At 64.2% G+C, this 115343-nt stretch carries 89 protein-coding genes and 4 pseudogenes (2 of these 93 cut by a window edge); 53 read left to right on the forward strand and 40 right to left on the reverse strand.

Translation table 11 applies throughout. The features are described from left to right. Positions 1-341: the 5' portion of a DUF2784 domain-containing protein gene (locus LOY26_RS09760; RefSeq protein WP_258714647.1), read on the reverse strand. Its footprint begins 31 nt before the window's first position; the window shows 341 of its 372 coding nt (coding positions 1-341); its start codon is at positions 339-341; its stop codon lies off the left edge, out of view. Positions 342-404: 63 nt separating this feature from the next. Then, complete coding sequence (locus LOY26_RS09765) at positions 405-1274, reverse strand: LysR substrate-binding domain-containing protein (protein ID WP_033697112.1); 870 nt, start codon at positions 1272-1274, stop codon at positions 405-407. A 245-nt stretch (positions 1275-1519) separates the two neighbouring features. Here LOY26_RS09765 and LOY26_RS09770 point away from each other — a divergent pair, with 245 nt between their 5' ends. From LOY26_RS09770 to LOY26_RS09790, 5 genes are all read left to right on the forward strand, one after another. Then, positions 1520-2836 carry an MFS transporter gene (locus LOY26_RS09770; RefSeq protein ID WP_258714648.1) on the forward strand — a complete coding sequence of 439 codons (1317 nt, stop codon included), beginning with the start codon at positions 1520-1522 and terminating at the stop codon, positions 2834-2836. A 14-nt stretch (positions 2837-2850) separates the two neighbouring features. Further along, positions 2851-4242, forward strand: a complete 1392-nt coding sequence (locus tag LOY26_RS09775) for an FAD-dependent oxidoreductase (RefSeq protein WP_186661336.1) — start codon at positions 2851-2853, stop codon at positions 4240-4242. Positions 4243-4337: 95 nt separating this feature from the next. Beyond that, positions 4338-5048: a YebC/PmpR family DNA-binding transcriptional regulator gene (locus LOY26_RS09780; protein ID WP_033697117.1), complete on the forward strand. Its 711-nt coding sequence runs from the start codon at positions 4338-4340 to the stop codon at positions 5046-5048. A gap of 138 nt (positions 5049-5186) precedes the next feature. Continuing rightward, positions 5187-6131 carry a LysR family transcriptional regulator gene (locus LOY26_RS09785; protein WP_033697119.1) on the forward strand — a complete coding sequence of 315 codons (945 nt, stop codon included), beginning with the start codon at positions 5187-5189 and terminating at the stop codon, positions 6129-6131. 82 nt (positions 6132-6213) lie between these two features. Then, positions 6214-7626, forward strand: a complete 1413-nt coding sequence (locus tag LOY26_RS09790) for a DOPA decarboxylase (protein WP_258714649.1) — start codon at positions 6214-6216, stop codon at positions 7624-7626. Positions 7627-7664: 38 nt separating this feature from the next. Here the strand turns inward: LOY26_RS09790 and LOY26_RS09795 are convergent, their stop codons facing one another. After that, positions 7665-9038, reverse strand: a complete 1374-nt coding sequence (locus LOY26_RS09795; protein WP_033697123.1) for an MFS transporter — start codon at positions 9036-9038, stop codon at positions 7665-7667. 467 nt (positions 9039-9505) lie between these two features. Between LOY26_RS09795 and quiC the strand changes: the two genes are divergently transcribed. Further along, the gene (quiC, locus tag LOY26_RS09800; RefSeq protein ID WP_258714650.1) at positions 9506-11413 is read left to right on the forward strand and encodes a 3-dehydroshikimate dehydratase QuiC; all 1908 of its coding nucleotides are present in this window, start codon (positions 9506-9508) and stop codon (positions 11411-11413) included. Between the two features lie 75 nt (positions 11414-11488). Here quiC and LOY26_RS09805 read toward each other — a convergent pair whose 3' ends face one another. From LOY26_RS09805 to LOY26_RS09820, 4 genes are all read right to left on the reverse strand, one after another. Beyond that, the gene (locus LOY26_RS09805; protein WP_258714651.1) at positions 11489-12157 is read right to left on the reverse strand and encodes a bifunctional 2-polyprenyl-6-hydroxyphenol methylase/3-demethylubiquinol 3-O-methyltransferase UbiG; all 669 of its coding nucleotides are present in this window, start codon (positions 12155-12157) and stop codon (positions 11489-11491) included. Positions 12158-12518: 361 nt separating this feature from the next. After that, complete coding sequence (locus tag LOY26_RS09810) at positions 12519-13847, reverse strand: TolC family outer membrane protein (protein WP_186665586.1); 1329 nt, start codon at positions 13845-13847, stop codon at positions 12519-12521. 1 nt (position 13848) lies between these two features. Beyond that, positions 13849-15189, reverse strand: coding sequence for an HlyD family type I secretion periplasmic adaptor subunit (locus tag LOY26_RS09815; protein ID WP_186661328.1), 1341 nt, complete (start codon positions 15187-15189; stop codon positions 13849-13851). A 6-nt stretch (positions 15190-15195) separates the two neighbouring features. After that, positions 15196-16932, reverse strand: coding sequence for a type I secretion system permease/ATPase (locus tag LOY26_RS09820; RefSeq protein ID WP_186665581.1), 1737 nt, complete (start codon positions 16930-16932; stop codon positions 15196-15198). A gap of 477 nt (positions 16933-17409) precedes the next feature. On the opposite strand from LOY26_RS09820, the gene LOY26_RS09825 reads away from it, so the two are divergent. Both LOY26_RS09825 and LOY26_RS09830 read left to right on the forward strand, forming a co-directional pair. Next, the gene (locus LOY26_RS09825) at positions 17410-27699 is read left to right on the forward strand and encodes a peroxidase family protein (RefSeq protein WP_258714652.1); all 10290 of its coding nucleotides are present in this window, start codon (positions 17410-17412) and stop codon (positions 27697-27699) included. A gap of 38 nt (positions 27700-27737) precedes the next feature. Then, positions 27738-28937 carry a calcium-binding protein gene (locus LOY26_RS09830; protein WP_408980760.1) on the forward strand — a complete coding sequence of 400 codons (1200 nt, stop codon included), beginning with the start codon at positions 27738-27740 and terminating at the stop codon, positions 28935-28937. 148 nt (positions 28938-29085) lie between these two features. Here the strand turns inward: LOY26_RS09830 and LOY26_RS09835 are convergent, their stop codons facing one another. Then, positions 29086-29382: a chorismate mutase gene (locus tag LOY26_RS09835; RefSeq protein WP_186661321.1), complete on the reverse strand. Its 297-nt coding sequence runs from the start codon at positions 29380-29382 to the stop codon at positions 29086-29088. A gap of 188 nt (positions 29383-29570) precedes the next feature. Between LOY26_RS09835 and LOY26_RS09840 the strand changes: the two genes are divergently transcribed. After that, complete coding sequence (locus LOY26_RS09840; protein ID WP_186661318.1) at positions 29571-30284, forward strand: GntR family transcriptional regulator; 714 nt, start codon at positions 29571-29573, stop codon at positions 30282-30284. A gap of 6 nt (positions 30285-30290) precedes the next feature. On the opposite strand, the gene LOY26_RS09845 is transcribed toward LOY26_RS09840, so the two are convergent. Together LOY26_RS09845 and LOY26_RS09850 are read right to left on the reverse strand one after the other, a co-directional pair. Continuing rightward, positions 30291-31241 carry a PDR/VanB family oxidoreductase gene (locus LOY26_RS09845; RefSeq protein WP_033697174.1) on the reverse strand — a complete coding sequence of 317 codons (951 nt, stop codon included), beginning with the start codon at positions 31239-31241 and terminating at the stop codon, positions 30291-30293. A gap of 12 nt (positions 31242-31253) precedes the next feature. Then, on the reverse strand, positions 31254-32321 hold the full coding sequence (locus tag LOY26_RS09850; RefSeq protein WP_186661314.1) for an aromatic ring-hydroxylating dioxygenase subunit alpha: 1068 nt from the start codon (positions 32319-32321) through the stop codon (positions 31254-31256). A 244-nt stretch (positions 32322-32565) separates the two neighbouring features. Here LOY26_RS09850 and LOY26_RS09855 point away from each other — a divergent pair, with 244 nt between their 5' ends. From LOY26_RS09855 to LOY26_RS09865, 3 genes are read left to right on the forward strand one after another with little or no spacing between them, the layout of a single operon-like run. Then, positions 32566-33234: an ABC transporter ATP-binding protein gene (locus LOY26_RS09855; RefSeq protein WP_258714653.1), complete on the forward strand. Its 669-nt coding sequence runs from the start codon at positions 32566-32568 to the stop codon at positions 33232-33234. After that, positions 33231-35693 (forward strand): ABC transporter permease, encoded by a 2463-nt coding sequence (locus tag LOY26_RS09860; protein ID WP_258714654.1) that lies wholly within the window; start codon positions 33231-33233, stop codon positions 35691-35693. The genes LOY26_RS09855 and LOY26_RS09860 overlap by 4 nt, the downstream gene beginning before the upstream one ends. Next, positions 35683-36738 (forward strand): lipocalin-like domain-containing protein, encoded by a 1056-nt coding sequence (locus LOY26_RS09865; protein ID WP_258714655.1) that lies wholly within the window; start codon positions 35683-35685, stop codon positions 36736-36738. The genes LOY26_RS09860 and LOY26_RS09865 overlap by 11 nt, the downstream gene beginning before the upstream one ends. Before the next feature lie 137 nt (positions 36739-36875). On the opposite strand, the gene LOY26_RS09870 is transcribed toward LOY26_RS09865, so the two are convergent. Continuing rightward, a complete protein-coding gene (locus tag LOY26_RS09870; RefSeq protein WP_258714656.1) occupies positions 36876-37622 on the reverse strand; it encodes an enoyl-CoA hydratase in 747 nt (248 codons plus the stop codon). A gap of 130 nt (positions 37623-37752) precedes the next feature. Between LOY26_RS09870 and LOY26_RS09875 the strand changes: the two genes are divergently transcribed. The 15 genes from LOY26_RS09875 (at position 37753) to LOY26_RS09945 (ending at position 56704) form a co-directional block, all read left to right on the forward strand. Beyond that, on the forward strand, positions 37753-38397 hold the full coding sequence (locus LOY26_RS09875; protein ID WP_033698782.1) for a TetR family transcriptional regulator C-terminal domain-containing protein: 645 nt from the start codon (positions 37753-37755) through the stop codon (positions 38395-38397). Positions 38398-38471: 74 nt separating this feature from the next. Continuing rightward, positions 38472-39188 (forward strand): response regulator, encoded by a 717-nt coding sequence (locus LOY26_RS09880; protein WP_047580969.1) that lies wholly within the window; start codon positions 38472-38474, stop codon positions 39186-39188. After that, a complete protein-coding gene (locus tag LOY26_RS09885; RefSeq protein WP_186659903.1) occupies positions 39185-39967 on the forward strand; it encodes an ABC transporter substrate-binding protein in 783 nt (260 codons plus the stop codon). Before LOY26_RS09880 ends, LOY26_RS09885 begins: the two co-directional genes overlap by 4 nt. Next, the gene (locus LOY26_RS09890) at positions 39964-42222 is read left to right on the forward strand and encodes an ATP-binding protein (RefSeq protein WP_258714657.1); all 2259 of its coding nucleotides are present in this window, start codon (positions 39964-39966) and stop codon (positions 42220-42222) included. Before LOY26_RS09885 ends, LOY26_RS09890 begins: the two co-directional genes overlap by 4 nt. 220 nt (positions 42223-42442) lie before the next feature. Next, positions 42443-43846, forward strand: coding sequence for an amino acid permease (locus LOY26_RS09895; protein WP_258714658.1), 1404 nt, complete (start codon positions 42443-42445; stop codon positions 43844-43846). Between the two features lie 222 nt (positions 43847-44068). After that, complete coding sequence (locus LOY26_RS09900) at positions 44069-44863, forward strand: enoyl-CoA hydratase/isomerase family protein (RefSeq protein WP_033698775.1); 795 nt, start codon at positions 44069-44071, stop codon at positions 44861-44863. A gap of 27 nt (positions 44864-44890) precedes the next feature. After that, positions 44891-46051, forward strand: coding sequence for an acyl-CoA dehydrogenase family protein (locus LOY26_RS09905; protein WP_186659908.1), 1161 nt, complete (start codon positions 44891-44893; stop codon positions 46049-46051). 18 nt (positions 46052-46069) lie between these two features. Beyond that, entirely contained in the window at positions 46070-48187 is a 2118-nt protein-coding gene (locus LOY26_RS09910) for an acetate--CoA ligase family protein (protein ID WP_258714659.1), read from the forward strand. Then, positions 48180-49787 carry a 5-guanidino-2-oxopentanoate decarboxylase gene (locus LOY26_RS09915; protein WP_258714660.1) on the forward strand — a complete coding sequence of 536 codons (1608 nt, stop codon included), beginning with the start codon at positions 48180-48182 and terminating at the stop codon, positions 49785-49787. Before LOY26_RS09910 ends, LOY26_RS09915 begins: the two co-directional genes overlap by 8 nt. Before the next feature lie 34 nt (positions 49788-49821). After that, complete coding sequence (gene alr / locus LOY26_RS09920; protein ID WP_258714661.1) at positions 49822-51051, forward strand: alanine racemase; 1230 nt, start codon at positions 49822-49824, stop codon at positions 51049-51051. A 23-nt stretch (positions 51052-51074) separates the two neighbouring features. Beyond that, positions 51075-52265 (forward strand): pyridoxal phosphate-dependent aminotransferase, encoded by a 1191-nt coding sequence (locus LOY26_RS09925; protein ID WP_033698769.1) that lies wholly within the window; start codon positions 51075-51077, stop codon positions 52263-52265. Between the two features lie 67 nt (positions 52266-52332). Further along, positions 52333-53034 carry an NAD(P)H-dependent oxidoreductase gene (locus tag LOY26_RS09930; RefSeq protein WP_033698768.1) on the forward strand — a complete coding sequence of 234 codons (702 nt, stop codon included), beginning with the start codon at positions 52333-52335 and terminating at the stop codon, positions 53032-53034. A 232-nt stretch (positions 53035-53266) separates the two neighbouring features. Further along, positions 53267-54370, forward strand: a complete 1104-nt coding sequence (locus LOY26_RS09935; protein ID WP_033698767.1) for a polyamine ABC transporter substrate-binding protein — start codon at positions 53267-53269, stop codon at positions 54368-54370. 34 nt (positions 54371-54404) lie between these two features. Next, positions 54405-55817, forward strand: coding sequence for an aminotransferase (locus LOY26_RS09940; RefSeq protein WP_033698766.1), 1413 nt, complete (start codon positions 54405-54407; stop codon positions 55815-55817). A 53-nt stretch (positions 55818-55870) separates the two neighbouring features. After that, on the forward strand, positions 55871-56704 hold the full coding sequence (locus LOY26_RS09945; RefSeq protein ID WP_033698765.1) for a helix-turn-helix transcriptional regulator: 834 nt from the start codon (positions 55871-55873) through the stop codon (positions 56702-56704). Between the two features lie 105 nt (positions 56705-56809). Here LOY26_RS09945 and LOY26_RS09950 read toward each other — a convergent pair whose 3' ends face one another. The 5 genes from LOY26_RS09950 to LOY26_RS09970 form a co-directional block, all read right to left on the reverse strand. Beyond that, on the reverse strand, positions 56810-57889 hold the full coding sequence (locus tag LOY26_RS09950; protein WP_033698764.1) for a helix-turn-helix transcriptional regulator: 1080 nt from the start codon (positions 57887-57889) through the stop codon (positions 56810-56812). A gap of 106 nt (positions 57890-57995) precedes the next feature. After that, positions 57996-58967, reverse strand: coding sequence for a PDR/VanB family oxidoreductase (locus tag LOY26_RS09955; RefSeq protein WP_186659926.1), 972 nt, complete (start codon positions 58965-58967; stop codon positions 57996-57998). Positions 58968-59043: 76 nt separating this feature from the next. Next, a complete protein-coding gene (locus LOY26_RS09960) occupies positions 59044-60165 on the reverse strand; it encodes an aromatic ring-hydroxylating dioxygenase subunit alpha (protein WP_186659935.1) in 1122 nt (373 codons plus the stop codon). A gap of 127 nt (positions 60166-60292) precedes the next feature. After that, positions 60293-61891 (reverse strand): BCCT family transporter, encoded by a 1599-nt coding sequence (locus tag LOY26_RS09965; RefSeq protein WP_050506109.1) that lies wholly within the window; start codon positions 61889-61891, stop codon positions 60293-60295. A gap of 193 nt (positions 61892-62084) precedes the next feature. Continuing rightward, on the reverse strand, positions 62085-63176 hold the full coding sequence (locus LOY26_RS09970) for a tartrate dehydrogenase (protein WP_186659937.1): 1092 nt from the start codon (positions 63174-63176) through the stop codon (positions 62085-62087). A 99-nt stretch (positions 63177-63275) separates the two neighbouring features. Here LOY26_RS09970 and LOY26_RS09975 point away from each other — a divergent pair, with 99 nt between their 5' ends. Next, the gene (locus LOY26_RS09975; protein ID WP_186659939.1) at positions 63276-64187 is read left to right on the forward strand and encodes a LysR substrate-binding domain-containing protein; all 912 of its coding nucleotides are present in this window, start codon (positions 63276-63278) and stop codon (positions 64185-64187) included. A 121-nt stretch (positions 64188-64308) separates the two neighbouring features. Here the strand turns inward: LOY26_RS09975 and LOY26_RS09980 are convergent, their stop codons facing one another. Further along, positions 64309-64791, reverse strand: a complete 483-nt coding sequence (locus LOY26_RS09980; protein ID WP_033698757.1) for an Lrp/AsnC family transcriptional regulator — start codon at positions 64789-64791, stop codon at positions 64309-64311. A 123-nt stretch (positions 64792-64914) separates the two neighbouring features. On the opposite strand from LOY26_RS09980, the gene LOY26_RS09985 reads away from it, so the two are divergent. Together LOY26_RS09985 and LOY26_RS09990 are read left to right on the forward strand one after the other, a co-directional pair. Further along, complete coding sequence (locus LOY26_RS09985) at positions 64915-65946, forward strand: histone deacetylase family protein (protein ID WP_258714662.1); 1032 nt, start codon at positions 64915-64917, stop codon at positions 65944-65946. A gap of 82 nt (positions 65947-66028) precedes the next feature. Then, positions 66029-67426: an amino acid permease gene (locus tag LOY26_RS09990; protein WP_186666203.1), complete on the forward strand. Its 1398-nt coding sequence runs from the start codon at positions 66029-66031 to the stop codon at positions 67424-67426. Here LOY26_RS09990 and LOY26_RS09995 read toward each other — a convergent pair. Continuing rightward, positions 67423-68754 carry a D-serine ammonia-lyase gene (locus tag LOY26_RS09995; RefSeq protein WP_258714663.1) on the reverse strand — a complete coding sequence of 444 codons (1332 nt, stop codon included), beginning with the start codon at positions 68752-68754 and terminating at the stop codon, positions 67423-67425. The two genes, LOY26_RS09990 and LOY26_RS09995, sit on opposite strands and share 4 nt — an antisense overlap. Positions 68755-68938: 184 nt before the next feature. Here LOY26_RS09995 and eutH point away from each other — a divergent pair, with 184 nt between their 5' ends. Together eutH and LOY26_RS10005 are read left to right on the forward strand one after the other, a co-directional pair. Further along, the gene (gene eutH / locus LOY26_RS10000) at positions 68939-70171 is read left to right on the forward strand and encodes an ethanolamine utilization protein EutH (RefSeq protein WP_186659945.1); all 1233 of its coding nucleotides are present in this window, start codon (positions 68939-68941) and stop codon (positions 70169-70171) included. A gap of 116 nt (positions 70172-70287) precedes the next feature. Continuing rightward, positions 70288-71088: a helix-turn-helix transcriptional regulator gene (locus LOY26_RS10005; RefSeq protein ID WP_095063582.1), complete on the forward strand. Its 801-nt coding sequence runs from the start codon at positions 70288-70290 to the stop codon at positions 71086-71088. 59 nt (positions 71089-71147) lie between these two features. Here LOY26_RS10005 and LOY26_RS10010 read toward each other — a convergent pair whose 3' ends face one another. From LOY26_RS10010 to LOY26_RS10020, 3 genes are all read right to left on the reverse strand, one after another. Beyond that, entirely contained in the window at positions 71148-72419 is a 1272-nt protein-coding gene (locus LOY26_RS10010) for a D-arabinono-1,4-lactone oxidase (RefSeq protein ID WP_186659947.1), read from the reverse strand. A gap of 28 nt (positions 72420-72447) precedes the next feature. After that, the gene (locus LOY26_RS10015; protein WP_186659949.1) at positions 72448-73215 is read right to left on the reverse strand and encodes an SDR family NAD(P)-dependent oxidoreductase; all 768 of its coding nucleotides are present in this window, start codon (positions 73213-73215) and stop codon (positions 72448-72450) included. Between the two features lie 144 nt (positions 73216-73359). Next, positions 73360-74232: a LysR family transcriptional regulator gene (locus LOY26_RS10020; protein ID WP_186659950.1), complete on the reverse strand. Its 873-nt coding sequence runs from the start codon at positions 74230-74232 to the stop codon at positions 73360-73362. Positions 74233-74366: 134 nt separating this feature from the next. On the opposite strand from LOY26_RS10020, the gene LOY26_RS10025 reads away from it, so the two are divergent. Genes LOY26_RS10025 through catA form a run of 3 tightly spaced genes read left to right on the forward strand, consistent with a single transcriptional unit; the run spans position 74367 to position 76789 of the window. Next, positions 74367-75488, forward strand: a complete 1122-nt coding sequence (locus LOY26_RS10025) for a muconate cycloisomerase family protein (protein ID WP_186659952.1) — start codon at positions 74367-74369, stop codon at positions 75486-75488. A 31-nt stretch (positions 75489-75519) separates the two neighbouring features. Next, positions 75520-75810, forward strand: coding sequence for a muconolactone Delta-isomerase (gene catC, locus LOY26_RS10030; RefSeq protein ID WP_033698745.1), 291 nt, complete (start codon positions 75520-75522; stop codon positions 75808-75810). Positions 75811-75853: 43 nt separating this feature from the next. Next, on the forward strand, positions 75854-76789 hold the full coding sequence (catA, locus tag LOY26_RS10035) for a catechol 1,2-dioxygenase (RefSeq protein ID WP_258714664.1): 936 nt from the start codon (positions 75854-75856) through the stop codon (positions 76787-76789). Between the two features lie 270 nt (positions 76790-77059). Here catA and LOY26_RS10040 read toward each other — a convergent pair whose 3' ends face one another. From LOY26_RS10040 to LOY26_RS10070, 7 genes are all read right to left on the reverse strand, one after another. After that, on the reverse strand, positions 77060-78418 hold the full coding sequence (locus LOY26_RS10040) for an MFS transporter (RefSeq protein ID WP_258714665.1): 1359 nt from the start codon (positions 78416-78418) through the stop codon (positions 77060-77062). Positions 78419-78508: 90 nt separating this feature from the next. Further along, positions 78509-79816: an MFS transporter gene (locus tag LOY26_RS10045; RefSeq protein WP_238347559.1), complete on the reverse strand. Its 1308-nt coding sequence runs from the start codon at positions 79814-79816 to the stop codon at positions 78509-78511. 22 nt (positions 79817-79838) lie between these two features. Next, entirely contained in the window at positions 79839-81083 is a 1245-nt protein-coding gene (locus LOY26_RS10050; protein ID WP_033698740.1) for an OprD family outer membrane porin, read from the reverse strand. A gap of 111 nt (positions 81084-81194) precedes the next feature. Continuing rightward, positions 81195-82154, reverse strand: a complete 960-nt coding sequence (locus LOY26_RS10055) for a PDR/VanB family oxidoreductase (RefSeq protein ID WP_186666211.1) — start codon at positions 82152-82154, stop codon at positions 81195-81197. A gap of 10 nt (positions 82155-82164) precedes the next feature. Further along, positions 82165-82641: an aromatic-ring-hydroxylating dioxygenase subunit beta gene (locus LOY26_RS10060; protein WP_258714666.1), complete on the reverse strand. Its 477-nt coding sequence runs from the start codon at positions 82639-82641 to the stop codon at positions 82165-82167. A gap of 14 nt (positions 82642-82655) precedes the next feature. Beyond that, positions 82656-83930 (reverse strand): Rieske 2Fe-2S domain-containing protein, encoded by a 1275-nt coding sequence (locus LOY26_RS10065; RefSeq protein ID WP_033698731.1) that lies wholly within the window; start codon positions 83928-83930, stop codon positions 82656-82658. 231 nt (positions 83931-84161) lie between these two features. After that, positions 84162-85079, reverse strand: a complete 918-nt coding sequence (locus tag LOY26_RS10070; protein WP_258714667.1) for a LysR family transcriptional regulator — start codon at positions 85077-85079, stop codon at positions 84162-84164. 522 nt (positions 85080-85601) lie between these two features. On the opposite strand from LOY26_RS10070, the pseudogene iacA reads away from it, so the two are divergent. The 7 genes and pseudogenes from iacA to LOY26_RS10105 all read left to right on the forward strand — a co-directional run bounded on the left by iacA (position 85602) and on the right by LOY26_RS10105 (position 91214). Then, positions 85602-86772 (forward strand): annotated as a pseudogene (gene iacA / locus LOY26_RS10075) (indole-3-acetate monooxygenase). A 17-nt stretch (positions 86773-86789) separates the two neighbouring features. Next, positions 86790-87152, forward strand: a complete 363-nt coding sequence (locus LOY26_RS10080; protein WP_033698732.1) for a hypothetical protein — start codon at positions 86790-86792, stop codon at positions 87150-87152. 15 nt (positions 87153-87167) lie between these two features. Further along, positions 87168-88442 carry an aromatic ring-hydroxylating dioxygenase subunit alpha gene (locus LOY26_RS10085; RefSeq protein ID WP_258714668.1) on the forward strand — a complete coding sequence of 425 codons (1275 nt, stop codon included), beginning with the start codon at positions 87168-87170 and terminating at the stop codon, positions 88440-88442. Between the two features lie 14 nt (positions 88443-88456). Then, positions 88457-88933: an aromatic-ring-hydroxylating dioxygenase subunit beta gene (locus tag LOY26_RS10090; RefSeq protein WP_258714669.1), complete on the forward strand. Its 477-nt coding sequence runs from the start codon at positions 88457-88459 to the stop codon at positions 88931-88933. Between the two features lie 10 nt (positions 88934-88943). Next, positions 88944-89696, forward strand: a complete 753-nt coding sequence (locus LOY26_RS10095) for an SDR family NAD(P)-dependent oxidoreductase (RefSeq protein ID WP_033698728.1) — start codon at positions 88944-88946, stop codon at positions 89694-89696. Between the two features lie 49 nt (positions 89697-89745). Then, positions 89746-90705 carry a PDR/VanB family oxidoreductase gene (locus LOY26_RS10100; protein ID WP_258714670.1) on the forward strand — a complete coding sequence of 320 codons (960 nt, stop codon included), beginning with the start codon at positions 89746-89748 and terminating at the stop codon, positions 90703-90705. Positions 90706-90716: 11 nt separating this feature from the next. Then, entirely contained in the window at positions 90717-91214 is a 498-nt protein-coding gene (locus tag LOY26_RS10105) for a flavin reductase (protein WP_033698724.1), read from the forward strand. 29 nt (positions 91215-91243) lie between these two features. Here the strand turns inward: LOY26_RS10105 and LOY26_RS10110 are convergent, their stop codons facing one another. Then, on the reverse strand, positions 91244-91723 hold the full coding sequence (locus LOY26_RS10110) for a MarR family winged helix-turn-helix transcriptional regulator (protein ID WP_033698723.1): 480 nt from the start codon (positions 91721-91723) through the stop codon (positions 91244-91246). Between the two features lie 174 nt (positions 91724-91897). Between LOY26_RS10110 and LOY26_RS10115 the strand changes: the two are divergent. Beyond that, positions 91898-93023 (forward strand): annotated as a pseudogene (locus LOY26_RS10115) (amidase). A gap of 13 nt (positions 93024-93036) precedes the next feature. Next, a complete protein-coding gene (locus tag LOY26_RS10120; RefSeq protein WP_186666537.1) occupies positions 93037-93546 on the forward strand; it encodes a nuclear transport factor 2 family protein in 510 nt (169 codons plus the stop codon). Positions 93547-93598: 52 nt separating this feature from the next. Here the strand turns inward: LOY26_RS10120 and LOY26_RS10125 are convergent, their stop codons facing one another. The 8 genes and pseudogenes from LOY26_RS10125 to LOY26_RS10160 form a co-directional block, all read right to left on the reverse strand. Next, complete coding sequence (locus LOY26_RS10125; protein ID WP_186666539.1) at positions 93599-94918, reverse strand: hypothetical protein; 1320 nt, start codon at positions 94916-94918, stop codon at positions 93599-93601. Between the two features lie 184 nt (positions 94919-95102). After that, entirely contained in the window at positions 95103-95501 is a 399-nt protein-coding gene (locus tag LOY26_RS10130) for a cytochrome c family protein (RefSeq protein ID WP_258714672.1), read from the reverse strand. A gap of 145 nt (positions 95502-95646) precedes the next feature. After that, complete coding sequence (gene feaR, locus LOY26_RS10135; RefSeq protein ID WP_258714673.1) at positions 95647-96561, reverse strand: transcriptional regulator FeaR; 915 nt, start codon at positions 96559-96561, stop codon at positions 95647-95649. Between the two features lie 573 nt (positions 96562-97134). Next, complete coding sequence (locus LOY26_RS10140) at positions 97135-97653, reverse strand: cytochrome c (RefSeq protein ID WP_033698713.1); 519 nt, start codon at positions 97651-97653, stop codon at positions 97135-97137. A gap of 4 nt (positions 97654-97657) precedes the next feature. Then, on the reverse strand, positions 97658-98179 hold the full coding sequence (locus LOY26_RS10145; RefSeq protein ID WP_027595339.1) for a methylamine dehydrogenase light chain: 522 nt from the start codon (positions 98177-98179) through the stop codon (positions 97658-97660). 14 nt (positions 98180-98193) lie between these two features. Continuing rightward, positions 98194-98823 (reverse strand): methylamine dehydrogenase accessory protein MauD, encoded by a 630-nt coding sequence (gene mauD / locus LOY26_RS10150; protein ID WP_186666462.1) that lies wholly within the window; start codon positions 98821-98823, stop codon positions 98194-98196. A 3-nt stretch (positions 98824-98826) separates the two neighbouring features. Further along, the gene (locus LOY26_RS10155) at positions 98827-99363 is read right to left on the reverse strand and encodes a MauE/DoxX family redox-associated membrane protein (protein ID WP_258714674.1); all 537 of its coding nucleotides are present in this window, start codon (positions 99361-99363) and stop codon (positions 98827-98829) included. 15 nt (positions 99364-99378) lie between these two features. Then, positions 99379-100531: pseudogene (locus tag LOY26_RS10160) on the reverse strand (amine dehydrogenase large subunit). 201 nt (positions 100532-100732) lie between these two features. Here LOY26_RS10160 and LOY26_RS10165 point away from each other — a divergent pair. Further along, positions 100733-102220: an aldehyde dehydrogenase family protein gene (locus tag LOY26_RS10165; RefSeq protein WP_258714675.1), complete on the forward strand. Its 1488-nt coding sequence runs from the start codon at positions 100733-100735 to the stop codon at positions 102218-102220. Between the two features lie 105 nt (positions 102221-102325). Here the strand turns inward: LOY26_RS10165 and LOY26_RS10170 are convergent. Continuing rightward, a pseudogene (locus LOY26_RS10170) lies at positions 102326-102442 on the reverse strand (sigma-54-dependent Fis family transcriptional regulator); the annotation flags it as partial. A 6-nt stretch (positions 102443-102448) separates the two neighbouring features. Continuing rightward, complete coding sequence (gene mrdA, locus LOY26_RS10175; RefSeq protein ID WP_258714676.1) at positions 102449-104341, reverse strand: penicillin-binding protein 2; 1893 nt, start codon at positions 104339-104341, stop codon at positions 102449-102451. Between the two features lie 564 nt (positions 104342-104905). On the opposite strand from mrdA, the gene LOY26_RS10180 reads away from it, so the two are divergent. Further along, positions 104906-106237, forward strand: a complete 1332-nt coding sequence (locus LOY26_RS10180; protein ID WP_258714677.1) for an MFS transporter — start codon at positions 104906-104908, stop codon at positions 106235-106237. On the opposite strand, the gene LOY26_RS10185 is transcribed toward LOY26_RS10180, so the two are convergent. Further along, positions 106234-107130, reverse strand: coding sequence for a LysR family transcriptional regulator (locus tag LOY26_RS10185; protein ID WP_186659959.1), 897 nt, complete (start codon positions 107128-107130; stop codon positions 106234-106236). The genes LOY26_RS10180 and LOY26_RS10185 overlap by 4 nt on opposite strands. A gap of 126 nt (positions 107131-107256) precedes the next feature. Here LOY26_RS10185 and mdlC point away from each other — a divergent pair, with 126 nt between their 5' ends. From mdlC to LOY26_RS10220, 7 genes are all read left to right on the forward strand, one after another. After that, positions 107257-108843 (forward strand): benzoylformate decarboxylase, encoded by a 1587-nt coding sequence (gene mdlC / locus LOY26_RS10190; protein WP_186659961.1) that lies wholly within the window; start codon positions 107257-107259, stop codon positions 108841-108843. A gap of 61 nt (positions 108844-108904) precedes the next feature. After that, positions 108905-110245, forward strand: coding sequence for an aromatic acid/H+ symport family MFS transporter (locus tag LOY26_RS10195; RefSeq protein ID WP_258714678.1), 1341 nt, complete (start codon positions 108905-108907; stop codon positions 110243-110245). 14 nt (positions 110246-110259) lie between these two features. Next, the gene (locus LOY26_RS10200) at positions 110260-111735 is read left to right on the forward strand and encodes an aldehyde dehydrogenase family protein (protein ID WP_258714679.1); all 1476 of its coding nucleotides are present in this window, start codon (positions 110260-110262) and stop codon (positions 111733-111735) included. A gap of 118 nt (positions 111736-111853) precedes the next feature. After that, the gene (locus LOY26_RS10205) at positions 111854-113107 is read left to right on the forward strand and encodes an OprD family porin (RefSeq protein ID WP_186666485.1); all 1254 of its coding nucleotides are present in this window, start codon (positions 111854-111856) and stop codon (positions 113105-113107) included. A 175-nt stretch (positions 113108-113282) separates the two neighbouring features. Beyond that, the gene (locus LOY26_RS10210; protein WP_033697249.1) at positions 113283-113792 is read left to right on the forward strand and encodes a sigma-70 family RNA polymerase sigma factor; all 510 of its coding nucleotides are present in this window, start codon (positions 113283-113285) and stop codon (positions 113790-113792) included. 3 nt (positions 113793-113795) lie between these two features. Beyond that, positions 113796-114743 (forward strand): FecR domain-containing protein, encoded by a 948-nt coding sequence (locus LOY26_RS10215; RefSeq protein WP_186659970.1) that lies wholly within the window; start codon positions 113796-113798, stop codon positions 114741-114743. A 520-nt stretch (positions 114744-115263) separates the two neighbouring features. Beyond that, positions 115264-115343 carry the start of a TonB-dependent siderophore receptor gene (locus LOY26_RS10220; RefSeq protein ID WP_258714680.1) on the forward strand. The gene runs 2398 nt beyond the window's last position, so 80 of the gene's 2478 nt are visible here — the first part of the coding sequence; its start codon is at positions 115264-115266; its stop codon lies off the right edge, out of view.

Consider the following 115343-nt stretch of genomic DNA (forward strand, 5'->3'; position numbering starts at 1 on the left):
ACGTAACCGTAAATGCCGACATTGAGCAGCAACACCACGCTGCCCAGCAGCACCTGGGTCTGTGGTGTCAGGCCGGCGGGGTAGATGAGCGGCCAGATGTAATGCTCGACGAAGCCGCCCTGGTAGCCCGCATCGCCAGCGGCGCTGCGCATGCGGTTTTCCCAGCTGGTCAGCGGGCAACCCAGGTGCAGGTATTCCACCGCCAGGCCCCAGGCCAGGGCTGGAAGGTGCACCAGCAGGGCAGGGCGCCAACGCAGCACCAGCAGGCCGCCGAACAGCACCAGCAGGATGAAGGCCAGGTGCAGCAGCACCAGCGTGTCGGCGGTCAGGCGAAAGAGCATTGGCAGTTATCCAGGCGGTAGGGTGACGCGAGCTTTGCGTTAGCGGGAAGCTATGGGGCGGATTTACAACCCTTCCTGCACCATTTGCAAGAACGTCGCCACCACCCGCCGTGTACGCTGCTCGCTCAGGCACACCAGCGTCTCGGTCAAGTGCCGCTGGCAATCGACGATCGGCAACGCACACACCCGCGCATCGGCGCCAAACTCCGCCGCCGACACCACCCCCACGCCAATCCCCACCACCACCGCTTCACGTGCCGCTTCGCGGCCCTCTACCTGGATCGCCGGCCGAATCCGCAAGCCGGCCCGCTGCATCTCTTCCTCCAGCGTCTGTCGCGTTACCGACCCAGGCTCGCGCAGCACCAGCGGTGTGTCATCCAGGTCCGCCAGGCTGATCGAACCGCGGCTGGCCCACGGGTGATGATGGGAAACGAACGCCACCATCGGGTCGCGGCGCAGTGGCAGGCAATGCAGGCGCTCATCGTCGACATCCCGCCCCAGCAGTGCCAGGTCGGCCTGGTAGCTGAACAGCCGGGCCAGCGACTCATCGGTGTTGCCGGTCTCGATCTTCACCTGGATACCCGGGTAGCGCTGGCAGAACCGGGCGATCTGCGGCAGCACATGCACCGGTGCATCCACCGCCAGCACCAGGCTGCCGGTGTGCAGGGCGCGCGAGTCCTGCAGCAGCTCAAGGGCTTCGGCTTCGCAGGCGAACAGGCGTTGGCTGATGCCCAGCAGGCGCTCGCCCAGGTCGGTCAGTTGCACCGAGCGCTTGTTGCGGTGGAACAGCAGCACGCCGAAGCGCTCTTCGAGCTTGCGCACCTGGTCGGAGACTGCCGGCTGGGTAAGAAACAGCTTTTGCGCCGCCCGGGTGAAGCTGCCGTGCACCGCCACGGCGTGGAAGGCCTTGAGTTGAGCGTGTGAGACCGACATGACGACTCCAGTAACAAGCTGAGCTTATGTGTGAAATACGATAAATCGATTTTATTTATCAGTCACCAGCTGTTTCCATAGCTCTCAGCCCAACGCTGGTGCCACAAGCGCCAGCCGGGCCATGGTGCTCTTGCAGCGCCATCTGACCCGATGACGGGCCACCGTCATCGCTGTGCGCAACACAAGAACAAGACAGGCGTTTCTTCACATTCTGCCGGCACACTTGAGCAAGAGGTCAGACTCACATGAACCATTCCCTAGCCACGTTCAAACGCTGGCGTATGCAGATTTTCGCAATTACCTGGCTGGCTTATGCCGCCTTCTACTTCACCCGCAAGGCCTTCTCGGTGGCCAAGCTGGGTATCGCCGAAGACCCAAGCTTCATACTCGACAAGGCCGCCATGGCCAACCTCGATGCCATCTACCTGGCTGCCTATGCGGTGGGCCAGTTCACCTGGGGCATGCTTGCCGACCGCTTCGGCCCTCGCGTGGTGGTGCTCGGCGGTTTACTGATTTCGGCGGCGGCGGCCGTGGTGATGGGCAGCTACGCGACCTTCCCGATCTTCGCCACCTGCATGCTGATCCAGGGCTTGGCGCAGTCCACCGGCTGGGCCGGCTTGTGCAAGAACATCGGCAGTTTCTTCCCCGCCGCGCAGCGCGGCCGGGTGCTGGGCCTGTGGAGCTCGTGCTATGCCTTCGGCGGCCTGGTGGCCTCGCCGTTTGCTGGCTGGTGGGCCTACACCCTGGTCGGTACCTGGCACGCAGCGTTTTACTCCAGTGCCGCCGTGGTCGCGCTGGTGGCCGTGCTGTTCTTCTTCCTGCAGCGCAACAAACCTGAAGACGTCGGCTTGCCCGCCGTCGAGCCCGAGCCGCAAAGCATGGCGCCGGGCGCCAACCTGTGCAGCGTCTGGGCGCCCCTGCGCGAGATCATGCGCAACCGCACGGTACTGACCCTGGGCCTGGCCTACTTTCTGCTCAAACCGGCGCGCTACGCCATCTTGCTGTGGGGGCCGGTAATCGTCTTCGAGCAGATGCCATCGGTGGGCAAGGTCGGCGCGGCGATCATCCCGACCGCCTTCGAGCTGGCTGGGCTGTTGGGGCCGATCATGATTGGCCTGGCCTCCGACAAACTGTTCGGCGCGCGGCGCATGCCGGCCTGCGTGATCAGCTTGCTGCTGTTGACGGTGACCCTGGCGGCGTTCATGGCAGCCATGCACAGCGGCAGCGTCGTCATGGTGGTGGGCCTGCTGTTTGTCATGGGCCTGACCCTGTACGGGCCGGACTCGATGATCAGCGGTGCGGCTGCCATCGACTTCGGCACGGCCAAGGCCGGTGCCACTGCCGCGGGCTTCGTCAATGGTTGCGGCTCGGTGGGGGCGGTGCTTGGCGGCCTGCTGCCCGGTTACTTCGACAGCGTCACGGTGTTCATCGTGTTCGCCGGTTGCGCACTGTTCTCGGCCCTGGTGCTGTTGCCGCACTGGAACAGCCGCCCGGCCACCCTGGCCGAAGCCAATGACGTGGCACCCAACACCAGCATGGCGATCAAGCCACTGCGTACCTAAAGGAAAGCGAGCGAATGAGACCCTTCTGGCTGCAACAGGCCCTGGATTCGGAGCAGGATGCGCTATGCCCGCCGCTGCAAGGCGACGCGCGTTGCGACGTATGCATCGTTGGCGGGGGCTACACCGGCCTCTGGACTGCACTGATGCTCAAGGAGGCGGCGCCGGCGCTGGACGTGATGCTGATCGAAGCAGACATCTGCGGCGCAGGTGCCAGTGGGCGCAATGGCGGTTGCGCGCTTTCCTGGTCGGCCAAGTACTTCACCCTCGAACGCTTGTTCGGCACGGCCGAGGCGGTGCGCCTGGTGCGCGAGTCGGAGCGCAGCATTGCGGCCATTGGTGCGTTCTGCGCGGCCAACGGCATCGACTGCGACTACCGCCTCGACGGCACCTTGTACACCGCCACCAACCAGGCCCAGGTGGGCGCGACCGATGCGGTGATCGCGGCGCTGGCGCAGCAGGGCATCAACTCATTCGAACGCCTGCCGCTGGAGGCTGTGCAGCGCCTGGCCGGCTCGGCGCGGCACCTGGAAGGCTGGTTCTCCCCGGCGGCCGCCACCGTGCAGCCTGGGCGGCTGGTGCGTGGCCTGCGCCGTGTGGCCTTGCAGCGCGGGGTGCGCATCCATGAAGGCACGGCCATGGCCAGCCTGGAACACGGCGCGCCAGTGCAGGTGCGTACCGCCCACGGGACGGTGCGCGCCGACCGCGTGGTGCTGGGCCTCAATGCCTGGATGGCGCGGGCCTTCCCGCAGTTCGAGCGCAGCGTGGCCATCGTCTCCAGCGACATGGTGATCACCGAGCCGTGCCCCGACCTGCTGCGCGAAATTGGCTTGAACAACGGCGTCAGCGTGCTCGACTCGCGGATCTTCGTGCATTACTACCACAACACCTCGGATGGCCGGCTGATGCTCGGCAAGGGCGGCAATACTTTCGCTTATGGCGGGCGCATGCTGCCGGTGTTCGACCAGCCTTCGCCGTACCGGCCGCTGCTGCGCGAAAGCCTGGGCGCGTTCTTCCCGGCCCTGGCCGAGGTGCCGCTGGCGGCCAGTTGGAACGGCCCGTCGGACCGCTCGGTGACCGGGCTGCCGTTCTTCGGCCGGCTGGACGGGCAGGGCAATGTGTTCTACGGCTTTGGTTATTCCGGCAGCGGCGTCGGGCCGTGCCACATGGGCGGGCAGATCCTCTCGTCGCTGGCGTTGGGGTTGGACAACCCGTGGTCACGTTCGCCGCTGGTCAACGGCCCGCTGGGGTTGTTCCCCCCCGAACCGATTCGCTACCTGGGCTCGCTGATGGTGCGCAATGCCATCCGTCGCAAAGAGCGCGCCGAGGACCGCGGGCTACGGCCACGGCACCTGGATGTGCGCCTGGCGCGTTTCGCGGCGGCGGCCGGCAAGGCCGACAAAGCATGAGATTTCTTGTCGATCACAGGCCCGAGGGCGTATAAACTGCACCCACTTTTTGGCCGGTCGCTTCCTGAACTGGCCGTTGAAACAAGAGAGTCGACATGGGCGCACAGTGGAAAGCCAAACATAGAGAAACAGCGGCCAATGCCAAAGGCAAGGTCATGGGCAAGCTGTCAAAAGAGATTCAGATCGCTGCCAAATCGGGCGCCGATCCCGACATGAACCCGCGCCTGCGCCTGGCCATCGTGCAGGCCAAGAAGGCCTCGATGACCCGCGAGACTCTGGATCGGGCAATCCGCAAAGGTGCTGGCCTGGACGGTGATGCCGTGCAGTACCATGCGGTGAGCTACGAAGGCTTCGCACCGCACCAGGTGCCGCTGATCGTCGAGTGCCTGACCGACAACATCAACCGTACCGTCGCGCAGGTGCGTGTGCTGTTCCGCAAGGGCCAGCTGGGTGCAAGCGGCTCGGTGGCCTGGGACTTCAACCACGTTGGCCTGATCGAAGCCACCCCGAACGGCGATGCCGACCCGGAAATGGCCGCCATCGAAGCCGGTGCCCAGGACTTCGAGGAAGGCGAAGAAGAGGGTTCGACCCTGTTCATCACCGACACCACCGACCTGGACGCTGTGCAGAAGGCCCTGCCGGAGCATGGCTTTACCGTGGTCTCGGCAAAGATCGGCTACACGCCGAAGAACCCGGTGAGTGCTGCCAGCCTGAGCGCTGAGGCGTTGGCCGAGGTCGAGGCGTTTCTCGAGGCGATCGACGAGAACGATGACGTGCAGAACGTCTATGTCGGCCTGACTGACTGATTTGTGCCTCTGGGGCCGCTTGGCGGCCCTTTCGCGACGCAAGGCCGCTCCTACAGGTACAGCGCTGTACCTGTAGGAGCGGCCTTGTGTCGCGAAACGAGGGCGCAGCCCTCGCCTGCGGCCCGGAGACGAACACCCATGAACCCAACTTTCGCCTCCCTCAGCCTCGCCCACCTGCGTACCCTCGACCACCTGCTGCAGCTGAAAAACCTCAGCCACGCCGCCGAGCGCCTGGGCGTCAGCCAATCGGCCCTGAGCCGCCAACTGGCCCACCTGCGCGAAGCGTTCGACGACCCGCTGCTGGTGCGCCAAGGCCGTGGCTACGTGCTCAGCGAATATGCCGAAGCGTTGGTCGAACCCCTGCGCCAGGTACTCGAAGAGCTTCAGGCCCTGCGCCAACCGGCCGTGTTCGACCCGGCCCGTTGCGAACGGCGCTTCTGCCTGGCGGCCTCCGACTACGTCGCCGAGCACATGCTGCCGTTGCTGGTGGCGGCGCTGGAGCACGAAGCTCCCGGCGTCAGCCTCGAATATCGCACCTGGCAAGCCGGCCAGTATGCCTTGCTGGCCAGCGGCGAAATCGACCTGGCCACCACCTTGTTCGACGAGTCGCCCGCCAACCTGCATGGGCGCTTGCTCGGTGAGGATCGCGCCGTCTGCCTGATGCGCCGCGATCACCCGCTGACAGCCCATCACACGCTCAGCCAGGCGGACTACCTGGCACACAAGCATGTGCGCATCTCCGGTGGTGGCGACAAGGACAGCTTCATCGACCGCCACTTGCGCGCCCAGGGCCTGCAGCGGCGGGTCAGCCTGGAAGTGCCGTTTTTCTCCGCCACGGTGCAGGTGATTGGCAACAGCCAGGCGGTGGCGACGGTGCCCGAGCACATTGCCCGGCAACTGTGCCGCCTGCATGACCTGGCCTGGCGGCCCTTGGGCTTTATCGACCACAGCCAGCGCTACTGGGTGGTCTGGCACCAGCGCCTGCAGGCCTCGGCCGAGCACCGCTGGTTGCGCAACCGGGTGTTCGAATTGTGGCGCCAGTCGCAGTTCGGCGTGCACGGTGGGCATGCGCCAACGCCATAGGAGGTATGCGCGAAGCGGGGTTCATTGGGGGGCAGGCGGCACTTAGACTGAAAGGCAGCAAACTGCCCAAAGGAGACCGCCCGTGACCCCCGAACAATTCCGCCTGTACGGCCACCAACTGATCGACCTGATCGCCGACTACCGCCAAACCGTGGGCGACCGCCCGGTGATGGCCCAGGTCGAGCCCGGCTACCTGAAGGCAGCCCTGCCAGCATGTGCCCCGCAGCAGGGCGAACCGTTCGAGGCGATTCTCGACGACGTCAACAAACTGGTCATGCCAGGCCTGTCCCATTGGCAGCACCCGGATTTCTACGGCTACTTCCCCTCCAACGGCACGTTGTCGTCGGTGCTGGGTGATTTTCTCAGCACCGGCCTGGGCGTACTGGGCCTGTCGTGGCAGTCCAGCCCGGCCTTGAGCGAACTGGAAGAAACCACCCTTGACTGGCTGCGCCAGCTGCTGGGCCTGTCAGGGCAATGGAGCGGGGTGATCCAGGACACCGCCTCGACCAGTACCCTGGTGGCGCTGATCTGCGCCCGCGAACGTGCCAGCGCTTACGCGTTGGTGCGTGGCGGCCTGCAGGCCCAGGCCAAGCCGCTGATCGTCTACGTCAGCGCTCACGCCCACAGTTCGGTGGACAAGGCCGCACTGCTGGCAGGTTTTGGCCGTGACAACATTCGCCTGATCCCCACCGACGAGCGCTTCGCCCTGCAGCCGGCTGCCCTGCAAGCAGCCATCGAGCAGGACCTGGCGGCGGGTAACCAGCCGTGTGCGGTGGTTGCGACCACCGGCACCACTACCACCACGGCACTCGACCCGCTTCGCCCGATCGGTGAAATCACCCAGGCCCATGGCCTGTGGCTGCATGTCGACTCGGCCATGGCCGGCTCGGCGATGATCCTGCCGGAGTGCCGCTGGATGTGGGATGGCATCGAGCTGGCCGACTCGGTGGTGGTCAATGCGCACAAGTGGCTGGGCGTGGCCTTCGACTGTTCGATCTACTACGTGCGCGACCCGCAGCACCTGATCCGCGTGATGAGCACCAACCCCAGCTATTTGCAGTCGGCGGTGGATGACGAGGTGAAGAACCTGCGCGACTGGGGCATCCCGCTGGGGCGCCGCTTCCGTGCGCTGAAACTGTGGTTCATGTTGCGCAGTGAGGGTGTCGAAGCGCTGCAGGCACGCTTGCGGCGTGATTTGGAGAATGCCCAGTGGCTTGCCGAGCAGGTCGAGGCGACGCCGGGCTGGGAACTGCTGGCGCCGGTGCAATTGCAGACGTTGTGCATCCAGCATCGGCCGGCGGGGCTGGAAGGGGAGGCGTTGGATGCGCATACCCGCGGCTGGGCCGAGCGGCTCAATACGTCTGGGGATGCCTATGTGACGCCGGCAACCTTGAATGGCCGGTGGATGGTGCGGGTGTCGGTGGGGGCGCTGCCTACCGAGCGTGAGCATGTCGAGAAACTGTGGCGGGGGCTGCAGGCAGTGGTCAAGGGCTGAAAATGCAGGGGGCCGCAAAAGCGGCCCCCTACGGTCTATCAGTGGCTTACGGTCTGGAGGCTACCTTTACGGCTGGCCTCATACGCTTCTTTGTCCATCGGCTTGGCCTGCGGATTGCCCAGGTCTTCCATCGCCATGCGGTGGGTTTCCGGTGCAATGTACGCCGCCAGGGCGCAGATGCAGGTGATGAAGAACGCCATGCTACCGACCACCAGCGGAATGTTGTCCGAGCCTGGCGGTGCCACGATGGCGAACAGTGCGGGCAACATGGCGGTCAGCATGGTGCCGATGTTCTGCGCGATGGCCATGGCCGAAACACGGTAACGGGTGTGGAACAGCTCTGGGTAGAAGCTTGGGAACACCGCGTTGTAGCCCTGGTAGACCATGCCCCACATCACGATCGAGGCGGCGAAGGCCAGCGGCACGTTCTGGATGCTGATCGCATACAGGTAGACGAAGGCCAGCAGGCCTGAGCCCAGGCACCCGGCGATCATGGTCGGGCGACGGCCGATCTTGTCGGACAGGTTGCCGACAAAGGGAATCACCAGCACCGCAACGATATTGCCGACCACCGGGATCCACAGGTACACGCTCTTGTCGAAGCCGATGCCATAGGCCGGCTGCACCGCGTAGGCCGCGCCGAAGATGGTGGCGACCACCGGAATCACGTTCATCAGTGCCATGAACATCACCAGCACCATGTGTTTCCAGCTATGGCGGAAGGCCTCGCTGACCGGCGACTTGGCGACTTTGTCCTGCTTCTCTTCCTTCACGAACGCAGGTGTCTCGTGCACTTCCTTACGGATGATGAAGCCGGCGATCAGCACCACGGCGCTCATCAGGAACGGAATGCGCCAGCCCCAGTCATTGAAGGCTTCGCTGGGCATGAAGTAGGCCAGTGGCAGGAATACCGCCGCCGCCAGAACCTGGCCGGCCTGCACGCCTTGCAGGGTGAAGCTGGCGTAGTAGCCACGTCGGCCGAATGGCGCATGCTCCATGATCATCGAACTGGCCCCGGAAATCTCGCCGGCCACGGCAAAGCCCTGGATCAGGCGCAGCACCACCAGCAAGACGGGGGCGAGGATGCCGATGTCGTGGTAGGTGGGCAGCAGGCCCACGGCCATGGTCGACAGGCCCATCAGGAACATGCACAGCAGCAGTACGTTCTTGCGCCCGCGGGTATCACCCCAGTGGCCGAGCACAAAGGCCCCGACCGGGCGGGCCAGGTAGCCGACACCGTAGGTAGCCAGCGAGGCGATGATCGCCATCTTGGGGTCGGTATTGGGGAAGAAGATCTGCGGGAAGATCAGGGCCGCAGCCTGGGCATAGATGAAGAAGTCGTAGTACTCGAGTGCCGAGCCTATCCATCCACTGGCGGTCGCTTTCTTGGCTTGAGAGCTGGAGTGAGCCATCGTTGTCTCCGTTGTTCTTGTTGGTTCCCGCACGGCGCGTGGCAAACGTGGGGGTTATCTCGGGAGTGGGGTCAAACGTGAAGTGCGGGGGTATTCCGCGCCAAGGCCGTGACAGACAGCCAGGAGACAGGTGCGGAACGCAAGGCCAGAGCAGTGTTCATAGGTCGGTACCCGGTTTTATTGAACTTATTATGTTGTGACGTTGGGCTTGTCAGCGCAGGTTCTGCCGAACGACCGTCTTGGCAAAGGGCATCGGTCGGTGTGCCTGCGTCTGGTTTCATGTTGACCACGGGTTGGCGGTGTAGCAATTCGCGAAATCGGGTTCTGTTCGGTAATCGAACACAAAACTAACCATTCCGTACAAAGGGATTGATGAGGCGACTTTACCTGCGAATAATCGATCGTGCCAGGTACTGTCACAGTAGGTTTCCTGCGCCGTCGTCCCCTAACAACAAGGAAATCCCGCCATGCAGCGTTCGATTGCCACCGTGTCCTTGAGCGGCACCCTGCCGGAAAAGCTCGAAGCCATCGCCGCCGCCGGCTTCGACGGCGTCGAGATCTTCGAGAACGACCTGCTTTACTACGCTGGCAGCCCGCGTCAGGTTCGCCAGATGTGCGCCGACCTGGGCATCGCCATCACCTTGTTCCAGCCGTTCCGTGATTTTGAAGGCTGCCGCCGCGAGCGCCTGCAGAAGAACGTCGACCGCGCCGAGCGCAAGTTCGACCTGATGCAGGAACTGGGCACCGACCTGGTGCTGGTGTGCAGCAACGTTCAGGCCGACGCCCTGGGCGACGAACAGTTGCTGGTGGACGACCTGCGCCTGTTGGCCGAGCATGCCGGCCAGCGAGGCCTGCGCATCGGTTATGAAGCCTTGGCCTGGGGCCGCCACGTCAAGACCTACCAGCAGGTCTGGAACCTGGTGCGCCAAGCCGACCACCCGGCCCTCGGGGTGATTCTCGACAGCTTCCATACCTTGTCGCTCAAGGGCGACCCCAGCGCGATCCGCGACATCCCTGGCGACAAGATCTTCTTCGTGCAGATGGCCGACGCCCCGATCCTGGCCATGGATGTGCTGGAGTGGAGCCGGCATTTCCGCTGCTTCCCAGGGCAGGGCGAAATGGACCTGGCGGGCTTCCTCGCCCCAATCCTTGCCACCGGCTATCGCGGCCCGCTGTCACTGGAAATCTTCAACGACGGCTTCCGCGCCGCGCCGCCTCGGCAGAACGCCGCCGACGGCTTGCGCTCGCTGCTGTACCTCGAAGAGCAGACCCGCCTGCGCCTGGAGCAGGAGGCCGTGGCGGTGGAGCCGGGCGTGCTGTTCACCCCGCCTGCGGCCAGCGCCTACGACGGCGTGGAATTCCTCGAGTTCGCCGTCGACGAGGCGGTGGGCGCACGCCTGAGCAGCTGGCTGAAACGCCTGGGCTTTGCCGATGCCGGCAAACACCGCAGCAAGGCCGTGCAGCTGCTGCGCCAGGGCGACATCAACATCGTCCTCAATGCCGAACCCTACTCGTTCGGCCACAACTTCTTCGAGGCGCACGGGCCTTCGTTGTGCGCCACGGCGTTGCGGGTCAAGGACCAGCAGGCTGCGCTGAAGCGCGCCACCGCCTTCCGCGGCCAGCCGTTCCGCGGCCTGGTCGGCCCCAATGAATGTGAAGTGCCTGCCGTGCGGGCACCCGATGGCAGCCTGTTGTACCTGGTAGAGCCGGGCAGCGCTGGCCAGACGTTGTACGACACCGACTTCAGCCTGGACAAAACCGCCAATGCCAGCGGTGGCCTGCGCCGTATCGACCACATGGCGCTGGCGCTGCCGGCCGAGTCGCTGGACAGCTGGGTGCTGTTCTACAAGAGCCTGTTCGATTTCGCTGCCGACGACGAAGTGGTGCTGCCGGACCCTTACGGCCTGGTCAAGAGCCGTGCCCTGCGCAGCCAGTGCGGCACCCTGCGCCTGCCACTGAACATCTCTGAGAACCGCAACACGGCCATTGCCCATGCACTGTCCAGCTATCGCGGCTCGGGTGTGCATCACATCGCCTTCGATTGTGATGACATCTTCCGTGAAGTAGCGCGCGCCAAGCTGGCCGGTGTACCGCTGTTGGAGATTCCGCTCAATTACTACGACGACCTGGCAGCGCGTTTCGACTTCGACGACGAGTTCCTCAGCGAATTGGCGTACTACAACGTGCTGTACGACCGTGATGCCCAGGGTGGCGAGCTGTTCCACGTCTACACCGAACCGTTCGAGGAGCGTTTCTTCTTCGAGATCATCCAGCGCAAGGGTGGCTATGCCGGGTATGGCGCGGCCAACGTCGCCGTGCGCCTGGCGGCGATGGCCAAGGCCCGCAGCGGGGTGGCGCGCAAGCCGGTCCTGTAACTGCCGCAGAACTCATGTTTCATTGAGTCAGCAGGGGCGTGTGGCTGCACTCGTCGAAGATCCTTCGGCGTAGGCTCATCGCCCCTCGGCCACCATCAGCAGCGCCTGCGGCACCGCACTTTGCGGGTGCTGCGGCTCCTGCAGGCTGACCAGGCGCAGCCCGGCCATGTCCAATGCATTGAGCCAACTGGCCAGCGTGCGGAAATACCACGGCATCGGCCGCCAGGCCCCGGCAAACCCTGCGAACGACTCTTCCCGCCAGCCATCCTGATAATCGCCCGCTGCCACGCTCCAGGGGTGCAATGTCTGGATCACCAGTGCACCACCGGGTGCCAGCAAGCCCTTCAGTGCTGCCAGCAGCGCAATGATGTCCTGGTGCAGCAGCGCGAAATTGGCACAGATCAGGTCATAGTCACGGCCAACGTTGACGTCGCCCTCGGCTAGCTGGGCGTAGCTGGCAAGGTGAACCTGCGCGGACCCAGCCGCACGTGCCGCAGCCACCAGGGTCTGATCGCCATCCACCCCGGCCGACTCGATGCCGCGGTCGGCAAGTGCCCGCAGCAACCAGCCTTCACCACAGCCAAGGTCCAGCACGCGCTCGGGTTGGCGGCCCAGAATGGCCAGCAGGATGGCCTGGTCGGTAACCTGGCGGCGGCTCTCGATGGCGCCGCTGCGCACCGCGTCGATCCAGGCTTGGGCGTTGTGCTGCCAGCTGTGCAGCACGGTGTCTTCGGGGTTGGGCATGAGGGTGTCCGCGGCAGTGGGTTGGTTCAAGCATAGGCCGCCATCGCGGCCCCTTGGGGGCCACCAGGTGCCTGGCTTGGCATTTTTAGCGCCTATCAGATCGAGCGCCGCCCGCGCGGCGCATCGCGACGCAAGGCCGCTCCTACATTTGTTTCGGGCCAGTGAGGCCAGTGGCATTTGCGCGCGACCGCCTTGTTTGTACGACGCGATATTGAGGGGGGCACCAAGGGGCCGCGCGCCAATGCCACAGGAATAATTGGCCCGAAACAAATGTAGGAGCGGCCTTGCGTCGCGATGCGCCGCGCGGGCGGCGCTCGATCTCCGCCCCAACTCCAAACCCAAGACAGGCACCTAGCCGCCATCACTTACTGACCATCAGCTCCGGCCCCAGGTAGTCGTTGACCAGCTCGATATCATCATCCCCCAGGCTGCCCACCGATGACGCCAGGCGCAGGCGCGACATCAGGTAGTTCAGCTTGGCCTCGAACAGGTCATGGCGCGCGTCGAACAGCAGTTCTTCAGCGTTGAGCACATCCGAATTGGTGCTGGTACCACCCTCCTTGAACCCTTTGCGCGTCGAGATCAGCGAGCGTTCGTTGGACGCCACGGCCTTTTCCAGCGCCTGGATACGCATGGCCCCACTCTGCACGCCGCGGTACTCACGGGTGGTGCCCGAGATGACTTCCTGACGGGTGGCGTCGAGTTCGTCCAGTGCTTTCGAACTGTTGGCGCTGGCCTGACGGGTCAGCGCGCTGGTGCTGCCGCCGCTGTACAGCGGGATGTTCAGTTCCAGCCCGATCGAGTTGTACTGGTTGCGCTGATTCAGCTCTGAAATCGACTGGCTGCTACCTGCGGTGTAGCCCGCCACAAAGTCCAGCGTCGGCCAATGCCCGGCCCTGGCCCGGTTGACCTCTTCTTCGGCAAGCTCATAGCTGTGCCGGCGTGCGTGAATCAGCGGGCTGTCGGCCTGGGCCTTGACCAGCCAGTCCTGCAGGTTGCCCGGTAGCAGTGGCGGGGTGTTGAAGCCCGGCTGCAGTGTGGTCAACGATGCCGGGGTTTCACCAATGTATTCCTCAAGCGTGCGGCGGGCGTTGACCAGGTTGTCTTGCGCCTCGATCAGGTCGGCCTCGGCCAGGTCGCGACGGGCGACCGATTCGTCGATGTCGGTCACCGTGCCGGCGCCCAGCTCCATCCGCCGCTTGGCCGAGGCAAGTTGCTCTTCGAAGGCGTTCAGCTTGGCCTTGGCCAGGGTGATGGTTTCGCTGGCCAGGAGTACATCGAAGTAGCTGTCGGCCAGGCGCACCGCAGCATCCTGGCTCTTGGCGTCGAACACCGCGACGCTGTAGTCGGCACGCTGCTCGCCCTGGCGGTACTCAGCCATTTTCTGCTTGTTGAACAGCGGCTGGCGCAGGCGCACGCTGGCGCCCTTGGAGTCGTAGTCCAGATCGTTCTCGAGGCTGTTCTGGTGCTGGGTGCCATTGACCTTGTTGTAGTAGGCCGTGGCATTGATCTGCGGCAGCAGGCCGGCCTGGCCAATGGCCCGGTTCTCCATGCCGGCTTGTTTTTCATGCTCGGCGGCGCGGTAGACAGGGCCTTGGTATTGCAACAGGTCCCAGGCTTGTTTCAGGTCCATGGCACTGGCCGGCAAGGACAACCCCAACAGGCACAACAACAGGCAGTGTCGGTTCATTTCATTGCTCCTTGAAAGCACTGTCCACGCGTTCGAGCATTGGCTTGAGCAGGTAACTGAGCAGGTTGCGCTCACCGGTCTTGATGGTGACGGTGGCGGGCATGCCGGGCCGTATGTGGTTGCTGCCCAACAGGCTCATGCCGGCGGGCGAGACGTCCACCTGGGCCAGGTAGAAGGGTTGCTTGCTCTCTTCATCAAGCAGGCGGTCGGCAGAGATGGTCTTCACCCGGCCAGGAATGTTCGGTGTCTGGGCGTGGTTGAAGGCCGGGAAGGCGATGTCCACGGCAAGGCCTGGGACCATCTTGTCGATGGCCTGTACCGGGATCATCGCGTCGACCTGCAACGGCTCGTCCAGCGGGACCACTTCCATCAGCTTGGCGCCGGGCTGGATCACCCCGCCGACCGTGGCGATGCCCAGCGCCTGGACCATGCCGTCGATGGGCGAGCGGATCACCGTGTGGGTCACTTCGTAGTCCAGCGCCCGCAGGCGGTCGGCCAGGGTAGTGTTTTCCTTGGCGGTGTCGGTCAGTTGCGATTCGACCTCTTTCAGGTAATCGTGCTGGCGCTGCAGAATGCGCAGCTTGATCTCGGTGGTCTGGCTGCGCACCCGGGCGATATTGTTGAGGTTCTCGGCCTGGCCGGCGGACAGGTCGGCGTTGCTGCGTTCAAGTTCCAGCAGGCGGTTGCGTGGCACATACCCTTCGGCCGCCAGCACGCGGGTGCCTTGCAGTTCCTGGCCGAGGAAGTTGATCTGCGAGGCGCGGGCGCCATACACCTGCTGCAGGCCCTTGAGCTGCACGGCCGATGCCGCCAGGTTCTCTTCGAGGATGCTGATCTCGCCAGCCAGGCCGGCGCGGCGGGTATCGAGCAAGCGTTGCTGCAAGTCCATGGCGGCCAGCAGGCGCGGGTCAGTGCCGAAACGCGTGAGCAAGGCCGGGTCGAAGTTGACCGTGTCGCGGCTGTCGCGCTCGGCTTCCAGGCGGTTTTCCACGGTCTTGCTGACAATGTACTGGGCGCTGACCGCGCCTTGTTCGGCCACGGCGCGCAGGGCATCGAGGCGCACCAGTTCCTGGCCCTTTTTCACCACGTCGCCTTCGCGCACCAGGATCGCCTCCACGGTGCCGCCACTCAAGTGCTGCACCGCCTTGCGGTTGCTGGTGACCTTGACCGTGCCGGTGGCGACCACGCCGGCATCCAGCGGCGCCAGGCACGACCACAGCAGGAAGCCGCCGAAGCCGGCAACGACCAGCCATACGCCCCAGCGCGCCGGTTTGCCGGCATCCAGGTCGATCAGGTTTTTCGCCTCGGCGGGGATCAACTCGGTAGGTTGGCTCATGTGCATGATCGGTCACTCCCGTACTTTTACCGACGCCAGTGGCGCCGCTGTGCCCGCCGGTATCACGCTGGCTTTACGCAGCGCTGCGAAGACTTCGTCGCGCGTGCCCAGCATCTGCACGCCGCCGTCACGCAGCATCAGCACTTTGTCGACGGCGCACAGCACGTTGGGCCGATGGGAAACCAGTATCACCGTGGCGCCACGCGCCTTGAGTTCAGCCAGGGCATCGACCAGGGCCTTTTCACCGACGTCGTCGAGGTTGGCGTTGGGTTCATCCAGCACCACCAGGTTGGGTTCGCCGTACAACGCACGGGCCAAAGCAATACGCTGCTTCTGGCCACCGGACAGTGGGCTGCCATCGGTACTCAGGCGGGTGTCGTAACCCTGCGGGAAACGCAGGATCATTTCGTGCACACCGGTGCTCTTGGCAGCGCGGATGGCCGCCTCGCTGTCCACCTCGGCAAACCGCGCGATGTTGTCGGCGATGGTGCCTTCGAACAGCTCCACGTCCTGCGGCAGGTAGCCGAGCCAGGGGCCAAGTTCGCTTTTGTTCCAGTTGAAAATGTCGGCGCCGTCCAGGCGCACCTTGCCGGCCTGGGTCGGCCAGACGCCAACCAGCAGGCGGGCGAGGGTGGACTTGCCCGAAGCGGAGGGGCCGATGACGCCCAGGCTTTCGCCCGGCGCCAGGCTGAAACTGACCCCACGCAGAATGGTGGTGTTGGTGCCGGGGGCGCCGGCGAACACATTCTCTACGGCGAGCATGCCCACCGGCCGTTGCAGCGACATGCTCGGTGGCCGGCGTGGGTAGTCCTGTAGCAACTCGTTGAGCCGGCTCCAGGCCGTGCGGCAGCCGAGCAATTGCTTCCAGGAGGCGATCACCTGTTCAACCGGCCCCAGCGCGCGGCCGGTGAGGATCGAACAGGCGATCATCATGCCCGGGGTGATCTTGCCTTCGATTGCCAACAGCGCGCCGGTGCCAAGAATCAGCGATTGCAGGGTAATGCGCACAAAGCGCCCGGTACTGCTGATCAGGGCTGCACGGTCGGAGGCCAGGGTCTGCATCTGCAGGATGCGCAGGTGGCTCTGGTACCAGCGCTTGCTGATCGACGGCAGCATGCCCATGGCCTCGATGACTTCGGCGTTGCGCAGGTTGTTGTTAGCGTAGTTGGCGGAGGACAGTGCCGCGTGGTTAGCCTCGGCCAGCGGTTTGTGCGTGGCCTTTTCGGTGAGGTACGCCAGGCCCGCGAGGATCATCGAGCCGATCATTGTGATCAGCCCGAGCAGCGGGTGGATCAGGTAGCAGACCAGCAGGTAGATCGGTGTCCACGGTGCATCGAAGAAGGCGAACAGGCCATTGCCGGTCAGAAACTGGCGGACCTGCGCGAGGTCTTGCAGGGCCTGGGCCGGATTGCCCCCGGCGCGGTTCAGGTTGCGCTCGAAGGCGGCGCTGAAGATGCGTTGGTTGAGGTCCATGTCCAGGCAATTGCCGACCCGGATCAACACCCGGGTGCGGATCATTTCCAGGGCGGACATCAGCAGGAACAGCCCCACCACCAGCAGGGTCAGCATCGTTAACGTGGTGATATTGCGGCTGACCAGGGCGCGGTCATAGACCTGGAGCATGTACACCGCTGGCGTCAACATCATGACGTTTATTACGCCGCTGAAGCCTGCCAGGGCGTAGAAGCTGCGGCGCAGGCGAAAAAGCGCCTCGGCCAATTCGGAACGGGTGCGCGGCTGCTTGTGCATCTGGGGCCTCCCTCTTCACAAAACCGGAGGCCGTTGCGGCGTCCCGGACAGCTCTAGCTGTGGCTTCTGATCGGCTCGCAGGCGGGTCGCTCTATAGGCGTGTTGTCCGAAAACGCTGCGTTGCTCCCACAAGCAGCAGCGTAGGTTGCAGAGAAATGTCTTGTAATATCATTTTGCTCTATAAATGCATTGAACTTTTCATAAGTCACGTAAAAACAGCGAGTTGCAACGCATTATCATCGAGAGTCATTTTTACGGCGGCTTATTGACAAGGTTTGACTCTACGACTTTAGTCTTGGTTATTCGGGCCCTGAATGGTTACCGGCAAGGCCGTACCTACAGGGATCGCGTTTGACCAGAAGTCATCGCCTGTACATCCCCGGAAAACCGAACCACGCACTGCGCACGTCAAACGACTGGGCGCGGGAAGGACCCTGTTGCCCCGCTTGTTTCTTCGATACATCGAGGGCAATTGAAATGGCCAATTTCAGCAAGTCGGACCTGGAGTTCATCCTCAAGCAGATCTTCATCGCCGAAGCCCACGCCAAGGGCGCCAACCTCATCGATCTGCTGCCCAACAGCCAGGTGCCGTTCGGCTTGCGCACCGTGGACGGCAGCTTCAACAACCTGGTGACCGGGCAAAGCGAGTTCGGTGCCGCCGACAATGCCTTCCTGCGCCTGCTCGACCCCGCCTACCGTGCGGCCTACGCCGGCACCGGCACGGTGGTCGACAGCCAGCCCCGCACCATCAGCAACCTGATCGTCGACCAGACCGCGAACAACCCCGCAGCGGTCGAGGCCAACGGTGGCGCCGCGCCGGTGATCAGCCCCGGCCTGGATGGCGTGTTCGGCACCGCCGACGACAAGCCTGTGTTCTTCATCCCCAACCAGTCGGCAGATGCGGGCCTGACCGCGGGCTTCAACGCCTGGATGACCTTCTTTGGCCAGTTCTTCGATCATGGCCTGGACCTGGTGACCAAAAGCGCCACCGACATCGTGTTCATCCCGCTGCAGCCCGATGACCCGTTGTTCGTGCCCAACAGCCCGACCAACTTCATGGTGCTGTCACGTGCCGTGCGCACGGCCGGCGCCGATGGCGTGGTCGGCACGGCCGACGACAGCCAGCCCAATACCACCTCGCCCTTCGTCGACCAGAGCCAGACCTACAGCTCGCACCCCTCGCACCAGGTGTTCCTGCGCGAGTACATGCTCAACGCCGCCGGCGACCCGATTGCCACCGGGCGCCTGATCACCAACCGTGACCTGGGTGCCGACGGCACATTCGGCACGGCCGATGATGGCAATGGCGAGAGTGGCGGCATGGCCACCTGGGCCGTAGTCAAGGCCCAGGCCCGCGACGTGCTCGGTATCAACCTGACCGACGCCGACGTGCATAACGTGCCGCTGCTGGCGACCGATGCCTATGGCAACTTCCTGCGGGGGCCCAACGGCATGCCGCAGGTGGTGATGCGCATCAGCAACGGCGCCGACGGTATTGCCGGGACTGCCGATGACGTGACCCAGCTGGTCGAAGGCAATCGCGCCGCGCCCATCAGCCTGGCCAACGCCGTGAGCACCGGGCATGCCTTCCTCGACGACATCGCCCACAACGCTGCGCCGGTGGTGGTCGGCGGCGTGCTGCAGGCCGACGCCGACAGCGACGTGGGCAATGCGCAGCCGGTGGGCGCAGGTGGCAACAACCTGACCTATGACAACGAACTGCTCGACGCCCACTACATCGCCGGCGACGGCCGGGTGAACGAGAACATTGGCCTGACCGCCGTGCACCACGTGTTCCACGCCGAGCACAACCGCCTGGTCCAGCAGTCCAAGGACACCATCCTTGCCGCAGGCGACCTGGCCTTCCTCAACGAGTGGCTGGTGGATGACGTTGCCGCGATACCGACCACACCCGGCGCTATCGCGGCCTTGGTGTGGGATGGCGAACGCCTGTTCCAGGCTGCCAAGGTCGGTACCGAGATGCAGTACCAACACCTGGTGTTCGAGGAGTTCGCACGCACCATTCAGCCGCAGATCGACGAATTTCTGGCGCCCAACGGCTATGACACCTCGATCAACCCGGCCATCCTCGCCGAGTTCGCCCACGTGGTGTACCGCTTCGGCCACTCGATGCTGACCGAAACCGTCGACCGCCTGGACCCTGAGTTCAACCCGATCCTCACCGACCCCAACAACCCCGATCAGCAGCTTGGCCTGATCGCCGCCTTCCTCAACCCATTGGCGTTCGCCGGCAGCGGGGCGACTGCGGATGAAGCGGCAGGGGCGATCATTCGTGGCGTGACGCGCCAAGTCGGCAACGAGATCGACGAGTTCGTCACCGAAGCGCTGCGCAACAACCTGCTGGGCCTGCCGCTCGACCTGCCGGCGCTGAACCTGGCACGCGGGCGCGATACCGGCATCCCCACCCTGAACGAGGCCCGCCGTGAGTTCTGGGCCGCGACCGGCGACAGCCAGCTCAAGGCCTACATCAGCTGGGTCGACTTTGCCGACCACCTCAAGCACCCCGCATCGCTGGTCAACTTCATCGCCGCCTACGGTACCCATGCCTCGATCACCGGGGCGACCACAATGGAAGACAAACGCGCCGCCGCCATGGCCCTGGTGTTCGGGGGCGAGGGTGCGCCGGCCGACCGCCTCGACTTCCTCAACGGCACCGGTGCCTGGGCCAACGTGACCCTGGCCGGCAAGGACGGGGTGCTGGGCACTGCAGACGACGTGACTGGGGTGACTGTTACCGGCGTTGACACCATCGACTTCTGGGTCGGTGGCCTGGCCGAGCAGAAGATGCCGTTCGGTGGCATGCTCGGGTCGAGCTTCAACTTCATCTTCGAAACCCAGATGGAGGCGCTGCAGAACGGCGACCGGTTCTACTACCTGTCGCGCATGGCGGGCACCAACTTCGGCACGGAGCTTGAAAACAACTCCTTCGCCAAGCTGATCATGCTCAACTCCGATGTCACCCACCTGTCCAACACCGTGTTCCTGACGCCCACCTTCACCCTCGAAGTGAACCAGGCCAACCAGTTCACCGGGCTGGGTGCCGACGGCAAGGCCGACCCGACTGGCGGCATCATGATCTACGGCGAGGAAATCGTGCCCCTGGTGATCCGCGACAACCCCGATACCGTGGGCGCCGACAGCAACTACCTGCACTACACCGGCCTGGATCATGTGGTGCTGGGGGGGACTGCTGGCAATGACATCATCATTTCCAGCGAAGGTGATGACACGCTCTACGGCGACGGCGGCAATGACCGCCTCGAAGGCGGCGCGGGCAACGATGCGGTGCTGGGCGGCGCGGGCGATGACATCATCACCGATGCGTTTGGCGACAATCGCCTGGAAGGCAACGCCGGTAACGACGTGATCGTCGCCGGCAGCATGGGGGCAGCCGGCAACCTGATACTGGGTGGCGATGGCCAGGACTTCATCATCACCACTGAAGACATCAGCACCACCTTCGGCGGCCAGGGCGACGACTTCATCCTAGGCGCCAAGACCAACCTGCCACCGACCGGCAACGAGGGTGATGATTGGATCGAGATGGGTACCCAGGACGGTGCGCCCGGCGACAACTTGGCGCCCCTGCTGGGTGACGAAGTGATCGGCAACGACATCTTCGTCGGTGGCCCTGGCTTCGACGAAATGATCGGTGAAGGTGGCGATGACATCTTTGTCGGCAGCGATGCCCAGGACAAGATGGAAGGCATGTCTGGCTTCGACTGGGTGACCCACAAGAATGACAAGGTCGGTGTGACTGTCGATCTGAGCCTGGCCGCATTGGCGCAGCCGCATGGTAATGCGCCAAACCAGAACAATGGCGTGTTCAGCCCGGTCGGTGCTTCACCGGCCTCGATTCTCGACCGCTTTGCCGAAGTCGAAGGGTTGTCCGGTTCCAGGTTCGGCGATGTACTCAGGGGTGACGACGTCGATGCGGTCACCATCCTCAATCACGGCGGCACCACAGGCAGTGCGCTGACCAACGTGGCGTTGATCCACGGGCTGGAGCAGTTCCTTGCCGATGCAGGTTTACCCACCACCGGCTTTGCCACCGGCAACATCATCCTGGGCGGCAACGGCAGCGACCTGATCGAGGGCCGTGGAGGCGATGACCTGATCGACGGTGACAAGTGGATCAACGTGCGGATTGCGGTGTACGCCGCCGACGACGTCAACCATACCGGGCCGGAAATCGCCAGCTTCGACAGCATGGTCGACATGATCCCGTTCATGCTCGACCGCACCTACAACCCCGGCCAGCTCAAGGCCGTGCGGGAAATCCTGCCAGGCAGTTCGACCGGTGGTGCAGCCTTCGATACCGCGGTGTTTTCCGGGCTTCAGGCCGACTACGTGGTCACCCAGAACACCCGCGGCACGGCCGATGTGGCGGACGATGTGTGGACGGTAACCGATACCGTCGGCAATGACGGCACCGACACTCTGCTGCATATTGAGCGCCTGCAATTCTCCGACGGCCAGCGCGTGCTGGTGGCGGGCGTGAACGCCCAGCCGACCGGCAGCCCGAGCATCACTGACAGCAACGCTGGCGCGATTACCGTCGGCGACATGCTGACCGTGAGTATGGCCGGGGTGCTGGATGGCGACAACATTTCGCCGACCAACCCACAAGGGCTGCTCGACAATACGTCGGTGTCCTACTACTGGCAGTTCGAGGCCGAGCCGGGCAGCGGTGTGTTCGAAGACATCATCCTGTTGCCGGCCGGCGACCTGGCGTTCCAGAGCGCCGATGGCACCGCGTTCAAGGTCTCGCCGGACCTGGCCGGGTTGTCGCTGCGGGTCAAGGCGATCTACCAGGATGCCCACGGCACCACCGAAGTGCTGTTCTCGCAGCCCACTGCCGTGGTCGAAGCGGGCGCGCCCGTGGTACCAACTGCACCAACGCCGGTGGTCGATGCCAGCGAAGGGGGAGAGGGCCTGCACATGGTCCGCTCCGACCTGAACTTCATCCTGGCCCAGATCAAGATTGCCGAGGCCGATGCTGCCGGGCAGGATATCCTTTCGCTGATACCTAACATCCGGGCGGCCATGGGTCTGCGGACGGTCGACGGCTCGAACAACAACCTGATGAACCTCAACGGTATCAACAACACCCAGTTCGGTGCTGCCGACAACGTCTTCCCACGGCTGACAGACCCGGTGTTCAACCCGGCCGAAGGTGCGCCGGCCGGCTTCTTCGGCCCCGGCTCGCCGGCCATTCCCGGGTCTTCCTATCAGCAGACCAGCGGAGCGGTATTCGACTCGCAGCCGCGTACCATCAGCAACCTGATCGTCGACCAGACCTCGAACAACCCGGCAGCTTATGCCACGGCCTACGACCCAGGCGCGGACGGTGTGCTCAACTTCGGCACGCCGGGTAACGACGACGTGCTCAAGGATGGCGTACGGGTGGTCGCCAGCCCTGGCATGGATGGCCAGTTCGGTACCACTGACGATCGCGATGTCTACCTGTTCGAAAACACCACGGCGGATGCTGGGCTGTCTGCACCGTTCAATGCCTGGATGACGTTCTTCGGGCAGTTCTTCGACCACGGTCTGGACCTGCTAACCAAGGGGGGATCAGGCACGGTGTTTATTCCATTGCAACCGGATGACCCGCTCTACGTGCCTGGTGGCAACACCAATTTCATGGTGCTGACCCGCGCCACCAACCAGCCAGGGCCAGATGGTCTTCTCGGCACCGCCGACGATATCCGCGAGCACACCAACACCACCACGCCGTTCGTTGACCAGAACCAGACCTACAGCTCGCATCCCTCGCATCAGGTATTCCTGCGCGGCTACCAGATGACCGACCAGGGCCCCGTCGCCACTGGCCGGCTGATCACCAACCGTGACCTCGGTACCGATGGCAAGTTCGGCAGTGCGGACGACAGCGAAATTGGCGGCATGGCGACCTGGAAGGTGGTCAAGGCGCAGGCTAACGACCTGCTCGGCATTCACCTCACCGATGCCGACGTCGGGAATGTTCCGCTGTTGGCCACTGATGCCTATGGCAACTTCGTCAAAGGGCCCAATGGCTACCCGATGGTGGTGATGAAGGGCGCCGATGGGCTGGGCGGCACGGCGGATGACGTGCTGGTCGAAGGCAACCCGCTGGCGCCGATCGACTTGACCAATGCCGTGCGCACGGGCCACGAGTTCCTCGCCGACATCGCCCACAATGCCGTACCGGTGTTCAATGCCGGCGTGCTGGCGCCCGATGGCGATGCCCTGGTGGGCAACGCCGTGCCGGTCAACCCGCAGACAGGCGCCAACCTGGCGTACGACAACGAGCTGCTGGATGCGCATTACATCGCGGGCGATGGCCGGGTCAACGAAAACATCGGCCTGACCGCCGTGCACGCGATCTTCCACGCCGAGCACAACCGGCTGGTGGCGCAAACCATGGACACCGTGCTCGATGCCGGCGACGTGGCCTTCCTCAACGAGTGGCTGCTCAACCCGGTCACCGCACTGCCTGCCAGCCAGGCCGAGATCGATGCGCTGGTGTGGAATGGCGAGCGGTTGTTCCAGGCGGCCAAGTTCGGCACCGAGATGCAGTATCAGCACCTGGTGTTCGAGGAGTTCGCACGCACCATCCAGCCGCGCGTCGACCTGTTCTTCGCCCCGACCCAGGTGTATGACGTCGACCTCGACGCCTCGATCGTCGCCGAGTTCGCGCACACCGTGTACCGCTTCGGCCACTCGATGCTGACCGAGACCGTCGACCGCTTCGACATCGACTTCAACGTGGTCAAGGACCCGGCCAGCGCCAACCCCGAGCAGCAACTCGGCCTGATCGCCGCGTTCCTCAACCCGCTGGCGTACGCCGCCAGTGGGGTCACACCAGAGGACGCGACCAGCGCCATCGTGCGCGGGGTGACGCGCCAGGCGGGTAACGAAATCGACGAGTTCGTCACCGAGGCGCTGCGCAATAACCTGCTGGGCCTGCCGCTCGACCTGCCGGCGATCAACATCGCCCGTGGCCGCGATGTGGGTATTCCTTCGCTCAACGCCGTGCGCCGCGATATCTACGAGCAAACCGGCGATACCCAACTCAAGCCGTACACCAGTTGGGTCGATTTGGTGCAACACCTCAAGCATGCGGAGTCGTTGATCAACTTCATTGCCGCCTACGGCACACACAGCACCATCACCGGTGCTACCACTCTGGTGGACAAGCGCGCGGCGGCCATGGCGCTGGTGTTCGGTGGCGACGGTTCGCCGGCGGACCGCCTGGACTTCCTCAATGGCACCGGAGCCTGGGCCAACGTGACACAGCCCGGCAAGGATGGTGTGCTGGGCACCGCCGATGACCTGAGGGCAGTGACAGTGACCGGGGTCGATGCCATCGACCTGTGGATCGGTGGCCTGGCCGAAGCGAAAGCACCCTTCGGTGGCATGCTCGGCTCGACCTTCAACTTCGTGTTCGAGAACCAGATGGAAAAACTCCAGGACGGCGACCGCTTCTACTACCTGGAGCGCACCTCTGGCCTGTCGATGAATGCCGAGCTGGAAAGCAACTCGTTCGCCAAGCTGATCATGGCCAACACGTCGGCCACCCACTTGCCAGGCCTGGTGTTCTCGGACCCGGCGTTCTACCTCGAAGTGGACCGCAGCAAGCAGTACAACGATGGCCTGGGCAATGCCGACCCGCTGGGCGATAACGGCCAGCAGGTGGTGTTCCGCGACAACCCGCTGACTGCCGGGCCCGACACCAACTACATCCGCTACGCCGGTGAAGAGCACATCGTGCTGGGCGGCAGCAACGGCGATGACATACTCGTCTCTGGCGGTGGCGACGACACGGTCTGGGGCGATGCCGGCAATGATCGCATCGAAGGCGGCAACGGCAACGACCAGCTGCGCGGCGGTGCCGGCGACGACATCATCAGCGACGTGGGCGGCGACGACAATATCCAGGGCGGCGACGGCAACGACGTGCTGCACGGCGGTAATGGCGTCAACCTGATCATCGGTGGTTTTGGCAACGACTTCATCGTCACTGGTGAAGACGCCTCCGAAGCCATTGGCGGCCAGGGCAACGACTTCATCCTGGGCAGCAAGGCCAACGAACAGGACATGGGCAACGAAGGCGACGACTGGATCGAGAAGGGCACCTCGGACGGTGCGCCTGGCGACAACTTCGACCCGCTCGGCAACGACCCGGTGATCGGCAATGATGTGTTCGTCGGCGGCAACGAGAACGACAAGTTCAACGGCGAAGGGGGCGACGACATCATGGTCGGCAGCCTCGGCTTCGGTGACCGCTATATCGGCGGCTCGGGCTACGACTGGGCGACCTTCAAGGGCCTCGCCCAAGGCGTGAGCATCGATTTCACCGACCGCTTCTTCGATGTGCCGCCGGTGCCGGGCTCGGGCGCTTCGGCGCAGGTACGCTTCGACATCATGGAAGGCCTGTCGGGTTCGGCGCACGGTGACTTCCTGCGTGGTGACAATGAGGATGCCGCCTCGCTGCCCACCTCAGGTGCCAACGGCAGCGTGCTGACCAATATCAGCCTGATCAATGGCCTGGCCGACCTGTTGGCTGCCGGTGCGACGTTCTACGACGGCGGCAACATCATCCTTGGCGGCAGCGGCAGCGACCTGCTCGAAGGCCGCGGCGGCGATGACATCCTCGACGGTGACAAGTGGCTCAACGTGCGCATCAGCGTGCGCGCCAACAGTGATGGCACCGGCCCGGAAATTGCCACGTTCGACAGCATGGAGCCGATGGTACCGCTGATGCTCAACGGTACTTACAACCCGGGCCAGCTGGTGATCACCCGGGAGATTGTCAGCGGTACCGACAACTATGACACCGCCTTGTTCTCGGGGGTTGCGACCGACTACAGCGTCGTGGTCGATGGCAATGCGGTCATCGTCACCGACCTGGTGGCGGGGCGTGATGGTGTCGATCGGCTGACCGGCATCGAGCGGCTGCAGTTCTCTGACCGTGCCATTGCCTCTGGCGTCGGCACGGCCGTCAACGCCGACCCATCGGGCCACCTGGCGATCCTTGACGATGCCACGGGCGGGCGTGAGGACACACCGGTTGCCGGCCAGTTGCTGCGTGTCTCTGACCTGGCGGTGCACGATGCCGACAACGTCAGTGCGGCCAACCCGACGGGTGCGGTCAATGGGCCTGTGGCCTACTACTGGCAGGTCGAGCAACTGCCGGGCTCGGGTGTCTATGAGGACATCACCTTCGTCGCCGCAGGCGAAGCATCGCGGGCGATCGGCAGTACCTATCGGGTGACGGATGATGTGGCGGGGTTGAGCATTCGGGTGCGGGCGGTGTATCAGGATGCCAAGGGCACCCTGGAGATCGTCGACTCCGCGCCGAACAGCGCGCCGAGCGCCGGGCCGGTCGTGACCGGGCTGCTGGTGCAGAACCAGACACTGACGGCCGACCCGGCGACCATCGTCGACGCCGACGGCCTGAGCAATCCGCAGTTCAGCTTCCAGTGGCAGTCGAACCGCGGTGTCGGTTGGGTCAACATCGCGGGCGCCATCGGCAGCACCTTCGTCCTGACCCAGGCGCAGGTGGGGCAGAACATGCGGGTGGTGGTCAGCTACGTGGATGACTTCGGCGTGCAAGAAAGCATTGCCTCCGACATCCTCGACCCGGTGGCCAACGCCAATGATGCACCGACCGGTGCGGTCCTGATCAGTGACACTACGCCAGTCCAAGGGCAGACGCTGACGGCCCTAACCGGCAGCATTGCCGACCTGGACGGGCTGGGGGCGTTCAGCTTCCAGTGGCAGCAAGGTACTGGCGGCGTCTTCAGCGACATCATCGGCGCCACTGCGGCCACCTTTACCCCGGGCCTCAACCATGGGAACCAGCAACTGCGGGTGATCGTGCGCTATACCGACGGCTTCGGCACCCTGGAGACACTCACCTCGGCGGCGACTGATGCAGTGCCAGGGTTGACGCTGGTCGGCACCAACGGTAACGACATCCTGATCGGCAGCACGGGCGATGACGTGATCTCCGGCCTGGACGGCGCCGACCTGCTGTTTGGCGGGCTTGGCAACGACATCCTCAACGGTGGGCTTGGCAACGACAGCCTCGACGGCGGGCTTGGCGCGGATACCATGACCGGCGGTGATGGCAACGATACCTATGTGGTGGATAACGCTGGGGATGTGGTGATCGAGGCGGCGGCGGGCGGTACGGATACTGTGCGTACCACGTTAGCCAGCTACAGCCTGGGTGCCAACGTCGAGAACCTGACCTATACCGGGGTGGGCAACTTCATCGGTGGCGGTAACGCGGTGGACAACATCATGGTCGGCGGTGTCGGTAACGACCTGCTCAATGGCGGTACCGGTGCCGACCGCCTGGTGGGTGGTCTCGGCAACGACATCTACGTGGTGGATAACGCCGCAGATGTGGTGATCGAAGCTACAGGGGCAGGTACGGATACCGTACGTACCACCCTGGCCAGCTACGGCATGACCAGCAATCTTGAGAACCTGATTTATACCGGGGTAGGCAACTTCGTCGGTGGCGGTAACGCGCTGGACAACATCATGGTCGGCGGTATTGGCAACGACCTGCTCAATGGCGGTGAAGGTGCCGACCGCCTGGTGGGTGGTCTCGGCAACGACATCTACGTGGTGGATAACGCTGCAGATGTGGTGATCGAAGCTACAGGGGCAGGTACGGATACCGTACGTACCACCCTGGCCAGCTACGGCATGACCAGCAATCTTGAGAACCTGATCTATACCGGGTAGGCAACTTCGTCGGTGGCGGTAACGCGCTGGACAACATCATGGTCGGCGGTATTGGCAACGACCTGCTCAATGGTGGTGAAGGTGCCGACCGCCTGGTGGGTGGTCTCGGCAACGACATCTACGTGGTGGATAACGCCGCAGATGTGGTGATCGAAGCTATAGGGGTAGGTACGGATACCGTACGTACCACCCTGGCCAGCTACGGCATGACCAGCAATCTTGAGAACCTGATCTATACCGGGGTAGGCAACTTCGTCGGTGGCGGTAACGCGCTGGACAACATCATGGTCGGCGGTATTGGCAACGACCTGCTCAATGGCGGTGCGGGTGCCGACCGCCTGGTGGGTGGTCTCGGCAACGATAACTACGTGGTGGATAATGCCGGGGATGTGGTGATCGAAGCCACGGGGGCCGGTACGGATACCGTGCGTACCACGCTAGCCAGCTACAGCATGAGCAGCAATGTCGAGAACCTGATCTATACCGGGGTGGGCAACTTCACTGCTAGCGGTAACGCGCTCGACAACATCATCAGCGCAGGCGCTGGCAGCGACTTGCTCAATGGCGGTGCAGGTGCTGATCGCCTGGTGGGTGGCCTTGGCAACGATACCTACGTGGTGGATAACACCGGGGATCTGGTAATCGAGGCCGCGGGGGCCGGTACCGATAGCGTGCGTACCACGCTAGACAGTTACACCCTGGGTGCCAACGTCGAAAACCTGACCTATATCGGAGTGGGCAACTTCGTCGGTAGCGGTAACACGCTGGCCAACACCATCAACGGGGGCACTGGCAACGACAGCCTCGATGGTGGCCTGGGCAATGACATCCTGAGTGGTGGGGCGGGTAACGACACGCTGTTCGGTGATGATGGCAACGACATCTTGTCAGGTGGTAGCGGCAGTGACTTCATCAACGGCGCGATTGGCGATGATACGGTCAACGGCGGCGCGGGTGATGACACGATGATCGCCAGCGATGGCAACGATACCTTCCAGTTCGGTGCGGGGTCTGGAGCCGACCTGATCATCAACTTCGATGCCAACCTGGTGGGAGGTCAGGACTTGCTGGATATCTCCGCGTTCAACATCACTGCGGCGACCTTCGCGGGCAACGTCACCATCGCCGATGTCGGTGCCGATACGCTGGTCAGCATTGGCGCTACCGACTCGATTCGCCTGGTAGGGGTTGCCGATGCCACGACTGTGACGGCAGCGGACTTCGTGCTGGCGGGGTGAGTCGCAAAGGTGAGGGCAAGGGATGCCCTCCAGGCTTGACATTGGGGCTGCTTCGCAGCCCATCGCGACGCAAGGCCGCTCCTACAAGAGATCGTATATTCCTGTAGGAGCGGCCTTGCGTCGCGATGGGCCGCAAAGCGGCCCCAACTCACTCCCGATCTAACGCGGCATGCAGTCTCAGCTCTTCATCGATGAACGCCGCAATCATCGCCCGGTACACCCGTTCCACCACCTCGGGCGATGCCCCGGTATCGCCGGCAATGGCACGCACTTTGGCGATTACCTGCTCGACCCGCGCCGGTGCGCGCACATCGTCGCGGGTCTTCTTAAAAGTCGCCGCCTGGGCGACCAGTTGGCCACGTTGGGCAAGCAGTGCGACCAGGTTCTGGTCGATGTGATCGATGCGCGAGCGAACGTCCTCGATCGAGGTGCAGCGTACGTCCATGTGGGGGGGCTCCTTGGGGGTGTCGCAGCACAGTACCACAGGCACTCTGCGTCGCGCGGGCAGCGCTCGATTTCAACTCCCCAACTGCATCAAGGCGAGCACCTCTGCGCCCTCAGCCACACGCCAGGCGATCCACAAGCTTTCCCAGTACGCTAAGATGGCCGCCCACGTCTCTGGAAACTGCCTGGATGAGCAAGCCCGGTCAATTGGTGCTGGTTACGCTACGCAAGATGATCGCCTCCGGCGAGCTGGCCGCCGGCGAGCGTCTGATGGAAATCCCCACCGCCGAACGCTTCGGTGTTTCGCGCATGCCGGTGCGCATGGCATTCCGCACCCTTGAGCAGGAAGGCTTGCTGGTGCGCTTTGGCGGGCGTGGGTTTCAGGTGCGTTCGGTCAGCGCAGACGACATCGCCGGCGCAGTCGAGGTTCGCGGTGTGCTCGAAGGCCTGGCCGCCCGCCAGGCGGCAGAGCGTGGCCTGTCGCCCGAAGCACAAGAGGCGCTGCAGCGCTGCCTGGTCGAAGGCGACCAGCTGTTCGGCAAAGGCTTCGTCACCGAAGAGGACCTGCAGGCCTACCATGACCTCAACATGCGCTTCCACCAGGTGATTGTCGAAGCCAGCCACAACCCGGCGATCGCCGATGCCCTGGCGCGCAATGACCACCTGCCGTTCGCCTCGGTCACCGCCCTGGCAGTGGACCGCCATGACCTGGCGCGTGAATACCGGCGCTTCAACTACGCGCACATGCAGCACCATTCGGTGTTCGATGCCCTGGTCAGCAGGCAGGGTGCCCGCGCCGAAGCCATCATGCGCGAGCACGCCAATGCCACTTTGCGTTATGCCGAGACCTTCGGCGCGGCAACGGCAGACGCGCGCATGAAGGTCATCCTGCCCTCGACGTGAGGCCCCTCAGAGGTCAAGCACCAGCAGCGGGGTTTTCGACCGCGAGCAGCAGGGCGTGAACTGATCGTTCAGGGCCTGCTCCTGCTCCGTGAGGAACAGGTCGCGATGCTCGGGCGTGCCGGACAGGACGCGTGTCAGGCAGGTGCCACAGATGCCTTGCTCGCACGACATGGCAATCGCGATGCCGTGCTGTTCAAGCACGTGCACCACGCTCTGGTCGGCGGGCACCTCGAACACCTGGCCGGTGCTGTTCAGCTGGACCGAGAAGCTGCCATCGCCCTGGGTATCGACCGGCGCGGCGGCAAAGTACTCGCGGTGCAGGCACGCCTCCTGCCAGCCCTGCGCCTTGGCGCTTTCCAGCACGTGCTGCATGAACCCGCCCGGGCCGCACACATACAGGTGCACATCGGCTTGCGGGTTGGCCAACACCTGGGCGATGTCCAGCGCGGTCTCGGGTTGCTCGTCGAAATGCACGAACAGGCGATCGGCAAAGGCGGCGCCGCGCATACGCTCGATGAAGGCTGCGCGTTCGCTGGAGCGGGCGCAGTAATGCAGTTCGAAATCCGCGCCGCTGGCGGCCAGCTGCTCAGCCATGCACAGGATCGGGGTGATGCCGATACCGCCTGCGAACAACAGGCTGCGGCGGGCGCCCTGGGCCAGTGGGAACAGGTTGCGCGGTGCGCTGATACGCAGGCGGGCGCCGTTGTGGATCTGCTCGTGCAAGCTGCGCGAACCGCCGCGTGAGGCGGGGTCTTTGAGCACGCCGATCAGGTAGCGGTGGCGTTCTTCGGGGTGGTTGCATAGCGAGTACTGGCGAACCTGCCCTTCAGGCAGGTGCACATCAATGTGTGCCCCGGCGCTGAAGGGCGGCAGCAGGCTGCCATCGACGGCGGCCAGTTCGAAGCTGCAGATGTCTTGTGCTTCGTCGTTTCGGGAAACCACTACGGCATCGATCATGTCCGTTCCTCGTCAGGCTGGGCTTGCGCTGGTCGCGATCAGTTCGGCTTGGGGCCTGCGCTCGTTGGCGATCAGGCGCTCGAGGATCTTGCGCGACTGCACGCCACCGGCATCGATGTTGAGCTTGAGCAGGTTGCGCTGGGGGTAGGCGAGCAGGTTCTGCTGCTGGCGTTCGAGCATTTCCAGGTCTTCACTGAAGATCTTGCCCTGGCCCTCGCGGATGTTTGCGGTCAGCGCTTGATCCTGCGCAGCGAAGTTGCGGGCCATGCCCCAGAAGTACCAGATCGAGGTGTCGGTTTCGGGGGTGATGAAGTCGACCACGATGCTGGATGCCTTGTGCTGCGCGTCGGCGTGATAGCCACCTTTGCCCGCGTGGGCCACGCCGACTTCGATCAGCACATGGCTGGGCGGGGTAAAGCGGCAGATCTGCCAGCGGTCCACCGGTACATCGTCGGCCAGGCCGTTGCCGCGCAGGGCCATGCGCCAGAACGGCGGTGCCATGATGTTTTCCATGTGCCGTGCAGTCACCACTTCATCACCGGTGACGGTGGTCACGGGCGGTGCTTCATCGATTTCCTTCTGGCCGATGCTGGAGGCGTGCACGTAGGTTTCATGGGTCAGGTCCATGAGGTTGTCGATCATCAGGCGGTAGTCGCAGCCGATGTGGAACAGCCCGCCGCCATAGGCCCAGTCATCGTTTACCGCCCATTCCAGATGGGGGATCAGGCTTGGGTCCGCCTGTGCCTGGTCGCCCGGCCAGACCCAGATGAAGCCATAGCGCTCGACCACGGCGAAAGTCTTGTTGCAGGGGAAGCCCCTGACCCGTTGGCCTGGCATCTCGACAGTCTTGCCGTCGCAGCCCATTACCAGGCCGTGGTAGCCACACACCAGGTTACCGTTTTCGACATAGCCCAACGACAGTGGCGCGCCGCGGTGCGGGCAAAAATCTTCCACCGCCGCCACCCGGTGCTCGTGGCCTCTGTAGAACACGATCTTTTCCCCGCAGATTTGCCGGCCCAACGGCTTGTCGGCGATTTCGTCAGGGGTGCAGGCGACATACCAAGTGTTTCTCGGGTACATGAGGCTCTCCGGAGTAGCGATTATTTTTATTTAATGGATCCATTAAACAGGGCGCTTGATGCTTTGGTCAAATTAATAAGCCTGTAATTCGCCGATATATGGGCGATTATCGAACCCTGATGGGCTTGGCTTGTTTTTATGGATCCATTAAATCGTTGCCTGGCGGTTGTAGTGCCTGGCTGTGCTATTCCTAAGGGGGCACTCAGCCACCGCTTGCGAGGTGGCGCCACGAGGAACACTCCCGATGCTGGTGGTCGAGCAACTGCACAAGTCGTTCATCACGCCCCAAGGCCCGCTGCCGGTGCTGCAGGGCATCGACCTGTGCCTGGCGCGCGGCAGCAGCCTGGCGCTGATGGGCGAGTCCGGCAGTGGCAAGAGTACGTTGTTACACCTGATTGCCGGGCTGGACCGTGCCGACAGTGGGCGCATCCTGATTGACGGTGAACCGCTCGATAGTCGCTCGGAATCGTCCCTGGCGCGCTGGCGACGCGAAGGTATCGGCCTGGTGTTTCAGCAGTACAACCTGATCAGCAGCCTGGATGTGGGGGCGAACCTTGCTTTTCAAGCACGGCTTGCCGGCCGGCATGATCGGCCTTGGCTGGCCTACCTGGCTGCGCGTCTGGGCCTGGCCGAGCTGTTGACGCGTTACCCCGAGCAGTTGTCCGGCGGCCAGCAGCAGCGGGTTGCCATCGGCCGCGCCCTGGCGGCTCGCCCCGCATGGGTGTTGGCCGACGAGCCCACCGGCAGCCTGGACGAAGCCAGCAGCGACGAGGTGCTGGGCCTGTTCCTACAGCTGGTGACCGAGGCCGGCAGCAGTGTCTTGATGGTGACCCACAGCCAGCGCCTGGCAGCGCGGTTGGCGCATTGCTGCTACTTGCAAGCTGGCCGTGTGCGCGACGAGCACGGCCCATGAACCCGCTGATGCTCACCTTGCGGGCGCTGTTGAGCCATTGGCAGCGTCATCGCGTGCAGTGCTTCAGCATTTTTACCGGCTTGTGGCTGGCCACTGCGCTATGGACCGGTGTCCAGGCGCTCAACACCCAGGCGCGCAGCGACTATGCGCGCGCCAGTGCGGTGTTGGCGGGGCCGCTGCAAGCGCAGTTGGTGCCGCGTGAGGGGGAGCGGTTCGATCAGGCGCTGTACCTGCAATTGCGCCAGTTGGGCTGGCCGGTTGCCCCGGTGCTGGAAGGGCGGTTGCGGTTTGCCGGGGAGCAGCCGGTGAGTGTTCGACTGCTGGGCATCGAGCCGCTGAGCCTGCCATCGACCACCGCCGTTGCCGGTGTGCGGGCGGCAGACTTCGATCTGCAGGCCTTTATTGGTACGCCCGGGCAAGCCTGGGTAGGGCAGGATACGTTGCGCCAGTTGGGCAAGGTCGTTACCGACCAGGCCGTGAACAGTGAGGGGCAGGTGCTGCCGCCTTTTGTGCTCAAGCCGGAGCTGGCGCCAGGCGTGATCGTGGTCGACATCGGCCATGCCCAAGCCTTGCTGCAGGCGCCTGGGCGGCTGTCGCGGCTGTTGCTGACGGGGCCTGTCGAGCCACTGCCTGCAGATATTGCCGCGCAGCTCGAAATGCAACCCCCCAGTGACGACGGTGGCTTGCAGCGGCTGACCGAAAGCTTTCACCTGAACCTGACGGCCCTCGGCCTGTTGGCGTTCGTGGTCGGGCTGTTTATCGCGCATGCCGCCATTGGCCTGGCACTGGAGCAACGCCGCAAGCTGATCAGAAGCCTGCGTGCCTGTGGCGTCAGCTTGCACAGCCTGTTGTTTGGGTTGGCCTTGGAGCTGGGGCTGTTCGCCGTGTTGGGCGGTCTGGCCGGGGTGGCCAGCGGCTATGGGCTGGCGGCGCTGCTGCTGCCGGACTTCGCAGCCAGCTTGCGTGGCCTGTATGGCGCTCAAGTTGGCGCAGCGTTGCACCTGCCGGCGTGGTGGTGGTTGGCGGGGGTGCTGGTGAGTGTGCTGGGGGCGCTGCTGGCCGGGGTCGGCAGTGTGCTGCAGGCCGCCCGCCTGCCTTTGCTGGCGATTGCGCAACCCCAGGCCTGGCGGCTGGCACAAGGCCGTTGGTTGAGGCGCCAGCGCTGGCTGGCGGTATTTTTGCTGCTGGTGATGCTGGGCGGTTGGCAACTGGGCCAGGGCCTGGTCAGTGCATTTGTCACGGTGGCGGCACTGCTGCTGGCTTCGGCACTGGTGTTGCCAGCCTTGCTCGACGGTGTATTGGCCTGGGCCGCGCGCGGGCGCCGTCGGCCCCTGTCGCAGTGGTTCATCGCCGATAGCCGCCAACAGTTGCCTGCGTTGAGCCTGGCGTTGATGGCCTTGCTGCTTGCGCTGGCCGCCAGTGTTGGCGTGGGCAGCATGACCGAGGGCTTTCGCAAGACCTTTGTTGGCTGGCTTGACCTGCGCTTGGCCGCCGATCTCTACGTGACGCCCCGGGATACTGCGCAAGGTGAGCAGGTGTACCAATGGCTCCAGCAGCAACCTGCGGCCAAGGTGGTACTGCCAGGCTGGCGTGTGGAAACCCGCCTGCAGGGTTGGCCGGTGCAGGTGCAGGGGGTTGTCGACCACCCGGCCTACCGCAGCCGCTGGCCCTTGCTGGAGCAGCACGCGCAGGCCTGGCAGCAATTGGCGCAGGGCAAGGGAGTAATGCTCAGTGAGCAGTTGGCCCGCCGCCTCGGCCTGGGCGTGGGCGATACCCTGGCACTGGCAACCGATGGCGCGCCGCCCATGACGGTGGTGGGGGTGTATGCCGATTACGGCAACCCCAAGGGGCATGTGCTGGTCAATGCCGACTGGCTGCGCAAGCATTGGCCGCAGGCAACGCTGACCGGCCTGAGCCTGGATAGCGCCCCCGCGAACGTGCCGGCCCTCAAGGCCGCGCTGCAGCAGCGTTTTGCCCTGGACGACAGCCGCGTGGTCGAGCAGTCGCGCTTGAAGGGGTGGTCGACTGACGTGTTCAACCGCACCTTCGCCGCCACCGCTGCCCTCAACAGCCTCACGCTGGGTGTTGCTGGCGTGGCCATGTTCATCAACCTGCTGACCCTGGGCCAGAGCCGCTTGGGCCAGCTGGCGCCGCTTTGGGCACTGGGGGTGGGCCGCAGGCAATTGGTCTGGCTGAGCTTGGGCCAGACGCTGATGCTGAGCTGCCTCACCGTGCTGCTGGCGATCCCGGTAGGGGTTTTGCTGGCGTGGTGCCTGGTGGCGGTGGTGAACGTGCAGGCGTTCGGCTGGCGATTGCCGTTGTATGTCTTCCCTGCGCAATTGATGCAACTGGCCGTGCTGGGCATCCTGACCAGCCTGCTGGCCAGCGCCTGGCCGTTGTGGCAACTGGCGCGGCGCCAGCCAAGCGATTTGTTGAGGCAGTTTGCCGATGAAACGTAGCGCGTCTGTGCTGTTGTGCCTGCTGCTGTGCGGGTGTGATGAGCCTGCGCCCGAGAGCTTTGCCGGGCTGGGGCAGCAGGTTAGCGGGTTCAGCCAGGTGACGCGTGATCACGCCTTGGTGTTCCCGCGTGATCACGGGGCCCACGATGGTTTTCGCATCGAGTGGTGGTACGTCACCGCGAACCTCAAGGATAGCCAGGGCCGTGACTGGGGGGCGCAGTGGACGCTGTTCCGTTCGGCGCTGCGCCCAGGGGCCGAGACCCGCGACTGGAACAGCCCAAACCTGTGGATGGGGCACGCGGCCCTGACCGGGCCAGGTGGGCATCGTTCTGGCGAGACCTTGGCGCGCGGCGGTGTCGGCCAGGCGGGCGTGGTGGCAGAGCCGTTCCGGGCTTGGATCAATGACTGGTCATTGCAGGGGCACGAGGGTATCGCGGGGTTGCAGATGAAGGCAGCTGGTGAAGGCTTTCGCTACGACCTGAGCCTGCGCAGTGACAGGCCGCTGGTGTTGCACGGCAGCCAGGGCTACAGCGAAAAGTCGGGCAAGGGGCAAGCTTCGTATTACTACAGTCAGCCGTTTTATCGGGTCAGCGGTGAGGTAGAGCGTGATGGGCAGTGCATTGCGGTGACCGGCCAGGCCTGGCTTGACCGGGAATGGAGCAGCCAGCCGCTGGCTGCCGGGCAGACGGGGTGGGACTGGTTTTCACTGCACCTGGACAGTGGTGCGAAGCTGATGCTGTTCCAGGTGCGCGACACCGGGGGTTTGCCGTACCGGGCGGGGACGTGGGTCAGCCCGCAGGGGGAGGTGGTGGCGCTGCGGGGGGATCAGATTCAGTTGGAGGCGTTGGCCTGGAATCGGCAGGAAGACGGTAGGGCGGTACCGACGCGTTGGCGGGTGCGGGTGGTGGAGTATGGGGTTGATGTGCGGGCTGATGCCGTGGAACCGCGTGCCTGGATGCGGACACGGTTTGCATATTGGGAAGGGCCGGTGCGCTTGCAGGGGCGTGTGGGGGGGCGGGGGTATCTGGAGATGACGGGGTATTAGGGGGGATTGGGTGTGGTCTTCGGGGTGTGGGGCTTGAGGGTTTTGGCGCCTTTGAGATCGAGCGCCGCGCGGGCGGCGCTCGATCTCACAGGCGCCAGAAAAATCAGGCCATGCACTTCAAGACCAGCGCCCGATCCTCAATCCCTGAGCAACTCCCGCAACGCCGCCCTGGCCGCCGGCGTGCGCAAGCACTCGATAAACAACTGGCTCTCCCGCTCCACAGTCGCCTCCAGCGCCTCGCGCAGCCCATCCTTGAGCAGGCGCTTGCTGACCCGCAACGCTTCCTGCGGATAACCCTGCAGGCGCCGCGCCAGTTGCCGTGCAGCCGCCAGGCACTGCTCGCCATCGTCATGCAGCTCATTGGCCAACCCCCAGGCTACCGCCTGCTCGCCATCGAGCAGCTCGTTGGCCATCAGCAAGCGGGCGGCGCGGGCATGCCCGAGCATACGCGGCAGCAACAGGCTGGAACCAAACTCCGGGCATACTCCCAGCGGCGCAAACGGCATGCGCAGCTTCACCGAACGGCTGACCAGTACCTGGTCGCAATGCAGCAGCAGGGTGGCACCGATGCCGATCGCCGCGCCACTGACCGCAGCGATCAGCGGCTTTTCCAGGCCCATGACAATGCGCATCAGGCGGAACACCGGGCTGTCCCTGTCGCAGGGCGGGTTGTCGAGGAAATCGCGCAGGTCGTTGCCGGCGCTGAAGCAGTGCGCGCCGCCGGTGATGAGGATCGCCTCCACCTGCGGGTCTTCACCCGCCGCCAGCAGCAGGTCGCCAAACTGGCGGTACATGGCGATGTTCAGGGCATTGAGCTTGTCGGGGCGGTTGAAGGTCAGGGTCAGCAGGCCCTGGTCCAGTTCGCGTGTGATCAGGTCGTTCATGGCAGCCGCTTTTGTTGTTGTGGGTGAGCCCGGCAACAGGGTAACCGCCGGGCAGTGGCCATCAGGGTTTATCATGGCGTTCGGCTTGTTGTACAGTCGTTCAGCCCCGTCAACCGCCCGAGAACCGCCGATGAGCCAGGAAGCCCGCTACCACCGCATGCTGCCGCAATTGCGCAAGGCCAACCTGGTCGAAGCGACCTTGGTCTGCCTCAAACGCCATGGTTTCCAGGGGGCCTCGATCCGCAAGATTTCCGCCGAGGCCGGGGTGTCGGTGGGGCTGATCAGCCACCATTACGCCGGCAAGGACGAACTGGTGGCCGAAGCCTACATGGCGGTCACCGGGCGGGTCATGGGCCTGTTGCGCGAAGCCATGGCCCAGGCCGCGCCCACGGCCCGCGAGCGGCTGTCGGCGTTCTTCCGCGCCTCGTTCTGCGCCGAACTGCTCGACCCGCAGCTGCTCGATGCCTGGCTAGCGTTCTGGGGCGCCGTCAAGACCGCCGAGGCGATCAACCAGGTGCATGAACACTCGTATGGCGAATACCGCAACGAGCTGAGCCGGCTGCTTGCCACGCTGGCCGTGGAAGAGGGCTGGCAGGGCTTTGACGCCGACCTGGCAGCGATCAGCCTGAGCGCCTTGCTCGATGGCCTGTGGCTCGAATCGGGCCTGAACCCCGGCACCTTCACCCCGGCCCAGGGTGTGCAGATCTGCGAGGCCTGGGTCGATGGCTTGCAGGCCGGTGGGCGGCAACGCTTCCGCCTGCCCGAGGGCTGTTGATCGCTCGTTCAGTAACGAGTACGCTGCTGTCGCGAGTGTGTAGACCAAACCAATAAAAAAAGAGACGACACGCAATGACGCCTCGGGTATTGATCGTCGATGACGATCCGCTTATTCGTGACTTGCTGCAGGCCTATCTGTCCCAGGAAGGCTACGACGTGCACTGTGCCGACACCGCCGAAAAGGCCGAGGCGCTGCTTGGCAGCCACGACGTCGACCTGGTGCTGCTGGACATCCGCTTGCCCGGCAAGGACGGCCTGACCCTGACCCGCGAGCTGCGGGTGCGCTCGGAGGTCGGCATCATCCTCATCACCGGGCGCAACGACGACATCGACCGCATCGTCGGCCTGGAGTGCGGCGCCGACGACTACATCATGAAACCGCTCAACCCCCGTGAGCTGGTGTCGCGCGCCAAAAACCTGATTCGCCGCGTGCGCCATGCCCGCGAGGTGCACCCAACCCCCGCCTGCGCACAATCGCTGAAGCAGTTTGCCGACTGGGCGCTGGACACTGACCGCCGGCGCCTGATCGACCCCCGTGGCGGGCAAACCTTGCTGACCCACGGCGAGTTCCAGTTGCTCAGCGTGTTTCTGCGCAACAGTGGCCATACCTTGAGCCGCGACCAGCTGATGGACCAGATTCGCAACCGTGAGTGGATGCCCAACGACCGTTCCATCGACGTGCTGGTCGGCCGCCTGCGCCGCAAGCTGCACGACGACCCGGCCGAGCCGCAGTTGATCATCACCATCCATGGCACCGGTTACCTGTTCACTGCCAGCGTGGCGGCGTGAACACCCTTGGCAGCCTGCTCGCCCTGGCCTTGCTGCTGCCAGGCGTGCAGGCCGCAGCGGCCGAGCCGGTGCGCTACTGCGACTACCCGGTATACCCGCCGATTTCCTGGAGCGATGGCCACCAGGTGCGCGGCCTGGCGCCAACGGTGGTCCGTGAGCTGTTCGCGCGGATGGGCCGAGACGTGCAGACCGTGGTGCTGGGCAACTGGAAGCGTTGCCTGATGGACGTTGCCGCCGGGCGGGTGGATGTGGTGCTGGCCTACGACAGCGACCAACGTGACCAGGGCATGCGGTTTTCTTCGGTGCCGGTGATCCGTGAGGAAGTGGCGGTGTTTTACAACCGCCATCGACCCGTGCAGTTCGAGCACCTGGAAGACCTGGCCCGGTACCGTGGCGGGTTGCTCTACGGTGAAAGCTATGGCGCCGAATTCGACCGTTTCGTCGCCCGTCACCAGAACATCGAGCGGGTCTCGTCCAGCCAGCAGAACTTCGGCAAGCTGATCCGTGGGCGCATCGACTTCGTGATTCAGGAGCGGCGCACCGGGGAGCTATTCATCGAGCACCTGCCCGGCGCCGAAGACATCCGCGCCTTGCCCGCCGCCCTGAGCGTGGACTACCTGCGCGTTGCGGTGTCGCGGCAATCACCGTTGAGCCAGCACATGGACGAGATCGACCGTCAACTGCAGCGCATGCGCGAGGCCGGCGAGATCGACCGTTGGCTGGAGCAGAGCGAAGTGACCTACCGCGACATGATCGACCTGCCGGCGGACGCGCGATGATCCGCCTGCGCACCGATGGCCTGCTGCGGCGCCTGCTGTTGTTCATCCTGCTGTTCAGCCTGTGCTTCACCGTGCTGGCCAGCTCCGTGCAGTTGTACTTCGAATACCGCCGTGAGATGCGTGATATTGAAGCGCGCATGGCGTTGATCCGTGCCGGTTACCTGGCAAGCCTCGAGCGCAGCCTGTGGGACCTCGACGAAGCGCAACTGGATGTGCAGTTGCGTGGCCTGGTGGACTTTTCCGATGTGGCCCGGGTACGCCTGGTCAGCGATGACTTCACCCTGTTGCGCGGTGATGCCGAGCCCAAGGGGCCCCTGCGCATCGAGCGCTTCCCCCTGGATTACCAGCCGCCCTCGGGGCCGGCGCGGCACCTTGGCGAACTGGAGGTCAGCATCGACCTGGGCGCGGTGCACCGGCGGCTGTATGCCACAGGCCTGGCCAGCCTGCTGTGGATGGGCGTTTTCCTGTGTGGCCTGGCCGTCGCGTTGTCGGGGTTGTTCTACCGCCTAGTGACGCGCCATTTGCAAGTGATGGCCGAATTTGCCCGGCGCATCGGTGCCGGGCATTGGCAGCAGCCGCTGCGCCTGGACCGGCGCCGCTCGGCGCGCCCGGACGAAATCGACACCGTGGCCCATGCGCTGGACGATATGCGCCGAGCCATCCTCAGCGACATCGAGCGCCGCGAGCTCGACCGCCTGGCGCTGCAGGGCAAGCGCGATGAGCTGCAGGCCATGGTCGAGCGGCGCACGGCGAGCCTGGCCCGGGCCAAGGACGAGGCTGAAGCCGCCAACCTGGCCAAGTCGCGCTTTCTGGCGACCATGAGCCATGAGTTGCGCACGCCGCTCAACGGCATTCTGGGCATGGCCGAACTGCTGCGTGGCGCCAGGCTCGACGCTACCCACCGGCAACGCCTGGAAGCCTTGTACAAGGCCGGCGAAGGGCTGCTGGCCATTCTTGACGAGGTGCTTTACTTTGCCCGCCTGGAAGAGGGTGAAAGCCACGCCGAAACGCTGGTTTTCTCGCTGCGCCAGCTGTGCGGGGAGGTGCTGGCATTGCTCGAACCCATGGCCCTGGAGCGTGGCGATACGCTGCACGTGGCGATCGACGGGCAGCTGGCCGAGCACCAGCACGGCGCCGAGCAGTACCTGCGCCAGGTGCTGAGCAACCTGCTGGCCAACGCCATCAAGTTCACCGAGCACGGTCAGGTCACGCTGAGGGTGCAGGTGCTGGCCAGCGATGAACGCGGGCAGCGGCTGCGGGTGTCGGTCAGTGACAATGGCATCGGCATCGAACCGGCCATGCAGGCGAAGATCTTCGACCGCTTTATCCAGGCCAGCGAAGCCGTGGCCCGGCGTTACGGGGGCACCGGCCTGGGCCTGGCGATCTGCAAGCACCTGGTGGAAAAGCTGGGCGGGTGCATAGGCCTGGACAGCGTGCCAGGGCAGGGCAGTTGCTTCTGGTTCGAGCTCGACCTGGCGCGTGGGCAGCCTGCCGTCGCCCGTGAGCACGCTCACGTGGCCTCGGCCAGCCTGGATATCCTGGTGGTCGAGGACGTGGCGCTGAACCGCGAGGTGGTGGGCGGCTTGCTGGCCCGCGATGGCCACCGGGTGTGCTTTGCCGAGGACGCCGAGCAAGCCCTGCAAGCCTGTGCCCAGCAGCGGTTCGGCCTGATCCTGCTGGACGTGCACTTGCCCGGCATGAACGGTGTGGAGTTGTGCCGGCGTATCCGCGCTACCCCAGGGCCAAACCGTGACAGCCGCATCCTGGCGCTGACCGCCGGGGTGCAGCCAGCGCAGGTGCCCGGTTACCTGGCCGCCGGCATGCAGGGGGTACTGGCCAAGCCGCTGCGGCTGGGCCAGCTGCGCCAGGCCCTGGCCGAGGCGGCGCCTGCCGAGGTGGCTGCGCCTGCCGATGGCTTGGGCATGGACTGGTCGCTGCTGCAAACCCACCGCAGCTTGCTCGGTGAGCAGAAGCTTCAGGACCTGCTGGCGGTGTTGCAACATTCGCTCGAACAACACGCGACCGCGTTGGCCGATGCCCTGCAGGCCATGGACTGCACAGAGGTGTCGCACCTTGCGCACCGCCTGGCGGGCAGTTGCGATTCCCTGGGTTTTGCCGGCCTGGCGGCGCTGTTGCGCCGCCTTGAGGCGGCAGCGCAGCGTCACGACGTGCAGGCGCTGCTGGCGCTCGGCGAGCCGCTGACAGCCCAGCTGGAACACGCCCGCACGACCCTGCAACAGCTGACCCAGCGCTGACATACAAAAAACTTACGACTTTTTACATCTTCGAGCGGTTCGTACAACGGCACCTTACATCCGTTTCCAATAATCGATGGCAACCGTGTTGCACGCGGTCCATGAGGCTTATTGGAGATAACAATAATGACATGCCGTAGCGCTCAGCCCCTCCTCGAACCAACGCTTGTACGCGGCGCGCCCGCGTTGCCACGCACCCCCTGCAACGGTGGGGTGCGCCATGACTGACACCCACGAAGGCAAGATCCAGCTCACCCGCGCGCTGAAAAGCCGGCACATCTTCATGCTGTCGCTGGGCGGTGTGATCGGCACCGGTCTGTTCATGGGCTCGGGCGTGACCATCAACCAGGGCGGGCCGATGGGCGCGATCCTGGCCTACCTGGTGGCGGGGCTGTTGATGTACCTGGTGATGGTCTGCCTGGGCGAGCTGTCGGTGCAGATGCCGGTCTCCGGTTCGTTCCAGGCTCACGCCACCAAGTTCATCGGCCCGGCCACCGGCTTCATGATCGGCTGGGTGTACTGGATGAGCTGGGCCACCACCGTGGGCCTGGAGTTCACCGCTGCAGGCATGTTGATGACCCGCTGGTTCCCCGAGGTGCCGATCTGGTACTGGTCGGCGTTGTTCGTGGTCGTGCTGTTCGGCCTCAATGCCTTGGCCACGCGGGCCTTTGGCGAGGCGGAGTACTGGTTCTCGGGGATCAAGGTGGCGACCATCCTCGGCTTCATCGTGATCGGCCTGCTGGTGATCTTTGGCGCCATCCCGCTGAACAGCGGGGCGCCGGCGCCGATGCTGAACAACCTGATGGGCGAGTCGGTGTTCCCCCACGGGCTGTCGGCGGTGTTCGCGGTGATGATGACCGTGGTGTATGCCTTCCAGGGCTGCGAAATCATGGGCGTGGCGGCCGGCGAGACCGAGCACCCGGAAAAGAGCATCCCCCGCGCCGTGCGCAACGTGGTGTTCCGCGTGCTGATCTTCTACGTGCTGGCGATTGCCGTGCTGTCAGCCATCATGCCCTACGAGCAGGCCGGCTTGATGGAAAGCCCGTTCGTGCAGGTGTTCGACATGGTCGGCATTCCTTATGCGGCCGACCTGATGAACTTCGTCATCCTCACCGCCATCCTGTCGGTGGGCAACTCCGGGCTGTATGCCTCCACACGCATTCTCTGGGCGATGTCGAAGACGGGCATGGCGCCCAGAAGCCTGTCGCCGTTGAGCAAACGCGGTGTGCCGCTGCGTGCCCTGAGCATCACCCTGTGCTTTGCCCTGGTGTCGCTGATGACCAGCTTCATCGCCGCCGACACCTTGTTCATGGTGCTGATGGCGGTGAGTGGCATGTCTGGCACGGTGACCTGGATCGTCATCGCCCTGGCGCAGTACCGGTTCCGCAAGGCGTTTCTGCGCGATGGTGGGCAGCTGCAGGACCTCAAGTACAAGGCGCCGCTGTATCCGCTGGTGCCGCTGCTGTGCATCACCCTGTGCTGCTCGCTGTTCGTGTTCCTGGCCATGGATGAGACCCAGCGGCCGTCGTTGTATTGGGGCTTTGGCTTCATTGCCCTGTGCTATGCGGCGTATTTCGTGGTGAACCGTCGGCGCCAGGGGGCCTTGGCGCCGAGTGTGGGGTAGGGCTTGGGTCTGCCCGGGCCGCTCCTCCAACAGAACACGGTCGTCTGTAGGAGCGGCCTCGCGTCGCGAAAGGGCTGCAAAGCAGCCCCCCGCTATCTCACAGCTCACCGCAAAAACCCGAGTTGTGCAAAGTTGTAACAACCCACTCCACCTTGTTGAACACTCGTTTAGTATCGGCTCGTCAAGCCCTCCACCCCTAACAACAATACCGAGAGGCCCCCCATGACTACCCCGTCATCGTCACTGTTGAGCAAGGTCGAAGCCGGCGTTGCCTGGATCACCCTCAACCGCCCCGAACAGCGCAACGCGCTGGACATCCCCACCCTCAAGCAACTGCATGCCCTGCTGGACACCTGCAACAGCGACCCGGCTGTACGCGTGGTGGTGCTGACCGGCAGCGGGCGCAGCTTCTGCGCTGGTGCCGACCTTGCCGAGTGGGCCGAAGCCGAAGCCCGGGGCGCGCTGGAAAGCTACGGCTGGACCGAGACCGCCCATGCCCTGATGCTGCGCCTGCACACCCTCGACAAACCCACCCTCGCCGCCATCAATGGCACCGCCGTCGGCGGCGGCATGGACCTGAGCCTGTGCTGCGACCTGCGCATCGCCGCCGCCTCGGCCCGTTTCAAGGCCGGTTACACCAGCATGGCCTACAGCCCCGACGCCGGCGCCAGCTGGCACCTGCCGCGGCTGATCGGCAGCGAGCAAGCCAAACGGCTGTTGTTCCTCGATGAACTGTGGGGCGCCGACCGCGCGTTGGCGGCGGGGCTGGTGAGCGAGGTCTGCGCCGACGAGCAGTTGCCTGCAGTGGCTGCCGAACTGGCCGGCCGCCTGGCCAACGGCCCGACCTTCGCCTACGCGCAGACCAAGCGGCTGATCCGCGAGGGCGCGCAACGCACCCTGGCCGAGCAGCTCGAGGCCGAGCGCCAGGCCGGCTTGCTGTGCGGGCGTAGCCAGGACGGCGCCGAGGCGCTCAAGGCCTCGGTGCAACGCCGCCCGCCACACTTCGTTGGCCAATAACCCGTTCCCCTTCCAGGACCTTCGCAGATGAATTTCCAACTGACCCAAGAACAAGAAATGTTGGTGGAAGCGGTACGCAGCTTCGTGGCCAAGGAACTGCTGCCCCATGAAGAGGCGGTGGACCGCGCCGACGCCGTGTCGCCGGAGCTTGCCGCGCAGATCCGCGGCAAGGCCATCGCCGCCGGGTTCTACGCCTTCAACATGCCCGAGGAAGTCGGCGGCGGTGGCCTCGACTACCTGTCACAGGCACTGATCGAGCGCGAGTTGTCCAAGGTTTCCTGGGCACTGCACGTGTTCGTGGCGCGCCCCTCGAAAATTCTCATGGCCTGCAAGGACCAACAGATCACCGATTACCTGCTGCCGTGCGTGCAGGGTGAAAAGACCGATTGCTTCGCCCTGACCGAACCCGGCGCCGGTTCTGACGCCAACGCCATCAAGACCCGCGCCGTACGCCAGGGCGACGACTACGTGATCAACGGCAGCAAGCACTTCATCAGCCACGCCGGCCATGCCGACTTCGCCATCGTCTTCGCGGTCACCGACACCTACGAGCACAACGGGCGCAAACGCAATGCGGTCACCGCCTTGCTGGTCGACCGGGATACCCCCGGCATGACCATCCGCCGCGGGCCCAAGTGCGTAAGCAACCGGGGTTATCACACGTACGAGCTGTTTTTCGACGACTGCCGGGTACCGGCCAGCAAGGTGCTGGGCGAAGTCGGCAAGGGCTGGGAAGTGGCCAACGCGTGGCTTACCGCCGGCCGCGTGATGGTCGCTGCCAACTGCGTCGGCCAAGCCCAGCGCGCACTCGACGCCTCCCTGCAGTGGGCTGCCGACCGCAAGCAGTTTGGCCAACCCATCGGCAGCTATCAGGGCGTGTCGTTCAAGCTGGCCGACATGGCCACGCAGATCCGCGCCGCCGAACTGCTCACCCTGCACACCGCCTGGAAGATGGACCAAGGCAGCATGACCGATGGCGAAGCGGGCATGGCCAAACTGTTCGCCAGCGAAGTGCTGGGCAAGGTCGCCGACGAAGCCGTGCAGATTTTTGGCGGCATGGGCCTGATGGACGAAGGGCCGGTCGAACGCATCTGGCGCAACGCCCGCATCGAGCGGATCTGGGAGGGTACCTCGGAAATCCAGCGGCACATCATTGCCCGCGAACTGCTGCGCCCGTTGCTGCGTTGATCGCCCTGGAGAATCAGCATGTCGCATTCGATTCGTGACAACCTCAAGCGCCTGCTGGCGCCACGGCACCTGGCCTTCGTGGGCGGGCGCAGCATGGCCCGGGCCCTCAAGCGCTGTGCCGAAGGTGGCTTTGCCGGCCCACTGTGGCTGGTCAACCCGCAGCACGCCAGCCTCGAGGGCATCCCCTGTTTGGCGCAGGTGGCGGACTTGCCCTGCGCGCCTGACGCGGTGTTCATCGCCACCAACCGTGAGCTGACCCTGCACTGCGTCGAGGCGCTGGCCGCCCTCGGTGCCGGGGGTGCCATCTGCTATGCCTCGGGCTTTGCCGAGAGCGGCGAGCAAGGTCGCCTGCTGCAGCAGCGCTTGCTGGCGGCGGCCGGCAACATGGCCTTGCTCGGCCCCAACTGCTATGGCCTGCTCGACTACCTGCACGGTGCCGCCCTGTGGCCGGTGGCCCATGGTGGCAAGCAGGTAGAGAAGGGCGTGGCGATCCTCACCCAAAGCGGCAACTTCGCCTACAACCTGTCCATGAGCGACCGTTCGTTGCCGGTGGCTTACATGGCGTCGGTCGGCAACCAGGCGCAGTTGGGCGTGGCCGAGCTGATGGACGTGCTGCTCGACGACCCACGGGTGACCGCCATCGGCTTGCACCTCGAGGGCCTGAAAAACGTGCCCGGCTTTGCCCGCGCCGCGTACAAGGCGCTGCAGCAGGGCACGCCGATCATTGCCCTGAAGACCGGCGTGTCGCAGATCGGTGCGGAACTGGCGCTCAGCCACACCAGCTCGCTGTCTGGCTCCGATGCCCTGTATGACAGCCTGTTCCAGCGCCTGGGCGTGATTCGCGTGAGTGGCCCGGTGAGCTTCGTCGAGACGCTCAAGGCCGCCGCTTGTGGTCGCCTGCCTGGCGATGGCCGGCTGCTCGCGCTGGCCTGTTCGGGCGGTGACGCCGGTCTGATAGCCGACTACGCCGAGCGCAACCAGCTGAGCCTGCCCAGCCTGGAGCCGGGGCAGGTCGACGCGCTGGCCCACGTGCTGCCGGCCTACGCCAACCTGGTCAACCCGCTGGATTTCACCACCGCGATCTGGGGCGATGAAGCGGCCCTGCAACGCATGCTCGACAGCACCCTGTGCGGCGCGGCGGATGCGGCCATGCTGGTGCTCGACTACCCGGCGCAGTTCACCGGCGAGCGCAAGGAATGCGACCTGTTGCTGGCGCTGTACTGCGATGCGCTGGAGCGCCACGGCAAGATCGGCTTCGTCACCTCGGCGTTTCCCGAGCTGTTGCCGGCAGCCGCCCGTGAACGCCTGCATGCGCGCGGCATCGCCGCGCTGCAAGGGGTTGAAGATGGCTTGGCGGCGTGGGGGCGGATTGTGGCGTATCAACGCAGCCGCCAGCGCCTGCTGGAGCAGGGCGAGGCGGCGCAGGTACCGCTGAGCCCACAGCCCCTCGAAGGCGCTGGCCGACTGCTGGATGAATGGCAGTCCAAACAAGCCCTGAGCGCCTTTGGTCTGCCGGTGCCGGCCGGGGTGCTGAGTACCCCTGAACGCGCGCTGGACGATGCTGCCGGGGTGGGCTACCCACTGGTGCTCAAGGCTGTCAGTGCGCAGTTGCCGCACAAGACCGAAGCCGGTGCGGTGGCGCTGAACCTGCGTGATGCAGCGGCGCTACAGGCCGCCCTGGTGCAGATGCGCGAGCGCATCGGCGCCTATGCGCCAGGCGTGCCGTTCGACCAGATACTGCTCGAACCCATGGCGCCGCCGCCGTTGGCCGAGCTGATCGTCGGTATCAAGCGTGAAAACGATTTCGCCCTGGCCTTGGTAATCGGCGCTGGCGGCGTGCTGGTGGAGTTGCTCAAGGACAGCGTCAGCCTGATGCTGCCGACCACCGACAGCGCTATCCGTGCCGCGCTGCTGGGCCTGCGCAGCGCCAGCCTGTTGCAAGGTTTCCGTGGCCGCCCGGCGGCCGACCTGGAGGCACTGGTGGCGGCGATCCGCGCCGTGGCCGACTACGCCTGTGAAAACGCCGGGCAATTGCTGGAACTGGATGTGAACCCATTGATGGTCGGTGCCCACGGCACCACCGCGGTCGATGCGCTGATCCGCCTCGGCCAGCCGCAAGGAGATCAACATGCATGAGCGCCCGATAACTGCCGGCCAGGCGCTGGTACGGCTGCTGGCCAACTACGGGGTGGATACCGTGTTTGGTATCCCTGGGGTGCATACCCTGGAGCTGTACCGCGGCTTGCCCGGCAGTGGCATCCGCCATGTGCTGACCCGGCATGAGCAGGGCGCCGGCTTCATGGCAGATGGTTATGCCCGGGTCAGTGGCAGGCCGGGGGTGTGCTTTGTCATCACCGGCCCAGGCGTGACCAATGCCGCCACCGCCATTGGCCAGGCCTATGCCGACTCGATCCCGCTGCTGGTGATTTCCAGCGTCAACCACACGGCCAGCCTGGGCAAAGGCTGGGGCTGCCTGCATGAAACCCAGGACCAGCGCGCCATGACTGCGCCGATCACGGCGTTTTCCGCCGTGGCGCTGGGCGCCGAAGACCTGCCCGAGCTGATTGCCCGTGCCTGGGCGGTATTCGATAGCGAACGCCCGCGCCCGGTGCACATCTCGGTGCCGCTGGACGTGCTGGCCGCGCCCGTTGCCCGCGACTGGAGCGACGAGGTGGTGCGCCGGCCAGGGCGGGGCCAGCCCGACCAGGCCACGCTGGGCCAGGCCGCGCTGAAGCTGGCCGCAGCCAAACGGCCAATGATCATCGCCGGCGGCGGTGCATTGCACGCTGCCGAACAACTTCAGCAACTGAGCACGCGCCTGGCAGCGCCGCTGTTCACCAGCGTCGCCGGCAAGGGCCTGCTGCCTCCCGAGGCGCCGCTCAATGCCGGGTCGAGCCTGTGCGTGGCGCCAGGCTGGCAACTGATCAGCGAAGCCGATGTGGTGCTGGCGGTGGGCACCGAAATGGCCGACACCGACTTCTGGCGTGAGCGCCTGCCGGTCAATGGCGAGTTGCTGCGGGTGGACATCGACCCGCGCAAGTTCAACGACTTCTACCCCTGCGCCGTGGCCCTGCACGGTGATGCGCGGCAGACCCTCGACGGCTTGCTGGCGTCCTTGCCCGAGGGCGATCGCGACCCTCGTCAGGCTATCGCAACGGTGGCCGCCCTGCGCCAGGCCATCCGTGACGGGCATGCGCCGTTGCAGGCCATTCACCAGGCCATCCTCGATCGCATCGAAGCGGTGCTGCCGGATGACGCCTTCATCAGTAGCGACATGACCCAACTGGCCTACACCGGCAACTACGCCTTTGCCAGCCGGGCGCCGCGCAGCTGGCTGCACCCCACCGGTTACGGCACCCTCGGCTACGGCCTGCCGGCAGGTATCGGCGGCATGTTCGCCACTGACCACCGCCCCGGCCTGGTGCTGGTCGGCGACGGCGGTTTCCTCTATACCGCCCAGGAGCTGGCCACCGCCGTCGAGGAACTGGACCGGCCGCTGGTGGTGCTGATGTGGAACAACGATGCCCTCGGGCAGATCCGTGACGACATGCTTGGCCTGGACATCGAGCCGGTTGGCGTGCTGCCGCGCAACCCCGACTTTATCGGCCTGGCCCGCGCTTTTGGCTGCGCAGTGCGCCAGCCGCGCGACCTGGATGCCTTGCAGGCAGACCTGGCCTGCGGCTTCGCCACGCCAGGCGTGACCTTTATCGAACTCAAACATACCTGCGTCTGCTGACAGCGGCGCATTACCCATGACAAGAGAAACCCCCATGTCATTTCGCCGCACGCTTCTGGCTGCTTCCCTGGCCCTGCTGATCACCGGCCAGGCCCCGCTGTATGCCGCACCACCGCTGTCGATGGACAACGGCAGCAACGCCCTGACCGTGCAAAACAGCAATGCCTGGGTCGAGGTCAGCGCAAGCGCCCTGCAACACAACATCCGCACCCTGCAAGCGGAGCTGGGTGGCAAGTCCAAGCTGTGCGCCGTGCTCAAGGCCGATGCCTACGGCCACGGCATCGGCCTGGTGATGCCCTCGGTCATTGCCCTTGGCGTGCCCTGCGTGGCGGTGGCCAGCAACGAGGAAGCCCGCGTGGTGAGGGCCAGCGGCTTTACCGGGCAACTGGTGCGGGTGCGCCTGGCCAGCCTGAGCGAGCTGGAAGATGCCTTGCAATACGACATGGAAGAACTGGTCGGCAGCGCCGAATTCGCCCGCCAGGCCGACGCCATCGCCGAGCGCCATGGCAAGACCTTGCGTATTCACCTGGCGCTCAATTCCAGCGGCATGAGCCGCAACGGTGTAGAGATGGCCAGTTGGAGCGGGCGCGGTGAAGCGCTGCAGATCACCGACCAGAAGCACCTGAAGCTGGTGGCGTTGATGACCCACTTCGCTGTGGAAGACAAGGACGATGTACGCAAGGGCCTGGCAGCGTTCAACCAGCAGGCCGACTGGCTGATCAAGCATGCCAAGCTCGACCGCAGCCAGCTGACCCTGCACGCGGCCAACTCCTTCGCCACCCTGGAGGTGCCCGAGGCGCGCCTGGACATGGTCCGCACCGGCGGTGCGCTGTTCGGCGACACCGTGCCGACCCGCACCGAGTACCAGCGCGCCATGCAGTTCAAGTCGCGGGTGGCCGCCGTGCACAGCTACCCGGCCGGCAATACTGTCGGCTATGACCGCACCTTCACCTTGGCGCGTGACGCGCGCCTGGCCAATATCACCGTCGGCTACTCTGACGGCTACCGCCGGGTATTCACCAACAAGGGCCATGTGCTGATCAACGGCCACCGCGTGCCGGTGGTGGGCAAGGTGTCGATGAACACCTTGATGGTCGATGTCACCGACTTCCCCGACGTCAAGAACGGCAACGAGGTGGTGCTGTTCGGCAAGCAGGCCGGGGGTGAGATCACCCAGGGCGAAATGGAAGACATCAACGGTGCATTGCTGGCTGACCTGTACACCGTGTGGGGCAGCTCAAACCCGAAGATTCTCGTCGACTGACCCCGTACTGAAGGGAGATTGCCATGCATTACGCCAAGCTGACCCAACGTATCGCCGGCGACGGCGCCGCCGCCTGGGACATCCATTACCGCGCCCTGGCGCTGCAGGCCGAGGGCAAGGACATCCTGCTGCTGTCGGTGGGGGACCCGGACTTCGACACCCCGGGCCCCATCGTCGAGGCTGCTATCGACAGCCTGCGAGCAGGCCATACCCATTACGCCGATGTGCGCGGCAAGCTCGCCCTGCGCCAGGCCATCGCCGATCGCCACCGGCAACGCAGCGGCCAGGCCGTCAGTGCCGAGCAGGTCACGGTGCTGGCGGGTGCGCAGTGCGCGTTGTTCTGCGTGGCCCAGTGCGTGCTCGACCCCGGCGACGAGGTGATTGTCGCCGAGCCCATGTACGTCACCTACGAGGCGGTGTTCGGTGCCTGCGGCGCCAAAGTGGTACCGGTGCCGGTCAAGCCGGAGAACGGTTTTCGGGTGTGCCCGCAGGACGTCGCGGCGCGCATCACCCCGCGTACCCGCGCCCTGGCCCTGAACAGCCCGCACAACCCCTCGGGGGCAAGCTTGCCGCGCGCGACCTGGGAGGCACTGGCAGCGCTGTGCATCGCCCACGACCTGTGGCTGATCTCTGACGAGGTGTACAGCGAGCTGCTGTACGACGGCGAGCATGTCAGCCCTGGCAGCCTGCCGGGCATGGCCGAGCGCACCGCGACCCTCAACAGCCTGTCGAAATCCCACGCCATGACTGGCTGGCGGGTGGGCTGGGTAGTGAGCTCGCCTGAGCTGGCCACGCACCTGGAAAACCTGGCCCTGTGCATGCTGTATGGCTCGCCGGACTTTATCCAGGACGCCGCCGTGGTGGCCTTGACCCAGCCGATGCCAGCTCTGGAGGCCATGCGCGACGCCTATCGCCAGCGGCGCGACCTGGTGTGCGAACACTTGGCGGGTTGCCCGGGCGTCAAGGCCCTGAAACCCGATGGCGGCATGTTCGTGATGGTCGATATTCGCGCAACCGGCCTCAGCGCGCAGGCCTTTGCCGACCGCCTGCTGGACCGCGAAGGTGTGTCGGTGCTGGCCGGCGAGGCCTTTGGCCCCAGCGCCGCCGGGCACATCCGCCTGGGGCTGGTGGTGGGCCCCGAGGCGCTGGTCGATGCCTGCCGGCGCATTGCCCGTTGTGCCCAGGCACTGATGCAACAGCAGGCCCCTGCGTGAGTAGGCGCGGCTGTATCGAGTGTTGCGCCGTCGCTGACGCATCCCGTTTTGTGTGAGGAGAAACGTTGTGAATGTACTGATCGTCCACGCTCACCCCGAGCCACAATCCTTCACCGCAGCCCTGCGTGACCAGGCCGTGGCCACCTTTCGCGACCAGGGCCACCCGGTGCAGGTCAGCGACCTGTACGCCATGGGCTGGAACCCGGTGGCCAGTGCTGATGATTTCGCCCAGCGCGAGAACCCCGAGTACCTGGTCTACGCCCTGGAGCAGCGCCTGGGGGTCAAGAGCGGCGCTATCGCTGCGGATATCCAGCAAGAGCTGGACAAGCTGTTATGGGCGGACCTGCTGGTGCTGAACTTCCCGATCTTCTGGTTCTCGGCGCCGGCCATGCTCAAGGGCTGGATCGACCGGGTGCTGGTGTCGGGCGTGTGCTATGGCGGCAAGCGCTTCTACGATCAGGGCGGGCTGGCTGGCAAGAAGGCGCTGGTGACGGTGACCCTGGGCGGGCGTGAGCACATGTTTGGCGAAGGGGCGATTCACGGGCCGCTCGAGGACATGTTGCGGCCGATTCTGCGGGGGACGCTGGCCTATGTCGGGTTCGAGGTGCTGCCACCGTTCGTGGCCTGGCACGTGCCGTACATCAGCGCCGAGGCCCGCCAGGGGTTTTTGCAGCAATACCAGCAGCGTCTGGAGCAGTTGGCAGACGACCAGCCGCTGGTGTTCCCACGCTTGGCGCAGTTCGATGAGGCGTTGTATCCGCTGAGGTAACGCAGTTGTGTATGTGTGTGTAGGAGCGGCCTTGCGTCGCGAAAGGGCTGCGTAGCGGCCCCTCGATTTCAGCGTCACCGCACATATCCGGGGGCCGCTGCGCAGCCCTTTCGCGACGCAAGGCCGCTCCTACAAACGGCCACCCACACATTCGGGGTATGTTGCCCTCAAGCAAATCCCCCGATAGTGAACCCATCGGCTCGATCCGGAGCAGTCACACGATGGAGTTGCTATGCGCAAGGCACTGAAGGTGATTGGCGGTCTGCTGCTGGCGTCGGCCGCCACGCAGGCACTGGCAGTGGAGGAGGGCAGCGCGAACACGCTAAGGCTGTACAACTGGACCGACTACATCGGCGAGACCACCCTGGCCGACTTCGAGAAGGCCACCGGCATCAAGGTCGTCTACGACACCTTCGATGGCTACGAGACCGTCCAGACCAAACTGCTGACCGGCCGCTCCGGCTATGACCTGGTGATGCTCAACGCTTCCCTGGTCCCCCCCTTGATCCAGGCTGGCGTGTTCCAGGCGTTGGACAAGCAGCAACTGCCCAGCTGGCACAACCTGGATGAGCAGGTGGTCAGCAACCTGCAAGGGTACGACCCGGGGCTGAAATACTCGGCACCCTACACCTGGGGCAGTTCAGGCATCACCTACAACGTCGACAAGATCACCGCACGCATGCCCGATGCACCGATCGGCTCGCTGGCCATGCTGTTCGACCCCAAGATCGTCTCGCGCTTCGCCGACTGCGGCGTCACCTTGATGGACGCGCCGACCGAGGTGATCCCGCTGGCCCTGCAGTACCTGGGCAAGGACCCACGCAGCGCAGCGCCGGCCGACCTGAAGGCTGCCGAGCAACTGCTGATGGGCATTCGCCCGTACATCCGCAAGTTCGATTCGGTCAACTACCTCACCAGCCTGCCCAATGGCGATGTCTGCCTGGCACTGACCTGGTCAGGTGACTACGCCACTGCCCAGGCCCGTGCGGTAGAGGCGAAGAAGGCCATCAAGCTGTCGTTCTTCATCCCCCAGGAAGGTTCGCTGATCTGGTTCGACAACCTGTACATCCCCAAGGACGCGCCGCACGCGGCCAACGCGCACCGCTTCATCGAGTTTTTGCTGCAGCCGCAAACCATGGCCAAGGTCACCGACTACATCCACTACGCCAACAGCAATGCCGCTGCCACGGCGTTGGTACAGGCCGACATCCGCCAGGACCCGGCGATCTACCCCGATGCCAAGACCCGCGAACGCCTGTTCGCCCAGAAGACCCAGAGCCCCAAGGACATGCGCGCCATCACCCGGGTCTGGAGCACGGTCAAGACCGGTTTCTGAACACTGCCAACCGATTCCCGCCAAGGAGCTGCCCATGGCCACCCCAAGCAAAGCATTCGCCATCGCCCACGACCCACTGGTGGACGCCGACAAGGCCCACTACATGCACGGCTACCATGTGTTCGACGAGCACCGCGAACAGGGCGCGCTGAACATTGTCGAAGGTGAAGGCGCCTACATTCGCGATACTCACGGCAACCGTTTTCTCGATGCGGTCGGCGGCATGTGGTGTACCAATATCGGCCTGGGCCGCGAAGAGATGGCCCTGGCCATCGCCGACCAGGTACGCAAGCTGGCCTACTCCAATCCGTTTTCCGACATGGCCAACGACGTCGCCATCGCGCTGTGCCAGAAGCTTGCGCAACTGGCGCCGGGCGACCTCGACCACGTGTTCCTCACCACCGGTGGCTCCACTGCCGTCGACACCGCCTACCGGCTGATCCAGTACTACCAGAACTGCCGTGGCAAGCCGCACAAAAAGCACGTGATCGCCCGTTACAACGCCTATCACGGCTCCACCACGCTGACCATGGCGATCGGCAACAAGGCGGCCGACCGCGTGCCCGAGTTCGACTACGCCCATGAGCTGATCCACCACGTCTCCAACCCCAACGTGTACCGTGCGCCGGACGACATGGACGAGGCCGAGTTCCTTGACTTCCTGGTGGCCGAGTTCGAAGACAAGATCCTTTCCCTGGGCGCCGACAACGTAGCCGCGTTCTTCGCCGAGCCGATCATGGGTTCGGGCGGGGTGATCATCCCGCCCAAGGGCTACTTCGAGCGCATGTGGCAGGTGTGTCAGACCTACGACATTCTGTTCGTCGCCGACGAAGTGGTGACCTCGTTCGGTCGCCTGGGCACCTTCTTCGCCAGCGAGGAGCTGTTCGGGGTAACCCCGGATATCATCACCACCGCCAAAGGCCTGACCTCGGCCTACCTGCCGCTGGGTGCGTGCATCTTCTCGGAGCGGATCTGGCAGGTGATCGCCGAGCCAGGCAAGGGCCGCTGCTTCACCCACGGTTTCACCTACAGCGGGCACCCGGTGTGCTGCACAGCGGCCCTGAAGAACATCGAGATCATCGAGCGCGAGCAGTTGCTGGCGCACGTCAAGGATGTTGGCAGCTACCTGGAACAACGGCTGCACAGCCTGCGCGACCTGCCCTTGGTCGGGGATGTGCGCTGCATGAAGCTGATGGCCTGTGTCGAGTTCGTTGCCGATAAAACCAGCAAGGCGTTGTTCCCCGACGCGGTCAACATCGGAGAGCGTATCCATAGCAAAGCCCAGGCCAGGGGGTTGCTGGTGCGGCCGATCATGCACCTGAACGTGATGTCGCCGCCGTTGATCATCACGCACGCGCAAGTGGATGAAATCGTCGAAACCTTGCGCCAGTGCATCATCGAAACGGCGCGTGAGCTCACCGCGCAAGGGCTGTACCAAGGCCGATGAGCCTGGCGCAAAGGGCTGTGCGTGGGCGTGCCTGGCAGGCTAGACTGCCGGGCATGACCCAAGCCTCTCCCGACACTCCGCTCACCCTTTCGCTGGGGGCACTGCAGCAATGGCATGCGGCGCTGCAGCGTGCCCTGAGCCACAGCGAAACGGCCGATGCCCTGCACTACGTGGCCGCCGCGATTGGCGAACTGGTGCAGGTGGAGTCGATGATGATCAGCCTCGAATGCCAGGGGCAGGCACCGCAGCTGCTGTATCAGCAGGGCATCCCCGAAGTGCACCGTGCTGCGGTGCTGGAGCGCTATTTCGCCGCCGGCTATCTGCTCGACCCCTTTTGCCTGGCCGTGCAGAGTGGCCTGGCCGAGGGGTTCTATCACCTCGAAGAAATCGCCCCGGACCACTTCTTCGACAGCGACTACTACAAGGCCTATTACCTGGGCACCGGCTGCAGCGAAGACAGCTACTACATCGTCGACCTCAGCCAGGGGCGCAAGCTGTCCTTCAGCCTGTTCCAGGGGTGCAGTGGCACGCGCTTGAGCAGCGGGCAGATCGACTTGCTGCGGGCGGTCGAGCCGATGGTGCGCGAAGTGCTGGGGCGTTATGCCCGTTACAACCTTGAAGCCGCCACGGCTTCGGCCGAGCGCGGCAGCGTTCAGGCGGCGTTCGAGAGTTTTGGTTGCCAGGTGCTTACCGATCGGGAGCGAGAGGTGGCGCACATGATCTTGCGGGGGCATTCGGTGAAGTCCACGGCGGTGCAGCTGGGGATTTCACCGGAGACGGTGCGGATGCACCGCAAGAACCTGTATCTGAAGCTTGAGATCAATTCACAGTCGGAGTTGTTTGCGCGCTTTATCGACTGGTTACGGCAGGGGGCGGTTGCGAGCTGATAAGTGTATTACGTGAGGTTTGTGGCGCCTATGAGGTCGAGCGCCGCCCGCGCGGCGCTCGACCTCATAGGCGCCAAAAACCTCACGTCAAACACCTGGCAGCCCTCACAACCCCCTCAGCTTCGCCTCCAGCGCCGCAATGTGCGCCTGCAACCGCTCATGCTCCTGCCGCTCGGCGGTGATGTCTTCAAACACGCTGATCAGGTGCTCCGGCTCACCGTTGTCGCGGCGCTGCAGCGAGGTGCGGGCGCGCACCCAGATGTATTCGCCGCTCTTGTGGCGCACGCGTTTTTCCACCTCGTAGCGCTCGGTTTCACCCGCCAGCATGCGCGCCAGCAATTGCAGGTTCAGCGCCAGGTCGTCGGCATGGGTGATGTGCTGGAAGGTCATGGCGTACAGCTCTTCGGCGCGGTAGCCGAGCATCTCGCAGAGGCTGTTATTGACCCGCTGCCAGGTGCCGTCCGGGTCGATGTAGGCGAGGGCACCCCAGGCCAGCTCGAAGATCGCGCGAAAGCGTTCTTCGCTGTTGCGCAACGCCTGCTGGGCAACCTGGCGCTCGGTGTTGTCCATGCTGATGCCGACCATCTTCACCGAGCGCCCGGCGCTGTCGCGTACCACCGTGGCGCGGGAGGAAATCCAGCGCACTTCACCCTCAGGCCGGGTGATACGGAAATCACACTCGCAGCCACTGCCCTCGGCGACGGCCTGGGCGTACATCGCCTGCATGTGCGCCACGTCTTCATCCGGCAGATGGCGCCAGAAGTCTTCGTTGCGGTGCACTGGCCAGCCATACACCTGTTCGACGTTTGGCGAATAGGTGACCTCGTCGCTGATCAGGTTCCATTCCCAGGTCACGATACGCGCACCTTCCTGGGCCAGTTTCATGCGCGTTTCGCTTTCCATGATTTCGGCGGTGTAGCGCCTGCGCAGGTCGGTCATCGGCAACTCGACCACCTGTGGCTGCTGGATGTTCTGCAAGGCTTCGTCGCCATAGCGCAGCCAGATCCAGTTGACCTTGAGAAAGTCGGCCAATTTACGCAGGTTGTCGTAGTCGATCTCCCCGCCGCGGGTCCATTTGTGCACCGCTGTGCGGGAAATACCCAGGGCCGTGCCCACGGCTTGCAGGGTCAGCTTGTGATGCTCGAGCAGTTCCTTGAGGCGAAAGGCAAAGCTGTTTTCCAACATCGGCAGAGTGTCCTGATCGGGGCCAAGAGCCTGCCAGTATACTCAAGCTGTCAACTTTTGGTTGACGGTGAAACCCGTGGGGCCGCCCCGCAGCCCCGATCGCGCGTTACAGGTCCAGCACCAGGCGTGCCGAGCGTGCCCGCGACACACACAGCATGATGCTCTGCTGGGCAGCCTTTTCGTCATCGCTCAGGTACTGGTCGAAGTGCTCGGCTTCGCCTTCCAGGATGGCGGTTTCACAGGTGCCGCAGACGCCTTCGCGGCACAGGCACTCGACCTTGGCGGCCTTGGACTTCTCGATGGCCTGAAGAATGGTCATGCCTTCTTCCACCTGCAACTCGATGCCCGACTGCGCCAGCACCACGGTGAATGCCGAACCGGTCACCGGGGCTGCGGCAAACTGCTCCCAATGCACGCGTTGCTCGGCAATGCCGGCCTTGGCGGCGCAGGCGATGACTGCATCGATCAGTGGTTTGGGGCCGCACACGTACAGGTGCGCGGACGCATCCAGGCCCGCGCACAAGGCCGCCAGGTCAAGCTTGCGATCGAGGCTGTCGATGTAGAAGTGGGTGTTGTCGGCATGCGGGCCGTTGGCCAACTGGGCTTGGAACGCGCCATGTTCCGGGGCGCGGAAGGCGTAGTGCAGTTCGTAGTCGGCGGCGCCGCCTTCGAGCTCGTGCAGTTGTGCCAGGAAGGGGGTAATGCCGATGCCGCCGGCAATCAGCACATGGCGGCCGGCCGCTGGGTCCAGGGCGAACAGGTTGTTGGGCGAGGAGATGGTCAGGCGGGTGCCGACCTGCACCTGCTGGTGCATGAACGCCGAGCCGCCCTTGGATTGTTCTTCCAGGCGCACGCCAATCTGGTAGCTGCGGGTATCGCGCGGGTCGCTCATCAACGAGTAGGCGTTGCTGAACTGGCTGCCGTCGGCACCCTGCATCTGCACGATGACATGGCTGCCACCGGTGAAGGCCGGCATCGCCGCGCCATCTTCGCGGGCCAGGGTAAAGCGCTTGATCAGCGGCGTGGCCTGTTCCACTTCGGTCACGCACACGCTGAACATTTCATATTTGTTGGCCATGGTTCACCTCGACTGCCAGGGTGCGCGGCAGGCCGTGCCGCGCACCAGTACGTGCAAATGACTCAAGCGGTAGCGATCAATCGTCGAGGTGGGCCACGGCGATCAGGTTGTGGAAGTGGGCAATGCCGTGCTCGCTCATGCCGCTGCGCTCGCGGTCGGCCATGATCCGGCCCTGGCCACGGTAGCCGCGGGATTTCAGGCCCTTCTGCACGCTTTCGACCAGGCGCAGGTCTTCTGGGCGGAACACTTCGCGGTACCAGTCGATCAGCTTCTGCTGTTCCTCGGTGATGTCCGTGTTGAGGAAGTAGATGTCGTAGTGCTGCAGGGTCGTTTCCGCATCCACCGGGAACTCGTAGATCACGGTCATGAAGTTGGCCCCTGGCGGCACGTTGAACATGGTGCACGGCCAGGCCCAGAAGCCGGCGAAGGACGGGTCTTTCACGCTTTCATCGAAGGTGAACGACTGCTCCGACGGTTTTGCCAGGCCGTACTGCAGGGTCCAGTTGCCATGCATGCTGTGGCTGTACTGGCCGACGTCTACCGAATCGGAGAAGCCGGGGTGGGCAGGGGCGCAGTGGTAGCACTCAAGGTAGTTGTCGACGATCGACTTCCAGTTGGCCGGGGTGTCGCTGACGAAACGTGCGGCCAGGTGCAGGTCGTCGATCACGCCACAGGCTTCACGCATGCGCGCTTGCAGGCCCGGCAGCTGGTCTTCGACCGAGCCTGCGTCCATGTCCATGTTGATGAAGATGAAGCCTGCGTATTCTTCGACGCGCAGCTGCACCAGGGTGGAGTTCTCTTTGTCGAAGTTCACCACGTTGTCGCAGTTACGGGCGTGGGCGAGCTCGCCGTCGAGCTTGAAGGTCCAGGCGTGGTACGGGCAGGTGATGACGTTCTTGGCCTTGCCGCTGCCGCTGAGCAGCTGGTGGCCGCGGTGCGGGCAGACGTTGTAGAACGCGCGCAGCACGCTGTCACGACCGCGCACCACGATGATGCTCTCGCCAATCACTTCGCGGGTGATGTAGGCATTGTTCTGCGCCACTTCGCTGCGGTGGCCGACACAGATCCAGCTGCGCGCGAAGATGGCTTCCTTCTCGTGCTCGAAAACCGAGGCCTGGGTGTAGAAGCTGGCAGGGATAGTGAACGCCTCTTCGGCGTTCGCACAGAAATCGGCGGGCAGGCGTTTGAAGTCATTCATGACGGGATCTCACAAGCTCGGTTTATAGTTATTGGTTAACACGTATCTATTGGTTAACAAGCCGGGCAAAAAAATTTGCCGTCGTGGGGCGAGGCCGCCCCACACAGGCCAGTTCAGTTCACTTGTTTCAATGCACGGCGGCGGCACTGCGCGGGGCATGCTCGGCAGGTGTTTCACCGGCCAGGCGCGCTGCCTCTTCCTCGATGCGGTAGGCCGAGACCTGGCCGTAGTCTTCGAACATCCACTTGAAGAAGCCGTATATCTTCACCAGCAGAATCACCATGAACGGGATCGCCGTCAGTACCACCGCGGTTTTCATGGTCGACAGCGATGCCTTGGCGAACAGCATGGCCAGTGGCACCAGGGTCAGCACCACGCACCAGAACAGGCGATGGGTCGGTGTCGGGTCATCGCCTTCGCGCAGGTTGCGGGTGCTGGTGGCCGCTACCGCATACGCGGCGGCGTCCATGTGCGAGGCGCAGAAGATCGCCATGATGAACAGGTACACACCCAGGAACACCTGGCCCCATGGCAAGGCCAGCAACAGGTGCGTCACGGCCGATTCGCCGCCTTGTTCACTGAGCATTTTCGGCACGTCGATGGCACCGGTGATGAACTGGTGCATGCTGTAGCTTTCCAGCGCGCCGAAGAAGAACCAGCAACCGAAGCTGCCGCCCATCAGCAGGGCCATGACCACTTCCTTGATCTGCCGGCCGCGCGACACGCGGGTCACGAACATCGCCACGCCCGGTGCGTACGACACCCACCAGAGCCAGTAGAACACCGTCCAGTTGCGGGTGAAGGCACCGTCGCCGGCCGGGTCGGTGAACAGGCTCATGTGCACGTAGTTCTGGATCATCAGGCCAATCGAGTTGGCCGTATTGTTGATGGTGAACTGCGTCGGGCCAACCAGCAGGATGACGGCGGCAAATACCAGCGCGCCGATGCACACCATCTTGCTCAGGCGCTGCAGGCCGCCATCGATACCGATGTAGGAGCTGAGCGAGAACATCACCGCGACGGCACCGATCACCAGCAATTGTACGGTGAAGGTGTCGGGGGTGCCGGTGAGGTCATGCAGGCCGCGGGTCAAGGTCGAGGCGGTAAGTGCCAGCGATACCGTCAGGGCGCCCATCATGGTCAGCAGGAAGATCAGGTCGACGCTGCGGCCAACGGGGCCGGTGGCCTTGAAACCGGTCACCGCTTCGATGATCGAGGCCAGGTTCAGGCCGCTCTTCTTGCGCACGTGGAAGTGATAAGCCATGGCCAGCGAGGCCAGGGCATAGATCGACCAGGCGCTGACGCCCCAGTGGAAGAACGAATAGCCAATGCTGTACTCGAGCGCCTTGGGGGTGGCTGCGGCGATGTTGAGGCCGGGAGTCTGGTAGTAGTAGGCCCATTCCATCACGCCCCAGTACAGGGTCGAGGAACCCATGCCGGCGCAGATGAACATGAACACCCAGGTCGCGGTGGCGTACTCGGGTTTGCCACTGCCCAGGCGGATATTGCCGTACTTGCTGAAGGCCAGGTACAGCACGGCCAGGGTGCTACCGAACACCAGCACCTGGACACTGGTGCCAAAGGTACGGGTGGACAGTTCGAACAGCTGGTTGGCCGCGTGTTCGGCTTCGGCGGGGAACATTGCAAGGCCCAGCACCGTGAGCAGCACGGCGATCAGGCTCATGGTAATCAGGAACACATCAATCTTTTTATTCTTGTGCGACATCATCGTCTCCTGGACGTTGGCGTACTTGTTATACCCGGCAGGCATCCGGGGTGTTGCAGTACCACTCCTTCCTTGGCTGTTAACTAAAGGTTAACGTACATCTAATGGTTAACAGATTTTGCATTTAATCCGCGCCGCTCGCAAGAGGGGGAGGGCCGATTGTCAGACACGTGTGCTAATCGGCCCGGCCGGGTCAGGCTTCGATCAAGGCCGTGATGGCCCGGCCGACGTCCTGGGTGGACTTCTGCCCGCCCATGTCGCGGGTGGTGTCACCGGCGGCAATGACCTGTTCGATGGCCGTGAGGATGTCATCGTGGGCCGCACGGTAGCGCGGGTCGGCGCCGTCGTTGCCGAGGAACTCGAGCATCAGCGCACCGGACCAGATCATCGCGATCGGATTGGCGATGTTCTTGCCGAAGATGTCCGGTGCCGAGCCGTGTACCGGTTCGAACAGGGACGGGAACTTGCGCTCGGGGTTGAGGTTGGCCGACGGGGCGATGCCGATGGTGCCGGCGCAGGCCGGGCCGAGGTCGGACAGGATGTCGCCGAACAGGTTCGAGGCCACCACCACGTCGAAGCGGTCCGGTTGCAGGACGAAGCGAGCGCAGAGGATATCAATGTGCTGCTTGTCCCAGCTGATTTCCGGATAATTGGCAGCCATGGCCGCCGTGCGCTCGTCCCAGTACGGCATGCTCACGGCCATGCCGTTGGACTTGGTCGCCGAGGTAACGTGCTTGCGCTCGCGGGTTTGCGCGACATCGAATGCGTACTTGAGAATGCGGTCGACACCGCGGCGGGTGAACACCGATTCCTGCAGCACGAACTCGTTCTCGGTGCCTTCGAACATGCGCCCGCCCAGGGACGAGTATTCGCCCTCGGTGTTCTCGCGGATCACCACGAAGTCGATGTCACCGGGCTCGCGGCCTGCCAGCGGGCAGGGTACGCCCGGGAACAGGCGCACCGGGCGAATGTTCACGTACTGGTCGAAGTCACGGCGGAACTTGAGCAGCGAACCCCACAGGGAAATGTGGTCCGGTACCTTGTCTGGCCAGCCGACCGCGCCGAAGTAGAGGGCGTCGAAGCCCTTCAGCTGCTCGAACCAGTCGTCCGGCATCATCTTGCCGTGGGCCAGGTAGTAATCGCAGCTGGCCCACTCGAAGAATTCGAAACTGATGTCCAGGCCATGCTTGCGGGCGGCAGCCTCGACCACGCGGATGCCTTCTGGCAGTACTTCGATGCCGATGCCATCGCCAGGGATTGCTGCAATTCTGAATGTCTTGCTCATGGGGGGCGCACTCGTTGTCTAGGGAACAGGTGCGGGCCATGCTATAAGGCCTTGAATCGGAGATAATCTAGCCATTCATGGATTCTTGGAACACGAAGTGTGAATAATCTGCCTAGCCTCGACGACCTCAATATCTTCCTCCTGGTGGCCAAACGTGCCAGCTTTGCTGCGGTGGCTGACGAGTTGGGCATGTCGGCGGCGTACATCAGCAAACGCATTCGCCTGCTTGAGCAAAACCTCGAGGTGCGCTTGTTGCACCGCACCACCCGGCGGGTGACGGTCAGCGAGGAGGGCGAGCGGGTGTACCAGTGGGCGCTGCAGATTTTCGACGCGGTGCAGCGCATGGGGGATGACATCAGCGCCCAGCACCGCGAACCGGCGGGGCAACTGCGCATTGCCAGCAGTTTGGGCCTGGGTCGGCGGTTTGTGGCGCCGGCCTTGTCGGAGCTGGCCGAGCGCTACCCACGTCTGGATATTCGCCTGGATGTGCATGACCGTCTGGTGGACTTGATCGAAGAGGGGGTCGACCTGGACATCCGCGTGGGCAATACCATTGCGCCCAACCTGATCGCCAAGCGCCTGGCCAGGAACCGCCGGGTACTCTGTGCCGCGCCTGGCTACCTGGCGCGCCACGGCACGCCGAAAGTGCTGGCCGACCTGGGCAGCCATGACTGCCTGGTGATCAAGGAACGTGACCACCCGTTTGGTATCTGGCAGCTGGAGGGCCCTGATGGCGAAGAGAGCGTGCGGGTGACCGGGGGCTTGTCGAGCAACCACGGCGAGGTGGCCCACCAGTGGTGCCTGGATGGGCGCGGGATCTTGCTGCGGTCCTGGTGGGATGTGCACGACAGCTTGCTGGACGGGCGGCTGGTGCAGGTGTTGGCGGACTATCACCAGCCGGCGGATATCTGGGCCGTGTACACCTCGCCACTGGCAAGCTCGGCCAAGGTGCGGGTGGCGGTTGAGTTCTTCCGGCGGTATTTTGCCGAGCGGTATAGCTTGCCGGAGTAGGGGGTGGGGGTGGGGCATGCCTTGGTTCTTGCAGCGCCTGGGAGATCGAGCGCCGCGCGGGCGGCGCTCGATCTCCCAGGCGCTGTAAGAACCAAGGCATGCACCCGCCCCCCCATCGCCCTTACCTGACAGGCACCCGGCTAACCGCCTTGATTTCCCGCAAGGCCAAGCTCGACTGAATCGAAGCAATGCCCGGTTGCCGGCGCAACACTTCCTCGACAAAGCGCCCATAGCTCTCCAGGTCGGTCGCCAGCACCGTCAGCACATAGTCAGCCTCACCCGTCACCTTGTGGCACGACAACACCTGCGGCAGCTTCAAGATCACCTGCTCGAAGTCATCAGGCGCTTCGGCCGAATGGTTGCCAAAGCGCACCTGGGCAAACGCCATGACGTCATACCCCAGTTTCTTGCGGTCCAGGTTGGCCTGGTAGTCCTTGATCAGCCCCAACTCCTCCAGGCGCTTGCGCCGGCGCCAGCAGGGCGTGACGGTCATCGACAAGCGCTCGCCCAGGGCGGCGCTGGACAAGGTGCCGTCCTCCTGCAGCAAGCGCAGCAGCTCGCGGTCTACCTCGTCCAGTTCTTCGTAAGCAAAAGCTTTGCTCATCTTGTGGCTACCGGCTGAATATTTTGCTCAAGCATCCGGTTTGCCTGAGCATAAAGCAAAGCATTTTCACTGCTCTCTCGCGAAAATTGGTTATCCGATAACACCTTGAAAAAGGACATTCGCGTGCTGACAGTCTTTAGCCACAATCATCGCTTGCACCATGGCTCCGAGCTCAAGGACGGGGCGATCACACCCTCATTCGAAAACCCCCAGCGTGCCGACACGGTGCTGGCTCGTGTCCAGGCCACGGGCCTGGGCGATGTCATCGCCGAGCAGGCCTTCGACCGTGCCTGCTACGTCGCGGCGCACAGCGAGCGCTACGTGAGCTTTCTGGAAAATGCCTGGGCAGAATGGACGGCCAGCGGCAAGACCCATGATGCGCTACCGCTGGTATGGCCAGTGCGCGACCTGGCCATCGACCGAGAACCGGGCTTCATCGACGGCAAGCTGGGCTTCTACGCCATGGACGCCGGCGCGCCGATTACCGGCGGCACCTGGGAGGCCGTGCGCAGCAGCGCCAACGTGGCCCTGACCGGCATGCAACGGGTCATCGATGGCGCGCACAGCGCCTTCGCCTTGTGTCGCCCACCCGGGCACCATGCGGCCCGTGAGTACATGGGCGGCTACTGCTACCTCAACAATGCCGCCATCGCCGCCGAACGCTGCCTGAGCCAGGGCGCGCAGCGGGTGGCCGTGCTGGACGTGGACTTTCACCACGGCAACGGCACGCAGAACATTTTCTACGACCGCCCCGATGTGTTCTTCGCGTCGATCCACGGTGACCCGCACTTCTGCTACCCGTACTTCTCCGGCTATGCCCACGAACAGGGCTCGGGGGCGGGCGAGGGCTTCACTGCCAACTACCCGCTGAACAAGGGCACCGCCTGGGCGCAGTATCGGCAGGCCTTGCAGGAGGCGCTCAAGCGCGTTGTCGCGCACCAGCCCGACTTTCTCGTCGTATCCCTTGGCGTCGATACCTTCGAGGACGACCCGATCAGCCACTTCAAGCTCACCAGCGAAGACTTCCTGCGCCTGGGCGCCGAGATCGCCCGTGCGGGTATCCCGACGCTGTTCGTGATGGAGGGCGGCTACATGGTCGACGAAATCGGCATCAATGCCGTCAACACCCTGCAAGGTTTCGAAAGCGCCTGTTGATAGCACGTGCAAATAGCACCGGGGCAAGGCCTGTGCGGGCCTTGCCCCAGGCACCCATTCCAACAATAAAAAGAGGTCGCTCATGCAAGACATGTCCGCAAGCCTTGAGCAAAGCAAACCTGCAGATTCGCCCCGTGACGGGCACCTGAAACGCACGCTGGAAAACCGCCACATCCAGTTGATATCCATCGGTGGCGCCATCGGCACCGGCTTGTTCATGGGGTCGGGCAAGGTCATCGCGTTGTCCGGCACCTCCATCCTGCTGGTCTACGCGATCCTGGGGTTCTTCGTGTTCTTCGTCATGCGGGCGATGGGCGAACTGCTGTTATCCGACCTGCGTTTCAAATCTTTCGCCGACATCGTCGCCCATTACCTGGGGCCGCGTGCAGGCTTCGTGCTGAGCTGGTCGTACTGGTTGAGCTGGAGTGTGGCGGTGGTCGGTGACGTGGTGGTCGTGGCCGGGTTCTTCCAGTACTGGTATGCGGACGTGCCCGCCTGGATACCGGCGTTCCTCACCCTGTTCGTGCTGCTGGGCCTGAACATGCTGGCGGTGCGAATCTTCGGCGAAGTGGAGTTCTGGTTCGGGATCATCAAGATCGTCGCCATCGTCCTGCTGATCATCACTGCAGCCGTGATGATCGCCACCGCCTATGTATCACCCAATGGGGTGGTCGCCTCGCTTGCCAATGTGGTGGCCCCAGGCGCGGTGCTGCCCCATGGCATCAGCGGCTTTTTTGCAGGGTTCCAGATTGCCGTGTTTTCCTTCGCCGGCACCGAGCTGATCGGTACCACTGCGGCCGAGGCAAAGAACCCGCACCGCTCGCTGCCCAAGGCCATCAACACCATTCCCCTGCGCATCCTGCTGTTCTACATCCTGGCACTGGTGTGCATCATCAGCGTGGTTTCGTGGGCAGAAGTACCGGCCAACCGCAGCCCCTTCGTCGAGCTGTTCCTGCTGGCCGGCTTCCCGGCTGCCGCCGGCATGCTCAATTTCGTGGTGCTGACCTCGGCGGCGTCCTCAGCCAACAGCGGCGTCTATTCCGGGTGCCGGATGCTCTTCGGCCTCGCCGAGCGGCGTAACGCACCGGCCATCTTCGCCAGGCTTTCGGCACTCAGCGTGCCGGTGTACAGCTTGCTGTTCTCCGGGGTGTGCATGCTGACCGGGTTGGCCTTGCTGTTCATCATCCCCGAGGTGATGACGGTGTTCACGCTGATCTCGACCATCTCGGCGATCCTGGTGATCTTCACCTGGTCGATGATTCTTGCCGCGTACCTCGCCTACCGCAAGCGCAACCCGGCCGCGCACCAGGCGTCGACGTTCAAGCTGCCGGGTGGCGTGCCCATGGCCGTCACGTCGCTGGTTTTCCTCTGCTTCGTGCTGGTGTTGCTGGCCTTGGAGCCGGATACGCGGATGGCGCTGTGCGTGATGCCGTTGTGGTTCGTCTTCCTGCTGCTGGCCTATCGCCGGCGCACGGCTTAGCGCCCCTTGGCCAAGTAGGCGGCATACTCCTCATCCGGCACCATGCTGCCACCGGTGCCCCACACCAGGTGCGTAGCGTTGGCCATGCGTTGCGCCGTCAGCCCCCTGCGCGCCAGGTACTGCGGCGCTTGCAGCACCTGCAACATGCCGGGCATGCCGGCCAGCGCCGAGGGCTCCAGCCGTACCTGCTCCAGGTCATGGGCCAGTACCAACAGTTGGTACAGACGCTCGTCCGTTACCGTGTAGTAGCCATCCAGCAAGCGTTGCATGGCCTTGCCGACGAAACCGGAAGGGCGGCCCACCGCCAGGCCGTCGGCGGCGGTGACGTTGTCGATGCCGAAGTCCTGCACGCTGGTCTGGTCATGCAGGCCAGTGTAAACGCCAAGGAACATGCAGGGCGAATGGGTCGGCTCGGCAAAGAGGCAGTGCACATGGTCGCCAAACACCAGCTTCAAGCCAAACGCCACTCCGCCAGGCCCGCCGCCCACGCCGCAGGGCAGGTAGACGAACAGCGGGTGCTCGGCGTCGACCTTGATACCGGCGGCGTTGAATTGGCCCAGCAAGCGTTCGGCTGCCACGGCATAACCGAGGAACAGGTGCGGCGAGTTTTCGTCATCGACGAAGTAGCACGCAGGGTCTGCCGCGGCCTGCTGGCGGCCTTGCTCCACCGCAACACTGTAGTCGGACGGGTACTCGACCACGTTCACGCCGTTGGCGCGCAGCTTGTCCTTTTTCCACTGCCGCGCATCGGAAGACATGTGCACCGTGGCCTGGAAGCCCAGCCGGGCACTCATGATGCCGATCGACAGGCCCAGGTTGCCGGTGGAGCCGACGGCCACTTTGTACTGGCTGAAGAACTGCCGGGCTGGGTCGCTGGCCAGTACCCGGTAATCGCTGTCCAGGGTGATCAGGCCGGCCGCCAGCGCCAGGTCTTCAGCATGCTTGAGCACTTCGTGGATGCCGCCGCGGGCCTTGATCGAGCCAGAGATGGGTAGCTCGCTGTCGGCCTTGAGCCAGAGTGAGCCGCTGGGCGCAAGGCCGGCTGCTTGCTGCAAGGCGTGCTGCAGGGTTGGCAGCGGGCGAATCGGTGATTCGATGATGCCGCCAGAGGCGGCGGTGTCTGGGAACACCGTGGCCAGGTACGGAGCGAAGCGCAGCAGCCGGGCACTGGCTGCGTGCACGTCGGCGGCAGTCAGGCCGACGTCTTCCAAGACCTCAGCGGTTGGCGCGATGCCAGGGTTGAACCAGCAGGTTTCGCGCAGTGCCACCAGGTCCTCGACCAAGGGGTGGGAGGCGTACCAGGCGTCTAGCGTTTTGCCGTGAATCATTCCATTGCTCCTGTGCTGTTGCTGTCGGGGAACTGCATATACCTCCCGGTATATGGACAGCCCGCTGCCTGCCGAATAGCTTAACCGTCGACGGGGCGCACCTTGCATGCGCGATAAAAACAATTACGCCCCCGTGTCTTTCAGTCCTGCCAACCCTATAACGCTTACAAGAATGAGGCGGCAAATGGAAAACATCGGCACCTATGTCATCTACGTCATCATGGTGTGCGCGGTACTGGGCGCCGTGGCATCCATCTACAACCCGGAGGGTGAACTGGGCCAGGAATTCATCGCCGGCCTGCACAGCATTGGCCCGATCTTCATCCCCGTGGCCGGCATCATGGCGGCAATCCCGTACATATCCGCAGGCATCAGCCAGCTCATCGCGCCGCTGTTCCTGGCGTTGGGCGCCGACCCAGGGATTGCCGGGCCGATCTTCATCGCCTCTGACATGGGCGGCTACCAGTTGGCCAAGGCCCTGGCGCAAAGCCCGGAAGGCTGGATCCTCGGCCTGATCACCGGCTTCCAGTCCGGTTCGACGATCATCTTCGTGATCCCGGTGGGGCTGGCCATGCTGCGCAAGGTCGACCACAAGTACATGGCCTTGGGGATCATGGCCGGCTTGTTGACCATTCCCGTCAGCATCATGGTAATCGCCATGACCATGCAACTGCTCGGCCTGGAGGTGCGGCCGGACATCGCCACCACCGGCGCGGCCACCCAGGCGCTGCATTTCACCTGGCCGATGCTGGTGCGCAACCTGATGCCGTTGATTCTGTTCTGTATCGTGCTGGCCGCCGCGCTGCGCTACTTCCCGACGCTGATGGTGTACGTGTTCCTCAAGCTCGGTCAGTTCATGTATATCGGTGTGGTGCTGGTGCTGGTGGCCTCCATCGTCCAGTACTTCACCGGCTTTTTCAGCGCTGTGTTCGGTAGCTGGGGCTTCGCCCCGATCATCGCTGATGCTGACGACCAGTTCCGCGCGCTGGAAATTGCCGGCTACGTTGGCCTGATGCTGTGTGGGGCGTTCCCCATGGTGCACCTGCTCAAGCGCTTTCTGGCACGGCCCATCGAGCGGGTCGCCTCGCGGTTCGGCATGTCCGGGGTCGGCGCCGCCGGAGTGCTGGCCGCCTCGGCCAACATTCTGGCCATGTTCAGGCTGGTGAGCGAGATGCCGCCCAAGGACAAGGTGCTGGTGATCGCCTTCTCGGTGTGCGCCGCCTTCACCTTCGGCGACCACATGGCCTTCTCCGCCAACTTCCAGCCCTCGCTGATTCTGCCGCTGATCATCGGCAAGCTCAGCGGTGGCCTGTTCGCCATGCTGCTCGCCAGTTGGCTGGCCGTACCCAAGGCTGTGGAGATGGGGCGCGAGGACGATGCCGCCAGTGCCTACAAGGTAGCCGCCGAACCGTCCTGACCGAAAAACGTCGCCGACATGATCCGGAGCGCCCTGGGCGCCCCGGATTTTGTGCTTTTTGCGGTGCAGGGCGGTAAGTTGCCCAGGGGCTTGTGTGCACGACAGCGGGGTGAGTGATGACATTGGAAGAAGCGAACAGGCTGGCGGCGGTGATCGATGCGATCGGCACGGACGCTTTGGGGCCGGCCATCGATGCGCTCTTACGGGCAAAACTGGCATTCGAGATGAGCTGTGGTTATCTGTTCAAGTTCAACCAGCATGCGCTGCTGGTGCATAACGGCTACAACGATTCGGTGTCCGAGCGCACGCTGAACGCCTACGTGCGGGGCGGCTACCTGCTCGACCCGTTCTATGTCGCCTGTGTCAACGAGCACCCGGGCGGGCTCTGGCGCATGAGCGAGCTGGCGCCCGACAGTTTCTATGCTTCAGGCTTTTCCATCTCCAAGGACATCCACCCGTGCGTGTCGTCCGACTACGGCACCTCGGTGGAGGAGGTGGGGTTCATCATTGCGCTGCGGCCTCAGGTGGCCGTCGTCTACTCGCTGATGCGCAACCTCAGCAGTGGCAGCTTCAGCGAAGACGACATGCAGGTGCTGGCTGCCATGGCGCCCGTGCTGGCCTCGGTGCTGGGCCAGCATTGTCGGCTGCGCTACGCCGATTACCTGCGCGATGCGCCTGCCGAGGGCGGGGTGCTGGAAGATGCCTTTGTCGAGATTTTGCAGGGGCAGTTGACCGAGACCCAGCGCTACATAGCCAAGTTGCTGTTGCAGGGGCACAGCAATGCGTCGATTGCCAGGCAACTGAACATCTCGGATGGCACGGTGAAAGTGCACAAGCACAATATCTACCAGCGGCTGGAGATCTCCACCAACGCCGAACTGTTTCGCCTGTTCATCGATTACCTGGCCAAGGCCTGAACGCCTGAAACGCACAACGCCCGAGGGGCTGCCTCGGGCGTTGTGCCAAGCGTTGCGGCTTACTTGAACAGCGGGCTGAGGTGCTCGCTCAGGTAGATACCCTGGGGGTCGAGCTGGCGGCGCAGGTTGCGAAAATCCTGGGCACGGGGGTAGAGGGCACTGACGTCGTCACCGGTCAGGAAGTGCAGCTTGCCCCAGTGCGGCCGAGCGCCGTATGCGCGCAGGATCTGGTCGACCGCACGCAGGTAGTCCCAATAGTCGGTGCCCGGCTGGCCAGACACCGAAATGGTCACGCTGTCCTGCTCGAAGAACGGGCTCATCCAGGCGCCGTCGCCGGCGGTGAAGCGGTACTCGATGGGGTAGATCGCCTCGGGGAAGTCCTCGAGCATCAGCTTGCGCACCGCCCGCAAGGCTTCCTTGCTGTGCCGGAGGGGCACGGCATATTCCAGTTCATGGAAGTTGGGCAGGTACTCGATCGGGTACACGTCCGAGCTGTAGGCGACTTTCTCGAATTCGCTTTCCCAGGCCGGGCGGTCGGTGATGTCCATGACTTTCACCTCGCACACATCGGAGGTGCGCCCACTGGTGGAGGTTGCCGCCGTGTCCGGCAGGCAGTAGCAGTGCCGGCTCTGCTCGTAGGGGCACCAGAAGAAGCTGAAATGGCGGTGCGTGCGCGCCAGTTCATCGTGCTTGTCCATCACGCTTTCGAAGTCTTCACGCCAGATGCGTTCGTGCAGGTTAAAGCTGTCGGTCACCTGCAAGGTCAGCTCTGACACGATCCCCAGCACGCCCAGCGATACTCGGCTCGCCTGCAGCAAGTCGGGCGTACTTTCATCCACCACGATGATCTCGCCGTTGGGTTGAACCAGCTTCAGGCCAACGATCGAAGAAGCCAGGTTGCCCAAGGTCAGGCCGGTGCCGTGGGTGCCCGTGGTCAGGGCGCCGGCGATCGACTGGCTGTCGATGTCGCCCTGGTTGACCATCGACAGGCCGGCCGCCCGCAGCGCCTTGCCGAAGGCGTTGATGGTGGTGCCGGCGGCTGCGGTGACGCGTTTTTGCTCAAGGTCGATGTGGCGCACACCGCTCATGTTGCCCAGCGACAGGTGCAGGCCGTTGGTCAGCGCCACCGGGGTAAACGAATGCCCGGAACCCGCCACGCGCACGTTCATGCCATTGGCGCTCGCCTGGCTGACCAGGGTGCACAGCTCGTCTTCGTTGGAGGGGGCGCCACGTGCCGCGCGGATACACGACTGGTTGCCCGCCCAGTTGCGCCAGTGCGCCTGGTCGAGCCCGAACTCGTTGATGTGCATGTTGTTCGATGAGGTGCTCACGTTGCTCTCCTGCCCATTATTATTGTGATCAGATGGCGGTGTAGCCGTTGTCGGCAAACAGGTGGGTGCCGTTGACGAAACTGGCATCGTCGCTGGCCAGGAACAAGGCCGCGGTGGCCACCTCCGAGGGTTGGCACAAGCGCCCCTGGGCGGCGGCGATCGCGTGTTCGCTGACATCTACCCCGTGCTTGCGCAGCATGGCGATTTCGCGCAGGCCGTGGTCGGTGGCGATGAAGCCTGGGCAGATCGCGTTGGCACGGATGCCGCGGTCGCGGAACTCCACGGCGATGGCCCTGGCGAACATGTGCGTGGCGCCTTTGCTGGTGCAATACAGCACCTCCATGGGCGTGCCCACCACCGCCGAAATCGACGACGTGCAGACGATGCTGCCACCGCCTGCCGAGAGCATGCCCGGCAATACCGCCTTGGTGACCAGGAACATGCTTTTCACGTTCACGGCCATGATCCGGTCCCACTCTTCTTCGCTGGTTTCCAGGAAGGGCACGGCGGCCAGGATGCCGGCGTGGTTGAGCAACACGGTGATTGGCCCGAACGCTTGTTCCACGGCCGCGACTGCGGCTTTGACCTGCTGCGCGTCGGACACATCGGCGGGTGCGAACAGCACGTGATGGCCGGCATCGCGCAATTGCCGAGCCACCTCGGCGCCTTTGCTGCCCGGCAAGTCGACGATACCGACCCGCGCCCCCTCTGCCGCGAACAGTTGCGATGCGGCCAACCCGCACCCTCCCGCGCCGCCTGTAATCAGCGCGACCTTGCCATTGAGACGTCCCGTCATGTTCGACTCCGCGCTGCGCCGGAAGCCGGCGCAGCAATGGTTTTCTATTGAGTGTTTGTGATGCCTCGGCACTGTGCGATCGCGTGTCGGAGCATGAAACACTTCAACGGGAACATCCATATACCGAAGGGTATACGGGGCAGGTCAGGGGGTCTGTTGGGCAATCAACGCCAGGCAGCGCTGCACGATCGGGCTCACATCGCCCTTGCGACGGCTGAGAATGATCGGGCTGACGGCACTGCTGTCGAGCAAGCCGACATACGCGATGTCGGTGCGGTGCTGCTGTTGCACAGAAGCCGGCACCAGGGTAACGCCGAGCCCGACCGCGACCAGGCCGATGGCGGTCTGCAGTTCGTTGGCCCATTGGCTGATCTTCAGGGTCATGCCGTGATGGGCGAACAGTGCCAGCACATGGTCGGCGTAGCTGGGCCGGGGGTTGGCCGGGTAGAGGATGAAGGGCTCCTTGGCCAGTTGGGCGAGGGTCAGTGGGTTGCCCGTCAGCGGGTGACCCTTGGGCAACACCGCGACCAGTGGGTCTTCGCACAGCACCTGCTGGAGGATGGCCGGGTCATCGATACGAATACGGCCGAAGCCGATATCGATGCGGCCACTCTTGAGCGCCTCGACCTGCTGCAGCGTGGTCATCTCGCTCAAGCCCAGCTCCAGCTCGCTGTCCTGGCGCAACTCGCGGATCAGCTCTGGCAGCACGGTGTACAAGGTCGAGGGGGCAAAGCCGATGCCCAGCCACTGGCGTTGCCCCTGGCCGATGCGGCGGGTGTTGTCGCTGATGTTCTCCAACTGCTGCAGCACGGTGCAGGTCTGCTCGTAGAAAAACCGCCCAGCCTCGGTCAGGCGCAGCGGGCGCTCACGCACCACCAGCAACGTGCCGAGCTGGTCTTCGAGCTGGCTGATCTGTCGGCTCAGCGGCGGCTGGGCGATATGCAGCAGCTCGGCGGCGCGGGTGAAGTTCAGTGTTTCGGCCAGCACCTTGAAATAGCGAAGGTGGCGCAGCTCCATCAGACCTCCAGGGTATGGTGGGAGATTCATTTGATATTGGACGGCCGGCAGGTTGTCGCGCAATGCTTGATTAATCAAGTAAATGCAGTGTCGGGCCCGCAGTGTGCGGCCCGACCAGACGGGACCTGCCGACCATGACCAACGCCCTGATCGAACGTGTAGACGCCATTATCGTCGACCTGCCGACCATCCGCCCACACAAGCTGGCAATGCACACCATGCAGCAGCAGACCCTGGTGGTCTTGCGCCTGCGCTGCAGCGACGGCGTCGAAGGTATCGGCGAGGCCACCACCATCGGTGGCCTGGCCTATGGCTACGAGAGCCCCGAGGGTATCAAGGCCAACATCGACGCGCACCTGGCGCCGGCCCTGATCGGCCTGCCGGCAGACAACATCAATGCCGCCATGCTCAAGCTGGACAAGCTGGCCAAGGGCAACACCTTTGCCAAGTCGGGTATCGAAAGTGCCTTGCTCGATGCCCAGGGCAAGCGCCTGGGCCTGCCGGTCAGCGAACTGCTGGGCGGCCGCGTGCGTGACAGCCTGGAAGTGGCCTGGACCTTGGCCAGTGGCGACACCGCCCGCGATATCGCCGAAGCCCAGCACATGCTGGAAATCCGCCGCCACCGCGTGTTCAAGCTGAAGATCGGCGCCAACCCGGTGGACCAGGACCTCAAGCACGTGGTGGCGATCAAGCGCGAGCTGGGCGACAGCGCCAGCGTGCGGGTCGATGTCAATCAGTACTGGGACGAGTCCCAGGCCCTGCGCGCCTGCCAGGTGCTGGGCGACAACGGCATCGACCTGATCGAACAGCCGATCTCGCGGATCAACCGTGGCGGCCAGGTGCGCCTGAATCAGCGCAGCCCGGCGCCAATCATGGCTGACGAATCGATCGAAAGCGTCGAGGACGCCTTCAGCCTGGCCGCCGACGGCGCGGCCAGCATCTTCGCCCTGAAAATTGCCAAGAACGGCGGCCCCCGTGCGGTGCTGCGCACTGCGCAGATCGCCGAAGCAGCCGGTATCGCCCTGTACGGCGGGACCATGCTCGAAGGCTCGATCGGCACCCTGGCTTCGGCCCACGCGTTCCTCACCTTGCGCCAATTGACCTGGGGCACCGAGCTGTTCGGGCCGCTGCTGCTGACCGAAGAAATCGTCAACGAGCCACCGCACTACCACGACTTCCAGCTGCACATTCCACACACACCGGGCCTTGGCCTGACCCTGGACGAGCAGCGCCTGGCGCGCTTCGCCCGCCGCTGATCTTGAAACTGAACGCCTAAGGAGAACCCGCATGCTGTTCCACGTGAAGATGACCGTGAAACTGCCGGTCGACATGGACCCGGCCAAGGCCGCCCAGCTCAAGGCCGACGAAAAGGAACTGGCCCAGCGCCTGCAACGCGATGGCACCTGGCGCCACCTGTGGCGCATCGCCGGGCACTACGCCAACTACAGCGTGTTCGACGTCCCCAGCGTCGAGGCCCTGCACGATACCCTGATGCAACTGCCGCTGTTCCCCTACATGGAGATTGAAGTGGACGGCCTGTGCCGGCACCCTTCGTCGATCCACAGCGACGACCGTTGAGTCGTCCCTGACTACCTGACAAGAACAATACGAGGTAAGCAAAATGACCGTGAAGATTTCCCACACTGCCGAGATCCAGTCGTTCCTCGAGAGGGCCGCAGGCCTTGGGCACGCCGAGGGTAACCCGCGCTTCAAGCAGATCATCCTGCGCGTGCTGCAGGACACTGCCCGCCTGATCGAAGACCTGGAAGTGAGCGAGGATGAGTTCTGGCATGCCGTGGACTACCTCAACCGCCTGGGCGGTCGCAATGAGGCAGGGCTGTTGGCGGCGGGCCTGGGTATCGAGCACTTCATCGACCTGCTGCAGGATGCCAAGGATGCCGAAGCCGGCCTCACCGGCGGCACCCCGCGTACCATCGAAGGCCCGCTGTATGTTGCCGGTGCGCCTGTCAGCCAAGGCGAAGCGCGGATGGACGACGGCACCGACCCGGGCGTGGTGATGTTCCTGCAGGGCCAGGTATTCGACACCGAGGGCAAGCCGTTGGCGGGCGCTACCGTCGACCTGTGGCACGCCAATACCCAGGGCACCTACTCGTACTTCGATTCGAGCCAGTCCGAGTACAACCTGCGCCGGCGCATCATCACCGATGCTGAAGGCCGCTACCGCGCTCGCTCGATCGTGCCGTCCGGCTATGGCTGCGACCCACAAGGGCCGACCCAGGAATGCCTGAACCTGCTCGGCCGCCATGGCCAGCGCCCGGCGCACGTGCATTTCTTCATCTCGGCACCGGGGCATCGCCACCTGACCACGCAGATCAACTTTGCGGGTGATCAGTACCTGTGGGATGACTTTGCCTATGCCACCCGCGACGGGCTGATCGGTGACCTGCGCTTTGTCGAGGATGCAGCGACGGCGCGTGACCGAGGCGTGCAAGGGGACCGCTTTGCCGAGCTGGCGTTCGACTTCCAGTTGCAGCCTGCCAAGGCGCCTGAGGCGGAAATCCGCAGCCATCGGCCGCGTGCCTTGCAAGACGGCTGAGATCAGGGGTTGCGTGCGCTTGTGAGATGACCGCAAGCGCGTTTCTACAGGATTTATCGTTTGTGCCTGGGCCTTTCCGTGCGGGGAGGGTCCGGGCTTTTTTGTGGGTACACGGCGGTGGCGCGCAAATGCCACAGGCCTCACTGGCCTGAAACAAATGTGGGAGCGGCGGTGCGGCGATCCGACTTGCCCCGCGAAGCGCCGCGCGGGCGGCGCTCGATCTGATAGGCGCTGAAAATGCCAAGCCAGGCACCCGGTGCCCCCAACCCCTCAGCTCCCGACCGGATGCTCGCGTTGCATGCTGTGCCGGAAGCACTTGCAGCCTTTGGCCAGCAGCACGATGGCCAGCAACGACGCGGCGAAGCTGACGATCGACATCGACGAACCGACGGCTGCCGGCACTCCGAAGTAGCGGTCGGTGATCAGCGCCACCAACGTGGTCCCCAACCCCAGGCCCAGCAGGTTGCTGATCAACAGGAACACCGCCGATACCTGCGCACGTACCTGGTTCGGCGAGAGGATCTGCATGGCTGCAGTGGACGCCGGCATAGGGAACGAAGCGAAGAACATGGCCGGCACCAGCAAGGTCACCGACAGCCACAGCTGGTCCACCTGCGAATACAGCACGGCCGGTACGATCATGCCCAACGCGCCAATCACTCCGGTGCGCATGGCCGCATCGCTGCGCCCACGCTTGGCCAGGTGGTCGGTCAGCCAACCGCCGAATACCACCCCCGTGGTGTTGGCCACCAGCAAGATGGTGCCGAGCATGAAACCGGCCTGCTCAGGGCTCATGCCGAACTTGCGGATGTACAGCGCGGGTGTCCAGCTCATCATGCAGAACAGTGCCATGGCGTAGAACGAGAAGCCCAGGTAGTGGCAGCTGAAGGTCGCCCGGTGACGGCCGATGAAGCGCAGGCCATCGGTGAGTTTCACTTTGCGTACGTTACCGTCTGCATCCAGCTGCGCGCCCTTGCGCTCCGGGTTGCGCACCGTCAGCCAGATCAACAGGCCAACGATCACACCGGGCAAGCCGACAATGAAAAACGCCAGTTGCCAGGCCTTCATGGCGCCCAGGAACGCCACCTCGATGGTTTGTGCGTCCTTGAGCAAGGTAATCACGTAGCCGCCAACCAGAAAGGCAATGCCACCACCGACGAACGAGCCGATGGAGTAGATGCCCACTGCGCGGCCGAGCTTCTCCTTGGGGAACAGGTCGCTGAACATCGAATAGGCCGAAGGCGACAGCGCCGCTTCGCCGACCCCCACGCCGATACGAGCGAGGAACATCTGCGTGAAGTTCTTGCTCAGGCCGCAGGCGGCCGTGGCGAAGCTCCAGAAAATCACCCCGACCGCGATGATGCGTGGCCGCGAGAAGCGGTCGGCCAAGTAGGCGATGGGCATGCCCATGAAGGCGTAGAACAGCGAGAACGCCAGGCCGTGCAGCAGGCTGAACTGGGTATCGCTCAATTGCAGGTCGGCCTTGATCGGTTCGATCATCAAGGCCAGGATCTGCCGGTCAACGAATGAGAAGATGTAGGCCACCATGCACAGCAGGACCACATACCATTCGTAGACGTAGCGTTTTTTGCTTGGCTTGAGGTGTTGCGCTTGGGTGAGGGTGTTCATGCACGCGAGCTCCTGATTTGGACAGCCCTGATGTGGAAAGCCTGATGGCCTCATCGCAGGAGCAGGCTGCTCCTGCCAAGGGGGCTACCGTCAGTTATTTTCTGCAGCGGTCTGTGGCTTGATGGAAATCACCGCCAGGGTGGTAATCGCGCCCATCACCATGAGCATCACCGACACCGGCCAGGCGTCCTTGTACACACTGAACAGTGCGGTCGCTGCCAGTGGCGCCAGGCCACCCGAGAAGATCGAGGCAATCTCGTGCCCCATGGCCAGCCCCGAATAACGCACCTTGGCCGGGAACAGCTCACCCATCAGCGCGGGCTGGGTGCCGATCATGGCGCCGTGACAGAAGGCCATGCCCAGCAACGCCGCCAGGTACACCCACACGGGTGAGTGGGTATCGAGCATCCAGAAGAACGGGAACGCCAGCACCATCAAGCCGACCGAGCCGATGGCATACACCACCCGCCGGCCAATGATGTCCGACAGCCAGCCCCAGAACACGATGGTGCCGGCCTCGACGATCATCGCCACCATCACGCTGGCCAGCACCAGCTGGGTATCCAGCCCGGTGAACTTGGCATAGGCGATGGTGAAGGCCAGGAACAGGTAGGCACTGCCGTTCTCTGCGATGCGGATACCCATGGCCTGCAGCACCGCCTTGGGGTGCTTGCGCAGCACTTCCATGGCCGGCATGTGCTCGGGTTTGTCCTGCTGGGCCTGCTCTTCGACGAAGGCCTTGCTCTCTGGCAGGCTGCGGCGGATGTACACGCCCACGCCAAAGATCAGGATGCTGGCCAAGAAGGGCACCCGCCAGCCCCAGCTCATCATGTCGTCGACCGGCAGCATCTGCACCAGGTAGAACGCTGCGGCAGACATCACGAACCCGCCGGAAACACCCAACTGGCTCCAGGCCGCATAGAACCCGACCCGGTCCTTGGGTGCATTCTCGCTCAGCAGCAGCACGCCGCCGCCCCATTCGCCGCCCGAGGCGACGCCTTGCAGCACGCGCAGGATGACCAGGCAGGCGGGGGCCAGGTAGCCGGCCTGCTCGAAGGTGGGCAGCAACCCCATGGCAAAGGTTGCCGCACCCATGATCGCCAGGGTCATCACCAGGGCCTTCTTGCGCCCGGCCTTGTCACCGATGTGGCCGAAGATCAGGCCACCCAGCGGGCGTGCCAGAAAGCCCACGGCGAAGCCCGCGAACGAGGCCATGGTGCCGAGCACCGGGTCGGTGCCGGCGGGGAAGAACAGCGGGGCGAAAATCAGCGCCGCCGCCGTGCCATAGAGGAAGAAGTCATACCATTCCAGGGCGTTGCCCAGGACCGAGGCAATGACGATGCGGCGCATGGTGCGCGGGTCGGTATCACGGGTGATGTTGGTGTTCAGGTTACTCATGAGCCATCTCCATGCGGGCCGGTCACCAGAACTTCCAGGTGTAGGAAGTGATCAGGCGATACTCGTTGTAGTCGTTGCCGTACTGTTGCTGGGTACGCATGTTCTTGAGGTCGAAGGCCAGGTCCTTGAGCGGGCCGCTCTGGACCACATAACTGAGCATGATGTCGCGCTCGCTTTCCTGGTCCCGTGCAAGGCCCGGGCCGCGGTCGATGTCGGTGCCTTTGATGTAGCGGGTGAACAGCTTCAGCCCGGGCAGGCCGATGGCGGCGAAGTTGTAGCCGTAGCGCACCGACCAGCTGCGTTCGTCCGGGCGAATGAACGGCAGGCCTGCCCAGTTCGGCAACCACAGCTGCGGCACGTAGCCGTTGAGCGTCGGGAACACGGTGTCGCCGGTCATGCGCTGGTAGCTGAGACCCAGCATGTGCCCGCTTTTTTCCAGGGTGACCAGGCCGAAGTAGGCGCGGTTATCCACGGCGCCGCTGCGCGCGGCGCCGTCTTCGCGGTTGTTGAAATAGCCGACGTCGGTTTTCAACTGGTAACCATCGGCAAACTTCAGGGCGTGCTTGATGCCACCGTAGTCCTGCTTGTAGATGTCGTTGAGCACGCCATGGAAGTAGCTGGCTTGCAGGTCCGGGGTCAGCGCATAGGTGGCGCCGGCGAAGTCCAGGCCATCACTGTCCTGGTCGTCGCGGGTGCCGTAGCGGTACAGGCGCTCGTGGTTGGACGACTCGCGGGTGACGATCGACCAGAAGCGCCCGCCGACCAGGGTCAGGTTGTCGATGTCGCGTGATTCGATTACCGCGCCCTGGTAAAGGGTGTCGAGCTGGCGGCTGGGGTCGTTGGAGGCGACTGGGTAGAAGGGTTTCTGGTCACCGATCAGCACCTTGGTCTTGGCGTACTTGAGCTTCAGCGTCGCACCGCCGCGGCTGTAGTCGTCGGCGGCTTGCTGGCGATGGCGGCTGTAGGGTAGCGAGCCATCATTGCCGGTGGCGTCCAGGCGCAAGGCGTACTGGCCATTGAGGTCGAGGCCGACTGCCAATGGGGTATCGGTGTAGCCAGATTCGAACTGCAGGTCGAAGCCCTGCGACCAGTTGCCGACCTTGGACACCGGTGCACTGGGGTTGGTGAAGTTACGGTTCAGGTAGAGGTTTCTGAAATTGAGCGAAAGGTGGCTGTCATCCACCACGTCGGCCAAGCAGGTCAGGGGTAATACAGCGCCCACACACAGGCAAAACGGTTTCGCACGCAACGGCCATTTGAGTTCCATGGGGTAATCCTGGAAGTGTGATCAGTACAAGTCCTGGGCAGTTGTTCAACTGGGCAGAAGGGGCTGCAGGTCTTGCGCCCGCTTGTCTGTCACGTATTTGTTTTTGTTTTTCTAGATATCCAGCACCAGGCGCTTGCCGCGCGCCCGGGAACAACACAACACGATCTGTTCGTTGGCGTGTTTCTCCTCGTCGGTCAGGTAGTGGTCACGGTGGTCGGGTTGGCCTTCGAGCACGTCGCACAGGCAGGTGCCACACACGCCTTGCTCGCACGACACCTCGACCTTGATGCCGACGCTGCGCAGCGCTGCGGTCAGGGTCTGGCCCTGTTGCACCTGCACGGTCTTGCCGCTGCGCGCGGCCACCACCTCGAAGCTGCCGCCCGAGGTGTCGACCTCGGCCTGGAAGTACTCGTGGTGGATATGCGCGTCGTCGTAGCCTTGCTGGCGTGCGCCCTCGATCACCCAGTCCATGAAGCTTGCCGGGCCACAGGTATAGAGGTGCACACCTGGCGTAGCCGGGCCGAGTACCTGGGCCAGGTCCAGTTGCTGCTCAGGGCCTTCGTCGCTGAAGTGGGTGAACACGCTGGCGGCAAACGGTGCGGCGAGCAGTTCGTCGACGAACGCGCAGCGGCTGCGCGAGCTGCCGCGGTAGTGCAGTTCGAACGGCTGCCCTTGGGCATGCAGGGCATGCGCCATGGCGATCATCGGGGTGATACCGATGCCGCCGCCCAGCAACAGCGAGCGCGTGGCGTCGCCGGCCAGCGGGAACAGGTTGCGCGGCGCACTGATGCGCATCGGCGTGCCGGGCAGCAGGTGCTCGTGCGCCGCCACCGAGCCGCCGCGGGACTGGCTGTCCTTGAGCACGCCAATGCGGTAGACATTGGTGTGCGCGGGGTCGCCGCACAGCGAGTACTGCCTGACCAGGCCGGGTGCCAGGTGCAGGTCGACGTGGGCGCCCGCCGCAAAACGCGGCAAGGTCTGGCCGTCGACTGCGGCCAGCTCCAGCACCAGCACGTCGCCGCCTTGCACCTCGCGGGCTTGCACGATCACTTCGAGCAGTGGGTCGATCATGCCGGTGGCCCTAGAGGATGTAGCCGATACCGGCAAGGGTATCGTCGCTGTTGATCAGGCTGATGACCTTGCGGTGGATCTTGAAACCGCCCGCCGCCCGCACCAGGGTGTAGGTCAGGTCGGCGCTGTAGTGCTTGAGGCTTTCCTTGCGGAACTCCCGCACGTTCTGCGCGCAGCGCACGGTGACGTTGACGCCGTCGTCGCCCAGCACCCGAAAGCGCGACAGCGTGCGCACGGTACGCGGTTGCGGGCTGGTGGATATCGACTCGCCGCCAATCAACCGCTGTACCCGCAGGCCACGCATGTGGTGGTCGTCGTAGGCGTAGTTGAGGGTGTTCTCGTAGTCGCTCTGCTTCGGGTCGATGGGGATGATGTACGTGCCTTTTTCGGTCCATTGGCCGAGCCAGGCGTCGTACTCGCCGTGGTCGAGCATGTCGCCTTCCTGCCAGATGAAGGCGGTGACTTCTTGCAGCAATTGCAGGTTCATAGGGTTCTCCATGCTCACGCCGACATCATCTTTTTCCACTGCTGGTACGCCGCACGCATGCCGGTTTCGGCACTCACGTCGGACACCAGGCCGTCTGCGCTGGGCGTCTCGCCGGGCAGGCCGCGGTTGAGCATGATCCACAGGTCTTCACCGGCCCGGGCGCCTTTCTGCACCCGTTCCCACGCTTCGGAATCGTCCGGGGTGCCGAAGCCCATCGGGCCTTGGAAGTGCTCGTGCAGGCGCAGGCGGTAGCGGTTGGCTGCGGCCGGGCCGCCGTCCATGGTGATCACCGAGTGATGGATTTCGGTCTCGGTCACCGAGATCGGCTGCAGCACGCGGAAGAACGCCATCGAGCAGGCGACGTTGGGGAACAGGTTGAGGTTGAAGCCCGAACCGCCGACGGCGCGCACGATGCGGCGCACTTGTGGCTCGTCGATGCCCTCGTCGCGCAGCTCGGCGGCCAGGGCCTCGAAGCGCTCCGGGATCGGCTTGTCGAGGTCGGCTTCCAGGTCCACCAGCTCGGGGATCATCACCATCACGCTGTGGCCGTTGCCCAGGTCCTCGACGTAGCCGGGGCCTTTGACGAAGTCGAACAGCTCCAGGGTCTGCTCGTCGACCGAGGACAGGAAGCTCTTGTGCACCAGCGGGAAGTGGTAGGCGTCGGTGGTGTTTTCCAGTTGGATCTTCCAGTTGCCGGGGAAGCGGAAGCGGTGCTCACCGGGGACCTTGATGCCGTAGCCGGCGCCTTGTTTCATGAACAGGTCCATCCACTTCCTGGCTGCGCCGAGGAAGTCTTCGAGCGGCTCGATGTCGTCCTTGAAGGTGGCGAAGACCATGCCGGCGTAGCTTTCGGTGCGCAGGCTGACCAGTGGCAGTTCGGCCTTGTCGATGCAATCGCCGTAGCTTTCCGGGTGGGGGATGCCGCGCAGCGAGCCGTCGAGGGCGTAGCCCCAGCCGTGGTAGGGGCAGACGAAGCTGTTGGTCTTGCCCTTCTTGTGCTCGCAGACCGTGGCGCCGCGGTGGCGGCAGCGGTTGAGCAGCACGTTGATGGCCTTTTTGCGGTCACGTACCACGATGACCGGCTGCTTGCCGATGAAGGTGGTCTTGTAGCTGCCCGCGTCCGGGACTTCACTCTCGTGAGCGACCCAGACCCAGGTGCTGTGGAAGATCTTCTGCAGCTCGGCGTCGAACAGGGCCGGGTCGGTGTAGAGGGAGGTGTGGACGCGGTCGTGCTGCACCAGCGCGGCCGGGTCGACCGTCAGGTTGACGGCGGGGATCAGGTTGCTCACGGGGTCACCTATGGGGCGTTTTCTTATGGGAGCAACGCTAAAGGGCAGGGGGGGGGGGCTCAATGACAGGGGCGATCAATGTCGTTGCGTTTTGTGCAACGGGGGGGATGGCAGGGCGTACGTCGTTGTTTTTTTGTTGGGGCGGAGATCGAGCGCCGCCCGCGCGGCGCTCGATCTCATAGGCGCTGCATAACCCAAGGCAAGCACCGAGGCAAACCCTATCTACACACATCACAACGCCATACGCACCGCCTTGGCCATCTCGGTCGCCAATTCCCGGCTCATGCCATCCAGGGTACGGCCCCGGCGCGTGACGATCTGGATATCGGTCGCGTTCATCGCCTCGCAATCAATGGCCAGGGCCTTGAAGGTGCCGCTCTTGAGCTCGTCGATGATCGGCAGCTCAGCCAGCAACGTGGCCCCCAGCCCCGACCGCACGAAATCCAGAATCACCGCCAGTGAGTTGGACGTGAGGGTCGGCACAATGGCAAACGGCTGGTCCTTGCACGCGGCATCCGCCAACTCGCGCACGCGGAAATTGGCACCGGGCAGCACCAGCGATTCCCGGGCCACTTCGGCAAGGCTGACCGTGGAGCGTTCGGCCATGCGGCTGTCGCGGTGCACGATCATCCGCAGTGGCTGCGCCAGGCTGAACAGCCGCGTCAAGCGGGCTGCAGGGTTGGGCGCAAACACCACGCCCAAATGCGCCTCGTCGGCCAGCACCATGCGCTGCACCTCCAAGGACGGGGCGCTGATGATCTCGGCCTTGTGCGCATTGTGCGCATGCAAGAAGCCCTGCAACGAATTGATCGCCCGGGCGCCCAGCAGGCCTTCGCCAATGGCGATCACCGTCGACGCCTGCTGGCGGGCGCGCAGTTCGTCCAGGCGGTTGACCAGCAGCGCGTGCTGGCGGGTGCGCTCGATGTAGTAGTCCACGGCCGCTTCGCCGGCGGCGGTCAGGCTGATGCGATGGGTGCCGGGGCGGACCAGTTCGATGCCCAGTTCTTCTTCCAGCCGGGCGATCTGCCGGCTGACCGATGAGGTGGCGACACCGAGCACTTCGGCAGCGGCGCGCATCGAGCCCTTGTCATGGCTCAGGTGCAGGTAGCGCAGGCGATGGTCCTGCAGATCGTTATGGCGGGTGGGCATGACCTCGACCTCGGGGTAATCACGGCAGGCATTGGCGTTTCCCCATCGATCCTGGTGGGGCGCTGGCTTGATGTTTTTCTTGTGTGCTCGGCGTGGGTTGGCCGGCGTTGTCGCGCTCCATGCCAGGCCATCCTACACGCGTTTTTTTCTGGCAGAAATCATGTGAAAAAGGCACTAAAAATTTTTCGTGATATCAGCATTGGTCTTTAGTTTTTTTTGCGCTGTTCAGGTCAGCCTATCTCTGCCTTTAAATTCATTCAAATCAGATAGATAAGCGGTTTTTTCTGGATCTTCCTGGGTGCTGCTAGCAGATTTTTCGTTGGTTTTAGCGTGAAAATTCAATTGACAATTCACGTAAATCGCCGCAAATATTTGTCACCGGCACCTAAAACAAGAGAGACAGACCATGCCGCCCAAACCTGCCTACGCCCCTCTGCATGGCCAGTGCTTGCCTTCACCGAGCCCAGCCAACACCCCCCACAAGCATCAGTACAAAAACCGCGCCTGAGACGGAGAAAGTCCATGGAATCGCTTTGCCTGCGTGCTGCGCCTGTGTCGGCGCTCGCTTCTGGCCCTGCCTTCGAGGCCTTGCTTGACGGTGTTCGTGATCGGGCTCGCCTCGGTGAGTTCGACCGCCAGCGCCACATATCCCGCGATGTGATCGACGCGTTCAAGGCCCATGGCGTGTACCGCGCCCTGGTGCCCAAACGCTTCGGTGGGCTTGAATGCTCGCCGGGTGCCTTCTGTGAAATGGTCGAACGCATCGCCCATGCAGACGGCTCCGCCGGCTGGGTGGCCAGCTTCGGCATGAGCCCTGTGTACCTGGCGGCGCTGCCGCTGGAAACCATCGCCGAGATCTACGGCAACAGCCCCGACACGGTGTTCGCCGGTGGCATCTTCCCGCCCCAACCCGCCGAGATCGTGCCTGGCGGCTTCAAGGTCAACGGCCGCTGGAAGTACTCCAGCGGCTCCATGGGCGCCGACATCGTCGGTGTCGGTATCGCCCCGCGCAACGGCGACAAGCTCGACCTGCCACGCCTGGCAGTGATGCCGCGCCAGCAAGCGCGCATCGAGCAGACCTGGGACACCGTCGGGCTGCTCGGCACCGGCAGCCACGACCTGGTGGTCGAGGACGTGGTGGTCGGCGAGCAGTGGACCTTCGTGCGCGGTGGCAAGCCCAACCTGGACGAGCCGTTTTTTCCGTTACCCCTCGCTGTCGTTCGCCACCCAGGTGCTCTCGGTGGTCGGCTTGGGCATCGCCCGCGCCGCGCTCGACGAACTGTCGGGCATGGCCAGTGGGCGCATTTCGGTCACCGGCGCCCCGGCACTGGCTGACCGGCCGCTGGCCCAGGTCGATGTGGCCAAGGCCGAGGCGGCGCTGCGCTCGGCTCGCGCGTTCTTCTACGAGTCCATCGAACGCGCCTGGGAGCACGTCCTGGCGGGCGACCCGGTACCGGTCGAGGTCACCAACCTGTTGCGCCTGTCCTCCACTCATGCCGCCCGCGTGGCCGCCGAAGTGGCGCGCAGTGTACAGATGCTCTCGGGCATGACCGGCATCTACAACGAAAGCCCGCTGGCCCGCTGCGTCAACGATGCGCAGGTAGTGACCCAGCACGCCTTCATGGGCGACGTCACCTACCAGAACGCCGGGGCGATGTTCTTCGGTAAACAGCCCCTTCCGGGCTACCTGTAACTTTCGGGATATTTGTCATGAGCGATAAGAAAACCTTGCGCGTGCTGTTCTGCATGGGCATCAACCAGAACTTCTTCGATGCCCCTCGCGAGGAGCAGCTTCAGGTGTGGGCCGCCTTCAGTGCGATGTGGAATGGCATCCACGACCTGGCCGGCGTGAACGTGCTGGGCAACATGGACGATGACCAGGGCATGGTCGGCCCGTCCGACGGCTTCCCCTGGACCACCTACCTGTTGGCTGACGTACCGGACATCGAGACCGTGCACGCCGCCTGCAACCTGTTCCGCACCACGGCCGTGGGCGAGGGGCCGTACAAGCTGTGGCGCTATGCCAAGGTCGAGGCCCGTGTCGGCCGCGAACTGATCATCCAGCGTGCCTGAGTAGAGGAAGCCCCCGTGAGCAATCTGATCCCCGCCGTCAACCTGACGGTCGACCCGGCCGCGCTGGTGCAGCACGACCGCGTCCACACCTCCCTCTACACCGACCCGGCCCTGTTCGAAGCCGAGCTGCAGAAGATCTTCCACAGCACCTGGGTCTGGGTCGCTCACGAGAGTGAAGTCCCGGACGCGGGCAGCTACAAGACCACCTTCATCGGCAAGCAGCCGGTCATCGTGGTACGTGACCGCAAAAAGGCCATCAACGTGCTGCTCAACCGCTGCCGCCACCGCGGCGCCACGGTCTGCGAGCACAAGAAGGGCAAGACCAACAGCTTCGTCTGCCCCTACCACGGCTGGGGCTACGCCCTCGACGGCTCGCTGCGCGGCATCCCCCACCCGGAAAGCTACGGCGATTGCATCGACAAGGCCGAACTGCCACTGGTCAGCCTGCGCACCGAAAGCTACGCCGGCATGGTCTTCGCCACCTTCAAGGACGACATCGAGCCGCTCGAAGACTTCCTCGGCGCAGCCAGGAAGTGGATGGACCTGTTCATGAAACAAGGCGCCGGCTACGGCATCAAGGTCCCCGGCGAGCACCGCTTCCGCTTCCCCGGCAACTGGAAGATCCAACTGGAAAACACCACCGACGCCTACCACTTCCCGCTGGTGCACAAGAGCTTCCTGTCCTCGGTCGACGAGCAGACCCTGGAGCTGTTCGACTTCGTCAAAGGCCCCGGCTACGTCGAGGACCTGGGCAACGGCCACAGCGTGATGGTGATGATCCCCGAGCTGGTGGACCTGGAAGCCGACCTCGACAAGCCGATCCCGGAGCGCTTCGAGGCCCTGGCCGCCGAGCTGCGCGACGAGGGCATCGACGAGCCACAAGTGCGCCGCATCGTGCGCGCCGTCGGCGGTTCGGGCTTCAACCTCAACCTGTTCCCCAACGTCGCCTGCTCGATGGCGTTCTTCCGCGTGCTGCAGCCGATCTCGGTGACCGAGACCGAAATCCATCACTCGGTGATCACCATGGACGGCGGCCCGGCCGCAGCCAACCGCTACCGCCTGCGCCTGCACGAGCACTTCCAGGGCCCGATGGGCTTCGGCACCCCGGACGATTCCGAAGCGTGGGAACGGGTGCAGAAAGGCGCCCGGGCCGGTGAAGACCTGTGGATCATGCTCAACCGCGGCCTGCCCGGCGAGACGCCCAGCGCAGACGGCCTAGTGTCCGACGTGAGTGCCGAAACCGGCATGCGTGCGGCGTACCAGCAGTGGAAAAAGATGATGTCGGCGTGAGCATGGAGAACCCTATGGACCTGCAATTGCTGCAAGAAGTCACCGCCTTCATCTGGCAGGAAGGCGACATGCTCGACCACGGCGAGTACGACGCCTGGCTCGGCCAATGGACCGAAAAAGGCACGTACATCATCCCCATCGATCCGAAGCAGAGCGACTACGAGAACACCCTCAACTACGCCTACGACGACCACCACATGCGTGGCCTGCGGGTGCAGCGGTTGATTGGCGGCGAGTCGATATCCACCAGCCCGCAACCGCGTACCGTGCGCACGCTGTCGCGCTTTCGGGTGCTGGGCGACGACGGCGTCAACGTCACCGTGCGCTGCGCGCAGAACGTGCGGGAGTTCCGCAAGGAAAGCCTCAAGCACTACAGCGCCGACCTGACCTACACCCTGGTGCGGGCGGCGGGCGGTTTCAAGATCCACCGCAAGGTGATCAGCCTGATCAACAGCGACGATACCCTTGCCGGTATCGGCTACATCCTTTGAGGAACTGGCCATGAACCAAGTTGCATTGGTAACCGGCGCCGGCCAGGGCTTGGGCCAGCGCTTCTGCGCCCAACTGCTTGCCGCGGGCTTTGACGTGGTGGTCTCGGACCGCGACCTGGCACTGGCCCAGGCCAGCGCCGCACACCTGCAGCAAGCGCAGCAAGGGCAGGGCGGCCGCACCCTGGCGGTCAAGCTCGACGTCGCCAGCAAGGCCGATTTCGAGCAGGCCCTGGCCCAGGTACTGGCGCATTTTGGCGCCTTGCACGTGGTGGTCAACAACGCCGCCGTGACCAAGACCACGCCGCTGATGCAAATCACCCCGGAGGAGCTCGACGCAGTGGTCGGGCTCAACCTGCGCAGCGTCTTCCTCGGCTGCCAGGTGTTTGGCGCGCACCTGGCCGAGGCCGGTTACGGGCGGATCATCAACATGGCCTCGCTGGCCGGGCAGAACGGTGGCACCGCCACGGGTGCCCACTACGCCGCGAGCAAGGGCGCGATCATCACCCTGACCAAGATCTTCGCCAAGGAATTCGCCGCCCGCGGTGTCACGGTCAACGCCATTGCCCCCGGCCCGATCGATTCGCCGGCGGTGCATGCCGCGGTACCAGCCGAGCGCCTGCCGGGCTTGCTGGCGAACATCCCGGTGCAGCGCCTGGGTGACGCCGGCTTCCTTGGCGACCTGATCGTGCAACTGGCGCGGCCCGAGGCCTATTTCACCACCGGGGCAACCTGGGACGTGAACGGCGGCCTGTTCATGCGTTGAAATTTTCGGGGGCGCAGCGCGCCTCCTGTCGTTACACGGGACACCGGCCATGAATGAACAATTGTTGAACGTAGTCGTGCGCAAGCGCGAGATCCAAGGGGCCGACGTGGTCGTCCTCGACCTGGGGCGTGCCGATGGCACGGCGTTGCCGGCCTTCGAGGCGGGGGCGCATGTCGATATCCACGTCGCGCCTGGCCTGGTGCGCCAGTACTCGCTGTGCAGCGACCCGGCCGATGCCACGGTGTATCGCCTGGGCGTGCTCAAAGACCCCGCTTCACGCGGCGGCTCGGTGGGGGTGCACGAGACCTTGCTGGAAGGGCGCGCGTTGCAGATCAGCGCGCCGCGCAACCTGTTCCCGCTGGCGGCGCAGGCGCGCCGCTCGATCCTGCTGGGTGGCGGTATCGGCATCACGCCGATGATCGCCATGGCCCATGCCCTGCACCAGCAGGGCGCGGACTTCGAACTGCATTATTGCGGGCGCTCGCGCAGCCGCAGTGCGTTTCTCGAGGCACTGGCGGCGGCGCCGTTTGCCGCACGGGTAGTGACCCACTTCGACGACGAAGACCCGGCACAGCGCCTTGACCTGGTGGCGGTGCTAGGCGCTGCCAACCCAGGTACCCACCTGTACACCTGCGGCCCGTCCGGCTTCATGGACTGGGTGATCGAAGGGGCTCGCCGGCAGGGTTATACCGAAGACCATATCCACAAGGAGTACTTCCAGGTCGAGGTCGATGCCAGTGGCGAAGGCTTTGAAGTGGTGGCCGCGCGCAGCAACAAGACCGTGCAGGTCGCCGAGGGGCAGACGATTCTCGAAGCGTTGGCGCAGGTCGGCATCAAGATTGATATTTCCTGCGAGCAGGGCGTCTGCGGGACGTGCATGTGCGAGGTGCTCGAAGGCGAGCCGGACCACCGCGATGTGTACCTGACCGATGACGAAAAAGCCGCGAACGACCAGATCCTGGTGTGCTGCTCGCGGGCCAAGTCCAACAAGCTGGTGCTGGATATCTGAGGAGCATGACCATGGTAGACGTAAACCAGTTTCGCAATGCAATGGCGCTGCTCGGCGGCGCCGTATCGGTCATCACAACCGATGGCCCAGCAGGGCGTTTCGGCTTCACCGCATCGGCAGTGTGCAGCGTGACCGACGCACCGCCTACCTTGCTGGTGTGCATGAACCGCGCGTCTTACTCCAACGAGCAATTCAAGGCCAACGGCGCGTTGTGCGTGAACGTGCTGGCCGGCACCCATCAGGAACTGTCGGGGGCGTTTGCCAACCGTAACCTGAGCACGGAAGAACGCTTTGCGACCACCCACTGGACCGTGCTGGAAAGCGGCGCGCCGGTGATGCAGGAGGCGTTGGTGAACTTCGACTGCCGTATTGCCCAGGTGCATGAAGTGGGGTCGCACAGCATTTTCTATTGCGAGATCCAGGATATCCGCCATGGCGGGGCGGACGATGGGCTGGTGTATTTCAACCGGGCCTATCACCGGGTGTGCGAGGACTCTAAAGCCTGCTGAATTTGGGGGCCGCCACGCGGCCCCAGCTTTCACGGTGTCTCGAGGTTGTGAAACACCACTTCCAGCATCCGGTTCAGCCGCTGCACCTGCGCCTCGGTCAGCCCCTTGAAGCTGCGCTGGAACAGCTCCCGGGTCACGTCCTGCATGCGCTCGATGTTCTGCAGGCCGACTTCGGTGATGCGCACCTGGGTCACGCGCCCATCCTCAGGGCTTGGCGCAGTATCGACCAGCCCGTCGTCTTTCATGCGGTAGACGATCTTGGTGATGGTCGAGAGTTTGGCAATGGCATGGGTAGAGATCTCGGAAATACTCGATTCACCGTTCTCGTTGAGGATCCACAGCACGCGCCAGCGCGGCACGTCGAGGTCGATCTTCTTGAGCAGACGCTCCATGTTCTGGGTGTAACGGCCATGCACACGGGCCAGCCAGTAGAAGGGGAAATCCTCCTTGCGAAATTCATCGCTGGCCGGGTCGTGATGGCTGTGGCCTTTGTTTTTCGAGTTGCTCATCGGTTCACTACTTGTGCGGAAATAGTCGCGACATCATAGCCGTTTCCGCGTATTTGGCTACCGCGAAACGGTCGGGAATCACTGGAATATTCAGTTGACATTTCAAGTAATCGGCCCGCATTTTAGCGGCTGGGCCAAGGCCCGGCATCCATTCTTGAAGAGGGCTGCACAACAATGACAATCATAGTAGAAACCCTTGATCTGGGCGGCACCGGCCCCCGGGTCGTGGTCAAGGACACCATCGATGTCGCCGGTACCGCCAGCCGCGCCAGCAGCCAGGCGTTAGAGGACGCGCCGCTGGCCGAGCGCCATGCCGAGGTGGTCAGCCAGTTGCTGGCCGCCGGTGCCCGCCTGACCGGCAAGGTCAGCCTGCACGAGCTGGCGTTTGGCACCACCGGGATCAACCGCTATACCGGCACGGCAGCCAACCCGCGTTTTCCAGGGCGCATTCCCGGTGGCTCGTCCAGCGGTTCGGCCGCTGCGGTGGCGGCGGGCCTGGCAGACTTCAGCCTGGGTACCGACACCGGCGGTTCGGTGCGCGTCCCGGCCTGTTGCTGTGGGGTGTTCGGCCTCAAGCCGACGTTCGGCCGGGTAAGCCGCAAAGGCGTGATGCCAGCGCGCACTAGCCTCGACTGCGTTGGCCCGTTCGCCGCGAGCCTGCCGATGCTGGTGCGTGCCATGAGCATGATCGACCCCACCTTCGTCCCCGCCCAGGTGCCGATCAAGGCGAGCATCGGTGTGTTGCGGGTGACCGCCGAGGCTGCCATCCACAAGGTGGTACACGGGGCGCTGACGGCCAGTGGCTTGCCTTTGGGCAACGTCGAGCTCAAGCATTTTGGCGCTGCCTACGACGCCGGCATGGTGGTGATCAACCGCGAAACATTCGAAGGCTGTGGCCACCTTCTGCAAACCGGCAAGGTCGGCAGCGATATTGCCGGGCGCCTGGCGGCAGCGGGGCAGACCACGGACTCGGCGCTGGCCGAGGCTGAAGAGGTGCGTCGAAGGTTTACCGATGAAGTCGACCAGGCCCTGGCCAGCTTCGACGTCCTGGCCCTGCCGACCCTGCCAGACTTCCCGCTGCGCCTGGAGGATGCTGCCGACACCCGGGCGGTGCTGGGCATGACCTCGCTGGTGCGGCCGTTCAACCTGTCGGGGCACCCGGCGTTGAGCATCCCGCTGGGCAGCGAGGCCGGCTTGCCGGTCGGCCTGCAACTGGTGGCGGCGAAGGGCGCCGACGAAAAAACTGTTGGCGGTGGCCGAGCGCTTGCTGCTGAACCTGTATGCCGGTAACGAGCACTGAGGCCAGCGTAGCCATGACCGATATCCTTGAACTGCAGGCCCGGCTGCTCTGCTTCGAACACCAGCAGGCCATCCGCGTCTGCATGAACCGCTACATGGCGCTGTGCGACCAGTTGGACGCCAGCTCACCGCTCGATGAACTGGCGGGGTTGTTCTGCCGTGAGGCGGTGTGGGAAGGCAAGGGCGCCAAGTACGCCGAAAGCTTTGGCGGCTACCGTGGCCGCGAGGCGATCCGCGCGATGTTTGCCACCTACATGAAGACGCCGGCGCACTTTGCCTTGAATGTGCACTTCCTGACCAGCGAGGTGATCGAGGTGGCCGGTGATGAAGGGCTTGGGCGCTGGGTGATGTTGCAGACCAGTACCTTTGCCGACGGCGCGTCGCACCTGAATGCCGCCCGGTTGACGGTGCGCTTTGCGTTTGAAGAGGGGCGCTGGCGCATGGCGCATTTCCAGACCGAGAACCTGTTCAGCCGGCCGGTTACGGGGTGGAACAGCGAGGCGCCGTTGCCGGTGCCTGAGTAGAGCGTAGGGCCATTGTTGCTGGGGCCGCTTTGCGGCCCCAGCAGTCTCCCGCTCAAAACGTGCTGACGAACACCACCTGCCCATACAGGTTGTCATTGTTGCTGCCCAACTGCGTCCCCCCTTGCTCGGCACTGCGATCCGGCTGATACAACCCCACCAAGGGCACGACCATCAGGTGATCATTGAGGGTCCATTCGGCATAGATATCCAGCTCACGCCCGTCCACATTGCCCAACCTGCGGTCGATGGTATCGAAGTTGAACGCCATCACCCCGAGGTTCAGCGTGGGGCTCGGGCTGACCACCAGGCCTACCTTCTGCACCCGCGCATTGCTATTGAACGGCCCGGCATAGTTGCCCGCCACTTCGCCCTGGAACCACGTCCCCAACCCGCGCCCAAGGCCGTAGAACAAGGTGTCGTACTGCTCTGAAAAGCGGCTGTAGCGGTAGCTCAGGTTCGGCTGCCAGGGCAGGTTGGCGAAGGTCCAGCCTGCTTCCAGATACCAGGCATCCTCGGTGGCGGTGTGGGGCTTGTCCTGTTTGGCGTATTCCCCGGACAGGAACAGGTTGTCTACCCCGGCATTGCCCTGGCCACGCAGGCTGTAGGTTTTCATGCCGTCGCGTTCCAGTTGCTGGGGCGAGGCGTATTGCTCGTCGACATGGGTGGTGGCGATGTAGGTCAGGCCGACCGTGCCAGCGTCCGCCACGTGTTCCAGGGTGGCGACGTGCATTTCGGTGTTGGCCTGGGCGCGGTTGTCCGATTGCAGCCACATCAGGTCGCCGCGCCAGCCGCTGCTGCCACCCAGGCGCAGCACGGCGGTCTTGTCGAAGCTCTTGCGCGCCGCCAGGTAGTAGGCGCCACCCCGGTTGAACTGCCCATCGGCCAGGCCATGGCCAACGTTCAGCGAGTCCCCCTGAAGCAGAAAACCATCGCCCACGGCGACCATCTGTTTGCCGAACGACAGGTCGATACCGTCCTCGCCCAGCAGCGGTACCAGGTTGCCGGACTTCCAGCCCAGGTAGGCATCTTCGATCTTGCTGGTGCGTTCGCTGCCGTCGCTGAAGCCTGCTGCGTCACCGTCCCCCCAGGTCGCCGAGCTGAGCAGGGCAAAGGCGCCATACAACGCCCCCATGCTCCCCAGGCGCTGGTCGGCACTCAAACCATACTTGATGTAGCCCTCTTGCCAGGAGGTAGAGCCGGGTTGGTCACGGCCAATCACGTAGCTTCGTTCGCTGTGGAATGCACCGAACACGGCTTCCACATTGGCGTTCAGGTGACGTTCGGCATCGCTGTACAGCTCGTGCGCGGACGCACCCAGCGAAGCCCCGGCCAGGAGTGCGGCCAAGGTACGGCGGTACGGGCGGTGGTGCATGGTCTGGCTTCCTTTGTCATGGTTTTTGGCAGAAGTTCCGAAGACATGCCAATGATCATGAAGCAAGCCCCGGCACGGGCTTTTGCCCTGGCTGCCAGTTGCCTTTGGCATTGTGCCAAGCTGATGCGAGGGGGTGGGAAAAACGCAGAAGGCCCCGTTGCGGGGCCTTCGTGGGCAGGTAGCGTTACTTGAGGCCGGCGAGGAAGCACGTCACCGACTGGCGCTCGTCGGCATCCGGCAGCCCTGCGTAAGGCATGTAGGTGCCGGGCACCGCGGCTTGTGGCTGCGCGATGAAGGCGCCGATGGCTTGTGCCGTCCAGGCCGCCTGGCGGGTTTTCATGGCCTGGGAGTAATTGGCCCCTGGCACGCTACCGGGGGTGCGGCCCACCACGTCGTGCAGGTTGGGGCCCATCAGGGTCGGGCCATCCTTTTGCGCCGAGTGGCACGCCGCACAGTCGCGCGCGAATACCTGTTCGCCTTGCTGGCGTTGCGGGGCTGCACAGTCTTCGGCCAAGGCCAGCGGGCTGGCCAGGGCGGCAAGCAGGAAGGGCACTATGAGCTTGCTGGATACGACGGTCGACATCACGCACGGTTCCTGGGTAAGGCAGCGCCGGGCTGCTTCTTGTTGGTGTTCGGTTTGATTGTGTGCCAGTGCCGGCCGGCAGGTTTTGTTATGCCTGCCAGGGTGTTTGCTGGGCTTGTCAGTTGCGTGTGGCCCGCCACAGGGGTCAATTGGCGTGACGCTTGCGGTACTCGCCCGGGGTCATGCCAAAGCGGCCCTTGAACGCGGTGCTGAAGTAACTCGAATCGGAAAAGCCCCAGGCATAACCCAGCGACGATACTTTCTGGTCCATCGCCGGGTTGCGCAGGCTTTCGGCGCAGAAGTCGAGGCGGCGGTTACGGATGTACTGGGCGATGACCAAGTCGTGCTTGGCGAAGATGCGGTACAGGCTGCGCATGGAGATGCCCACTTCATGGGCGATGAGTTCAGGGGTCAGCTGCTCGCAGGTGATGCGCTGGTCAATCAGCGACAGGGCCTTGCGGAACATCCGTTGATGGCTGCCGGGCACTGAGTCATGGGTGATGGCCGGGCGCAGCAGGGCGATCAGCGCATCGAGCACGGCCTGGCTTTCGTTGTTGGCCATGTGTTGGGTGCGGCCGGCCTCGAGCATCATCTGCCGGGCCATGCTGGCCAATGGGGTTTGCGCTTCGATGCGTTTTGCGCAGGCCACGCTCACGCCGCGGGTACCGCTCTGCACCTGGGGGCGCGGCAGGATCAGTGACAGTTGCCGTGAGCGTTGGTGGAAGTGCATGTCCAGTGGGGCGCTGGCGTCGATCAGGGTCAGGTCGCCGGGCCGCAGCTCGATGCGGGCATCCTGGTGTTCGATATGCGAGGTGCCGGCCATCTGCAGCACGGCGTAGTAGTTGTCGGCGCCGCTGGCGCGAATCTCCCGGGCGCTGCGGAACAGGTGGACGTGGGTCATGTCGACGATGCTCATGGAAATCTGGCCTACCTGGCACTTTTCGAGCTGGCCGACGAAGCCTGCGTCGAGCTTGCGGGCGTTGAAGTGGCCGCAGGCTTCGTTGACCTGGCTGAGCCAGGCCTGGAAGTGATCGTCGCAAACACGGGTCGCTGGTGTCATGGGTGGCCTCGCACGGTAAGACGTGGAACGGGTCGCTTGGGCGAACTCTTGGATGGGGGGTAAAGCATTACAATTCACTTGAAATTTCAAGCAAAAAACGGGCCTGGGATTTGAGGGGGTGGAGGAGTTAATCTGCTAATTATTTGTTTTTTAATGAATTTAATTTTTAGGGGATGAGGGTGGCGGGAGGGGGTGGAGGATCTTCTTGGGTGGGATGCGTCGGGAGGTATCAATTTCGGGGCAGGGGTGTTTCTAGATGTTGCAGTCGAAGTGCATGGCTGGGGATTTTCAGCGCCTATGAGATCGAGCGCCGCCCGCGCGGCGCATCGCGACGCAAGGCCGCTCCAACATTTGTTTCGGGCCAGTGAGGCCAGTGGCATTGGCGCGCGACCGCCTTGTTTGTACGACGCGATATTGAGGCGGGCACCAAGGGGCCGCGCGCCAATCCCTCAGGCATAATTGGCCCGAAACAGATGTAGGAGCGGCCTTGCGTCGCGATGCGCCGCGCGGGCGGCGCTCGATCTCACAGGCGCTAAAAGCGTCATGGCGAACCCCCACCAAAACAACCACAATTCAGCGCCCAAGCCCATCCCCAATAACAATCCCCTCAGCCCGCATCGCGTCAATCAACCCGCCCCGCACATCGGGCAGGTTGAGCATGCTGCTCTGGCGCACCCGGCGCACCTCTTCGCCGCTGTACGGTGGCCATTGCTCGGGTGAACTGTTGCCAGCCATCCCGTCCCGCGCCAGTAGCCAGTTCAGCAAATCGGCTATCTGCTGATCGTTGAGCGCCGACTGTGAAATCCCCGGCACCCGCACCAGAAACTCGCGCCCACCCGGTACCCTCAGAAAGTTGCCGACAAACCCCTGCATGCGCGGCGTGTCGTTGGCCGCCGAGCCCTCGCCGTGGTCCCGGTGGCAGCCGGCGCACTGCAACTGGTAGTTCACCGGCACCGAGTACCCGGCTTGGGCAATCGGCACCGGTGGCACCTCGTTACCCTGTGCCGGGCGCTGGTTGGGGTTGGGCAGGGTCCTGGCCTGGGCGACGGGCGCCAGTAGGCACAGGAGCAGCAACGCCGTCAGACCCTTCACGGCGCTATACCGCCACGCCGCGGATGATGGTCACGGTGCAGTTGTAGATCTTCGACTCCGCACCCAGGCACCAGTTGATGTCGTTGTTGTTGAAGGGCCGATACAACGGCTGTTCATCGTCGTTGCGCGAGCAGGCGCACTGGCCGCAGGCGTGCTTACCGCAGCAATCGTTGTACGAGATGATGTAGTTCTTGCCGTCGGCCGGGTTGCGGCAGGTGCCGATCCAGGTCACCAGCGAGGCATCGGTGCCGGGCGGGCAGGAAGTAATCGAGCCGCCGCAGCACGAGCACAGAAAGCCGTCGATCGAGCAGTTGCGCCAGTAGTCGCAGCTGGTCGGGTCGCCAGGGTCACCCATCTTCGGTTGCTCGGCGGCCAGCGCCTTGGCGGTGCGGTCGATCGGCAGCAGCACCGGTAGCGCCGCGCCCGCGACAATCAGCGAACCCAGGCGCGCCAACACCTTGCGCCGTGAGGTGGTGTCGGCAACGTGGCGGCTGGAGCGTTCAAACAGTTTGTCGAGAAAACTCATGGTGTGCTCCGCGATCAGTGCTGCGCGCTGTGTGGGTGGGCGTGGTCGTGGCCATGCGCGTGGTTACCGTGCAGGTACTGCTGCAGGCTGGCGCTGCCCAGGTGCACGGCCTCGAACAGGCTGTCCAGGTGCTCGCGGGAGTTGACCAGGCCCTTGGCGCGCAGGGTGCCGGCCTGGTCGATCAACACGGCGTAGGGCAGCTTGCCGATCTGGTAGGTCATGCCGATCTCGGGGCCGACCACGTAGGTGGCCTGCTGCAAATCGTTGGCTTCGATCAGCGCTTGCTGTTCGGCGAAATCACCGTCGCTGACATAGATCACGTCCAGCGCGCCGTTGTTGTCCTTGGCGATCGACTTGATCGCCGGCAGCAGCGATTTGCACACCGGGCAGCCAGGGGCAAGGAAGAACAGCAACTGCGAACGCTCGCCGTGGTAGCCGATGTTCACCGGGCGGCCGTGGCGGTCGGCGGCGGTCACCTGTGGGGCGGGGTCGTTGACGGTTACGCCTTTGTCCACCATCAGCGCCCCGGCCGGGGCGATACGGCCATGCAGCACGCCGATCTGGCGCACCAGGGCCATGACCGTGAAGGCCACTGCAATCAGCAGCAGCCAGAGCAGAATGTTCGATGCGATGAGCAGTTGCATGGGTTATCTCCCCGTCAATTTGGCAAGACGCGGCTGGTTGGCCAGCAGGCCATCCACCGCGACATGAAGCAGCAGCGCCACGGCACTTGCCGCGATCACCACGAAAATATCCAGGCCACCGAGTGCGCGCTCTGCCATGGGCAATGCCGCCAGGCCGGCCAGCACGGTGATCACCAGGTTGCGCAGCAACAACACCGGGCGCAGGGGCTGGGTGGCGCCGGGGCCTGAACAGCCGCAATCGATGTCGCGGCGCCCGCGCCAGAGGTTGACGCCGATGGCGCCGGCATACAGCGCCATCAGCAGGGCTACCCCCAGCGCTGCGCTGGCGCGCCAGGCGGGCAATAGCAGGGCCAGCGCCAGGGCCAGCTCAGCCAGCGCCAGGCTTGCCGTGGCAGCGGGGGCCAGGGGCGAGGGCAGCACCTGGTAGGCGCGCACGATGGCGCTGAAGGCGCGCCGGTCGCGCAGCTTGTGGCTGGCGGCGCTGGCCAGCAGCGCCGCCAGGGCTGTGCTGCTGGCAATCACGAGGACAGGGTCGAGCATGATCGGGTCTCCTGTTTACCAAGGGGCGAAGGTAAGCACTGGTGTGTCGGCGATCTGGTCCATGGCACCGCTGTGCTTGCCTGTGGTCAGGTCGAAGAACTGCACGCCGCCTTCCAGGTCGGTGGCCACCAGGATGGGCGCCTGGTCATGGCTTGCCTGCAGGCTCCAGACCGGCTTGGGTGAGTCGAGGGTGCCGAGTTTTTTTGCCGGTCTTCAGGTCGAAGGCCCAGATGGTGGTACTCGGGTCTTCCCATTTGCCATCGGTGTGCTGGTCATGCATCAGCGCATACAAGCGGTTCAGGCCCGGCGCCAGGGCCAGGGCTTGCCAGCCACCCGGTGCCCAGCCTTGCTGGCGCTCCTGGTCACTGACCAGCGACCAGGTGGGCTGCGGCTTGGCCTTGCCCCCTTCGAAGCTCACCGGGTACACCTCGCCGTGGGTGGTGGTGAAGTAGTAGGTGTCGCCATTGGCGATGGCGCGCTCGTTCAGGCGGACCTTGTTCGGGTCGAAGAAGGGCGTCTGGGTGCGCGAGACCTCTTTGCCTTCGTCATCCAGCGTCACCACCAATAGCTGGCCGTCACCGCACAGCGAGGCGAAGCTGCGTTTGCCGACCGGGTAGTTGAGCACGCAGCCGCTGATGGCGACTTCGCTGGCGACCTTGTGCGTCTGGGTATTGACCACGGTCACCGAGGTCGACGGCGTGAGGTTGAAGACGTAGGCCAGCTTGCTGTCGGCGCTGACGCCCATGGCGTACTTCTCAGTGAGCGTCGAGGCGCGCTTGGTGGGCAGCACCACTTCCCATTGCGGGCGCAGGGTCTGGGTGTCCCAGGCCACCAGCACGTCGGTGCGCTCGCCGTAGGTACCGCGCGAGTAGAACAGGTTGGCCGAGTACAGGGTGCGGTTGTCCGGACTCAGCGCGGTGGGGGCGACAAAGGCGTTGGTGGTCATGCCGAGCATGCGTTTGGCCTTGGGGTCGACCACCACCACCTTGCCGGCGATCGGGTTCTTGAAGTCCACATCGAGGATGTACACACGGTGTGGGTCCGGCGGGAACGGCAGGCTGTTCTGGCCGATCTCTTCGGCGGGCAGGTCGGCCCGCACCGCGCTTGTGCTCGCGGCCAGGGCCAAGGCCAAGGCTGCCGAGATGCTAAGCCTGTCTACGCGACGCATTGGCTATCTCCGATGTTGTTATGGGTTATGCAGAAATCGCAGTGATCGCAGTGTGCCGCCTGGGCCGTGGTGGTGATTTGGCCAGCGTGACATTCTCTTGAGGCTCCCTGACAAAACGCCCTTCGGGGCTGGCAGGCGGGTGGGCAAGGGCCTGAAGATCGGCCCGCACCTACTTTTGCGCTGCCCTCCAGGAGTCATCTCATGAGCGATATCCAGCTGTTACCTGCCGTGGTCGAGTTCCTCGCCAGGCCCCACGGCCATTTCATCGATGGCCAGTACCTGGCGGGTGAAGCGGGACCTTCGGTCGACATTCACGACCCGTCAAGCGGCGCCGTCATCAGCCGTGTCGCCGAGGTCAGCGAGGCGGAAGTGGCGCGTGCAGTGCTCAGCGCTCGGCAAGCCTTCAAGGGCAGTTGGGCGCAGGTTTCGCCTTATCAGAAAGGCGTGGTGCTCAACCGCCTGGCCGACCTGATCGAGGCCAATACCGAGGAGCTGGCTCAGCTGGAGACCCTGTGCTCGGGCAAGTCGATCAACCTCTCGCGCGGGTTGGAGATCGCTCAAAGTGTAGTTTTCCTGCGTTACTTCGCGGGTTGGGCAAGCAAGATCACCGGCCAGACCATGACCCCGTCGCTGCCGTCATTCGGCGGCGAGCGCTATACCGCCTTCACCTTGCGCGAGCCGGTAGGTGTGGTGGCAGGCATCGTGCCGTGGAATTTTTCGGTGATGATCGGCATCTGGAAAATCGCCTCGGCCCTGGTGACCGGTTGCACCATTGTGGTCAAGCCCAGCGAATTCACGCCGCTGACGCTGCTGCGCATCGCTGAGCTAGCGGTAGAAGCGGGGGTGCCGGCGGGTGCGTTCAACGTGGTCAACGGGCGCGGGCAGGCGGGCCAGTGGTTGATCGAGCATCCGCAGGTGGCCAAGGTGGCATTCACCGGGTCGGTGCCGACCGGTATCGCCGTGGGCAAGGCCGCAATGGCGGCCAACCTGACCCGCGCCACGCTGGAGCTGGGCGGCAAGAACCCGGCAGCGTTGTTGGCCGATGTGGATGTGGACAGTGCTGTGGCGGGCATCCTGCAAACGGCCTTTGTGCACCAGGGCCAGGTGTGTGCGTCACCGGAGCGGGTGTATGTGCACCGCAGCAAGGTCGAGGCCTTCACCCGCAAGCTGGGGGAGGCACTGGGGCAGTTGAAGATAGGTTCGGCACTGGACCCCGAGGCCCAGTTTGGCCCCCTGGCCAATGCTGCGCACCGTGAGAAGATTCTTGGCTTCTTCGCGCGTGCGCGTGCCAGCAATACGGTGATCTGCGGGGCGAGAGCGCTCGATCGGCCGGGCTATTTCGTCGAGCCCACGGTGGTGCTGGCGAACGATGCCAACGACCCGTTGCTGCGCGAGGAAACCTTCGGCCCGATCGTCTGTGTGCTGCCGTTCGATGACGAGGAGCAGCTGCTGGCGTTGATGAACGATAGCCCCTATGGCTTGACCGCGAGCCTGTGGACCAATGACCTGTCCAAGGCGCTGCGGTTGATTCCGCAGATCGAGGCGGGCACGGTCTGGGTCAACATGCACACCTTCCTCGACCCTGCGGTGCCGTTTGGTGGGACCAAGGCATCTGGGGTCGGGCGCGAGTTTGGCAGTGCGTTCATCGAGGATTACACCGAGCTCAAGTCGGTGATGATCAGGTATTGATCAATGTTCAGGGAGGATTGCGGTTTGTTCGTCGGGAGATAGAGGGGAGGCGGCTAGTTGCTTGTCTTGGGTTTGGCCTCTTCGCGGGTACTGGCAACGCACCTCTCAGATCGACAGCCGCATCACCCGGTTATCCAGCGCCTGCTGCGCCTGGTCACGCCGCTTGTTCACCATCAATTCCCCAATCGCAATCAGCCGGGTTCGTGTGATGTTGCGCGACAACCACCTCTAACTATGCGGCACCGCCTTGCTCGCCACATTCCCCGCATACTCCGGTTTCAGATGCCCCTGCTCATCCAGCAGGTAGGCATCCATCACCTCACGCACCACGGGCCCCGCCACGCGCCCGCCCGCTTCACCATTCTCGATCATGACTGCCACCACCACACTCGGGTGATCAGCCGGGGCAAAGCCGACGAACAGGGCGTTGTCGCGGTGCCGCTCCAGGGTCTTGTTGCGGTTGTAGCGCTCGCCCTGCTTGATCGCCACCACCTGCGCCGTGCCGCTCTTGCCGGCGATGCGGTACTGAGCGCCGGCCGCCGAAGCGCGGGCGATGCCGCGTGGGTCGTGCATGACCATCTGCATGCCCTGGCTGACCTGGTCCCAGGCGTGCTTGTCGTGCAGCACGATGTCGGGCATGGGGTTGGGGTCGACCGGCGTCTCGCCGCCCACGGTCATGGCCAGGTGCGGGCGGTGCCACACGCCCTTGCTCGCCAGCAGGCTGGTGGCCTGGGCCAACTGCAGCGGGGTGACCTGCATGTAGCCCTGGCCGATACCCAAAATCAACGTCTCGCCGGGGAACCAGGCCTGGCGCCGCGTGGCACGCTTCCACTCGGCGGACGGCATCAGCCCGGACGCTTCTTCGAACATGTCCAGCGACACCTTCTGCCCCAGGCCGAACTCGGCCATGTAATCGTGCAGGCGCTCGATCCCCAGCTTGTGCGCCAGGTCATAGAAGTAGGTGTCGTTGGACCGCATGATTGCGGTGTACATGTCCACCCAGCCGTCGCCGCTGCGGTTCCAGTTGCGGTACTTGTGCGCGTAGTTGGGCAGTTCGTAGTAGCCCGGGTCGAACACCCGGCTGCCAGGTGTGATCACGCCGCTGTCGAGGCCGGCGATGGCCACTTCCGGTTTTACCGTCGAACCCGGCGCATACAGGCCGCGCAATACGCGGTTGAACAGCGGGCGGTCGATCGAGTCGCGCAGGGCGGCGTACTGCTTGAAGCTGATGCCCTTGACGAACAGGTTGGGGTCGAAGCTTGGGTTGCTGACCATCGCCAGCACGTCGCCGTTGGCCGGGTCCAGTACCACCACCGAGCCGCGTCGATCGCCCAGGGCCTTTTCGGCGGCCAGTTGCAGGTGGGCATCCAGGCTCAGGATGATGTCCTTGCCGGGGGTCGGTGCCTTGTGGTTGAGCACACGCATGACCCGGCCCTGGGCGTTGGTCTCGACTTCTTCGTAGCCCACCTGGCCGTGCAACTGGCCTTCGTAGAAGTGCTCGATGCCGGTCTTGCCGATCGACTGGGTGCCCCGGTACTCGGTGCTGTCGAGGGTCTTGGCTTCTCTTTCGTTGATGCGCCCGACATACCCCACCGAATGGGCGAAATGCTCGGCCAGGGGGTATTCGCGAATGAACTGCGGCTCTACATCAAGGCCTGGCAGGCGGAACTGGTTGACCGCAATCAGGGCGATCTGTTCTTCGTTCAGGCCGACCAGCAGGGTGACCGGCTCAAACGGTTTGCGGCCGCGGCGCAGGTCCTTTTCGAACTGTTTACGGTCATCCTCGGTCAGGCTCAGGACCTGCGCCAGGGTATCGAGCACCTTGGCCGAATCGCCTGCCCGTTCACGGGTCATGGTCAGGTCGAAACTGGGTTTGTTGTCTGCCAGCACCACGCCGTTGCGATCGTAGATCAGCCCGCGCTCGGGGGCGATGGGCAGCACGTGCACGCGGTTGTTTTCCGACACGGCGCTTTGCTGGTCATGCTGCACGACCTGAAGCACATAGAGGCGGCCCACCAGGACCGCGACCAGGCTGAAGACCAGGGCAGCGCAGGCCAGTAGCCGGCGATTGACCAGGTGCTTTTCCTTTTCGTGGTCCTTGAGGGGGATGGGTTGGGGCATGGGGAACTCTGAGGGGTAGCGGTGTGGCCGGGCAGCGGCCCCAGGGCCGGCGATGCTACGCAACGCGTCCTTTTCCCTCAAGGCAGGCAGGCGTTGGCGGGGGCTGGCGATCGGCCGTTGGCCCCCGTGATCAGGGTGCTTACGGGCAACATGAAGATTTGTTCATGGCTGCGCTCGTTGGCGTGATGAATGGCTCGCAGAAAGGTACTTTGTGGATCCATAAAAACAGGTGTGCGGTAAACGAACGGAAAAACTAAAAATTGCTAAATTCATAACTAATTGAAAATGCTGATAAAAACAGTAAATATTTTTTGGTGAATGCCAATTTCTGTGCCATGTGGTGGTTTAGCCAAAATTCACCATATTGTCTATGGATCCATTATCTGGTTGATTAGCGCCTGACGACGGCCAGAGCCCTCCGGCCGTGCGCGACAACAATTACAAGAAGGGTCCAGTCATGAATGGCTTATCACGGGCGTGGAACCGTCACGGTTTCTGCTGCTCGCCTTGCGTGTGCACGTCTTCTCTCTCGTCTGTGGTCAGCATCGGCCGGCAGGTGACCCCATGAACACCGACCTCAAGCAGCGTCTGGACAATGACCCGATGGGCCGATTCCAGTGCGTGGCCATTGGTATCTGCATCGTGCTGAACATGATCGATGGCTTCGATGTGCTGGTGATGGCCTTCACGGCGGCTTCGGTTTCTGCAGAGTGGGGCCTGAGCGGGGCGCAGGTGGGGCTGTTGCTCAGCGCCGGCCTGTTCGGCATGGCGGCCGGGTCGCTGTTCATCGCGCCGTGGGCCGACCGTTTCGGCCGCCGCCCGCTGATTCTGTTCTGCCTTGCGCTCTCCGGTATTGGCATGCTGCTCTCGGCCTTGAGCCAGAGCCCGTTGCAACTGGCGCTGCTGCGCGGCCTGACCGGGCTTGGCATCGGCGGCATTCTGGCGAGCAGCAATGTGATTGCCAGCGAATATGCCAGCAAACGCTGGCGCGGCCTGGCGGTGAGCCTGCAGTCCACCGGTTATGCCTTGGGCGCCACGCTTGGCGGCTTGCTGGCGGTATGGTTGCTGGGCCATTGGGGCTGGCGCTCGGTGTTTCTGTTCGGTGGCATCGTCACCGTGCTGGTGATCCCCCTGGTGCTGTTGTGGCTGCCGGAATCGCTGGACTTCTTGTTGGCGCGTCGCCCGCGTAATGCCCTGGCGCGGGTCAACCGCCTGGCGGCCAAACTGGGGCAGCCGGCACTGTCAGCATTGCCGGCGCCACAGCTCAAGGTGCCAGGCGCTGCCACCGGGTTCAGGCAGTTGCTGACACCCGACATGCGCCGCACCACCCTGGTGATCTGGTTGCTGTTCTTCCTGGTGATGTTCGGGTTCTATTTCGTCATGAGCTGGACACCAAAACTGCTGGTTGCCGCAGGCCTGTCGGCGCAGCAGGGCATCACCGGCGGGGTGCTGCTGAGCGTTGGCGGCATCCTCGGGGCGGCGCTGATTGGTGGCTTGTCGTCGCGCTGGCCACTGAGCCGCGTGTTGTCGATGTTCATGCTGATCACCGCCGGGCTGCTGGTGCTGTTCGTGGCGAGCGGTTCATCGGTCAGCGCAGCGCTGGCGCTGGGGCTGCTGATCGGGCTGTTCTCCAACGGCTGCGTGGCGGGGCTGTATGCCCTGTCGCCGGTGGTTTATGACGCTTCAGTGCGCGCCACCGGGGTGGGCTGGGGCATCGGCATCGGCCGGATCGGCGCCATCCTGTCGCCGACCGTGGCCGGCGTGTTGCTCGATGGGGGCTGGCAACCGCTGCACCTGTACGGGGTGTTCGCCATTGTCTTCGTACTGGCCGCAGGTTGCCTGCTGTTGCTCCGGCCAGCGGCAAGGCCGGCGCAGCCCGCCCTGGTCGACGCCTAGGCCTGGCCATCGATGATCGCCTCGGCGACCGTCGCGCAAAACCATTGCAGGGCGGCAGAGTTGTCGCTGTTGGGGTGCCAGTTCAGGGAGACATCGAACGCGGCCACCTGGAAGGGCAATTCGAGCATCTTCAAGCCGCCGTCCTGCATGAACAGCCTGGCGATCTGGGCCGGCAATACCGCCAGCAGGTCGGTGCCGGGAATGATCTTGGGCAGCACCGAGAAGTGCGGCACGTGCAGGCTGATGCGGCGCTGCACCTGCATGCTGTTCAGCACATCCTCGACGCTGCCGTGGCCGGTGGTGCGGGTGACGGTGATGTGGCGCTCGGCAACGAACTGCTCAAGGCTGAGGCTGTCGCCGATGCGCGGGTGGGCGCTGCTCAGCAGGCAGACGTAGCGCTCGTGCATCAGCACCTGGCTGCGGGTGCCGGGCACGGGTGGGCGGCAAATCGCAGCGTCGATCTTGCCACTGGCCAGCCACTCGCCCACCTGGTCGACCTGCAAGGGCAGCACTTCGACCTCGGCCTGCGGTGCCTCGCGGTTCAGGCGCGCCAGAATCAGCGGTAAAAAGCCCATTTCGCCAAGGTCGGAGAGGGCGATGCGAAACCTGCGCTCGGTGCTGGCAGGGTCGAACTGGCGGGTGCTCTGCACGGCGCTTTCGATGCGCGTCAGTGCATCGCGCAGCGTCGCGTACAGCTGGTCGGCAACGAACGTCGGCTGGATGCCGTCACGGGTGCGGCTGAACAGGGCGTCGTCGAACAGCTCGCGCAGGCGCGCCAGGCCATAGCTCACCGAAGGTTGGGTGACGAACAAACGCTCGGCGGCGAGGGTGACGCTGCGGGCTTCGTAAAGGGTGACGAAGGTGCGGATCAGGTTGAGGTCAATGTGGCTCATGGGCACTCGCGTCGTGCGTGGTCATATAGATCAGTTTTATTTTTGTCAAAGATAGTATCGATTTGATCAATTTGGTAGCGGCTGCAAAAGTAATCCAAATTCTAAAAACGAGCTGCAAGGGTCTTTATGAAAACTGTTCACAGCGCCGCCTACGACATCCTCCGCCAGCATGGCCTGACCACGATGTTTGGTAACCCTGGCTCCAACGAGCTGCCGTTTCTCAAGGGCTTCCCAGAAGATTTTCGCTATGTCCTGGGCCTGCATGAAGGGGCGGTAGTGGGCATGGCCGACGGCTATGCGCTTGCCAGCGGCCAGCCGACGTTCGTCAACCTGCATGCCGCCGCCGGCACCGGCAATGGCATGGGCGCACTGACCAACGCCTGGTACTCCCACAGCCCGCTGGTGATCACCGCCGGCCAGCAGGTACGCAGCATGATCGGCGTGGAGGCCATGCTGGCCAATGTGGACGCGGCGCAGTTGCCCAAGCCGCTGGTCAAGTGGAGCCACGAACCGGCCTCGGCGCAGGATGTGCCGCGTGCCCTCAGCCAGGCGATCCATGCTGCCAGCCTGCCGCCACGCGGCCCTGTGTATGTATCGATCCCTTATGACGACTGGGCCTGCGAAGCACCGAAGGGCGTCGAGCATCTGGCCCGTCGGCAGGTAGCCAGTGCCGGGCTGGCTTCGCCGGCACAGGTGCAGGGGCTGTGCGAGCGCTTGTCGGCGGCGCGCAACCCCGTGCTGGTACTGGGGCCGGATGTCGATGGCTGCGGGGCCAACGGCCTGGCGGTGCAACTGGCGGAAAAGCTGCGCATGACCGCCTGGGTGGCGCCGTCGGCCTCACGTTGCCCGTTCCCGACGCGGCATGCGTGTTTCCGTGGGGTACTGCCGGCTTCGATCGCGGGCATCAGCCGCTGCCTGGCGGAGCACGACCTCATCCTGGTGGTGGGGGCACCGGTGTTTCGCTATCACCAATATGCACCGGGCGACTACCTGCCTGCCGACTGCCAGCTGCTGCACCTGACCTGCGACCCTGGCGAGGCCGCGCGCGCTCCGATGGGTGATGCCCTGGTCGCGGATATCGCGCTGACACTTGAAGCCCTGGTGGCGGGCGTGACGCCGAGCGAGCGGCCCATGCCGGTGGCCTTGCCGCAGCCGGAGCCGGTGGCCGACGACGGCGGGCTGCTGCACCCGGAAACGGTCTTCGAGCTGATCGACCGCCTGGCCCCCGCCAACGCGATCTACGTCAAGGAGTCCACCTCCACGGTCGGTGCCTTCTGGCGGCGTGTTGCAATGCGTGAGCCGGGCAGCTACTTCTTCCCGGCCGCAGGGGGCTTGGGTTTCGGCCTGCCAGCGGCGGTCGGCGTGCAGCTGGCATCCCCCGAGCGGCGCGTCATCGGCATCATCGGCGACGGCTCGGCGAACTACGGCATCACCGCGCTGTGGACGGCTGCGCAGTACAACATCCCGGTAGTGTTCATCATTCTGAAGAACGGCACCTATGGGGCGCTGCGCTGGTTTGCCGATGTGCTGAACGTGAGCGATGCGCCAGGGCTGGACGTGCCAGGCCTGGACTTTTGCGCCATCGCCCAGGGGTACGGCGTGCAGGCTGTGCAGGCGCAAACCGGTGCCGAGTTCGCCCGTGCGTTCAGCGCGGCCCTGGCGGGTAACCGCCCCGTGCTGATCGAGGTACCGACCCAGACCATTGCTCCCTGAAGCATCGGGCAACCGCCGCGCCTGGCGCGAAACACAACAACAATAAAAAACCGAGGTGGCTATGAAGACGACTTCCGTCAGTGAAGTGATCGATGCTGCACCCTTTAATCGCACCCACCTGCTGATACTGCTGTGGGGCTGTTTCATCATGCTGTTCGACGGCTATGACATGGTGATCTACGGCTCGGTGGTGCCGCGCCTGATGCAAGAGTGGCAACTCAGTGCAATCGAAGCCGGCACACTGGGCAGTTGTGCACTGTTCGGCATGTTGTTCGGCGGCACCTTGCTGGCGCCGCTGGCTGACCGTTATGGGCGGCGCAAGCTGATTATCCTGACCACCTTGCTGGCCAGTTGCGCCGCCTTCATGACCGGGCATGCGAGCACCCCGCTGCAGCTCGGCGCATGCCGCCTGGTGACGGGGTTGGCGCTGGGGGCGCTGGTGCCGAGCGCAGTGAACCTGATCAGCGAATTCGCCCCCCAGGGGCGGCGCAGCACCATGATCACCGTGATGTCCAGCTTCTACTCGGTGGGTGCGGTGCTGTCGGCCCTGCTGGCGATCGTGGTGATCCCGCAGTGGGGCTGGCAGGCAGTGTTCTACGTGGCCGTGCTGCCAGTGCTGGCGGTGCCGTTCATGCTGCGGTACTTGCCTGAGTCGGCGGCGTTTCTTGAGCTCAAGGGCCGCCGTGACGAGCTTGATCGGCTGCTGGTCAAGGTCGACCCGGCGTTTCGCCCAGGTACCGAGCTGCGCCTGCAGGGCGCCGGCCAGCCGGTGCGCACGGCGCGCGTGGCGCAGTTGTTCGGCAAGGGCCAGGCATTGGCAACCTTGCTGCTGTGGGTGGCCTTCGCCATGTGCATGCTGATGAGCTACGGCCTCAACACCTGGTTGCCCAAGTTGATGGCGCAGGGTGGCTATCCGCTGGGCTCGAGCCTTGCGTTTCTGGTGACGCTGAACATCGGCGCCACGCTGGGTGCGCTGTTCGGCGGCTGGCTGGCCGACCGGCTTGGGGTGCAGCGCACCCTGGCGCTGTTCTTCGTGCTGGCCGCCCTGTCGCTGGCGGCATTGGGCCTGCAGCCTGGCCCTGTGCTGCTGAACCTGCTGTTGCTGGTTGCCGGGGCCACCACCATCGGCACCCTGGCAGTCATCCACGCCTATGCCTCGATTGCCTACCCCGCGCACATCCGCTCCACCGGCGTCGGCTGGGCCGCCGGCATCGGCCGCCTGGGTGCGATTGCAGGGCCGATGCTCGGTGGCAGCCTGCTGTCCATGCAGTTGCCGTTGCAGCAGAACTTCCTGGCTTTCGCCTTGCCGGGGGTGATCGGTGCGCTGGCCATCGTCTGCATCCACGTGCGTGCACCGCAACCGGCCGACGCGCCGGAAGCGGCCAACAAACCTACGTTTTGACCAAGGAGCCTTTCATGTCTGATACCTGCCCGCGTTACCGTGACCTTCACCTGCAGCCGATTGCCGGCCAATGGCGCGCCGGCGCTGCCGGCAAGACCCTGAACGTGCACAACCCGTTCGACGACGCCTTGTTGCTGCAGATTCCACAGGCCAACCGTGATGACCTGGATGCGGCCTACCGCGCTGCCGCCCAGGCCCAGCCGCAATGGGCGGGCCTGGGGCCTGGGGCGCGGGCGGCCGTGCTGCATGAGGTGGTGGCGGTGTTTGACCGTCGCCGCGAAGAGATCGTCGAGTGGATCATTCGCGAGTCCGGCAGCACCCGGCTCAAGGCGCAACTGGAATGGGGCGCGGCGCGGGCGATTGCGCTGGAGGCTGCGTCGTTTCCGTCGCGGGTACACGGGCGTATCGTCGACTCCAACGTGCCGGGCAAGGAAAGCCGTGTGTACCGCAGCGCCTTGGGCGTGGTCGGGGTCATCAGCCCGTGGAACTTCCCTTTGCACCTGACCCAACGCTCGATTGCCCCCGCCCTGGCGCTGGGCAATGCCGTGGTGGTCAAGCCCGCCAGCGATACGCCGGTGTGCGGCGGTTTGCTGCTGGCGCGCATCTTCGAAGAAGCCGGGCTGCCGGCGGGCGTACTCAGCGTGGTGGTCGGTGCAGGCAGTGAAATCGGCGATGCGTTTGTCGAGCATGAGCTGCCCTCGTTGATCACCTTTACCGGTTCCACCCCAGTGGGGCGCGGCATCGGCCGTATCGCCAGCGGTGGCCAGCACCTCAAGCATGTTGCGCTGGAACTGGGCGGCAATAGCCCGTTCGTGGTGCTGGACGATGCCGATCTCGACCAGGCGGTGAACGCTGCCGTGTTCGGCAAGTTCCTGCATCAGGGGCAGATCTGCATGGCGGTGAACCGGATCATTATCGATGACAGCCTTTACGACGCGTTTGCCGAGCGTTTCGTCGCACGCGTCAAAGCGCTGGTGGTGGGGGACCCGAATTTGCCGGCAACGGTGATCGGCCCGGTGATCAACGCCCGGCAACTGCAGGGCCTGCAAGAGAAAATCAGCCTGGCCCGGGCTGAGGGCGCCGAGCCGTTGTACGAGGGTGGGGTGACCGGCAACCTGCTGGCGCCGCATGTGTATGGCGAAGTCACGGTCGACATGGACCTGGCCCGCAATGAAATCTTCGGCCCCCTGGTCGGCCTGTTGCGTGCGCGCGATGAAGCCCATGCCTTGGCGCTGGCCAACGCCAGCGAGTTCGGGCTTTCCAGCGCGGTGTTCAGCCGCAACCTGGAGCGTGCCGTGCGCTTTGCCCGCCAGGTGCGTGCGGGCATGACGCACATCAACGATATCCCGGTGAACGATGAGGCCAATGCGCCGTTCGGGGGCGAGAAAAACTCGGGGCTCGGGCGCTTCAACGGTGACTGGGCGATCGATGAGTTCACCCGCGATCACTGGGTCAGCGTGCAGCACACGCCGCGCGCGTACCCCTTCTGATGCACTGAACCCCTGAGTGCTGCCCGGCCCGGCCGGGCACCCCAGCAGCCACCCGATGACGGGCGCCGAGCCGCCCGCTGGGGCCGGCTGCGTCCATGAAAAGCGGAGAACAATAATAATGATCGACACGTCTTGCACCCTGGCCCGTACGGCCGTTGCTGTTTCGCTGGTGTCAGGCCTGAGCCTGCCTGCCTGGGCCGAGGAGGGCGGCTTCTTGGAAGATGCCAAGGCTGGGCTGACGCTGCGCAACTACTACTTCAACCGGGATTTTCGCGATTCGGGTGCGGCCAAGAGCAAGGTCGACGAGTGGGCCCAGGGCTTCATTCTGAAGTTCACCTCCGGCTATACCCCTGGCCTGGTCGGCGTCGGCCTGGATGGCATTGCCCTGTTCGGCATGAAGCTGGACAGCAGCCGCGATGCCAGTGGCTCCGAGTTGCTGCCGGTGCACGATGACGGGCGTGCGGCAGACAACTATGGGCGGGCCGGGCTGGCGGCCAAGCTGCGCATTTCGGCAACTGAGCTGAAGGTGGGCGAGCTGATGCCCGACATCCCGCTGTTGCGCTACGACGATGGCCGCTTGCTGCCGCAGACCTTTCGCGGGGCGATGCTCGACTCGCGCGAGATAGAAGGCCTGAGCCTGCAGGCTGGCCAGTACCGTGAGGTGAGCCTGCGCAACTCGTCCAACATGCAGGACTTGTCGGCCTGGGCGGCGCCGGGGGTGATGGCTGACGGGTTCAATTACGCCGGTGCCGAGTACCGTTTCAACCAGCAGCGCACGCTGGTCGGGGCCTGGCATTCGCAGCTCGAAGACATCTACCAGCAAAGCTACTTCAACCTGCTGCACACGCAGCCGCTGGGTAACTGGACGCTGGCGGCCAACCTGGGTTATTTCATCGACAAGGAAGACGGCCAGGCGCGCATTGGCGATATCCAGAGCCGCACGGCGTATGGCTTGGTGTCGGCTTCGCACAGCGGGCACACGGTGTACCTGGGGTTGCAGAAGGTCAGCGGCGACAGCCAGTGGATGTCGGTATATGGCAGCAGTGGCCGGACCTTGGGCAACGATATGTTCAATGGCAACTTCAGCAACGCCGACGAGCGATCCTGGCAGGTGCGTTATGACTACAACTTTGCCGCGATGGGCGTGCCAGGGTTGTTGGCGATGGTGCGCTATGGGCACGGCGAGAATGCCACCACGGGGGCGGGCAGCAATGGCAAGGAGTGGGAGCGTGACACCGAGGTGAACTACACCTTCCAGAGTGGCACCTTGAAGAACCTCAACATTCGGTTGAACAACGCCAGCAACCGGCGCAGCTTCAGTGGTGACTTCGACCAGACGCGGTTGATCGTGAGTTATCCGTTTTCGTTGTGACCGCTGGGGGCGCTGTGCGCCCCTTTCCGGCCTTGCCGGTGTGCCGAACCTGCACGAGCACGTCGAAGAGACAGTGTTCCGGGCCGCAGGTTTAGGCTCAATGAGAGTTGCGAAACCCCTGATGACTCAGGTTAAATGAGAGTCATTATTAAAGACGCCCTTGCCGGTTCACTCCATGTCCTGCGCTGACCCCTCCCTGCAAAAAACCGTGCACACGCTCTACGCCGAGCACCATCCCTGGTTGTGTGGGTGGCTGCGCAACAAGCTCGGTTGTGTCGAGCATGCCGCAGACCTGGCCCAGGACACCTTCATCCGCGTGCTGACCCTGCGCAAGGCGGCCGAGCTGCGTGAGCCACGGGCCTACCTGAGCAGTATCGCGCGCAGCCTGATGATCGACATGTTCCGGCGTCGGGCCGTTGAACAGGCCTACCTGGAAACGCTGGCCGCCCGCCCCGAGCAGTTCGAGGTTTCGCCCGAAGCGCGCACGTTGATCATCGAAGCGTTGCTGGAGATCGATCGCCTGCTCGACGGCCTGGGCGCCCGCACCCGTGAAATCTTCCTGATGGCGCAACTCGATGGCCTGAGTTATGTCGAGATCGGGCGGCGGCTGGACGTTTCGGTCACCACCGTCAAGAAGCACGCCGTGCGTGCGCTGACCCATTGCCTGATGCTGGCCGAGGACTGAACCGTGGCAGAGGCTCAGCCCCTGGACCGGCGTGTGCTCGAAGCCGCTGCGCGCTGGTATGTCGAGTTGCGTTGCGATGCGGATGACAGCACGCGCGCGGCGCACCAGCGCTGGTTGCACAGCCATCCATTGCACCTGCAGGCCTGGGAACGCCTGGCGCGCTTGCAGGGCACGTTCGAACAGGTGGCACCGGGCATCGCCCGCCCGACCCTGAGCACTGCCAGGGCCAAGCGCCGCGAGGTGCTCAAGGTGATGTCGATCGTGCTGGCGGCGGGCGGTGCAGGGGGGCTGGCCTGGAACGAGGGGGGCGTTGCGCGGTTGATGGCCGACCAGCGCACAGGGGTTGGCGAGCGCCGTTCGCTGCGCTTGCAGGATGGCAGCCGCTTGCAGTTGAACACGGCCACGGCGGTGGATATCCGCTACAGCGCCCAATGGCGAGCATTGCACCTGTTGGGCGGTGAGATAGCGGTGGAAACTGCCCGCGACGAGCAGGCCCGAGCGTTCATCGTGCATACCGATCAAGGCAGCATCCGTGCCCTGGGCACACGGTTCACCGTGCGCAGCGATGCCGACAGCACTCGGGTCTGTGTGCTGGAGCATGCCGTGGAGGTGCGCAGCGCGCATGCGTTGGCCGCAACGCGCGTCGAGGCCGGCCAGCAACTGAGTTTTCGCGCCGATGGCGTAGGGCTGGTGCAGCCCGCCACCGCGCTGCCTGACGCCTGGACCCGCGACATGCTGCTGGTGGATGACTGGCGCCTTGGCGATGTGGTCAGCGAATTGCAACGCTATCGGCCTGGGCACCTGGGGTGTGATGAGGCGGTCAGTGAGCTGCGGCTGTCTGGGGCTTTTCATTTGGGCAATATCGACACTGTGCTGGATAACCTCACGACTACCTTGCCGGTGCGTGTTCGTCGGTTCAGCCGGTATTGGGCGCGTGTTGAGTCGGTTTGAGGGGGAGGGTATTGAGGGGGTGCCATGTGTTTGCCACGGCATTTTCAGCGCCTATGAGATCGAGCGCCGCCCGCGCGGCGCATCGCGACGCAAGGCCGCTCCTACATTTGTTTCGGGCCAGTGAGGCCAGTGGCATTTGCGCGCGACCGCCTTGTTTGTACGACGCGATATTGAGGGGGCACCAAGGGGCCGCGCGCCAATCCCCCAGGAATAATTGGCCCGAAACAAATGTAGGAGCGGCCTTGCGTCGCGATGCGCCGCGCGGGCGGCGCTCGATCTCATAGGCGCCGAAAATGCCGAGCCTGGCACCTGCGGCGCTCGATCTCACAGGCGCTGAAAATGCCGTGGCAAACACAGGGTCGCCTTTACCCATCTCCCAACCCGAAAATCGCAGCCAAGCCCCATTCCATAAACGCGCCCTTTTTTACATCAGGGGGGTTACCGATTCCGATTCTCATTCGACTTGTAAGTAGAGGCGCCTCAGACGCCATAAAAACTGCCGCAGGGCGAAAGGAATACCATGCTCCCCACAGACACTCGCACCCCCGTCATCCTCATCAACTCCGCCAAAACCGCACTGGCCCGCTCAGTCCATCGCGC

It is taken from the genome of Pseudomonas sp. B21-047 (assembly GCF_024748775.1).
In the GTDB taxonomy this organism is placed as follows: Bacteria; Pseudomonadota; Gammaproteobacteria; order Pseudomonadales; family Pseudomonadaceae; genus Aquipseudomonas; species Aquipseudomonas capeferrum.

What these genes read in the sequence shown, in the direction of transcription:
- LOY26_RS09765 (WP_033697112.1), bottom strand. Translation starts at nt 1,274, where the DNA reads ATGTCGGTCTCACACGCTCAACTCAAGGCCTTCCACGCCGTGGCGGTG.
- LOY26_RS09770 (WP_258714648.1), top strand. Translation starts at nt 1,520, where the DNA reads ATGAACCATTCCCTAGCCACGTTCAAACGCTGGCGTATGCAGATTTTC.
- LOY26_RS09775 (WP_186661336.1), top strand. Translation starts at nt 2,851, where the DNA reads ATGAGACCCTTCTGGCTGCAACAGGCCCTGGATTCGGAGCAGGATGCG.
- LOY26_RS09780 (WP_033697117.1), top strand. Translation starts at nt 4,338, where the DNA reads ATGGGCGCACAGTGGAAAGCCAAACATAGAGAAACAGCGGCCAATGCC.
- LOY26_RS09785 (WP_033697119.1), top strand. Translation starts at nt 5,187, where the DNA reads ATGAACCCAACTTTCGCCTCCCTCAGCCTCGCCCACCTGCGTACCCTC.
- LOY26_RS09795 (WP_033697123.1), bottom strand. Translation starts at nt 9,038, where the DNA reads ATGGCTCACTCCAGCTCTCAAGCCAAGAAAGCGACCGCCAGTGGATGG.
- quiC (WP_258714650.1), top strand. Translation starts at nt 9,506, where the DNA reads ATGCAGCGTTCGATTGCCACCGTGTCCTTGAGCGGCACCCTGCCGGAA.
- LOY26_RS09805 (WP_258714651.1), bottom strand. Translation starts at nt 12,157, where the DNA reads ATGCCCAACCCCGAAGACACCGTGCTGCACAGCTGGCAGCACAACGCC.
- LOY26_RS09810 (WP_186665586.1), bottom strand. Translation starts at nt 13,847, where the DNA reads ATGAACCGACACTGCCTGTTGTTGTGCCTGTTGGGGTTGTCCTTGCCG.
- LOY26_RS09815 (WP_186661328.1), bottom strand. Translation starts at nt 15,189, where the DNA reads ATGCACATGAGCCAACCTACCGAGTTGATCCCCGCCGAGGCGAAAAAC.
- LOY26_RS09820 (WP_186665581.1), bottom strand. Translation starts at nt 16,932, where the DNA reads ATGCACAAGCAGCCGCGCACCCGTTCCGAATTGGCCGAGGCGCTTTTT.
- LOY26_RS09825 (WP_258714652.1), top strand. Translation starts at nt 17,410, where the DNA reads ATGGCCAATTTCAGCAAGTCGGACCTGGAGTTCATCCTCAAGCAGATC.
- LOY26_RS09830 (WP_408980760.1), top strand. Translation starts at nt 27,738, where the DNA reads ATGGTCGGCGGTATTGGCAACGACCTGCTCAATGGTGGTGAAGGTGCC.
- LOY26_RS09835 (WP_186661321.1), bottom strand. Translation starts at nt 29,382, where the DNA reads ATGGACGTACGCTGCACCTCGATCGAGGACGTTCGCTCGCGCATCGAT.
- LOY26_RS09840 (WP_186661318.1), top strand. Translation starts at nt 29,571, where the DNA reads ATGAGCAAGCCCGGTCAATTGGTGCTGGTTACGCTACGCAAGATGATC.
- LOY26_RS09845 (WP_033697174.1), bottom strand. Translation starts at nt 31,241, where the DNA reads ATGATCGATGCCGTAGTGGTTTCCCGAAACGACGAAGCACAAGACATC.
- LOY26_RS09850 (WP_186661314.1), bottom strand. Translation starts at nt 32,321, where the DNA reads ATGTACCCGAGAAACACTTGGTATGTCGCCTGCACCCCTGACGAAATC.
- LOY26_RS09855 (WP_258714653.1), top strand. Translation starts at nt 32,566, where the DNA reads ATGCTGGTGGTCGAGCAACTGCACAAGTCGTTCATCACGCCCCAAGGC.
- LOY26_RS09860 (WP_258714654.1), top strand. Translation starts at nt 33,231, where the DNA reads ATGAACCCGCTGATGCTCACCTTGCGGGCGCTGTTGAGCCATTGGCAG.
- LOY26_RS09865 (WP_258714655.1), top strand. Translation starts at nt 35,683, where the DNA reads ATGAAACGTAGCGCGTCTGTGCTGTTGTGCCTGCTGCTGTGCGGGTGT.
- LOY26_RS09870 (WP_258714656.1), bottom strand. Translation starts at nt 37,622, where the DNA reads ATGAACGACCTGATCACACGCGAACTGGACCAGGGCCTGCTGACCCTG.
- LOY26_RS09875 (WP_033698782.1), top strand. Translation starts at nt 37,753, where the DNA reads ATGAGCCAGGAAGCCCGCTACCACCGCATGCTGCCGCAATTGCGCAAG.
- LOY26_RS09880 (WP_047580969.1), top strand. Translation starts at nt 38,472, where the DNA reads ATGACGCCTCGGGTATTGATCGTCGATGACGATCCGCTTATTCGTGAC.
- LOY26_RS09890 (WP_258714657.1), top strand. Translation starts at nt 39,964, where the DNA reads ATGATCCGCCTGCGCACCGATGGCCTGCTGCGGCGCCTGCTGTTGTTC.
- LOY26_RS09895 (WP_258714658.1), top strand. Translation starts at nt 42,443, where the DNA reads ATGACTGACACCCACGAAGGCAAGATCCAGCTCACCCGCGCGCTGAAA.
- LOY26_RS09900 (WP_033698775.1), top strand. Translation starts at nt 44,069, where the DNA reads ATGACTACCCCGTCATCGTCACTGTTGAGCAAGGTCGAAGCCGGCGTT.
- LOY26_RS09905 (WP_186659908.1), top strand. Translation starts at nt 44,891, where the DNA reads ATGAATTTCCAACTGACCCAAGAACAAGAAATGTTGGTGGAAGCGGTA.
- LOY26_RS09910 (WP_258714659.1), top strand. Translation starts at nt 46,070, where the DNA reads ATGTCGCATTCGATTCGTGACAACCTCAAGCGCCTGCTGGCGCCACGG.
- LOY26_RS09915 (WP_258714660.1), top strand. Translation starts at nt 48,180, where the DNA reads ATGCATGAGCGCCCGATAACTGCCGGCCAGGCGCTGGTACGGCTGCTG.
- alr (WP_258714661.1), top strand. Translation starts at nt 49,822, where the DNA reads ATGTCATTTCGCCGCACGCTTCTGGCTGCTTCCCTGGCCCTGCTGATC.
- LOY26_RS09925 (WP_033698769.1), top strand. Translation starts at nt 51,075, where the DNA reads ATGCATTACGCCAAGCTGACCCAACGTATCGCCGGCGACGGCGCCGCC.
- LOY26_RS09935 (WP_033698767.1), top strand. Translation starts at nt 53,267, where the DNA reads ATGCGCAAGGCACTGAAGGTGATTGGCGGTCTGCTGCTGGCGTCGGCC.
- LOY26_RS09940 (WP_033698766.1), top strand. Translation starts at nt 54,405, where the DNA reads ATGGCCACCCCAAGCAAAGCATTCGCCATCGCCCACGACCCACTGGTG.
- LOY26_RS09945 (WP_033698765.1), top strand. Translation starts at nt 55,871, where the DNA reads ATGACCCAAGCCTCTCCCGACACTCCGCTCACCCTTTCGCTGGGGGCA.
- LOY26_RS09950 (WP_033698764.1), bottom strand. Translation starts at nt 57,889, where the DNA reads ATGTTGGAAAACAGCTTTGCCTTTCGCCTCAAGGAACTGCTCGAGCAT.
- LOY26_RS09955 (WP_186659926.1), bottom strand. Translation starts at nt 58,967, where the DNA reads ATGGCCAACAAATATGAAATGTTCAGCGTGTGCGTGACCGAAGTGGAA.
- LOY26_RS09960 (WP_186659935.1), bottom strand. Translation starts at nt 60,165, where the DNA reads ATGAATGACTTCAAACGCCTGCCCGCCGATTTCTGTGCGAACGCCGAA.
- LOY26_RS09965 (WP_050506109.1), bottom strand. Translation starts at nt 61,891, where the DNA reads ATGTCGCACAAGAATAAAAAGATTGATGTGTTCCTGATTACCATGAGC.
- LOY26_RS09970 (WP_186659937.1), bottom strand. Translation starts at nt 63,176, where the DNA reads ATGAGCAAGACATTCAGAATTGCAGCAATCCCTGGCGATGGCATCGGC.
- LOY26_RS09980 (WP_033698757.1), bottom strand. Translation starts at nt 64,791, where the DNA reads ATGAGCAAAGCTTTTGCTTACGAAGAACTGGACGAGGTAGACCGCGAG.
- LOY26_RS09990 (WP_186666203.1), top strand. Translation starts at nt 66,029, where the DNA reads ATGCAAGACATGTCCGCAAGCCTTGAGCAAAGCAAACCTGCAGATTCG.
- LOY26_RS09995 (WP_258714663.1), bottom strand. Translation starts at nt 68,754, where the DNA reads ATGATTCACGGCAAAACGCTAGACGCCTGGTACGCCTCCCACCCCTTG.
- eutH (WP_186659945.1), top strand. Translation starts at nt 68,939, where the DNA reads ATGGAAAACATCGGCACCTATGTCATCTACGTCATCATGGTGTGCGCG.
- LOY26_RS10005 (WP_095063582.1), top strand. Translation starts at nt 70,288, where the DNA reads ATGACATTGGAAGAAGCGAACAGGCTGGCGGCGGTGATCGATGCGATC.
- LOY26_RS10015 (WP_186659949.1), bottom strand. Translation starts at nt 73,215, where the DNA reads ATGACGGGACGTCTCAATGGCAAGGTCGCGCTGATTACAGGCGGCGCG.
- LOY26_RS10020 (WP_186659950.1), bottom strand. Translation starts at nt 74,232, where the DNA reads ATGGAGCTGCGCCACCTTCGCTATTTCAAGGTGCTGGCCGAAACACTG.
- LOY26_RS10025 (WP_186659952.1), top strand. Translation starts at nt 74,367, where the DNA reads ATGACCAACGCCCTGATCGAACGTGTAGACGCCATTATCGTCGACCTG.
- catC (WP_033698745.1), top strand. Translation starts at nt 75,520, where the DNA reads ATGCTGTTCCACGTGAAGATGACCGTGAAACTGCCGGTCGACATGGAC.
- catA (WP_258714664.1), top strand. Translation starts at nt 75,854, where the DNA reads ATGACCGTGAAGATTTCCCACACTGCCGAGATCCAGTCGTTCCTCGAG.
- LOY26_RS10040 (WP_258714665.1), bottom strand. Translation starts at nt 78,418, where the DNA reads ATGAACACCCTCACCCAAGCGCAACACCTCAAGCCAAGCAAAAAACGC.
- LOY26_RS10045 (WP_238347559.1), bottom strand. Translation starts at nt 79,816, where the DNA reads ATGAGTAACCTGAACACCAACATCACCCGTGATACCGACCCGCGCACC.
- LOY26_RS10050 (WP_033698740.1), bottom strand. Translation starts at nt 81,083, where the DNA reads ATGGAACTCAAATGGCCGTTGCGTGCGAAACCGTTTTGCCTGTGTGTG.
- LOY26_RS10055 (WP_186666211.1), bottom strand. Translation starts at nt 82,154, where the DNA reads ATGATCGACCCACTGCTCGAAGTGATCGTGCAAGCCCGCGAGGTGCAA.
- LOY26_RS10060 (WP_258714666.1), bottom strand. Translation starts at nt 82,641, where the DNA reads ATGAACCTGCAATTGCTGCAAGAAGTCACCGCCTTCATCTGGCAGGAA.
- LOY26_RS10070 (WP_258714667.1), bottom strand. Translation starts at nt 85,079, where the DNA reads ATGCCCACCCGCCATAACGATCTGCAGGACCATCGCCTGCGCTACCTG.
- LOY26_RS10080 (WP_033698732.1), top strand. Translation starts at nt 86,790, where the DNA reads ATGAGCGATAAGAAAACCTTGCGCGTGCTGTTCTGCATGGGCATCAAC.
- LOY26_RS10090 (WP_258714669.1), top strand. Translation starts at nt 88,457, where the DNA reads ATGGACCTGCAATTGCTGCAAGAAGTCACCGCCTTCATCTGGCAGGAA.
- LOY26_RS10095 (WP_033698728.1), top strand. Translation starts at nt 88,944, where the DNA reads ATGAACCAAGTTGCATTGGTAACCGGCGCCGGCCAGGGCTTGGGCCAG.
- LOY26_RS10100 (WP_258714670.1), top strand. Translation starts at nt 89,746, where the DNA reads ATGAATGAACAATTGTTGAACGTAGTCGTGCGCAAGCGCGAGATCCAA.
- LOY26_RS10105 (WP_033698724.1), top strand. Translation starts at nt 90,717, where the DNA reads ATGGTAGACGTAAACCAGTTTCGCAATGCAATGGCGCTGCTCGGCGGC.
- LOY26_RS10110 (WP_033698723.1), bottom strand. Translation starts at nt 91,723, where the DNA reads ATGAGCAACTCGAAAAACAAAGGCCACAGCCATCACGACCCGGCCAGC.
- LOY26_RS10120 (WP_186666537.1), top strand. Translation starts at nt 93,037, where the DNA reads ATGACCGATATCCTTGAACTGCAGGCCCGGCTGCTCTGCTTCGAACAC.
- LOY26_RS10125 (WP_186666539.1), bottom strand. Translation starts at nt 94,918, where the DNA reads ATGCACCACCGCCCGTACCGCCGTACCTTGGCCGCACTCCTGGCCGGG.
- LOY26_RS10130 (WP_258714672.1), bottom strand. Translation starts at nt 95,501, where the DNA reads ATGTCGACCGTCGTATCCAGCAAGCTCATAGTGCCCTTCCTGCTTGCC.
- feaR (WP_258714673.1), bottom strand. Translation starts at nt 96,561, where the DNA reads ATGACACCAGCGACCCGTGTTTGCGACGATCACTTCCAGGCCTGGCTC.
- LOY26_RS10145 (WP_027595339.1), bottom strand. Translation starts at nt 98,179, where the DNA reads ATGAGTTTTCTCGACAAACTGTTTGAACGCTCCAGCCGCCACGTTGCC.
- mauD (WP_186666462.1), bottom strand. Translation starts at nt 98,823, where the DNA reads ATGCAACTGCTCATCGCATCGAACATTCTGCTCTGGCTGCTGCTGATT.
- LOY26_RS10155 (WP_258714674.1), bottom strand. Translation starts at nt 99,363, where the DNA reads ATGCTCGACCCTGTCCTCGTGATTGCCAGCAGCACAGCCCTGGCGGCG.
- LOY26_RS10165 (WP_258714675.1), top strand. Translation starts at nt 100,733, where the DNA reads ATGAGCGATATCCAGCTGTTACCTGCCGTGGTCGAGTTCCTCGCCAGG.
- mrdA (WP_258714676.1), bottom strand. Translation starts at nt 104,341, where the DNA reads ATGCCCCAACCCATCCCCCTCAAGGACCACGAAAAGGAAAAGCACCTG.
- LOY26_RS10180 (WP_258714677.1), top strand. Translation starts at nt 104,906, where the DNA reads ATGAACACCGACCTCAAGCAGCGTCTGGACAATGACCCGATGGGCCGA.
- LOY26_RS10185 (WP_186659959.1), bottom strand. Translation starts at nt 107,130, where the DNA reads ATGAGCCACATTGACCTCAACCTGATCCGCACCTTCGTCACCCTTTAC.
- mdlC (WP_186659961.1), top strand. Translation starts at nt 107,257, where the DNA reads ATGAAAACTGTTCACAGCGCCGCCTACGACATCCTCCGCCAGCATGGC.
- LOY26_RS10195 (WP_258714678.1), top strand. Translation starts at nt 108,905, where the DNA reads ATGAAGACGACTTCCGTCAGTGAAGTGATCGATGCTGCACCCTTTAAT.
- LOY26_RS10200 (WP_258714679.1), top strand. Translation starts at nt 110,260, where the DNA reads ATGTCTGATACCTGCCCGCGTTACCGTGACCTTCACCTGCAGCCGATT.
- LOY26_RS10205 (WP_186666485.1), top strand. Translation starts at nt 111,854, where the DNA reads ATGATCGACACGTCTTGCACCCTGGCCCGTACGGCCGTTGCTGTTTCG.
- LOY26_RS10210 (WP_033697249.1), top strand. Translation starts at nt 113,283, where the DNA reads ATGTCCTGCGCTGACCCCTCCCTGCAAAAAACCGTGCACACGCTCTAC.